Annotated in this window: 73 protein-coding genes; 19 read left to right on the forward strand and 54 right to left on the reverse strand. The window is 58.7% G+C overall.

The genetic code is table 11. The annotated features are described in order from the left end of the window. Nucleotides 1-233: 233 nt before the first annotated feature. From R6W86_RS17280 to R6W86_RS17305, 6 genes are all read right to left on the reverse strand, one after another. Nucleotides 234-842, reverse strand: coding sequence for a sulfite oxidase heme-binding subunit YedZ (locus R6W86_RS17280; protein ID WP_410330585.1), 609 nt, complete (start codon nt 840-842; stop codon nt 234-236). 19 nt (nt 843-861) lie between these two features. Next, nucleotides 862-1839 (reverse strand): protein-methionine-sulfoxide reductase catalytic subunit MsrP, encoded by a 978-nt coding sequence (gene msrP / locus R6W86_RS17285; RefSeq protein ID WP_410330586.1) that lies wholly within the window; start codon nt 1837-1839, stop codon nt 862-864. A gap of 102 nt (nt 1840-1941) precedes the next feature. After that, complete coding sequence (gene pssA / locus R6W86_RS17290) at nt 1942-2772, reverse strand: CDP-diacylglycerol--serine O-phosphatidyltransferase (RefSeq protein ID WP_410330587.1); 831 nt, start codon at nt 2770-2772, stop codon at nt 1942-1944. Nucleotides 2773-2863: 91 nt separating this feature from the next. Further along, on the reverse strand, nt 2864-3880 hold the full coding sequence (gene ilvC / locus R6W86_RS17295) for a ketol-acid reductoisomerase (protein ID WP_410330588.1): 1017 nt from the start codon (nt 3878-3880) through the stop codon (nt 2864-2866). A 66-nt stretch (nt 3881-3946) separates the two neighbouring features. Beyond that, the gene (gene ilvN, locus R6W86_RS17300; protein ID WP_092005803.1) at nt 3947-4438 is read right to left on the reverse strand and encodes an acetolactate synthase small subunit; all 492 of its coding nucleotides are present in this window, start codon (nt 4436-4438) and stop codon (nt 3947-3949) included. 2 nt (nt 4439-4440) lie between these two features. Further along, nucleotides 4441-6159, reverse strand: coding sequence for an acetolactate synthase 3 large subunit (locus R6W86_RS17305; protein WP_410330589.1), 1719 nt, complete (start codon nt 6157-6159; stop codon nt 4441-4443). 493 nt (nt 6160-6652) lie between these two features. Here R6W86_RS17305 and R6W86_RS17310 point away from each other — a divergent pair, with 493 nt between their 5' ends. Beyond that, nucleotides 6653-7114: a DUF4124 domain-containing protein gene (locus R6W86_RS17310; RefSeq protein ID WP_410330590.1), complete on the forward strand. Its 462-nt coding sequence runs from the start codon at nt 6653-6655 to the stop codon at nt 7112-7114. Between the two features lie 56 nt (nt 7115-7170). Here R6W86_RS17310 and clpB read toward each other — a convergent pair whose 3' ends face one another. From clpB to rluD, 3 genes are all read right to left on the reverse strand, one after another. Beyond that, nucleotides 7171-9747, reverse strand: coding sequence for an ATP-dependent chaperone ClpB (clpB, locus tag R6W86_RS17315; protein WP_410330591.1), 2577 nt, complete (start codon nt 9745-9747; stop codon nt 7171-7173). A gap of 301 nt (nt 9748-10048) precedes the next feature. Beyond that, nucleotides 10049-10804: a peptidoglycan editing factor PgeF gene (pgeF, locus tag R6W86_RS17320; RefSeq protein ID WP_410330592.1), complete on the reverse strand. Its 756-nt coding sequence runs from the start codon at nt 10802-10804 to the stop codon at nt 10049-10051. After that, a complete protein-coding gene (gene rluD, locus R6W86_RS17325; protein WP_410330593.1) occupies nt 10794-11771 on the reverse strand; it encodes a 23S rRNA pseudouridine(1911/1915/1917) synthase RluD in 978 nt (325 codons plus the stop codon). The genes pgeF and rluD overlap by 11 nt, the downstream gene beginning before the upstream one ends. Before the next feature lie 135 nt (nt 11772-11906). Between rluD and R6W86_RS17330 the strand changes: the two genes are divergently transcribed. Then, nucleotides 11907-12743 carry an outer membrane protein assembly factor BamD gene (locus tag R6W86_RS17330; RefSeq protein WP_410330594.1) on the forward strand — a complete coding sequence of 279 codons (837 nt, stop codon included), beginning with the start codon at nt 11907-11909 and terminating at the stop codon, nt 12741-12743. Between the two features lie 58 nt (nt 12744-12801). On the opposite strand, the gene R6W86_RS17335 is transcribed toward R6W86_RS17330, so the two are convergent. Next, nucleotides 12802-14466, reverse strand: coding sequence for an NAD+ synthase (locus R6W86_RS17335; RefSeq protein ID WP_410330595.1), 1665 nt, complete (start codon nt 14464-14466; stop codon nt 12802-12804). A gap of 93 nt (nt 14467-14559) precedes the next feature. Here R6W86_RS17335 and R6W86_RS17340 point away from each other — a divergent pair, with 93 nt between their 5' ends. The 3 genes from R6W86_RS17340 (at nt 14560) to R6W86_RS17350 (ending at nt 18300) form a co-directional block, all read left to right on the forward strand. Further along, nucleotides 14560-16206, forward strand: a complete 1647-nt coding sequence (locus R6W86_RS17340) for a sensor histidine kinase (protein WP_410330596.1) — start codon at nt 14560-14562, stop codon at nt 16204-16206. A 56-nt stretch (nt 16207-16262) separates the two neighbouring features. Continuing rightward, nucleotides 16263-17627, forward strand: a complete 1365-nt coding sequence (locus R6W86_RS17345; RefSeq protein WP_410330597.1) for a sigma-54-dependent transcriptional regulator — start codon at nt 16263-16265, stop codon at nt 17625-17627. A gap of 76 nt (nt 17628-17703) precedes the next feature. Next, entirely contained in the window at nt 17704-18300 is a 597-nt protein-coding gene (locus R6W86_RS17350) for a GspH/FimT family pseudopilin (protein ID WP_410330598.1), read from the forward strand. Between the two features lie 40 nt (nt 18301-18340). On the opposite strand, the gene R6W86_RS17355 is transcribed toward R6W86_RS17350, so the two are convergent. The 13 genes from R6W86_RS17355 to murJ all read right to left on the reverse strand — a co-directional run bounded on the left by R6W86_RS17355 (nt 18341) and on the right by murJ (nt 32524). After that, nucleotides 18341-18793 (reverse strand): type IV pilin protein, encoded by a 453-nt coding sequence (locus R6W86_RS17355; RefSeq protein ID WP_410330599.1) that lies wholly within the window; start codon nt 18791-18793, stop codon nt 18341-18343. 5 nt (nt 18794-18798) lie between these two features. Then, nucleotides 18799-21747, reverse strand: coding sequence for a PilC/PilY family type IV pilus protein (locus tag R6W86_RS17360; protein WP_410330600.1), 2949 nt, complete (start codon nt 21745-21747; stop codon nt 18799-18801). After that, nucleotides 21744-22184, reverse strand: coding sequence for a hypothetical protein (locus tag R6W86_RS17365; RefSeq protein WP_410330601.1), 441 nt, complete (start codon nt 22182-22184; stop codon nt 21744-21746). The genes R6W86_RS17360 and R6W86_RS17365 overlap by 4 nt, the downstream gene beginning before the upstream one ends. Then, entirely contained in the window at nt 22171-22656 is a 486-nt protein-coding gene (locus tag R6W86_RS17370) for a PilX N-terminal domain-containing pilus assembly protein (RefSeq protein WP_410330602.1), read from the reverse strand. The genes R6W86_RS17365 and R6W86_RS17370 overlap by 14 nt, the downstream gene beginning before the upstream one ends. Nucleotides 22657-22678: 22 nt before the next feature. Continuing rightward, nucleotides 22679-23764 (reverse strand): PilW family protein, encoded by a 1086-nt coding sequence (locus R6W86_RS17375; RefSeq protein WP_410330603.1) that lies wholly within the window; start codon nt 23762-23764, stop codon nt 22679-22681. An 8-nt stretch (nt 23765-23772) separates the two neighbouring features. Then, nucleotides 23773-24315, reverse strand: coding sequence for a type IV pilus modification protein PilV (gene pilV, locus R6W86_RS17380; RefSeq protein WP_410330604.1), 543 nt, complete (start codon nt 24313-24315; stop codon nt 23773-23775). Nucleotides 24316-24329: 14 nt separating this feature from the next. After that, a complete protein-coding gene (locus R6W86_RS17385; RefSeq protein ID WP_410330605.1) occupies nt 24330-24926 on the reverse strand; it encodes a GspH/FimT family pseudopilin in 597 nt (198 codons plus the stop codon). A 143-nt stretch (nt 24927-25069) separates the two neighbouring features. Next, nucleotides 25070-26023, reverse strand: a complete 954-nt coding sequence (ispH, locus tag R6W86_RS17390; RefSeq protein WP_410330606.1) for a 4-hydroxy-3-methylbut-2-enyl diphosphate reductase — start codon at nt 26021-26023, stop codon at nt 25070-25072. 2 nt (nt 26024-26025) lie between these two features. Beyond that, entirely contained in the window at nt 26026-26478 is a 453-nt protein-coding gene (gene fkpB, locus R6W86_RS17395) for an FKBP-type peptidyl-prolyl cis-trans isomerase (RefSeq protein WP_410330607.1), read from the reverse strand. A gap of 9 nt (nt 26479-26487) precedes the next feature. Further along, nucleotides 26488-27006 carry a signal peptidase II gene (gene lspA / locus R6W86_RS17400; RefSeq protein ID WP_410330608.1) on the reverse strand — a complete coding sequence of 173 codons (519 nt, stop codon included), beginning with the start codon at nt 27004-27006 and terminating at the stop codon, nt 26488-26490. Continuing rightward, on the reverse strand, nt 27006-29825 hold the full coding sequence (gene ileS / locus R6W86_RS17405; RefSeq protein ID WP_410330609.1) for an isoleucine--tRNA ligase: 2820 nt from the start codon (nt 29823-29825) through the stop codon (nt 27006-27008). The genes lspA and ileS overlap by 1 nt, the downstream gene beginning before the upstream one ends. Before the next feature lie 64 nt (nt 29826-29889). Beyond that, on the reverse strand, nt 29890-30861 hold the full coding sequence (ribF, locus tag R6W86_RS17410) for a bifunctional riboflavin kinase/FAD synthetase (RefSeq protein WP_410330610.1): 972 nt from the start codon (nt 30859-30861) through the stop codon (nt 29890-29892). Nucleotides 30862-30943: 82 nt separating this feature from the next. Continuing rightward, nucleotides 30944-32524 carry a murein biosynthesis integral membrane protein MurJ gene (murJ, locus tag R6W86_RS17415; RefSeq protein WP_410330611.1) on the reverse strand — a complete coding sequence of 527 codons (1581 nt, stop codon included), beginning with the start codon at nt 32522-32524 and terminating at the stop codon, nt 30944-30946. 278 nt (nt 32525-32802) lie between these two features. Between murJ and rpsT the strand changes: the two genes are divergently transcribed. Continuing rightward, the gene (rpsT, locus tag R6W86_RS17420; protein WP_092005741.1) at nt 32803-33072 is read left to right on the forward strand and encodes a 30S ribosomal protein S20; all 270 of its coding nucleotides are present in this window, start codon (nt 32803-32805) and stop codon (nt 33070-33072) included. Nucleotides 33073-33148: 76 nt separating this feature from the next. Here rpsT and proB read toward each other — a convergent pair whose 3' ends face one another. The 4 genes from proB to rplU form a co-directional block, all read right to left on the reverse strand. After that, nucleotides 33149-34273, reverse strand: coding sequence for a glutamate 5-kinase (proB, locus tag R6W86_RS17425; RefSeq protein ID WP_410330612.1), 1125 nt, complete (start codon nt 34271-34273; stop codon nt 33149-33151). A gap of 35 nt (nt 34274-34308) precedes the next feature. After that, nucleotides 34309-35505, reverse strand: a complete 1197-nt coding sequence (cgtA, locus tag R6W86_RS17430; protein ID WP_410330613.1) for an Obg family GTPase CgtA — start codon at nt 35503-35505, stop codon at nt 34309-34311. A 142-nt stretch (nt 35506-35647) separates the two neighbouring features. Then, on the reverse strand, nt 35648-35908 hold the full coding sequence (rpmA, locus tag R6W86_RS17435) for a 50S ribosomal protein L27 (protein ID WP_410330614.1): 261 nt from the start codon (nt 35906-35908) through the stop codon (nt 35648-35650). A 35-nt stretch (nt 35909-35943) separates the two neighbouring features. Continuing rightward, nucleotides 35944-36255 carry a 50S ribosomal protein L21 gene (gene rplU, locus R6W86_RS17440; protein WP_410330615.1) on the reverse strand — a complete coding sequence of 104 codons (312 nt, stop codon included), beginning with the start codon at nt 36253-36255 and terminating at the stop codon, nt 35944-35946. A gap of 342 nt (nt 36256-36597) precedes the next feature. Here rplU and R6W86_RS17445 point away from each other — a divergent pair, with 342 nt between their 5' ends. Further along, nucleotides 36598-37566 carry a polyprenyl synthetase family protein gene (locus R6W86_RS17445; RefSeq protein ID WP_410330616.1) on the forward strand — a complete coding sequence of 323 codons (969 nt, stop codon included), beginning with the start codon at nt 36598-36600 and terminating at the stop codon, nt 37564-37566. A gap of 113 nt (nt 37567-37679) precedes the next feature. Here R6W86_RS17445 and R6W86_RS17450 read toward each other — a convergent pair whose 3' ends face one another. Beyond that, the gene (locus tag R6W86_RS17450; protein WP_410330617.1) at nt 37680-38669 is read right to left on the reverse strand and encodes a glutathione S-transferase family protein; all 990 of its coding nucleotides are present in this window, start codon (nt 38667-38669) and stop codon (nt 37680-37682) included. Nucleotides 38670-38767: 98 nt separating this feature from the next. Here R6W86_RS17450 and R6W86_RS17455 point away from each other — a divergent pair, with 98 nt between their 5' ends. After that, nucleotides 38768-39679 (forward strand): LysR substrate-binding domain-containing protein, encoded by a 912-nt coding sequence (locus R6W86_RS17455; protein ID WP_410330618.1) that lies wholly within the window; start codon nt 38768-38770, stop codon nt 39677-39679. 120 nt (nt 39680-39799) lie between these two features. Continuing rightward, nucleotides 39800-41464, forward strand: coding sequence for a wax ester/triacylglycerol synthase domain-containing protein (locus R6W86_RS17460; RefSeq protein WP_410330652.1), 1665 nt, complete (start codon nt 39800-39802; stop codon nt 41462-41464). A 23-nt stretch (nt 41465-41487) separates the two neighbouring features. Here the strand turns inward: R6W86_RS17460 and R6W86_RS17465 are convergent, their stop codons facing one another. Then, complete coding sequence (locus tag R6W86_RS17465; protein WP_410330619.1) at nt 41488-42141, reverse strand: DUF2057 family protein; 654 nt, start codon at nt 42139-42141, stop codon at nt 41488-41490. Nucleotides 42142-42399: 258 nt separating this feature from the next. Here R6W86_RS17465 and R6W86_RS17470 point away from each other — a divergent pair, with 258 nt between their 5' ends. Continuing rightward, the gene (locus R6W86_RS17470) at nt 42400-42603 is read left to right on the forward strand and encodes a DUF6316 family protein (RefSeq protein WP_410330620.1); all 204 of its coding nucleotides are present in this window, start codon (nt 42400-42402) and stop codon (nt 42601-42603) included. A gap of 21 nt (nt 42604-42624) precedes the next feature. On the opposite strand, the gene R6W86_RS17475 is transcribed toward R6W86_RS17470, so the two are convergent. The 8 genes from R6W86_RS17475 to glyA form a co-directional block, all read right to left on the reverse strand. Next, the gene (locus R6W86_RS17475; protein WP_410330621.1) at nt 42625-43152 is read right to left on the reverse strand and encodes a phosphatidylglycerophosphatase A; all 528 of its coding nucleotides are present in this window, start codon (nt 43150-43152) and stop codon (nt 42625-42627) included. Continuing rightward, on the reverse strand, nt 43149-44102 hold the full coding sequence (gene thiL / locus R6W86_RS17480; RefSeq protein ID WP_410330622.1) for a thiamine-phosphate kinase: 954 nt from the start codon (nt 44100-44102) through the stop codon (nt 43149-43151). Before thiL ends, R6W86_RS17475 begins: the two co-directional genes overlap by 4 nt. 3 nt (nt 44103-44105) lie before the next feature. After that, nucleotides 44106-44582: a transcription antitermination factor NusB gene (nusB, locus tag R6W86_RS17485; protein ID WP_410330623.1), complete on the reverse strand. Its 477-nt coding sequence runs from the start codon at nt 44580-44582 to the stop codon at nt 44106-44108. Next, nucleotides 44582-45058 carry a 6,7-dimethyl-8-ribityllumazine synthase gene (gene ribE / locus R6W86_RS17490; RefSeq protein WP_410330624.1) on the reverse strand — a complete coding sequence of 159 codons (477 nt, stop codon included), beginning with the start codon at nt 45056-45058 and terminating at the stop codon, nt 44582-44584. Before ribE ends, nusB begins: the two co-directional genes overlap by 1 nt. Before the next feature lie 47 nt (nt 45059-45105). Next, the gene (ribBA, locus tag R6W86_RS17495; RefSeq protein ID WP_410330625.1) at nt 45106-46221 is read right to left on the reverse strand and encodes a bifunctional 3,4-dihydroxy-2-butanone-4-phosphate synthase/GTP cyclohydrolase II; all 1116 of its coding nucleotides are present in this window, start codon (nt 46219-46221) and stop codon (nt 45106-45108) included. 65 nt (nt 46222-46286) lie between these two features. Next, nucleotides 46287-47402, reverse strand: a complete 1116-nt coding sequence (gene ribD / locus R6W86_RS17500; RefSeq protein ID WP_410330626.1) for a bifunctional diaminohydroxyphosphoribosylaminopyrimidine deaminase/5-amino-6-(5-phosphoribosylamino)uracil reductase RibD — start codon at nt 47400-47402, stop codon at nt 46287-46289. Then, nucleotides 47399-47917, reverse strand: coding sequence for a transcriptional regulator NrdR (gene nrdR / locus R6W86_RS17505; RefSeq protein WP_092005696.1), 519 nt, complete (start codon nt 47915-47917; stop codon nt 47399-47401). The genes ribD and nrdR overlap by 4 nt, the downstream gene beginning before the upstream one ends. 69 nt (nt 47918-47986) lie before the next feature. Continuing rightward, the gene (gene glyA, locus R6W86_RS17510) at nt 47987-49240 is read right to left on the reverse strand and encodes a serine hydroxymethyltransferase (RefSeq protein ID WP_410330627.1); all 1254 of its coding nucleotides are present in this window, start codon (nt 49238-49240) and stop codon (nt 47987-47989) included. Nucleotides 49241-49499: 259 nt separating this feature from the next. Between glyA and ettA the strand changes: the two genes are divergently transcribed. Continuing rightward, nucleotides 49500-51161 carry an energy-dependent translational throttle protein EttA gene (gene ettA / locus R6W86_RS17515; RefSeq protein ID WP_410330628.1) on the forward strand — a complete coding sequence of 554 codons (1662 nt, stop codon included), beginning with the start codon at nt 49500-49502 and terminating at the stop codon, nt 51159-51161. Nucleotides 51162-51349: 188 nt separating this feature from the next. After that, the gene (gene radA, locus R6W86_RS17520; protein WP_410330629.1) at nt 51350-52726 is read left to right on the forward strand and encodes a DNA repair protein RadA; all 1377 of its coding nucleotides are present in this window, start codon (nt 51350-51352) and stop codon (nt 52724-52726) included. Nucleotides 52727-52770: 44 nt separating this feature from the next. Here radA and R6W86_RS17525 read toward each other — a convergent pair whose 3' ends face one another. The 11 genes from R6W86_RS17525 to R6W86_RS17575 form a co-directional block, all read right to left on the reverse strand. Continuing rightward, nucleotides 52771-53142, reverse strand: coding sequence for a PilZ domain-containing protein (locus R6W86_RS17525; RefSeq protein ID WP_410330630.1), 372 nt, complete (start codon nt 53140-53142; stop codon nt 52771-52773). Between the two features lie 135 nt (nt 53143-53277). Beyond that, entirely contained in the window at nt 53278-54342 is a 1065-nt protein-coding gene (gene hemE / locus R6W86_RS17530) for a uroporphyrinogen decarboxylase (protein ID WP_410330631.1), read from the reverse strand. Nucleotides 54343-54591: 249 nt separating this feature from the next. Further along, the gene (locus R6W86_RS17535) at nt 54592-56010 is read right to left on the reverse strand and encodes an FAD-dependent oxidoreductase (protein ID WP_410330653.1); all 1419 of its coding nucleotides are present in this window, start codon (nt 56008-56010) and stop codon (nt 54592-54594) included. Nucleotides 56011-56088: 78 nt separating this feature from the next. After that, nucleotides 56089-60537 carry a glutamate synthase large subunit gene (gltB, locus tag R6W86_RS17540; protein ID WP_410330632.1) on the reverse strand — a complete coding sequence of 1483 codons (4449 nt, stop codon included), beginning with the start codon at nt 60535-60537 and terminating at the stop codon, nt 56089-56091. Nucleotides 60538-60773: 236 nt separating this feature from the next. Then, nucleotides 60774-61862 (reverse strand): 3-dehydroquinate synthase, encoded by a 1089-nt coding sequence (gene aroB, locus R6W86_RS17545; RefSeq protein ID WP_410330633.1) that lies wholly within the window; start codon nt 61860-61862, stop codon nt 60774-60776. Continuing rightward, nucleotides 61855-62421, reverse strand: a complete 567-nt coding sequence (gene aroK / locus R6W86_RS17550) for a shikimate kinase AroK (protein WP_410330634.1) — start codon at nt 62419-62421, stop codon at nt 61855-61857. The genes aroB and aroK overlap by 8 nt, the downstream gene beginning before the upstream one ends. An 89-nt stretch (nt 62422-62510) precedes the next feature. Next, the gene (gene pilQ / locus R6W86_RS17555; protein WP_410330654.1) at nt 62511-64577 is read right to left on the reverse strand and encodes a type IV pilus secretin PilQ; all 2067 of its coding nucleotides are present in this window, start codon (nt 64575-64577) and stop codon (nt 62511-62513) included. 65 nt (nt 64578-64642) lie between these two features. After that, nucleotides 64643-65191, reverse strand: coding sequence for a pilus assembly protein PilP (locus R6W86_RS17560; RefSeq protein ID WP_410330635.1), 549 nt, complete (start codon nt 65189-65191; stop codon nt 64643-64645). A 2-nt stretch (nt 65192-65193) separates the two neighbouring features. Further along, nucleotides 65194-65805 carry a type 4a pilus biogenesis protein PilO gene (locus R6W86_RS17565; protein ID WP_410330636.1) on the reverse strand — a complete coding sequence of 204 codons (612 nt, stop codon included), beginning with the start codon at nt 65803-65805 and terminating at the stop codon, nt 65194-65196. Continuing rightward, nucleotides 65805-66368 (reverse strand): PilN domain-containing protein, encoded by a 564-nt coding sequence (locus tag R6W86_RS17570; RefSeq protein ID WP_410330637.1) that lies wholly within the window; start codon nt 66366-66368, stop codon nt 65805-65807. Before R6W86_RS17570 ends, R6W86_RS17565 begins: the two co-directional genes overlap by 1 nt. Next, entirely contained in the window at nt 66368-67432 is a 1065-nt protein-coding gene (locus R6W86_RS17575) for a pilus assembly protein PilM (RefSeq protein WP_410330638.1), read from the reverse strand. The genes R6W86_RS17570 and R6W86_RS17575 overlap by 1 nt, the downstream gene beginning before the upstream one ends. 195 nt (nt 67433-67627) lie before the next feature. Here R6W86_RS17575 and R6W86_RS17580 point away from each other — a divergent pair, with 195 nt between their 5' ends. Beyond that, complete coding sequence (locus tag R6W86_RS17580) at nt 67628-70153, forward strand: penicillin-binding protein 1A (protein WP_410330639.1); 2526 nt, start codon at nt 67628-67630, stop codon at nt 70151-70153. 67 nt (nt 70154-70220) lie between these two features. Here the strand turns inward: R6W86_RS17580 and R6W86_RS17585 are convergent, their stop codons facing one another. Continuing rightward, the gene (locus R6W86_RS17585) at nt 70221-71486 is read right to left on the reverse strand and encodes a malic enzyme-like NAD(P)-binding protein (RefSeq protein WP_410330640.1); all 1266 of its coding nucleotides are present in this window, start codon (nt 71484-71486) and stop codon (nt 70221-70223) included. Nucleotides 71487-71717: 231 nt separating this feature from the next. After that, complete coding sequence (rpmE, locus tag R6W86_RS17590) at nt 71718-71939, reverse strand: 50S ribosomal protein L31 (RefSeq protein ID WP_410330641.1); 222 nt, start codon at nt 71937-71939, stop codon at nt 71718-71720. Nucleotides 71940-72184: 245 nt separating this feature from the next. Here rpmE and R6W86_RS17595 point away from each other — a divergent pair, with 245 nt between their 5' ends. The 5 genes from R6W86_RS17595 (at nt 72185) to hslU (ending at nt 79152) form a co-directional block, all read left to right on the forward strand. Further along, on the forward strand, nt 72185-74365 hold the full coding sequence (locus R6W86_RS17595) for a primosomal protein N' (RefSeq protein ID WP_410330642.1): 2181 nt from the start codon (nt 72185-72187) through the stop codon (nt 74363-74365). A 206-nt stretch (nt 74366-74571) separates the two neighbouring features. Next, a complete protein-coding gene (gene argS, locus R6W86_RS17600; protein ID WP_410330643.1) occupies nt 74572-76257 on the forward strand; it encodes an arginine--tRNA ligase in 1686 nt (561 codons plus the stop codon). 9 nt (nt 76258-76266) lie between these two features. Beyond that, complete coding sequence (locus R6W86_RS17605; RefSeq protein WP_410330644.1) at nt 76267-76896, forward strand: SPOR domain-containing protein; 630 nt, start codon at nt 76267-76269, stop codon at nt 76894-76896. 381 nt (nt 76897-77277) lie between these two features. Next, on the forward strand, nt 77278-77808 hold the full coding sequence (gene hslV / locus R6W86_RS17610) for an ATP-dependent protease subunit HslV (protein ID WP_410330645.1): 531 nt from the start codon (nt 77278-77280) through the stop codon (nt 77806-77808). Between the two features lie 12 nt (nt 77809-77820). Further along, nucleotides 77821-79152: an ATP-dependent protease ATPase subunit HslU gene (gene hslU / locus R6W86_RS17615; protein ID WP_410330646.1), complete on the forward strand. Its 1332-nt coding sequence runs from the start codon at nt 77821-77823 to the stop codon at nt 79150-79152. 117 nt (nt 79153-79269) lie between these two features. Here hslU and R6W86_RS17620 read toward each other — a convergent pair whose 3' ends face one another. From R6W86_RS17620 to R6W86_RS17630, 3 genes are all read right to left on the reverse strand, one after another. Further along, complete coding sequence (locus R6W86_RS17620; protein ID WP_410330647.1) at nt 79270-80511, reverse strand: patatin-like phospholipase family protein; 1242 nt, start codon at nt 80509-80511, stop codon at nt 79270-79272. 103 nt (nt 80512-80614) lie between these two features. After that, nucleotides 80615-82921, reverse strand: a complete 2307-nt coding sequence (gene ptsP, locus R6W86_RS17625; protein WP_410330648.1) for a phosphoenolpyruvate--protein phosphotransferase — start codon at nt 82919-82921, stop codon at nt 80615-80617. A 15-nt stretch (nt 82922-82936) separates the two neighbouring features. Next, nucleotides 82937-83467, reverse strand: coding sequence for an RNA pyrophosphohydrolase (locus R6W86_RS17630; RefSeq protein ID WP_410330649.1), 531 nt, complete (start codon nt 83465-83467; stop codon nt 82937-82939). Nucleotides 83468-83638: 171 nt separating this feature from the next. Here R6W86_RS17630 and R6W86_RS17635 point away from each other — a divergent pair, with 171 nt between their 5' ends. Next, a complete protein-coding gene (locus R6W86_RS17635; RefSeq protein WP_410330650.1) occupies nt 83639-84295 on the forward strand; it encodes an HAD family hydrolase in 657 nt (218 codons plus the stop codon). Nucleotides 84296-84353: 58 nt separating this feature from the next. Here the strand turns inward: R6W86_RS17635 and R6W86_RS17640 are convergent. After that, a partial coding sequence (locus R6W86_RS17640) for a class I SAM-dependent rRNA methyltransferase (RefSeq protein WP_410330651.1) occupies nt 84354-85049 on the reverse strand: 696 nt, incomplete at its 5' end.

Below are 85049 nucleotides of genomic sequence, written 5' to 3' on the forward strand. Positions count from 1 at the left end.
CACCTTGTCAACCGCTTTCTGAAGAAATCTGAAATCGTTTTTCTTCAGCGCTTTCAAACAGTTACCTCCTCCGGGCCGCCGCTGTCTCAGTGGCTTGTCCCTCAGAAGTGGTGCGCATTCTACAGCCCTCAGGAAAACTGTCAACGACCAATTTCGGTTTATTTTCCAGAGCTTCGGTATCCACCTATTCGGCTGTTCAAATACTACCCAAAACGGTCAGCCAATCACCTGTTTCAGCTTCTTCTGGGTGCCCTCAGCGGAATCAGGGAATACCATCCGAACCAGTACCCTCTTATGCCAAGTAAAAAGACCACCACCAATCCATAAATCACCATCTCGGTGATATCGCTCCGCGCCTGGAAGATGAAGTGCAGCCACGCCAAGGCGACAGCCGGATAAACCAGACGGTGCAGCGGCTTCCACCGCCGCCCCACTCTGCGCATCATCGATTTGGTGGACGTGGCTGCCAGCGGAATCAGCAACAGGAACGCCATACTTCCGAAGATAATATAGGGGCGCTTGGTGAAGGTCGCCCACAGATCGGTCCACCCCAGGATAAACTGCAGGAACGCTATCAGGTGAAGCGTTGCATAAAAGAACGCAAACAAGCCAACCATCCTGCGGATTTTTATCCACCCAGACCAATGAGCCCAGCGCGCCAAGGGCGTCATTAACAACGTCACAATCAGCAACTGGAATGCCGACAGGCCGAGCGTCTCGGTTACCCTTTGCCCCGGGTCTGGGCCGAGGGACCCGGTGACAATATCGAAGACCAGTAACGCAAACGGCACACAGGACAGCAGGAAGACCACTATTCTGAACGGCAGCATCGGGATGGTCATGATTGGTCCTGATTTCCGTTCAATAGTACTTAGTCAGGTCCATCCCCTTGTACAAGTGGGCAACCTGCTCGCCATAACCATTGAACTTCCGGGTTTCCATCCAGTTCGGGCTTAACAGTCCCGACGGCAGCCTGCGCTCTCGCTTCTGACTCCAGCGCGGATGGTCCACCGCCGGGTTCACGTTGGCATAGAAGCCGTACTCCTGCGGAGCAATCATTTCCCAGGTGGTTTTCGGCCGCTCCTCCTGGAAACGGATCTTCACAATGGACTTGATACTCTTGAAGCCGTATTTCCAGGGCACAACCAGCCGCATGGGCGCGCCGTTCTGTTTTGGAAGGGTTTTGCCATAGAGACCGACGGCCATGAAGCTCAGCTCATTCATGGCCTCATCCATCCTGAGGCCTTCCTGATATGGCCAGTCGATGGTACTGAACAGCGAGCGCTGCGCCCGCATCTGATCCGGATCGTGGAGCGTTTCAAAATAGACGTACTTCGCCCGGGAGTTCGGTTCGAAGCGCTTGAGCATGTCCGCCAGCGGAATCCCGATCCAGGGAATCACCATGGACCAGGCTTCAACGCAACGTAACCGGTAAATTCGTTCCTGGTAGTCGTGGGGGCGGACCAGATCCTCCAGATCGTAAGTTCCCGGCTTTTCACACTCTCCCCCGACGGTCACCGACCAGGGATCCACAGACATCTCATCCGCGTACCGCGCGGGATCGCCTTTATCGGTCCCGAACTCGTAGAAGTTGTTGTAACGAGTTACATCTTCATACGGGGTTTTCTGTTCATCGGTGGAGAATCCCGGCATTGCTGTAAATTCGACGGATTCGCCCTGCACCGGTGCGGCTGCGGCGTCCACAAGGCGAGGCACTCCAGCACCAGCCAGCGCGGCGGCAACCATACCACCCATGAAACGGCGACGATCGAGGTAAACTGATTCTGGCGTGATATCAGATTGGGAAAGAGCCCAGGGCGGGCGTTTCTTGATAAGCATCGGGAATCTCCGTTAACCAGAAGCCTGAGTGATTGACCGGAGTATCCCTCGATAATTCCCCGGGCGCCGGGCCCGGGGCAAGTACTGCAGGGTTGCTACGCCTTATTGGCGGCGTGGTTTGCCGCGAAACAGGGCGCGGGCAGGTCCGGACAATGCATAGAGCAGGAACACGGTAAACAATACGGTTGCCGGATCCAGAGCGATCACAACAAGCATCAGTACCACCAACAAGATGGCAGCAAACGGGACCCGGCCGCGCAGATCAAGATCCTTGAAGCTGCGGTAGAAAATATTGCTCACCATGAGCACGCCAGTACCACCAACCACAATAACAGTCAGTATTGTCAGCCAGGTGGACGGCTCGAACTGATGAAAACACCAGACCAGGCCGGCAACACAGGCGGCCGCGGACGGACTGGCCAACCCCACAAAGAACTTCTTGTCCACCGAACCGATCTGGGTATTGAAACGGGCCAACCGCAAGGCCGCGCCGGCAACATAAATGAAGGTGATGGCCCAGCCAAACTTACCAAGACCGTTCAGGGACCAGAAAAAGGCCACCAGACCCGGCGCCACACCGAAGGCAACCATATCCGCGAGACTGTCATACTCCTCGCCGAACTTGCTCTGGGTGTTGGTCATCCTGGCCACTCGGCCATCCAGCCCGTCGAGGATCATGGAGACGAAAACCGCGATCGCGGCATTGTCGAAGACGCCGTTGGCCGCTGACACGATTGCGTAAAACCCTGAAAACAGGGAGGCGGTTGTCAGGGCATTGGGCAACAGGTAAATGCCCTTGCGACGGACAGGCGCCCCCTCGACCAGCTCTTCTTCCACGACCTCCCCGGAATCGATCTCCGGATCCGGGGTTTCTTGCTGTTCATTCTTGAAGGTGGCTTCTTCTGCAGCGGCAGATTTTTTCTCGTCAGTCATTCCTGGAACTCCGGAAAGCATTTGGGCGGAGTATATACGAAAAACGCGGCCACCCGGGCCGCGTTTTCGAAAACTGTGCCGGGAATCCGGATCAGTTCTTATCCTTGTCCACGATCTTGTTGGCAGTGATCCACGGCATCATGGAACGCAGCTTCTCACCAACCACTTCGATCTGGTGGGCCGCGTTGTCACGACGGCGCGCGGTCATGGACGGGTAGTTCAGGCTGCCTTCGGAGATGAACATCTTGGCATACTCGCCGCTCTGGATGCGCTTCAGAGCATTGCGCATGGCTTCGCGGGACTGCTCGTTGATGATCTCCGGGCCGGTCACGTACTCACCATACTCCGCGTTGTTGGAGATTGAGTAGTTCATGTTGGCGATGCCGCCTTCGTACATCAGATCCACGATCAGCTTCAGCTCGTGCAGACATTCGAAGTAGGCCATCTCCGGCGCATAACCGGCTTCAACCAGAGTTTCGAAACCGGCCTTGACCAGCTCAACAGTACCGCCACACAGAACGGCCTGCTCGCCGAACAGGTCGGTTTCAGTCTCGTCCTTGAAGCTGGTTTCGATGATGCCGGTACGGCCGCCACCGATACCGCTGGCGTAGGACAGGGCCAGGTTCTTGGCGTTGCCGGAAGCGTCCTGGAAGATGGCGATCAGATCAGGAATACCGCCACCGTTGGCGAATTCGGTACGAACGGTGTGACCCGGAGCCTTCGGGGCGACCATGATTACGTCCAGATCCTTGCGCGGAACGATCTGGTTGTAGTGGATGGCAAAGCCGTGGGCGAATGCCAGGGTCGCGCCTTCCTTCAGGTTCGGCTCGATCTCGGCCTTGTACAGCTGGGCCTGGAACTCGTCCGGAGTCAAGACCATGACCACGTCAGCGGCGGCAACGGCAGACGGCACGTCGCTGGTCTTCAGACCATAGGCTTCGGCCTTGGCGATGGAAGAAGAACCCGGACGCAGACCCACGGTCACGTCAACACCGGATTCTTTCAGGTTGCACGCGTGGGCATGGCCCTGGGAACCGAAACCGATGATGGCGACTTTCTTGCCCTGGATGATGGAAAGATCACAATCCTTATCGTAGTAAACCTGCATGAGAAACCTCTGTTATTTGTATTTGCCCCGCAGGGCCATAATGTTCAAACTTGTCAAATCTGGCCGTTACAGGCTCAGCACCTTTTCGCCGCGGGCAATACCAGAAACCCCGGTACGGACCACTTCCAGCACTCCGGAAGTACCGACGGCCTGGATAAAGCCATCCAGCTTGTCGCTGTCTCCCGCCAACTGGACCGTGTACACCGAGCTGGTGACATCCACGATCTGGCCGCGGAAGATATCCACCGTGCGCTTGATCTCGGCACGCTGGGATCCAGTCGCTTTCAGCTTCACCAACATCAGTTCGCGTTCGATGTGGGCGCCCTCGGTCAGGTCCACCAATTTCACCACTTCAATCAGCTTGTTCAGCTGCTTGGTGATCTGTTCGATGACCTTGTCAGAACCGGTGGTGGTGACGGTCAGACGGGACAGGGTCTCGTCCTCGGTCGGCGCCACGGTCAGTGTTTCAATGTTGTAGTTGCGCTGGGAGAACAGACCAACAACCCGTGACAGCGCACCCGGCTCGTTTTCCAGCAAAACAGAAATGATTCGACGCATGATCACACCCTCTCCGTCTTGCTGAGCCACATGTCTTTCATGGAACCGCGGGCCACCTGCATCGGGTAGACATGCTCGAAGCGGTCTACATAGATATCGACAAAGACCAGCTTGTCTTTCATCGCCAGGACTTCCTTGAGCTTGGACTCAAGGTCTTCCTTCTTCTCGATGCGCACGCCCACGTGGCCATAAGCTTCTGCCAGCTTGATAAAGTCCGGCAGGGACTCCATGTAGGACTGGGAGTGACGGGACTCGTAGTTCATGTCCTGCCACTGCTTCACCATACCCAGGGCCTGGTTGTTCAGGTTGATGATCTTCACCGGCAGGTTGTACTGCTTGCAGGTGGACAGCTCCTGGATGTTCATCTGGATACTGCCCTCACCGGTGATGCACAGCACCTCGTCGTCCGGATGGGTGAGCTTGACCCCCATCGCCGCCGGCAGGCCGAAGCCCATGGTGCCCAGGCCACCGGAGTTGATCCAGCGATTGGGCTTGTCGAACCTGTAGTACTGGGCAGCGAACATCTGGTGCTGACCCACGTCGGAGGTGACGAACGCCTCGCCGTTGGTCAGCTTGCACAGCAGTTCGATCACTTCCTGCGGCTTGATGACATCCGGGTTGTTTTCGTAACGCATGCCGTGGAACGCTCGCCACTCGTCGATCTGCTTCCACCAGGAGGCAATGGCGTCGGCATCCGGCTTGTCCTTGCTCTCTTTCACCAGGGCAAGCATTTCCTTGAGCACCGCATCCACGGGGCCAACGATGGGCACATCCGCCTCCACGGTCTTGGAGATGGAGGCCGGATCGATGTCGATGTGGATGATCCGTGCACCCGGACAGAACTTCTCGGTGGCGTTGGTTACCCGGTCGTCAAATCGGGCGCCCACTGCCAGGATCAGATCCGAGTGGTGCATGGCCATGTTGGCTTCGTAGGTACCATGCATGCCCAGCCAGCCCAGGTGCTGTTTATCGGAGGCCGGATAACAACCGATGCCCATCAGGGTGTTGGTGAGCGGGTACCCCAGCATGCGGGTCAGCTCTGTCATCTGGTTCGACGCCTTACCCAGAATGACGCCGCCACCGGCATAAATCACCGGACGCTTGGCTGCGAGGAGCATATCGACCGCTTTCTTGATCTGGCCAGCGTGGCCACGAATGGCCGGATTGTAGGAGCGCAACTTGACCTTCTTCGGATAGGAATACTCATAGCGCTCGTTCGGCGTGGTCATATCCTTGGGGATATCCACCACCACCGGGCCGGGGCGACCGGTCGCGGCAATGTAGTAGGCCTTGCGAATGATTTCGGGGATTTCCTCGGGGTGCCGCACACTCAGGTTGTGTTTCACCACGGGACGGGACACACCGATCATGTCGGTTTCCTGGAAGGCATCCTCACCAATAAGGTGGGAGGCAACCTGACCGCACAGAACCACCATGGGGATGGAATCCATGAAAGCGGTGGCAATGCCGGTAATGGTGTTGGTGGCTCCAGGACCCGAGGTCACCAGTACGGTACCTGGTTTTCCGGTCGCGCGGGCATAACCGTCGGCCATATGGACCGCCGCCTGCTCATGGCGTACCAGAATGTGCTTGACTTTGTCCTGCCTGAACAGCGCATCATAAATATGAAGGGCTGCACCACCCGGATAGCCGTATATGTATTCGATACCTTCATCCTGAAGGGACCGGATCAGCATATCGGCGCCAGACAATAACTCCACGATTTTCTACCCTCTTCTACGAGTGAATGAGCCGGGTTTCGTCCCGGTTGCCTGGATTCACGGTCTCCCTGCTTCTTGTGAAAGCGGAACCGGCTTGCTCCTCCACACCTGCAAAATAAGAGGTTGTCTCCTGGCCAGTCGCACTCCTGAGGGTTGCGGAGAACGACCAATCAACGGGTTGCACGTAAGCAACAACCAGCGCACATCGGGACCCGACGTGTTAAGTGTGGTGATTAACGGGGGATACTCGCTCGGGATTGCCTGCCGAATTAACCCCAGTTTCAGGCAATGGCCAATTCTGACAGCGCGAAACTCCCTGTCAATAGGCGTTAGTGTCCAATATGGCCGTTGGTCTGCCATACTCGGTCAATCCGGACCCAGAGATTTGAACCAGACGAAAGAAAATCCGCGTCACGGATGGCATGATAGACTTCACCAATAATTCCAACCGGCAGCGGAATCTGACCGGCAGCAAACCACGGCGAGTAGATCCATGAACAGAAAAATCCTGATGTTGACCCTGTTAATGGCTTTGGCACCGGGCATGGCCCACAGCGGTTCCGTCTACAAATGGACGGACGAGAATGGCGTCACCCACTTTGGAGACCGCCAGCCCACGGGCAGCAAAGCCGAACAGGTCAGTGTCCGTTCCGGCAAGGGCTCGGCCAACGCGTCCAGCCGCACCAGCCCCCAGGAGCAGGTGCAGGCCATGGAGCAGGAAGCGGAAAAGCGCCAGCTCACCGAGCGTGAACAGGCCGAGATGGAGGCGATCCGCAAGCAGCGCGAAGCCAACTGTGCCACTGCCCAATCGAATTTGCGGGTCATTGACAGCAATGCGCGGATTCAGGTGGAGGAAAACGGCGAGCGACGGTATCTGTCACCGGAGGAGATTGCCGAGCAGCGGATGCGGTTTGAGAAGGTTGCCGAAGAGAACTGTGGGCCGATGGAAGAGTAATAGGTGACGGTGGGGTCAGATGAAAGCGTTCATCTGACCCCGACTTCACCGACCGATCAGGCCTTCTCGAACACCAACTGGTGATTCTTCACCGTGCCGCGGATGGTGTCCCCCGGCACAAACTCTCCCTGCAACAGCTTCTGCGCCAGCGGGTTTTCGATGTTGCGCTGAATGGCCCGCTTCAGCGGCCGGGCGCCATAGACCGGGTCGTAACCGACCTCCGCCAGCAGATCCATAGCCCCAGCATCCAGCTCCAGCTTCATGTCCTGTTCCTTCAGGCGCTTGCTCAGGCCGGCGATCTGGATCTTCGCGATGCCACGGATCTGGTCTTCCGCCAGCGGATGAAACACCACCACTTCGTCCACGCGGTTGATGAATTCGGGGCGGAAGTGGGTGCCTACCACTTCCATCACCGCGCTTTTCATGGCCTCGTAGTTCTCCTCACCCGCTTTCTGCTGGATGATGTCGGAGCCCAGGTTCGAGGTCATCACGATCACGGTGTTGCGGAAGTCCACCGTGCGGCCCTGGCCATCGGTCAGGCGGCCATCCTCCAGCACCTGCAGGAGAATGTTGAACACATCCGGGTGCGCCTTCTCCACCTCATCAAGCAGCAGCACCGAATACGGGCGACGACGTACCGCTTCGGTCAGATAGCCACCCTCCTCATAGCCGACATAGCCGGGAGGCGCGCCGATGAGGCGAGCCACGGAGTGCTTCTCCATGAACTCGGACATGTCGATGCGCACCATGGCCTCCTCGGTATCGAACAGGAACGATGCGAGGGACTTGCACAGCTCGGTCTTGCCCACCCCGGTCGGGCCGAGGAACAGGAACGAGCCGTTGGGCCGGTTCGGATCTGACAGGCCGGCGCGGGAACGGCGAACGGCATTGGAGACGGCTTCCACCGCCTCATCCTGACCGATCACCCGGTCGTGCAGGGCCTCTTCCATGCGCATGAGCTTGTCACGCTCGCCTTCGAGCATCTTCGATACAGGGATGCCGGTCCACTTGGAGACCACCTCGGCGATCTCCTCGTCGGTGACGCGGTTACGCAAAAGCTCCATCTTTTTCATCTCGGCCTGGCCGGCCATTTCCAGCTGGCGCTCCAGCTCCGGAATCTTGCCGTACTGCAGCTCGGACATGCGGCCCAGATCGCCGGCACGGCGGGCGTTTTCCAGGTCAATTCGCGCCTGCTCCAGATCGCTCTTGATCTTCTGAGAGCCGTGGAGCGCCGCCTTTTCGGAATTCCAGACTTCCTCCAGATCGGCGTACTCGCGCTCGACATCGGAAATCACGTCAGACAGTTCTGACAACCGCTTCTTGGACGCCTCGTCCTTCTCCTTCTTCAGGGCCTCGCGCTCGATCTTCAACTGGATCAGCCGGCGCTCGAGACGGTCCAGCGCCTCGGGTTTGGAATCCATCTCCATGCGGATCTGACTGGCGGCTTCGTCCACCAGGTCGATCGCCTTGTCCGGAAGCTGCCGGTCGGTAATGTACCGGTGGGACAGCTTGGCCGCCGCGATGATGGCACCGTCGGTGACTTCAACACCGTGGTGAACCTCGTAACGCTCTTTCAGACCACGCAGGATGGCAATGGTGTCTTCCTCGCTCGGCTCGTTGACCAGTACCTTCTGGAACCGGCGCTCGAGCGCGGCATCCTTCTCGATGTTCTCCCGGTACTCGTCCAGGGTGGTGGCGCCCACGCAGTGCAGTTCACCCCGGGCCAGGGCCGGCTTCAGCATGTTGCTAGCGTCCATGGAACCTTCGGCCTTGCCGGCGCCGACCATGGTGTGGATCTCGTCGATGAACAGGATGATCTGCCCTTCCTGCTTGGATAGCTCGTTCAGCAGCGCCTTCAGGCGCTCCTCGAACTCACCGCGGAACTTGGCACCGGCAATCAATGAGCCCATGTCCAGCGACAGGACCTTTTTATCCTTCAGGCCCTCGGGCACTTCGCCGTTGACGATACGCTGGGCCAGGCCTTCGACAATGGCGGTCTTGCCCACGCCAGGTTCGCCGATCAGTACCGGGTTGTTCTTACGGCGGCGTTGCAGCACCTGGATGGTGCGGCGGATCTCGTCATCACGGCCGATAACCGGGTCGAGTTTGCCTTCGGCAGCACGTTCCGTGAGGTCGATGGTGTACTTGGACAGGGCCTGGCGGTTTTCCTCGGCACCCGGATCGGTGACGGCCTCGCCGCCACGAACGTCGTCGATGGCCTTTTCCAGGGAGGCCTTGTCGACGCCCTGCTCGCGCATTACCCGGCCCAGGGTGCCCCGGTCTTCCAAGGCAGCCAGCAGCATGAGTTCACTGGAAATGAACTGGTCCTTGCGCTTTTGGGACAGTTTGTCCGCCATGTTGAGCAGGCGGCCCATGTCGTTGGACATGGAGACATCGCCGGCGGAGCCTTTCACTTCCGGCAGGTTCTCGATTTCCTGGGCGATGGCCTGGCGGATACGTGACGGGTCTGCGCCGGCCTGTTTCAGCAGCGGCTTGATGGAGCTGCCTTCCTGGTCGAGTAGCGCCTGCATCAGGTGCAGGGGCTCAATGAAGTTGTGGTCCTTGCCAACCGCGAGCGACTGCGCGTCCGCCAGGGCGGTCTGCAGTTTGCTGGTGAGCTTGTCGATTCTCATGGTTCCGTTTCCCCAAATCAGTTAGCGGATATCTGGCGAACCCTTTGGCGGTTCGGTTATATCCAAATTGCTTTGCATTTAAATGTAGGGGCGGGTGGTGGGACTTCAAGCTCGTGGAGGCTGATTATGGCTGGAAATTGACCGTGGTCATTCAGATTCGGGGGAAGCGAGGAGGAGGCCCGTCCCTCCAGAACACGCCGTGAATACGTCCCTGTAGGCTTGACTGCAGCATCCATGCTGCAGACAGTTCTGGAGGGACAGGCCTCCTCCTCGCCCATACTGTCGAGATACGACGGATCCGTTATTCCATCCAGATCAGCGTCGCCATCCGTCCGGTCTGACCATCGCGCCGGTAGGAGAAAAACCAGTCCCGATCGCGAACGGTGCAGAGGCTGCCGCCGGAAACGGAGCGAACGCCGGCACTGGCCAGGCGTTGACGGGCCAGTTGATAGATATCAGCCAGGTAGTGACCGGGGCGGGCGCCCTCTTCTTTGAATGCTCTGGCGGCGTCCCGATTGTGCGAGAGGAATGCATCGCGAACTTCCGGGCCGACTTCGAATTGCTTCGGGCCAATGGCCGGGCCCAGCCAGGCGATCAGTTCCTCGCCGGGTACTGCCATGGCGCTGATCAGGTTTTCCAGTACGCCACCGCACAGGCTTCGCCAACCGGCATGAGCGGCACCGACAACACTCCCCGTTCGGTCACACAACACCACCGGCAGACAGTCAGCGGTCAGGATGGCGCAGGCAATTCCCGGTTCCCGGGTGAAACTGGCATCGGCTTCCGGGACCGTCGCGACGTTGTCAGCGGTGATCTCCACCACTGTGGTTCCGTGAACCTGGTTCAACCAGGCGATACGGGAAGCGTCCAGACCGGTGAAGTCAGCCAGACGCTGTCGATTAGACTGGACATGGCCGGGGTTGTCACCGACATGACTGCCGAGGTTTAGGGTGTCCCACCGCGACGCACTGACACCGCCCTGGCGGGTAGTGCACAACGCCTGGATGTTTCTGGGCACCGACCAGTCGGGGCGGAGGACGGCCTGTTCAGAAATCATGGCTCTCGAGCTCCCGGACGTGTTTGCGCAGGGCTTCAATCAGGTGAACCATATCCTCTGGCAGCGGCACTTCCCAGGTGAGGATTTCCCCGGTTTCTGGATGCTCGAGGGTCAGTTGCCGGGCATGAAGTGCCTGACGGTTGAAACCGGAGAGTACTTCCCGCAGTTCCTCGGTGGAGCCTTTGGGCAGGCGCATGCGGCCACCGTAGAGCTGGTCGCCCACAAGTGGGTGCTTGACATGGGCCATGTGTACACGGATCTGATGGGTCCGGCCGCTTTCCAGCTTGCAGCGAATATGGGTGTGGGCGGCAAAGCGTTCCGCCAATCGGTAGTGGGTGACGGCCGGCTTGCCGCTGGAGACCACCGCCATTTTCTTGCGCTCGCGGGGGTGTCGACCAATCGGGGCATCAATCGTGGCGCCACCGGTAAGTGTGCCCACCACAACCGCGTCGTACTCGCGCCCCATGGTGCGGGTCTGAAGCTGATCAACCAGCGAGGTGTGGGCTATCAGGCTGCGGGCCACCACCATGATGCCGGAGGTGTCCTTGTCGAGCCGGTGCACAATACCCGCACGGGGCAGGTTTTCCACTTCCGGGGCGTAACTCAGGACCGCGTTGACCAGGGTACCCGCCGCGTGGCCTGCCGCCGGATGCACCACCAGACCTGCCGGCTTGTTGATCACCAGCAGGTGTTCGTCTTCGTAGACAATATCCAGCTGAATATCTTCCGCTTCCCAGCTCACCTGCACTTCCGGCTCTGCATCCAGTTCGATGACGTCATCAAGCATGACTTTATCACGGGGCTTTCGGGCCTCACCGTTGACCGTCAGGGTGGCGTCCTTGATCCAGCCTTGGAGGCGGGAGCGGGAGTGCTCGGGCATCAAGGCGGCCGCAGCCTGGTCGAGCCTGCGGTCACTCAAATCAGGTGGAACAACAAATCGGGCAGTAATTCGGTTTTCAGATGACATCAAGCCCCCGGGGCCGGTGTGTTACGTTTTGATCAGATTCTGGCAATCAAGCAAGGGAACCTCTGCACATGGGACGTCTTCCCCGCTACAATGGCCGCTGTTCAAAAACTTTTCGACATTATACGGGATTCCGGCATGAGATCAGTTGTTCGTTTGCTGTTGCTGTCCACCCTGGTGGTGATGATCAGCGCCTGCGCCAGTAACAAACGGGAAGAAGAAGTCCTGCCGGAGCAGACCTATTACGAGAACGCACGTCAGGCGATGGATTCCGGCAACTTCAATGAAGCCGAGCAGAACCTGGATGCCCTGGAGACCTATTACCCGTTTGGCCGCTATGCTGAACAGGCCCAGTTGGATCTGATCTATGCCCGCTATCAGAACCTTGATCTGGAAGGCGCCCGGGCCGCGGCGGACCGCTTCCTGCGACTGAATCCCCAGAGTGACCATGCCGATTACGCCCTGTACATGCGCGGCCTCGCTTCCTACAACCTGGATATCGGCCTGGCGGCCCGCTACTTTCCCATCGACGTGGCCGCCCGCAATCCAGGCGAACAGGTTCAGGCGTTCCGGGACTTCTCGCAACTGCTGAACCGCTACCCGGACAGCCCCTACGCCAGCGATGCCCGCCAGCGAATGATCGCCATTCGTAACCGCATGGCAGAACTGGAGCTGCACGCCGCCCGCTATTACGTCAAACGCCAGGCCTACCTGGCCGCCAATAACCGGGCGCGCTATGTGGTGCAGAACTACCCATCAGCCCCGGCCGTGGAAGAAGCCCTCATCATCATGGCTGAGACCTACCAGTTCCTGGACCTGAAAAAAGGTGCGCGGGACAGTATTGCCCTGCTGCGGGAGAACTTTCCGGACAGTGAGGCGTTTAACGAGGACGGAGAATTTGTGGCGGATCGGTTGAAGGGGGAGAACCGGTCGTTGATGAATGTGGTGACGTTCGGGTTGACGGGCGACGAGTGAGATTGACGTGAAGATGGGGTCAGATGAAAGCTTTCATCTGACCCCATCTTCATCCCCGCTACTTCCCGCTCTTCCAGCCATTGGTAATCGGATACCGCCGATCCTTCCCAAACCCCCGCTCGGTAATCCGGACGCCGATCGGCGCCTGTCGGCGCTTGTACTCATTGATATCCACCAACCGAATCACCCTCGCCACATCGTTGGCATCGAAGCCCTCCGCCACAATAGCCTCGGCGCTGAAATCCCGCTCGACATAAAGATTAAGGATCTGGTCCAGCACATCGTACCCGGGCAGGCTGTCCTCATCCTTCTGGTCCGGCGCCAGCTCGGCCGAGGGCGGACGGGTAATGACCCGCTCGGGGATCACCGGGGACACCGTGTTGCGGTAGCGCGCCAGGCGGAAAACCAGGGTCTTGGGCACATCCTTCAGCACATCAAACCCGCCAGCCATGTCACCGTATAGTGTGGAATACCCCACCGCCATCTCGCTCTTGTTGCCGGTCGTCAGCACTAGCGAGCCAAACTTGTTGGACAGGGACATCAGCAGCACACCTCGCAGTCGCGCCTGGAGGTTTTCCTCGGTGGTGTCCGGCTTTGTACCCTCGAACGGCTTCGCGAGGGTGGCCATGAAGGCATCGTACATGGGCTCGATAGAGAACACATCGTACTGCACGCCCAAAGCGTTGGCCTCGGCCTCGGCATCCTCCAGACTCATGCTGGAGGTGTAGCGGAACGGCATCATCACCGCGCGCACCCGGTCCTTGCCCAGGGCATCCACCGCGACGGCCAGGGTGATAGCGGAATCGATACCACCGGACAGGCCCAGCACCACGGACTTGAAGCCATTCTTGTTCACGTAGTCCCGGACCCCGGTGACCAGGGCGCTGTAGACGTTGGCTTCCAGGGACGGCTCTTCGGGCAGCGGCCGGAATACTGGCTGGCAATGGTGATCGCAGGTAAAGTCGACCGGGTACAGGCCCTCGCTGAACTGCGGCGCTTCGGCCATCAACACGCCGCTATGGTCGTAGACCATGGAGCCGCCGTCGAACACCAGTTCATCCTGTCCACCGACCAGGTTTACGTAGACAATACTGACCGCATTCTCCTGCGCCTTGCGCTCCAGCAGAGCCTTGCGACGCGCCTGCTTGTCGATGTCATAAGGCGACGCATTCAGGTTCAAGATCAGCCGGGCTCCGGATGCGGCACAATCCTCCACCGGGCCGTCCTTCCAGATGTCTTCGCAGACGGTGATACCGACCGGAATACCCCGGATATCAAGGGTGAGCACATCCCTGCCCTCGGCAAAATAACGCTTTTCATCAAACACCTGGTAATTGGGCGGGAACCGCTTGAAATAGCGGCCGGTAATTTCGCCCCTCTCGATCACCACGGCACCGTTATAGAGCAGTCCTTGGTGACGCAGGGGTGCACCGATGACAATCGCCGGCTCCAGGTCTGCAGTCTTCAGCTCTTCCAGCGCCTCGTCCACGCGCGGATCCAGGCTCGGGCGTAACAGCAGATCCTCGGGTGGATAACCTGTCAGGCAGAGTTCCGGAAACACCACGATGTCCGCCTGATGCTCACTGGCCGCCTTGCGGGTGGCGTCAATCACCAGCCGGGCATTGCCGGGAATATCCCCTACCAGGAAATTCAGCTGGGCCATGACCACCCGCAACTTCCGGGCAGGCGATTGGGAGGACGGGGCGTTCCCGGACACGGACATAAATCGGCTCCTGTAACTCATTGCCATGAAAAGGCTATTATAACCCCGCGAGGGCAAGAATTTCTTCCGACCGATAAAAGACAAAAGGCAACCATGGCAGGCAGCAATTCACCGACCGGCAGCGCACAGGCACTTTACCAGCAGGGCAACTGGCAGCAAGTGAAGCTTTTCCGGATCTACAACCACTACCGGCTGGTGGTCAGCCTGATGCTGGTGGGGCTACTGTTTATCGAGCCGGTTGCCATGGAGCCCCGGTTTCGCTGGCAGGACTATTACCAGGCCGGCGTGGTGTCCTACCTGGCCTTGAACGCCTTTATCGGCATGACCGTGCTGGCCGGTTTCCAGCCCAGCCAGCGGCATATCACGCTCTCCATCCTGCTGGACATCCTGATCATGCACGGTTTGCTGATCAGCAGTACCGGTATTACCAACGGCCTCGCCAATCTGGTCATCATTTCTGTCGCCGCCGGCAACATACTGACCCCGAGCCGCATAGGCACCTTCTATGCCGCCCTTGCCGCTCTGTGCTCCCTGGGCATTTCCAGTTGGGCGGTCCTGGTACTGGATGAAAGTGGCGACGACATTGTCCGCGCCGGCTCCCTCGGCATTCTCTATTTTGCCGCGGCGTTTATCCTGCAGAACATCTCCCGTCGAATGATGCGCAGCGAAGCCCTCGCCTCAAGCCGAGCCCGTAGCATCGCGGAACTCGAGCAGATCAACCAGCAGATTATCCAGCGAATGCGTACCGGCATCCTGGTGCTGGATCGCTCTGGCCAGATTCGCCTGGCCAATGCGGCTGCCGAGGAACTGCTGTTTGGCACTCCAGGTGCGGAGGATTCTGCGCAAGTGCAAAACAGAGTACTGCCCCAGCCCCTGAAACTGGGCCTGGACGACTGGCTCGGGGATCCCCGCAAACGCGTTGCTCCGTTCCAGTCCGCACCGACCTCACCCCTGTTACAGGCCAATTTCACGCAGCTGGACCAGGAACAGGGAGACCTGATCCTGGTGTTCATCGACGACATGAGCAAGGTGACCCAGCAGGCTCAGCAGATGAAACTGGCCTCGCTCGGGCGCCTGACTGCCGGCATCGCCCACGAGATCCGCAACCCCCTCGGCGCCATCAGCCACGCAGCACAGCTGATGGAGGAATCCTCTGCTCTCGACGAGGGCGACAAGCGCATGCTGGACATCATCCGACGACATTCCAGTCGGGTAAACGGCATCATAGAAAACGTCCTGGAGTTATCCCGGCGTAAAGCAGCAAATGCCGAATTGGTGGATATTCAGGTCTGGCTGCACGAGTTCCGTAATGACTTCCTGCAAACCCAAGATGACCAATTGGTACCGGTCCGGATCGACCTTGTGATTGATCCTGAGTCCCCCGCTGCCCGCTTCGACAAGAGTCAGATCGAACAGGTTCTGGTCAACCTGTGTGACAACGGGCTTCGCTACAGCCAGCAGCAGTGCGGCGAGAAACATATAAAGCTGAGCGCCGGCGCCACCGAGGATGGACAACGGGCTTATCTGGATGTTCGGGACTACGGCCCCGGCATCTCAAAAGAGCACCGGAGTTCAGTGTTTGAGCCGTTCTTCACAACGGACAAAAGCGGCACCGGACTGGGCCTTTATCTGGCCCGGGAACTGTGCGAGTCTAACCAGGCGCACCTGTCTCTGGTGGAAGATGACCAGCCAGGATGCTGTTTCCGCATTACCTTTGCCCCACCCGGGCGCATGATCTGATCACAAAGCATTCTGACCCGGGGCCCCGCACAACGAGATGGAACCAACACTAGACAATGACCACGCATACCGCACTGATCGTTGATGACGAGCCGGATATCCGGGACCTGCTGGAAATCACCCTCTCCAGGATGGGCGTTGAAACCCTCACCGCGCCGGACCTGATTACCGCCAGGCAGCTATTGGACAGGCACCAGCCCCAGCTGTGCCTGACCGACATGAACCTGCCGGACGGTAACGGCATTGACCTGGTACACTGGATCCAGCAGCACGCCCCAGCGACGCCAGTGGCGGTGATTACCGCCTATGGCAATATGGATACCGCTATCGAATCCCTCAAGGCCGGCGCGTTTGATTTTGTCTCCAAACCGGTGGAACTGCCGAGGTTGCGGGAGCTGGTCAACAGCGCTCTGAAATTGTCCGACGCCAAACCGGAGATCGAAGCGGAAACAGACGAGCCCGGCCTTTTGCTGGGCAATTCGCCGCAGATCCACAGGCTCCGCAATCAGACCCGCAAGCTCGCCCGCAGCCAGGCACCGGTGTTCATCAGCGGGGAATCCGGTAGTGGTAAGGAACTGGTGGCCCGGATGATACACCTGCAGGGGCCACGCCGCGATGGACCCTTCGTGGCCGTCAACTGCGGTGCTATCCCCTCCGAACTGATGGAAAGCGAATTTTTCGGCCACAAGAAAGGCAGCTTCACCGGCGCCGTGGAAAACAAGGAAGGCCTGTTCCGCTCCGCCAACGGCGGCACCCTGTTCCTGGACGAAGTGGCCGACCTGCCCCTGGCCATGCAGGTGAAACTGCTGCGGGCCGTCCAGGAAAAAGCGGTACGGCCAGTGGGCGACGCCAGGGAGGTACCGGTAGACATCCGGGTACTGAGCGCCACCCACAAGAACCTGCCAGAGCTGGTGCAGGAAGGTAACTTCCGCCAGGACTTGTTCTATCGCATAAACGTGATCGAACTTGTGGTACCACCGCTACGGGAGCGGCCCGATGACATTCCCCTGCTCGCCAACCACATCCTCGGTCGCATCGCCCGTGAATACGAATGTGACCCGGCCGCCCTCACCCAGGATGCAATCGAACGACTCAAGGCCTACGACTTCCCCGGCAACGTGCGGGAGCTGGAAAATATCCTGGAACGGGCCTTCACCCTATGCGATGAGGACCGGATCAGCGCCGACGATTTGCACTTGGGGAACGGGGTACAACCCGCCGGTTCGGCCAATCCCGGTACCGATGAACCCAACGTACCGGAGGGGGAGATTGATCTCGAAGGGTTCCTGGAAACCATTGAGCGGCAGGCCATTGAGAAAGCTTTGGAGGCTACTCGGTGGAACAAGACAGCGGCGGCCAAGCGGTTGGGGATCAGTTTCCGGGCGTTGCGGTATCGGTTGAAGAAGTTGGGGATGGAGTAAGGCGAAGAGCCGCACATAAGCGCAAACTGAAACCCTATACAATAGATACTCTCCCCGGCAGGAAGCTGGGGCGTTCATGGATGAACACCTAAAACAAGGAGCGTTATTCATAATGCAGGTCACACAGAGACCAGCGGGCTTTACTGTGCCCGAGCTGGTCATCACCATTGCCATTCTCGCCATTGTTTCAAGTCTGGCCGTCCAAGGCTGGAATACTGCTGTGGAACGCAGCAGACATCGAACCATCATCGACACCTACCACAGCTTGTTCGCCTTTGCCCGATGGGCCGCGGCCAGCAACCATTCCCTTGTCACGATTTGCCCTCTCTCCGAGAAGAACGAATGCCTGGATGACTGGCAACGGCCAATATCAGTATTCGTAGATGCCAATAACGATAAACAGCCTGACAACGGGGAAATTCTGCGAGTACAGGAACCGGTCAGCCATCCTTTCACCATGTACTCAAGAACAGCCGGGAGAGGATACTTTCAGTTCAATGATAAGGGTTTTGCTTACGGCTCCCCAGGAAGCCTTGTACTGTGCGCGGCAGAACCAGAAACCGGCACGATGACCTATATGGCGGTTAACATGGTGGGACGGTTTCGCGTTCAGTCTGATAAGGATGGGGATGGAATCATTAAACTACGCTGGGGTACCGAAATAACCTGCTAACTATATGAAAAGCCGGTCGGATGACCGGCTTTTCATTGCATTATTTACTCCAGGTATTCTCACCACTATCGAAAGAGTTACTGGCATCGCTGTCCCACCTCCGGGCGCCGGTGGAATCCAGCTCCAGCATCCCATCACCGGCTTGAGCACCCTTAGGCGCAGCACGCAAGGTGAACGATGTCGCATCGGCAGCCTGGATAGTCAGGTCATAATACTTGGTATCACCATCGAGTGGCGCCTCATCCGGGTAAATGGCGGGCGCACCGGTATCGGCACCACCACTTGCGGCGCCCTCATAACTATTATTGGTCGCATAATGGCGCTCCATCGCGGCTGCCAACCCCATAAGAGCTCCCTGAGCATCGGAACGCCGGGTCTTTTCCACGTGATCCGTATAACTGGGGTAAGCGATCGCAGCAAGAATGCCTATGATCGCCACCACAATCATTAACTCGATAAGAGTAAAACCTCTCTGCTCCTTGCCAGAATTCATCAATATCAGTCCTCATACCAGTAGGTTTCGACGACGCCTTTCACCGTCTCGATGGTTTCACACTCCGTACCGATACATATGACATCAGTATCATCGACACGCATTCTTTGAGGAGTCGGGGGAAGACCCGCTGTGCTGAGTTCTAGGTAACGGTCGTCCTTGGTGAGCTCGCTGTCACTGCCTACACCATCGTAATTGCGCACCGCCGTACCATTGAACGCCGACAAGTGGTACATCCGGGATGTTCCCGTGGGTGGGTAACAGGGGTTGGTGCTGGCATTTGGCTCATAGGTCGTAACGTAGATTTCATTGTTGACTGTAGTGCTTTCCGAAAGCACTTTTTCACCAGGGTTAGTGAGTCGGATATACCATCCCTTCGCTCCCGCTAGTGCCGTAGCAGCCTCAGTTCGGGCAGTCTCAGTGTCACCTTCCTGAATGGTGTTGTCTGTGGAGTCATAGAGATCTGCTTCAGTCAATGTCTGATACAGAACCGTTGTTTCCGTTTCGTCCGCGGGATCGATTGGCGCGGAACTTACGGCTTCGATCGTCATCATGTAGATCCGGTCTTCCACCGTGGTATCCAATGGGTGCGCTTGGTAGCCGGAACCAATGACGAGTCCTAGATAACGCTTGCCACCAATCTTCAGTCCGAACAAATCCGGAGTATGGTAAAAGCGACGATTGCTGGCCTCCGTGTCTCCTGCCAGGTTCGCAATCCGCCCGCCTGTCACATGCAAGCTGTTGTTGTTGCCGGAAACACCGACATCGAACCGGAAGATCTGACCACCCATATCACCGACATAGATCTGATCAGCAGTGCCGTCACCGTTCACGTCGAGCACTTTCGGTGATGCCGGAATACTGTACTGCATTTCGGCAAGCTCTATATCGGCCCCACTATCAGTGCCTCCAGCCCACCAGATCACAGAACCATCACTTGCATCTACGATGTAAAGTGCCCGGCCCTCATCATCCGGCGTACGAACCGACGCATCATCCTGATCGACATCGTAACCGCCACCGAAAATCAGAACGTCATTATAGGAGTTGCCATCCCGAATCCTGGTTTTGACCGGCGTTGACCAAGTCTGCGCCATTTCCTGCAACTCAGTTGAGGTAGCACTTACTCCGCCAGTAATTGACCACAACAGATCCGGAGAAGTGGGGTCAGTTACATCGAGAGCGTAATAACTTTTTCCACCACGTCGCATACCCGAGAAGATATGCACAAAATCGTCGTCAGAACTGTCTATTGCACCATCCCCATTCTCATCATGAACCCACTTAACCACGGAGCCATCCATGCCGTAAATTTTACTGGAGGCATCGGTACTGTTCATCATCGCCGATTGGTTCCTCAACAGCTCCCTGGGAATAAAGGAAAACTGGCTGTTACCGGACTGACCATCAACAGCGTGGATGAATCCCTGATTGTCCCCGTAATAAATAGTTGTTGCCTGGGGAGTTACCGTCGCATCGTAAATCACAAGCTGTGGGACAGAGTGCAGGGGGTCAGCTAAAAGCTTTCTCGCATCTGTGGTTTCTAAATCACCGTCCTCATCGTTCACATCGACGCCACGGGTCCAGTTAATAACCTTCTCCAACTCCGCATCAGCCATGGCAGCGTCGCCGAAATCCGTCTTCGTAAGGTTAGCGTTCCCGACGACAACGTGATTTCCTGTAGCAGTTAAATCAGTGGTGTTGGAAGCCAGGTTTGAGTATACCTTCCGATCTTCAGTGATTTCGGGCAACTGAGAGGCCGCCCCACCAAGACTGACGTCGGGTCCATCAGTAGTGGGACTCCACCAGCTTCTTGCTGTTTCCTTGAAGAAGCCGGTGGTATTGTCGATGGCAGCATTGCCATTGGCGTCTACGATGACCGCAACGTTATTGCCAGACGCGTCCTCGCGAATCTCAAGCTTGTAGCGTTTGAGGTTGCCGTCCCAGATGGCACCCAGGTTCGATTGGAAAAGAGCGTAGTAAAGAGTGTTGAGATGGTTCAGGCGATCAAAGGTGTTGATAGCAACACCTGGTGATACGTAGGTCGTGCCCTGCGCAAGGACTGCCTGATAGATCGTGTCAAAAGCAGCCTCGAGGCCCGCCTGATCATTCGCCAAATAGTAGTTTCCCTTACCGGCATCAGCGGCATCAGACAAAAGCTGCTGGTCTGTTGTGAACCCAACCGTATGAGTTATTGCGTACTGATCCCCCTCCAGAGAGTCACTGAGATCACCATTCGCAAGAAAGGCTGCCACTTCATCCAGGCAACTTTCATTTGCATCGTTGGAATCTGCGCTACCACATTCTTCTCCTATGTAATTTCCGATGGCTGTGTCGGTGTCATCCGCTGTCGGAGCGCCGTCTGTCAGGAAAATCGCATAGTTTCTCTGGCACTGATAAGCAATCGGTGAAGCGTATGGCCCGTCTTCAGAAGAAACAACCGACGAAATTGGGTTATCGTCATAGTATGGATTATCTCCCCGGAAATAGCGGCCAAGTTCAGCCAGGGTTTCTGAGAGAGGAGTGTTTCCCACCGGATAAAGACCATCAATCAACGTTTTGAGGGTCGCGGCATTAGAAACGACATCAACAGGAGCTGACAGGATGTGACCGCCGCTTTCAGTGTATTCTGAACCACAATTACCCGGCTCTGCGCAGTCTTTTTGGATATTGAACTTCATCACACCGACATTCACATCCTGCATCTCATCAATGAGGTTCTTGGTAACCGTCTGAACGACATTCATGCGGGTAGTGCCATCGTCACTCACGTGGCTACCCATACTGCCGGAATTATCGATGATAAATATAATGTTCGGTTTTACGATCTGGGAGGTGCCCGGCGGATTAAAGAAGATCTCGGTATCATCCGCATGAAGAGGGCTAGTCACCGTAGCGGCAAACGCAGTTGCCGCAACCGCAACAATCAGACGAAAATTCAACGGTGCTTTCATTGCTCACCACCTCCAGAGAAAACAGCGCCGGGGAAGGACACTCGATAGGCCATACCGGTAGGTCTATAAATGTGAATCACACCAGGCAGACCGCTGAGGCTCTCTACTTTCACGCCGTTGATTGGGTGCCTGCCGGCTTCCACTACGAGATCACCCGAGGGCAGAATGGAAGAGGATGGGCAGCCGGGGCACCCTTTCGCCCGAATGCCCACCACATCGCCACTGGCATTCAAAACGAGCTCAATTGCCCTTGCCTCTACAGCTTCATACTGGGTATCAATCAGCTGGCCTTTAGGTTCTTCAGCCCAAGCAGGCGAAGAAGCAATTACCAAAATCACCCCCAGCACTGCGGAAAACGCTGTCGAGCAATAGGAATGGATTCTACTCATTTCTGCCTCCGGGAACTTAGCCCCTTTATCAAAATCAATAATACTCAATGCCTTTGAAAACCTGAGCGGAAGCGCCTGTATTTGCCACGCTCGCCTCTCCTTCGAGCTCGTACCGGAACCCCTTCAACTGGTTAGAGCTATCATCGGCATCCATGGAACTCCCACTCGTGATAATCACCTCACCCAGATAACGGGCCTGATAGCTCCCACTGACTCCGTTTCCAGAATCCATAGTCACATTGACTCTGGAGCTGACGCCCGAAGAGTTCTGCATTGATTCACGTAATAGATCCAGATTGTTTGCGTAAACTTCATCCATCAGCGATCTAACGGTACTTTCCGCAGCCTGGAAGGCCCGATTGGAATTTTGGGAATTTACAGCCATACGCTCTTGCATGACCGATGTATTCATGCCGGCAACGCCAATCAACGTCAGTACCAACAATACGATCAAGGATACGATGAGCGTTGCCCCTCGCTCTCTCTTCAATGAAACCACTCTGCTGTGTTTGTTCATCATTCGATCACCAATAGCCGGTCAATCAGTCACGATTACGAAGCATGACTGTCGTAACAAAGGTCCTTCGCAGACGCTGATCCTCGGGATGGGTAACGGTTCCCCCGCCACTCGCCTCGGTTATGGTCTCTCCTGGGAGGGCGTAATCCGAGGTATCATTATCATCCCGAACGGGGTCCGCATTGCTGATCAGCAGGCCTATACGCAGGGCAATAACACTTGCCATATCCCCGACTTCGTCTGCAGGGCGATACCGAACGTTATTGGTTCCCAGCAGTTCACCATATTCGATCTGAAGGTTTTCAACGCCTTCGACGATCTCCTGGGGAGTTTGTGCGCTACCGTCCAGATTGTTGATCTGTCTGTACAACGCAAGGATGTCGTTGCCCCGAGTATCGTCCCTACCGGTGTCTGCCACATAATAGACGGAAGAAGAGAAACGCATGATACGCGCAGAGTCTGTGTAAGCCTGGCTCAATCGGTTTGTGCTATTGACGTTGTTGGCATGAGCCCAGGTGTCGGAGGCAGGCTGACTAGAGATCCTGAAAAGGTCTGCAGCCTCACAATCCGAAATCATGACAACATCGTTCTGCGAAAAACGAACAACATCGTCGCCCTGCACCTGAATGTTTGCGTTATCAGCGCTCATATTGCCGGCCAGCTCAATTTCCATGGTCTCACCACGTTGAACTGAAATGACATCGCTTCCGACAACCGCTCCGGACTCAATACCGGTACCGTCAAATTCGGTGCCGTCTGCCCAAGCGCCATCAGTCACTTCCCAGCCGCGCAGAGTCGTCTCGAAAAAATCAGCTGTGGGAGGGTTATCTGCAATGATGTTCAAGGTCACGTCATCCTGATCGGCACAGCCCTGAAACCCAACCATGCGCATGTCGCGGGCCATGATGTCGGTGGCTATACGAGCGGCTTCCTGAGTCCTGGCAAGCGCTGTGCTCATGCGCGAGGTACGACTGGAATCCAGGTACACCGTAAAAATGCCAAAAATCAACGTGACACTGAGTGCCAGAGCTATCATCAGCTCGACCAGAGACAGACCTCTTTGGCTCTTCCTCAATGTGGCAAGTAGCCTTACATCATGAGCTCCGTTCATTTTGTACCTCACAATGAAAACTGCACGGAGTAGGAACTATCACCAGCGATCGACTCTCCCGCGTCTCCTTCACGCGTGACCTCATCCCAGGTGACGGTAATGGTGTATCTGGACGTTGCAGCGTCATGCTGGATTGTGCCCACGCCACCCGGCAGCAACGCCATGCCGCTTCCCACTCCCTGGATCTGACGTGTCCATTCCACGAGATCCACCTGGGCCCGCCCCGCCGGTGTACAACCAGTATCTTCAGTTGCGCAACCAGGGAGAGTAGTCGTAGCTCCATCTGTGCTGAAGCCCGCATAATCGGATGCTCTTTCCTTGTTAGCGCGCATCCGATCCGCCATGTCGTACGCAAGGATACTTGCCTGCGTCCGGAGATAGGCTCCCTGGTTATTTCGCATACCTTCGAGAATCAGTCCCGCAAGCCCGAGCAAACCGATCGCAAGAATAAAAACGGTTACCAGAATCTCGATCAGCGTGAATCCACGCTGCCCACCTCTGCTGTGCGCAATACGAAACACCGGGTGTTTGTGACTATTCACTTTACTCATGTGTTGGCTCACCATCAGGGACAGGCAATGTCATTGCCTTCATGATCGTTCAGAATGCCATTGGCATCAGTATCCCGTGCCAAATGGGTCTGCCCCGAGAAATTGACGGAGACCGCGCGGGCTTCAGAAGCTCCGCGATCATCACAAATAATAAAAGTCCCTGCGACTTCATCAGTAGCGGAGGCTCTGGGAAACCCTTTGCTATCAAACTGCACATGGCCGCCCCCGTCACTGGTCATATCCCGAATTCTCAGTGTATTGCCGCCGGCAAGAGGACCACTGACTTTAAGCAACTGGTCTGTTCCTCCGAACGCCGCATTCATATCGTCATCACGAAACACGATTAACCCGGTCTCCCACGCCGCGTTCCCGCTGCAAGTGGCACTGTCAGTCGATGCACATATGGTGACAACGCCATCACGGAGTTTGGAGGCCTCACTTCGGGCATAGCTTACGAGACTGGTTATTTCGTTTGTTTGTGCGGTGAGACGGTTATTCAGGACCATCTCACGAAACGAGGGAATCGCATACGTCGCGATGATCCCGAGAATAGCGATCGTGACAAGAAGTTCTAGGAGGGTAAAACCTGAATTGTGGCGAATTCCAGACATAAACTATCCCTACTGCTACCTAGGGACAGGTTATTGGGTCCCTGGACAGCAAGCCAGTGTGATTCGATGAGCGGCAGCGCTCAGAGGATAAACGGCAGAAACAAGAAACCAGATGTGACCATCATCACGCCAGCAAGCCGAGGTCACTCAACCTCGACCACATCAATCCGAAGCTCTCTTGGCATGGAGAAAACAATATTCTCCTCGCACCCGGCAACTTCCCGAGGCTCCTCCCCACCCAGCTCCTTCAGGCGAGAAATCACCTCATTCACCAGCACTTCCGGGGCGGAGGCACCCGCGGTCACACCAACAGAGTGCTTGCCTTCCAGCCACTTCGGTTCGATCTGGGAGGCTTCGTCGATCAGGTACGCAGGCGTGCCCATGCGCTCGGCCAGCTCGCGCAGGCGGTTGGAGTTGGAACTGTTGGGGGAGCCCACCACCAGCATCAGGTCGCAGTCACCGGCCAGTTGTTTGACGGCGTCCTGGCGGTTCTGGGTGGCGTAGCAGATATCGTCCTTGCGAGGGCCCTGGATCTCGGGGAATCTGGCGCGCAGGGCGTCGATCACCCGGGCGGTATCGTCCATGGAGAGGGTGGTCTGGGTGACGTAGGACAGGCGAGAAGGATCCTTTACTTCCAACTTCGCAACGTCTTCCTCGTTTTCCACCAGGTAGATCTCGCCGCCGTTGCTGTGGTCGTACTGACCCATAGTACCTTCCACTTCCGGATGGCCATGATGGCCGATCAGGATGCACTCGCGGCCATCGCGGCTGTAGCGCATGACTTCCATGTGCACCTTAGTGACCAGCGGACAGGTGGCGTCGAACACTTTGAGGCCGCGCCGAGCGGCTTCGTTCTGCACGGCCTGGGAGACGCCGTGGGCGCTGAAAATCACCAGCGTGTCGTCGGGCACTTCGTCCAACTCGTCCACGAACACCGCGCCGCGGTTGCGAAGGTTGTCCACTACGAACTTGTTGTGGACCACTTCATGGCGAACGTAGATCGGCGCACCGAACACATCCAGTGCCCGGTTGACGATTTCGATGGCGCGGTCGACGCCGGCACAGAAGCCACGGGGGTTAGCGAGTCGGATTTGCATAATCAGTGCGTCTGTCCAGCCGGTTCCACATCGAGGATTTCAACTTCGAATTCCAGTGTACGCCCTGCCAGCGGATGGTTGAAGTCCACTTCCACTTCATCGCCTTCCACCCGGCTGATCACGCCCGGTAGCTCCTGCTGGCGCGCATCAGCAAAGGACACCACAACGCCTGGTTCCAGCACCATGTCAGCGCTGAATTCATGGCGCTTGAAGGTCTGCAGGTTGTTGGGGTTGTGCTGACCGAAGCCCTTTTCCGGGGAGATCTCGAAGGTCTGCCGATCGCGGGCTTTCATGCCCATCATCAGCGACTCGAAATTCTCCGGCAGGCTTTCGTCACCGATTTCGAGGGTCGCAGGCTCTCTCTCGAAAGTGGAATCCACCACATCGCCGCCCTTGATCTTGAGCGCGAAGTGGAGTTTTACGCGGGTTCCCTTGTCTACGGGCAAATCTTTCATGAGTGTCATTCACTCCTTTTCGACATCCCCACCATCGGCGGGTTTGCGGAATATATCGAGAATCATCATGCCGGCACCGATGGTAATGGCAGTATCGGCCAGGTTGAAGGCGGGGAAGTGCCAGTCCTGCCAGTAGAAATGCAGGAAGTCCACCACGTAACCGTGCACCACCCGGTCGTAGACGTTACCCAAGGCGCCACCCAGGATGAGTACGATGGCGACGGCGGTCCAGGTTTCATGGGCCTGCAGTTTTCGCAGCCAGCTTACCAACACCAAACTGACCACCAGGGCCAGGGCCACGAAGAACCAGCGCTGCCAGCCGTCGGCCTGAGCCAGAAAGCTGAACGCTGCGCCGGTGTTGTGCAGCAGCGTCAGGTTGAACATGGGCATCACCGGCACCGGGTCACCGTAGGTGAGCATGGCGCTGGCCATGGCCTTGGTGCCCAGGTCAATGACAATGACGAGTGCCGCCAGCCACAGCCATTTCAGTTTCGAGCCCAAGGCCTTATCCGTCATGGCAGCGTCCATCAGGCGAAGGACCGACTCTCGCCGGGGCCTTCCACGTTGCTGACACAGCGGCCGCACAGGTCGTCATACTTGGCATTGCGGCCCACGTCTTCACGGTGATGCCAGCAGCGCTCGCACTTGGCGTGGGCTGCCGGCGTGACCTTCACCAGCAGGCCTTCATGGCCGGTTTGTTCCGCACCCTCGGCCTCGGCCACCGGCTTGACGGTCGCCTCGGAGGTAATCAGCACAAAGCGCAGTTCCTCGCCCAGGTGCTTCAGGTGCTCGGCCAGCTCGCCTTCGCAGTAAAGGGTCACCTCGGCACTCAGGGAACCCTTGATCTCACCACGGCCACGGGCCTCTTCCAGGCACTTGTTGACCGCTTCCTTCACGCTGTAAATTTCGCGCCAGTAGTCGCGGCCCAGCTCGAAGTCTTCCGGCAGTTCGGTCAGGCCTTCGTACCAGGTCTCATAGAACACGGTCTCACCCCGCTCGCCCGGCAGGTGCTGCCAGATCTCGTCGGCGGTGAAGCTCAGGATCGGGGCGATCCAGCGCACCAGTGCTTCGGCCACGTGGTAGAGCGCGGTCTGGCAGGAGCGCCGTGCCAGGCTGTCGGCCTGGGTGGTGTACTGGCGGTCCTTGATGATATCCAGGTAGAACCCGCCCAGGGTCGCCTCGCAGAAGTTGTAGACCTTCTGGTAGATACGCAGGAAGGCGTAGTTACCGTAGTCCTCATCCAGCTCCTTTTGCAGCTGCAGGGCCTTGTCCACCATCCAGCGGTCCAGGGCGATCATATCCTCCGGCGCCACCATGTGCTGGGCCGGATCAAAGCCGTTCAGGTTGCTGAGCAGGAAGCGCGCGGTGTTGCGGATCCGGCGGTAGCCATCGGCAGTCTGGCGCAGGATGTCCTTGGAAACAGTCATCTCGCCACTGTAATCGGTGGCAGCCACCCACAGGCGCAGAATATCCGCACCCAGCTCGTTCATAACTTCCTGGGGCGCAATCACATTGCCCAGGGACTTGGACATCTTCCGGCCCTTGCCATCCACCGTGAAGCCGTGGGTGAGCACCTGCTTGTAGGGCGCCACGCCGTTCATGGCGATTGAAGTCTTGAGGGAGGACTGGAACCAGCCTCGGTGCTGGTCGGAACCTTCCAGGTACATGTCCGCCGGGAACTGACCCAGCTCCTCGCGTACTCGCAGTACCGAGTCGTGGGTCACGCCGGAATCGAACCAGACATCCAGGGTATCGAGCACCTTCTCATACTGGTCCGCGTCGTCACCCAGCAGTTCATTCTGGTCGAGCTCGTACCAGGCATCGATACCACCGGTCTCAACGGCCTGGGCGACCTTCTCGATCAAGCCCTGGGTATCCGGATGCAGCTCCTGGGTTTCCTTGTGGATAAACAGGGTAATCGGCACACCCCAGGTGCGCTGACGGGAGATACACCAGTCCGGACTCTGCTCGAACATGGCTTCGATGCGGTTCTGGCCCCAGCCCGGTACCCAGCGTACGCCCTTGATCGCTTCCAGGGCGTCGGCGCGCAGGTTGTGCTTGTCCATGCTGATGAACCACTGGGGCGTGGCCCGGTAGATCAGAGGGGTCTTGGTCCGCCAGCAATGCGGGTAGCTGTGGCTGAACTTCTCGGAACGGACCAGCTTGCCTTCTCGCTCCAGAGCGGAACACACCGGTTCGTCAGCCTTGTAAACGTGCACACCGGCAAACTCGCCGGCGGCTTCGGTGTAGGTGCCATCGGCTTTCACCAGATTCAGGGTGCCAATGCCGTACTCCTTGCCCACCTCGAAGTCTTCCATACCGTGGTCCGGGGCGGTATGGACCGCTCCGGTACCGGCATCGGTGGAGACGTGATCGCCCAGGATCACCGGGACCTGCTTGTCGTAGATCGGGTGGTGCAGCTCCAGCTTTTCCAGTGCGGACCCGGCAACGGTCGCCAGCACTTGGTAATCTTCCACACCCCACCGGGCCATGATGCCTTCGACCATCTCGGCAGCCAGGATCAGGCGCTCCGGTCCCTGGCCAACATCCACCTGCACCAGGGCATACTCCAGGTCCGCACCCAGGGATACCGCCTGGTTGGCTGGAATAGTCCAGGGCGTGGTGGTCCAGATCACCACGGAGACATCACCCTCACCCTTGTCAGTGCCGAACAGGTTCAGCACCCGGGCGGGATCCACTGCGGTGAAGCGCACATCAATCTGAGTCGAGGTCTTGTCCTGATACTCAACCTCCGCCTCTGCCAGTGCGGACTGACCTACCACACTCCAGTAGACGGGCTTGTAACCACGCACCAGGTGGCCCTTGGCCACGATCTTGCCCAGGGCACGGACAATGCCGGCTTCAACCTTGGGGTCCATGGTGAGGTAGGGTTTGTCCCACTCACCCATCACGCCCAGACGGATGAAGTCGGCCTTCTGGCCTTCGATCTGCTTGGTGGCATAGTCCCGGCAGGCCTGGCGGAAGGTCTTGTAGTCCACCTTGACGCCGGCCTTGCCAATCTCCTGCTCCACCTTGTGTTCAATGGGCAGGCCGTGGCAGTCCCAGCCCGGCACGTACGGCGCGTCAAAGCCCTTGAAGCTGTGGGACTTGACGATCATGTCCTTGAGAATCTTATTGATCGCATGACCGATGTGAATGCTGCCGTTGGCGTAGGGAGGGCCGTCGTGCAGGATGAACTTGTCCCGGCCTTCACGCTGCTTGCGCAGGTTGCCGTAGACATCGAGGTCCTGCCAGCGCTTGAGCATGTCCGGCTCACGCTTGGCCAGGTTACCGCGCATGGGGAAGGCGGTTTCCGGCAGATTCAGGGTATGCTTGTAGTCGCTCATGGTTTCTGTGCGTACTCTTCTGGTCAGTGTTGGTCAGTAAACTTTTAGGTTCGCGCCCGTGCTTTCAATGCGTGCTGCGGGCCGAACCGTGGGCCTGGATCCACGCCCGGGCGTGGTCCATGTCCCGCGCGATCTGGTCTTTCAGTACCTCGACGGAATCAAACTTCTCTTCGTCCCGCAGGCCATGGCGGAAGACGACTTCCAGATGCTGGCCATAAAGTGTGCCAGCAAAGTCAAAAAGGTGCACTTCCAGCGATGGCCGTTTGCCATCGACCGTCGGCCGGACGCCGATGTTGGCCACGCCATCATAAATGCGGCCATCGTCGAGCCTGCCGCTTACTACATAAACGCCTCGCAAGGCAGGCATCCGGTGCAGCAGGATGTTCGCTGTGGGCGCACCAATCTGGCGGCCCAGTTGGCGCCCGTAGACCACCCGGCCACGGATGCGATAGGGGTGTCCCAGCAACACTTCCGCATTCTCCAGACCATTAACGGTGAGCTGGTCCCGCACCCGGGTGCTGCTCACCCGCCTGCCATCCAGGGTTACGGTCCGGGTGTTCTCGACGGTAAATCCCGCTTCCTGACCGACCTTCTGAAGCAACTCGAAGTCGCCGGCACGATCACAGCCAAAACGGAAGTCGTCTCCGACTACCAGGTGGCGAACCCCGAGACCCTCGATCAGTACGTCGTCAATAAAGCCCTTGGCGGAATAACTGCGAAACGCCTGGTTGAACCGCAGGCATAGGACAATATCGATACCTTCAGCCAACAAGGCTTCGAACTTCTGACGGAATCCCATCAAACGCGGAGGTGCCTCAGGGCCCTGGAAAAACTCCCGGGGCTGCGGCTCGAACACCATCACCAATGAGGGCACAGCCAGCTCCCGGGCCTTGCTCCGGACCTGATCGATAATGGTCTTGTGGCCGAGGTGAACACCATCAAAGTTGCCAATGGTTGCCACGCACCCCTGCGCCAACGGCGAATCCGCCCGGCGCGAGAGCAGCTTCAGGTTGGTCAGGCCTCGAATCAGACGCATGCAATGCGAACCTTCAGTTGCCAGCTGGCTTTCAACGCCCCCGCGACGCAGGAGCACTGGTGAGAAAACGCGCGATTATACCTTACCTCTGGCGGAAATGTCTTACCCGGACACCCGCCACCGCCAGCGCGACGAAATACACCCCGACGCCGGAACCCACAAGAATGGCCATGTCCCGCGCCCGAACCAGGCCTCCGGCGACGAGCCAGTCGGCCACCGGCGCCTTGAGCCAGAGGATGACAGCCGCCAGCGCGGCGTTGGCGAACAGCAGACGTGCCAGAAACACCGGCCAGCCCGGCTGGCTCTGCCAGGCCCCTTCCTTGCGCAGGCCACGCCAGAGCAGGAAACCATTGAGCCAGGCGGACAACGAGGTCGCCAGTGCTAGCCCGGCGTGGGCCAGCGGCACGATCAACGCCAGGTTGAAGGCCATGTTGGCCACCATGGCAATCACCCCGATCTTAACTGGTGTCGCGGTGTCTTCCCGGGCGAAGAACCCCGGCGCCAGCACCTTGATCAGCATGAAGGCCAGCAGGCCCGCTGAATAGGCCCGCAGGCTCTGGGCGGACATGGTGACATCCCGGTCGGTCACTTCGCCATAATGAAACAGGGTGGCAATCAGGGGTTCGGCCAGGAGCACCAGCGCCAACGCTGCAGGTAAACCGATCAGAAGGACCGCCCGCACTGCCCAGTCCAGAGTCGCGGCAAACTGGTCAGCCGAGGCCGCAGCGTGCTTGCGGGACAGACTCGGCAGTATGACAGTAGCAATGGCGATGCCAAAAACGCCAAGGGGCAGCTCGGACAGACGGTCCGAATAATAAAGCCAGGATACGCTGCCGGTCTGCAGGAACGACGCCAGCACGGTATCCAGTAACAGGTTGATCTGGCTGACCGAGACACCGAACAGCGCCGGAGCCATCAGTTTGAGAATGCGGCTTACCCCCTCGTGCCGGTAATCCACTTTCGGGCGGGGCATCAGCCCTAGCTGCATCAGGAACGGCAACTGGAAGAACAGCTGCAGGGCACCGGCGATGAATACGCCCCAGGCCAGTGCCATGACCGGCTCGGACATCACCGGCGACAGCCAGATTGCCGCGCCGATCATCGCCAGATTGAGAAGCACCGGCGTGAAGGCCGGCACAGCGAAACGGTCATAGCTGTTCAGGATGCCGCCAGCAAAGGCCGTTAACGAAATCAGCAGAAGATAAGGAAACGTGATACGGAGCATGTCGCTGGTCAGTGCGAACTTCACATCGTCGCCATAGAAGCCCGGGGCAAATACCGCCGTCAGTACCGGCGAGCCCAGCATGGCGACCAGGGTGACGCCCAGCAGCACCAGGCCCAGAGAGCCCGCCACGGCATTCACAAGCCGCTGGACTTCGGAAATGTCCTGATTCTCCCGATAAGATGACAGCACTGGCACAAATGCCTGGGAGAAGGCCCCTTCAGCAAAGAGTCGCCGCAGGAAGTTGGGAATCTTGAACGCAACGAAAAAGGCGTCCGCGCCGGCACCCGCCCCGAAGTATCGGGCAATCACCATATCCCGCACCAGGCCCAGTACCCGGGACAGCATGGTCATCACCCCGACCACACCGGAGGAACGGAGCAACCCGGGGGCGGTGGATTCAGGAGTTTTCGGGGCAGAGGAATCCGGTTCCGACGACATTCTGGCTCTGATCAGCTAAAGGGCCCATTTATACCGGAAATTACGCACACAGGTGGAACGCCTGCACAGCTCCGGTCAGCGAGCGGCGAGTTTAGCACAGGGCCGCGGGAACAGCGCATGAAATGGGTTTTAGTCTTGACATTTCCGGAGTTCAGCGGCATAGTTCCGCGTCATTTATTTCGACGCGCTGGTTGTTGGCGCGCCTGCGATGTACGAATTCATCATGAATTCACTCGAGTTCATTCAGTAACGAATTTCAGATTTTCAGGAGTTTTACGGTGGCAAATTCCCCGCAAGCCAAAAAGCGCGCTCGTCAGAACGAGAAGAACCGCAAGCACAACGCCAGCCTGCGTTCCATGGCGCGTACCTATATGAAGAAGGTCCAGGCCAAGATTGAAGCTGGCAACTACGAAGAAGCCCAGGCCGCCTTCCAGCAGGCACAGCCTGTTATGGACAGCATGGTCAACAAAGGCATCTTCGCCAAGAGCAAGGTGGCCCGTCACAAGGCCCGCCTGAATGCCAAGATCAAGGCCCTGAAGAGCGCGTAAGCGATCTCCAGAGCTGAAAAACCGGCTTTCGAGCCGGTTTTTTTTGTGCCTGAATGAAAACCAACGACTTTGAAAATCAGATGATAACCAAGTTATCCCGGTGGATCATTTCCTCATCGGAGATGTATCCAAGCACTTCGGTGATCCGCTGACTGGGGCGGCCGGCAATGGCACGCGCCTCGTCGGCATCGTAGTTCACCAGCCCGCGGGCAACCTCCCGCCCGCTTTCATCGACGCAGGACACCATCTCGCCGCGCCGAAACTGGCCGCTCACGCTCTTCACACCGACCGGCAGAAGGCTGCGTCCGCCCAGGCACAACACACGGACCGCGCCCTCATCCAGGGTCAGCTTGCCACGGGTCTGCAGATGCCCGGCGATCCATTGCTTGCGGGCGGCCACCCTGCCCTGCTCCGGTAACAGCAAAGTCCCGATCACCTCACCTTGACGCAGACGGGTCAGCACGCCCTCGATCCGGCCGCCAACAATGACAGTGAAAGCACCGGAACGGGCTGCCAGCCGCGCCGCCCGGAGCTTGGTCTGCATGCCACCACGGCCGAGAGCACCAGCACCACCACCGGCCATGGCATCCAGCTCGCGATCACTGGCTTTGCGCTCGGTAACCAGGCTGGCGTCCGCGTGTTTGCGGGGGTCCTTGTCAAACAGACCGAGCTGGTCGGTGAGAATGATCAGCCCATCCGCCTCAATCAGGTTCGCCACCAAGGCACCGAGGGTATCGTTGTCACCGAAGCGGATTTCGTCAGTGACCACGGTGTCGTTCTCGTTGACGATGGGAATGACACCGACATCCAGCAAAGCCCGGAGCGTGCTGCGGCCATTCAGGTAACGTTTGCGGTCAGAGAGATCGTCATGGGTCAGCAGTATTTGCGCGGTATGGATATCATGCCGCTTGAACTGGGCTTCCCAGGACTGCACCAGCCCCATTTGCCCTACCGCGGCGGCAGCCTGCAGTTCGTGCAGCTGGTCCGGGCGTTTTACCCAGCCCAGCCGGCTCATGCCCACCGCCACCGCACCGGAAGAGACAATGACCACCTCCACACCGTCGGCAATCAGACCGGCAATCTGGTCCACCCAGAGCTCCAGGGCCACCTCATCGAGCCCCTTGCCGTCATTGGTCAGCAGGGCACTTCCGATCTTGATGACCAGGCGGCGGGCCTGGCGCAACTGGGCACGTTCACTCATGATGCGTGGATCAGTCTCTTGATGGTGTTGTCGGTTTATTCCGGTGCGTAAACGATTTCAACGTCGTAATCATCATCATCGAAATCGTCGTCATCGCCTTCATCCCGCCTCGCGGCACGGCGCGCCTTGCGGTCTGCCTCGATCTTGGCCCGGGCCTCCTCATCCATCCGCTGACGGCGAGCCGCCTCTTCTTCGGCAAAGTCCGGATTCTCGGCCTCTTCCTGGGCCTGATCCTCGATCCAGCGCATCACCGCCTGAACCAGAGGCTTGGTACCCTCACCAGTGATCGCTGAGATCCGGAACACGGGACCGTCCCAACCAAGCTCGTCAATGATGACCTGGCAATGGGCATCACGATCCTCCTCCGCGATCATGTCCACCTTGTTCAGCACCAGCCAGCGCGGGCGATTGGCCAGGGTTTCACTGAACTTCTCCAGTTCCTGGGCGATGGCCCGGACCGCATCGGCTGGCGATGAACCGTCATACGGGGCCACATCCACCAGGTGCAACAGCAGGCGGGTTCGCACGAGGTGCTTCAGGAAACGGATTCCCAGCCCGGCACCCTCGGCAGCCCCCTCGATCAGCCCCGGAATATCCGCGATGACGAAGCTCTGGTGAGCCTGAACACTGACCACGCCCAGGTTCGGCACCAACGTGGTAAACGGATAATCCGCCACCTTGGGCCTGGCGGCCGAAACCGAACGGATGAACGTGGACTTGCCGGCATTGGGCATGCCGAGCAACCCGACATCGGCCAGCACCTTGAGCTCCAGGCGCAGGTTACGAGCCTCACCTTCCGAACCCTTGGTGGTCTGACGCGGAGCGCGGTTGACCGAGGACTTGAACCGGGTGTTGCCGAGGCCGTGAAAGCCGCCCTGGGCCACTTTCAGTTGCTGACCTTCACGGGTCAGGTCACCCAGAACTTCATGGGTATCCATGTCCACAACCGTGGTGCCTACCGGCACCGGCAGCACCATATCCTCACCCTTGGTTCCGGTGCAGTTGCGACCAGCTCCGGGCTCGCCGTTCTGGGCCTTGTATTTACGCTGGAAACGGTAATCGATCAGGGTGTTCAGTGATCCGTCCGCCTCCAGGTAGACGGAGCCACCGTCCCCGCCGTCGCCGCCGTCGGGGCCACCCTTGGGAACGTATTTCTCGCGCCGGAAACTCAGGCAACCGTGCCCGCCCTTGCCGGCCTCCACAATGATGGTGGCTTCATCTACAAATTTCATGATCAACCCTTTGCGCGTTGCGCATAAACTAAAAAGCCCCGCAGCCTCAAGGAAGCTTTGCGGGGCTCCGGATGGCTCTGACTTCTGACTATATCAGGAAATCAGAACCACCCAAGGTTCTGCAGAACCGGATCGCCGCTGCTTACGCAGCCGGAACGATGCTCACAAACTTGCGGCTCTGCGGGCCTTTGGTTTCGAACTTCACCTGGCCGTCTGCTTTCGCAAACAGGGTATGGTCTTTGCCAACGCCTACGTTGGAACCAGCGTGGAAACGGGTGCCACGCTGACGAACGATGATGCTGCCTGCAGATACGGTCTGACCGCCGAAGCGTTTCACACCAAGTCGTTTCGACTCGGAATCGCGACCGTTACGGGTACTACCTGCTGCCTTTTTATGAGCCATTACCAGCCTCCTTCTCTAGGGGGTAATTCGAGGGCTTAGCCCTGGATACCCGTGATCTTGACTTCAGTAAACCACTGACGGTGGCCCTGACGCTTCATGTGATGCTTACGACGACGGAACTTGATGATCTGAATCTTGTCGTGACGGCCATGGCTGACCACTTCAGCGGTAACCTTGGCGCCATCTACTACCGGAGCGCCAACTTTTACGTTGTCGCCGTCGGCTACCAGCAGAACGCGATCGAAATCGACAGTGCCACCGGTTTCAACTTCCAGCTTTTCCAGCTTCAGAGTCTCGCCTTCCTTTACACGGTGCTGCTTACCACCGCTAACAATAACTGCGTACATTCACTAGTCTCCGCGATTGACCCATCCCTGCTCTTATCCACCTGGTTCTAAGGGAAGCGCTCTGGCAACCCTATAGCAGGGAGCGCAGGTTGGGATGAGTTGGGCGCGTGATTGTACGGGAAGATGGGGAGCCAGGCAAGTCTGGAGTGGCCCCGAAGATGGGGTCGGATGAAGACTTTCATCAGGCCCCTGAGGCCAGATTGAACTTGGGGTCAGAAGAAAGCTTTCTTCTGACCCCGTCTTACCCCTTCTTAACGTTGACACCATACCCGCCAATACCTAGCATTGCGGCGACCTGCCCGAAACATCAACAGAAACACCAGCAAGGGACCTTCAAGCCCCATGACAGCCCAGCGCATCTACGACACCGTGGCCGATGACTTCAGTCACGTCAATGACCTGATCATCCAGCGGCTTGCCTCGGACGTCCCCCTGGTGGAAAAAATCGCCCAATACATCATTGAAAGCGGCGGTAAGCGACTCAGGCCCCTACTGGTATTGCTCTCCAGCCGCGCCCTGGGCTACGGGGAGGATGACCACCTCAAACTTGCCGCCGTGATCGAATTCCTGCACACCGCCACCCTGCTCCACGATGACGTGGTGGACACCTCCAACCTGCGCCGGGGCCGCAGCACCGCGAATGCCAAGTGGGGCAATGCACCGAGCGTCCTGGTCGGTGATTTCCTCTATGCCCGCGCGTTCGAAATGATGGTGGAGCTGAAAAGCCTGGCAATCATGGATGTGCTGTCCCACGCCACCGCGGTGATTGCCGAGGGTGAGGTGATGCAGCTGATGAACGTGAAGAACCCGGATCTGACCGAAGAGCAGTACATGAAGGTCATCCACAACAAGACGGCCATGCTGTTTGAGGCTGCCTCGCACACCGGTGCATTGCTGGCTGGCGCGGAGGAACCCCGTGAAAAGGCGCTTCGGGACTATGGCAAGCATCTGGGCCTGGCGTTCCAGCTGGTGGATGATGTGCTCGATTACCAGGGTGATGCCGAAGCCATGGGCAAAAATGTCGGCGACGACCTGGCGGAGGGCAAAACCACCCTGCCGCTGATTTATGCCATGGCCAACGGGGGCAACGAGGAACGGCAGTTGATTCGCCAGGCTATCCGCAAGGGTGGGTTGGACGATCTGCCCGCCATCCTGCAGATCGTCCGGGACTCCGGTGCGATTGAGTACACGATGGCGAAAGCGCGGGAGCAGTCGGAGTTGGCCAGGGCTTGTCTGGATGGCCTGGAGGAGACCAGGCACAAAGAAGCCCTGGAACTGCTTACCGAGGTTGCGGTTGCTCGGGTGAGTTGATCTGAAAATAGGGTCAGTGAACATGGGGTCAGATGAAGGCTTTCATCAGACCCCTGAGGTTCGACATGAAGCTGGGGTCAGATGAAGGTTTTCATCCGACCCCGTCTTAGGTCTCACCCTCCGAACTTATCCCGCCCATGGGGCGCATCGAAATCCAGCTCCGGCCCCACCGGAACGATCTGTGTCGGATTGATGGTCCGCTGACTCACGTAGTAGTGGCGTTTGATCTGTCCGATATCCACCGTTTCCGCCACACCCGGAACCTGGTACAGGTCTCTCAGGTAGCCGGAGAGGTTCGGAAACTCCCGGATCGGCTGGCGATTACACTTGAAGTGACTGTAGTACACCGCATCGAACCGGATCAGGGTGGTGAACAGGCGCCAGTCGGCTTCGGTCAACTGCTCCCCGACCAGATAACGCTGCCGTGACAATCGTTCCTCCAGCCAATCGAGGGACTCGAACAAGGCCCGGTAGGCCTCCTCATATTTATCCTGCACCGTGGCGAAACCAGCCTTGTACACACCGTTATTGACGGTGTGATAGACCCGTTCGTTGACCTCCTCAATCTCCAGGCGCAGTGATTCGGGGTAGAAATCCAGCTCCGCGTTCACGCCCTCAAGGCCATTGAAGGCGGAATTGAACATCCGGATGATCTCCGCGGATTCGTTGCTAACAATGGTTTCCCGCTCCTTGTCCCACAAGGTCGGTACGGTCACCCGACCTGTATAATCCGGCGCGGCTTTGGTGTAGACCTCATGCATGAACCGGAAGTTATGGAGGTGATCCTGATGCTGGGCGTCCCCAGGCCGGAACTCCCAGCCGTTCTCGACCATGTCCGGGTGGACCACGGAAACAGAGATGTGCTTTTCCAGCCCCTTGAGCCTGCGAAAGATCAGCGTCCGATGCGCCCAGGGGCAGGCCATGGACACGTACAGATGGTATCGGCCACTCTCGGCCTTGAAACCACCTTCACCACTCGGACCGGGCGAGCCGTCTGCCGTCACCCAGTTCCGGAACCGGGCGGCTTCACGCTCGAATTTTCCGCCGGTCTTGTCGGTGTCGTACCACTTGTCCTGCCATTTGCCATCGACCAGAAGTCCCATCATCAACTCCTTCACAATAATTTGTAAGGAAGAATAAAGCCCCGCCTGCTACCCTCTCAAACAAGCATTTCTGGCCAACTACCTCAGATATTTCGAACATGCATACAGCCATCACCATAGAAGCCCTGAAAGTCCTTGATGCCATTGACCGCAAGGGCAGTTTTGCCGGTGCCGCGGCGGAACTGTTCCGGGTGCCATCGGCGATCAGCTACACGGTCCAGAAACTGGAAGAGGACCTCGACGTCAATATCTACGACCGAAGCGGCCACCGGGCCATCCTGACCCCGGCCGGTCGTTACCTGCTCGAGGAAGGCCGCGCCCTGCTGGAAGCCGCCGAGAACCTCGCCCATACCACCAAGCAGGTGGCCCAGGGCTGGGAAACCCGGCTGAAGATCGGTTTCAATTCGTTACTGCCCGCGCAGTGCCTTTTTTCCGCTATCCGGGACTTCCATACCCTGGACGTTCCCGTTGACGTCCAGGTGGTCGAGGAGGTCTTTGCCGGTGCCTGGGACGCCCTGCAGAGTCGCCGGGTGGACCTGGTGGTGGGGGCCGATCACTTCAGCAAACCTGCGGGCAACTTCACCACCACGAATCTTGGCGCGATGGAGTTCGTCTTTGCCGTGGCTGCCAACCACCCGCTAGCCAGTGCCACAGTGCCACTGTCGGAAGAGGACATCTCCGACTACCCGGCCGCTGTTGCCGCCGATACGTCCCGGTCCTTGCCTCCCGGCCACGCCGGTATTTTCCACCGCCAGCGCACGCTGACAATGGCCAACATCGACCAAAAGATCGCTATCCAGGAATCAGGGTTGGGGGTGGGCTGGCTACCCAAGGCCCGCATTCTCAGCCAGCTTGAGAGGGGCACGCTGGTCGAGAAGGCAGTTCACGAACCGCGCCAGCCGATCATGCTGCATCTTGCCCGCCATGCCGAGGATCAGGGCAAGGCGCTGATGTGGTTCTGGGACCGACTGCAGGACGACGCCGACATCCGCTCCTGGCTCAGGGAGTGAGACGGATCATCCATGCTGCGTCGCTGGCCACGAAACAGGCGAGTGACAGACACCTCAGTCAACCGGATTGAGCGGCCATTCGTTTATACTGCGGGAAAATACGTCGAAGGGAGTCCCATGATGCGGCAGCTGTCGGAACTTGATGCATCGTTCCTGTACCTGGAATCGGAAACGACGCCCATGCACATTGGCGGGATTTACCTGTTCGATGCCAGTAACCGGAACGAGTCGCTCCCGTTCAGTACCTTTGTTGCTTATCTGCGCAGCCGCCTGCATGTGGTTCCCGTCTTCCGCCAGCGCCTGAAGGAGATTCCGCTCCGGCTCGGTCGCCCCTACTGGATGGATGATCCCGACTTCAGCATCGAGCGTCACCTGGCCTATGTGAACCTGGCGGAGCATAGTCATCAGTCTGATTTGATGGCGCTGGCGTCGAAGATATTGGAGGAGCCGCTGAAGCGGGATCGACCGTTGTGGCATATTACTTTTGTGGATGGTTTTACCCTTGGTGTTGAAAGAGGGGGCAGGGATGAAAGTGGGGTCAGAAGAACAAGTTCTTCAGACCCCGGGGGTGGCCGCGAGGGCGAGGATGAACATGGGGTCAGAAGAAAGCGTTCTTCTGACCCCGGCTTGGGGGGCGAGCACCAGGGTTCGGGCGGAAACAAGGGCTTTGCGCTGATCGTCAAGCTGCACCACGCCGCCATTGACGCCTTCAACGGCGAGGAGATCATTGGCAAGCTCTTGGAATACATGCCAGAACCCCGGCCAATCACGCCGCCGCGGCCGTGGCAGCCGTGCCCGGAGCCCTCGGAGGAGCGGGTCATGCTTCAGGCCGGGGCGAATCTGCTACGCACCCCGCTGCAGCTTACCTCTCTGGCGATGACGGCCGCCGAGGCCACGGCCCGCGGCGTCATCCACAAGCAGTTGCGAAAACTGCCACTACCCCTGCCCCTGTTTTCGGCACCCCACAGCCCGTTCAATCGCCAGATCACCGCCAACAGACAGATTGTGGCCACCACGGTTGAACTCTCCAGACTGAAGGCCGTCAAGACCACACTGGGGGACGTCACCCTGAACGACGCGGTACTCGGGCTATGCGCCGAGACGCTGCGCCGGTATCTGGTAACCCAAAAGGCCGATACTGACCGCTCCCTAGTGGCCATGACGCCGATTTCGGTTCGCTCCAGCAGCCTGCACCGGGCTACGGGCAATCAGATGTCCGCCATGTTGCTGGACCTGGCCACCAACGAGCCGGATCCCGCCAAACGCATTCGCCAGATCCACTGGAACGCGGTCGCCTCCGAGCCTTACCGGGAGGCCATCGCAGCCGACCGGCTTACCGAACTGCTCCCTTCGACCATGCTGGCTCTGTCAGCCAGACTGTACTCGGAATTGCAGATCGCCCAGCGCTATCAACCAGTGTTCAATCTCCCGATCACCAATGTACCCGGGCCCCAGGTACCGCTGTACCTGCAGGGAGCGCGGCTGGTACGCCAGTACAACACTGCGCCGCTATTTGACAGCTTGGGCCTGGTGATCGTGGCAGTGAGTTATCAGGGTAAGCTGACCCTGAATTTCACCCTGTGCCCGGACGTGGTAGCAGATGGCCTGTCACTGCCGGACCTGGTCGAGGAGAGCCTCGCGAGTATCGAGTCAAATGCCCTGAATGTGGAGCCGGCGGAAAACGGGGAGGTACCAGGAGAGGTAACAGGTCAGAGTCTAACCGATGAGGCCCTGACCTTTCTCGAGGGCGCACTGCGCAAGACCCTGAAGCGATTTCGCGCCTGACAGAATCTTGCGCGGAGAGCAGTTTACTCGAACGCCCAGCGCAGAAAAGCGCGTTTCTCTTCCTCGCTGGCAGTGGCCCAGATCGACTTGAGCTGCTCCAGGGCCGTTCCGGTTACAGCAACGCCGGCACCATCGGGGCCTGAAGCCGGAATTGGCGCGCGGGCCGCCACACTCTGCTGGGGATCCCAGTCACTGGAGGAGGCCACTTCCTGGCCGCTCTCGCTGACAATCACAGCCGAGAAAGTCTCGATCATCTGCTCGGCCTCGGCACGGCTCGAGGGCTTTTCGAACTCAAAACGATAGACCGCGCCTGGAATGGCATCAAAACGGATAACCTGCGGCTCGCTCTCGACGACGTGGACCTTTGATTCACCGTTCTCGACCACGCCGGATTTTGCCCAGATGGTCTTATAGGTAAACACAACCTCGCTCTGGCCCGGCAGCAGGGCATAATCGAGGACCAGATCATCCATCATGAAGTTGGTGACCGACTGGCCGTTCACTCTGCTGACCTGGATCTCCCCCGGAGCCTTGAGGGTGGCGGCATCAGCGGCGTTCGCCGGCTCCCCTTCCCAGGTTTCCACCCGACTGATGCTGGAGGCACATCCGGCCAGGGCAAGCACAAGCATTCCGGCCAACAAAGACTTGCACGCGGCAGTTACACGGCTGATTAACATGAAATCTCCTTGATATCACTGGAAAAGGAAGGGTGTTGAGGTCCACACTCGATGCCCTGCATTCTGCCCCTCCACCATTGCAAGCGCAAGACAACCGCAAGGTTCGGGACCGGGGCGTCGAAATCCACTTCTGGGACCGGCATCGTAAAAATGTAAAAAAATGTTGAATTTGATCCGGATTGGATTAATTTTAAACCATCGGCTGAATCCATACGGCGCCCGAAAGTATAAAACCAGAAACGGGCTCAGGAGGCATCAATGGACACTCAATGCAGGTCCGGAGAAGAAGGGCCCGCGCCCTTTCGCAGCAGTCGTTTCTTCTGCGTCGGGAGCAAGTGGTACTTCACCACCCGGGAAGGATTTGACAGTGGCCCCTTCAGTTCGCGAGAGAGGGCGGAAATCGGTCTGAAGCGTTTTCTGCACGTCGTCCGGATGCTTCCGGAGGAGCAGAAGCTGCACTGACCCGCATCCGGCCTTTGCCAATCAGATAATGATGGGCATCAGCCAGCGGTCAATGGCGTAGAGGCAGCCGAGGGCCATAAAGCCGGCTACAACATCATCCACCATAATGCCCAGACCACCTGGCAATCGTTCGTCCAGCCAGCCGATGGGCCACGGCTTGACCACGTCGAACAGGCGGAAAAGGGCAAAGGCCATAAGCACGCCGTAGATCTGGTCCGGGAACAGTCCCAGGGCGATCCACATGCCGACAAACTCATCCCAGACAATTCCGCCATGGTCGTGGACCTTCAGGTCCTCGGCCGTTTTTCCGCACAGCCAGATCCCCACCAGAAAGGCCAGCGCAACCACGGCCCAGTAGGCCACGCCAGGTAACCAGGCGATCCCGTACCAGAGCGGAATCGCGGCCAGGCTGCCCCAGGTTCCGGGAGCCCGGGCCGCCGCCCCACTGCCGAACCCGAACGCCAGAAAATGCACCGGATGCTTGAGAAATCCTGGCGGCAGAAGTGCTTGCGTCAGTTCAGGTTCTCCGAGGTCTTGCTCACGACTCATGAAATACTCCCGAAATGATCGAAACCCCGGACACCCGAATCCGCCAGCGCACCACCTTCAAACCGAACGCCCTGCCCCCGATCGATACGACCAACCACCGTCAACTGGTTTTTCACGCCCTCAGGAAGCGCACCCCAGTGCTTTTCGCTGATGGTGACGCACAACTCATAGTCATCACCGGAGGACAAAGCCAGGCGGGGGGCACGCTCACCGGCACAACGGTGTAACGGCGTTGATAACGGAAGCAGCTCCGGGTTCAGGATAGCGCCCACACCGGAGCGCTCAAGGATATGCCCGAGGTCGGCAATCAGGCCATCGGAGATATCAATGCAGGCGGATGCGAACCCTCGCAGAGCCTGCCCCAACTCTAACCTGGGCAACGGATGGTGATAACGCTCCAACAATGCGCGCTCATCGTCATCCGGCTCCTGCACATCCAGGAAGTCCAGGGCTGCGCCGGCATCGCCAAGGGTACCAGACACCGCCACCAAGTCATTGGCCTTTGCTCCTGAGCGCATCAACCCCTGCCCTCTCGGAACCGTGCCGTGCACCTGGATGGAGATGGTCAGCGGGCCACGGGTGGTATCGCCCCCAGCCAGTGCCAGCCCGAACCGGGAGGCCGCCTGTGCCAGGCCTCTGCCGAAACCTTCGAGCCAGCTTTCATCAGCCTCAGGCAGCGTCAGAGCCAGGGTAAAACAAACTGGAGTCGCACCCATGGCCGCCAGATCACTGGCGGCCGACGCCAATGCTCGCCAGGCGGTGAACTCGGAACGGTAGTGTTGGGGGAAGTGACGACCTTCAACCTGGGTGTCTACTGAAAACACCAGGTCCTGATCAGCCGGAACGCGCTGGATTGCGCAGTCATCTCCCAGAGCCAGCAGCAGGTCCGGATGGCCCCGTTGCTCAGCCACGGGCAGGAAATAACGGCGGATCAGCTCAAACTCGCCCATTACTCAGCGCGGACGCGTCTCGGCCAGGCGAAGACGACGGCTGAGCTTGTCGAGGATGCTGTTAACAAACTTGTGGCCTTCGGTACCACCGAAGCGCTTGGCCAGCTCAATTCCCTCGTTGATGACGACCCGGTAGGGCACGTCCAACCGGTTCTTGAGCTCGTAGGCGCCCAGACGGACGATGGCCAACTCGATGGGATCCACCTCATCCAGAGGGCGGTCCAGGAACGGTTCCAGCAAACCGTCGAGCTCGCCTTGCTCCCGGTGCACGCCACGTAGCAGGTCCCGGAAGTACAGCAGATCCACCTTGCTCATGTCGTTGTCGACAATGAATTCGGCCTCGATGTCGGAGATCGAACTCTTGCTGAAGTGGCGCTGATACAGTCCCTGCATTGCCAGCACCCGGGCACGGCGGCGATCGCCGGCCTTGGGTTGCCCGGAGGCGGGCTGCTGAGGGGTAGTGCCTTCAGTTTCGCTCATCACTCACCCAGCTTCTTGAACAGGCTGACCATTTCCAGCGCGGTGATGGCCGCTTCGGCGCCCTTGTTGCCGGCCTTGGTACCGGAGCGCTCGATGGCCTGCTCGATGGAATCCACGGTCAGAACACCGAAGGTCACCGGCACATCCGTTTCCAGGCTCACAGCGCCCAGACCGCTGGCAGCCTCACCGGCGACGTACTCGAAATGGGGGGTACCACCGCGAATGACGGCGCCCAGGGCGATGATAGCATCATACTCGCTGGTCTCGGCCACGCGCTTGACCGCCAGCGGCATTTCATAGGCGCCCGGCACCCGGATAATGGCAATGTCGTCGTCGGAAATACCGTGCCGGCGCAGTGTATCTACCGCGCCGTCAACCAGGCTTTCCACAACGAAACCGTTAAAACGACCCACGACCAGGGCGTAACGGCCGCTGCACTGGGTAAAATCACCTTCAATTACCTTGATATCTGCCATCGATGGCTCCTTCACTGGACGCCCAGCCTACTGGACGGCCGGGTTTCTCATTCGGGGGTGTAGGGAACGTACTCCACCACTTCCAGATCAAAGCCGGAAATGGCGGAAAACTTGATGGGGGGGCTCAGCAGGCGCATTTTGCCAACACCGATGTCCCGAAGGATCTGCGATCCGGTTCCCACGGTGAAATAGACGCCAGAACTGCCCTTGCCGGCAGATTTCTGGCCTTCGTCGAAGAACTCGTGAATCCGGTCCTCGAGGTTGTAGCTGTCTTCCGCGCTGTTGAGCAACACCACAACGCCACGGCCCTCACTGGCGACCTTTTCCAGGGCATGGTGCAACGGCCAGCTCCGGGAATCCTTGCGCCGGGCGCCCAGCAGGTCACGCAGCGTGTCGGTGATGTGGACCCGCACAAACGCCGGCTCTTCCGGAGTGATATCACCCATGACCATGGCCAGGTGGGTGGCACCCTGGATGTTGTCCCGGTACGTGCGCAGGTTGAAGACACCGTATTCGGTATCAAGCTCATTTTCCTCAACGCACTCGATGGTCCGCTCGTTAATGGTGCGGTAGTGGATCAGGTCGGCAATGGTGCCAATCTTCAGATCGTGTTCCTCGGCGAAGCGCTCGAGGTCTTCCCGGCGGGCCATGGAGCCGTCGTCGTTCATGATCTCGCAGATCACACCGGCCGGCTCGCAACCGGCCAGCGCGGCCAGGTCACAGGAGGCCTCGGTGTGGCCGGCACGGCTGAGCACACCACCGGGATCGGACATCAGCGGGAAAATATGTCCCGGCTGGACCAGGTCCGGCGCCTTGGCATTCCGCGCCACCGCAGCCTGCACGGTGCGGGCGCGATCGGCGGCGGAAATGCCGGTGGTCACACCTTCCCGGGCTTCAATGGACAGGGTGAACTTGGTACCGAATCCGGAGGCATTCTGCTGTACCATCAGGGGCAGGCCCAGCTGCTCGCAACGATCGCGGGTCATGGGCATGCAAATCAGGCCGCGGCCGAACCGGGCCATGAAGTTGATGGCTTCCGGCGTACAATGCTCGGCCGCCATCACCAGGTCGCCCTCGTTTTCCCGGTCCTCATCATCCATCAGAATGACCATCTTGCCCTGACGGATATCTTCGATGATTTCTTCAATGCTGTTCAGTGCCATACGGTGTCGCACCCTTTTGGCTTCCCGGCAGGCATCCACCCTGCCCGGGCCATGAATTTAGTAAATTAGCGTGGAGCCAGGATCAGGCGCTGATCCTCTCCAACCTGACGCCTGTCCAGTACGCTCCATTGTACCTTGTCCGCCATGGTTTCCAGTGGCAAGTTTGCCGTGGGTCGTCCGGTACTGCCGAGAAATACCGGCGCCTGGTAAAGCCAGAGTTCATCCACCAGGTTCTCGCTGATGAACGTGCCGGCCAGGGTCGGCCCGGCCTCCACCAGCAACTCGTTGATGCCGAGCTCGCCCAGGGAATCCAGCAACTCGGCCACGTCGACGCCGTTGTCCTTCCAGGCTACGCCGGTAAGACTGATCCCCAGCGCCGCGAGATCCTGAGCAGGCGCTGACGGCAGGGCGGACGAGGCACAGAACAGCTGGACGTTGCCACCTTGGAGGATGGTGGCCGAGGCCGGTGTACGCGCATCCCTGTCCGCGATTACCCGAAGCGGTTGGCGAGAGGGCTCGGTGGCATCACCGATGTCGCCCAATTCCTCCCGACGTACGGTCATGGAAGGATCATCCGCCAGCACGGTACCGACACCGGTCAGGATCGCGTCACTCATCGCCCTGAGGCGCTGGACGTCACGCCGGGCTTCCGGGCCGGTGATCCACTGGCTTTCGCCGGAAGCCATGGCGGTCCGGCCGTCCAGGCTGGCAGCCATTTTCAGGCGCACCCAGGGGCGCCCGGTGTTCATGCGTTTCATGAAGCCCGGATTCAACCGGACGGCTTCATCCGCCAGCAAACCTTCCGTGACCTTGATGCCGGCATCGCGAAGCATATCCAGGCCACGGCCTGAAACCGACGGGTTGGGATCCTTGGTCGCGGCGAAAACCCGGGGCACCCCCGCTTCAATCAGCGCACGGGCGCAGGGTGGCGTCCGACCGAAATGACTGCAGGGCTCCAGCGTCACGTAAGCCGTAGCATCCCGCGCTTCTGCACCAGCCTGACTCAGTGCCCGGATCTCGGCATGGGCCTCGCCGGCGCGCTCATGCCAACCCTCACCCACGATACGGTCCCCCTGGGCAATGACACAGCCAACGCGAGGATTCGGGTGGGTAGAGTAGCGCCCCCGCCAGGCCAGCTGGACGGCGCGGGCCATCATCGCCCTGTCACGGACGTCGGTCATGACTTGCCTTTCCGGGAATGGTTGTCCGCCAGCGCCTTGGCCACGTCCACGGCGTTCTCGCCGTTGTTGGCAGACAGCCGCTCAATCTCTTCCTTGAACTCGTTGATGTCCTGGAAACTACGGTAAACCGAGGCAAAGCGGACATAGGCCACCTTGTCCAGCTGACGCAGCTCGGTCATCACCTCTTCGCCTAGCTGCATGGATTTCACTTCCCGCTCACCGGTGGCCCGCAGGCGGTACTTGATCCGGTTCAGGGCCGCATCGATCTCCTCGATGCTCACCGGCCGCTTTTCCAGCGCCTTCATCAGACCGGCCCGCAACTTGTCCTCGTCAAACGGCTGCCGAGTCCCGTCCTGCTTGACCACGCGGGGCATGACCAGCTCGGCGGTTTCAAAGGTTGTGAAGCGCTCATGGCAGGACAGGCACTCCCTGCGGCGACGCACCTGATCCCCCTCGGCCACCAGCCGAGAGTCAATCACCTTGGTATCTGCTTCACCACAGAAAGGACAATGCATAATCGGGAACTCCGGAGAGGAGCCGGACCGGCAATCAGTTGACCGGTCCGGCGGGGTCTTGCCAGAAGTTTAGCCGTAGACCGGGAAGCGGGCGCACAGGGCTTCGACCTGCTCGCGCACCCGGGCGTTGACGGCGGCGTCTTCCAGGTTGTCGAGGATGTCGCACATCCAGCCGGCCAGATCACGGCACTCGGACTCACCGAAACCACGGGTAGTGACGGCCGGGGTGCCGATCCGCAGACCGGAGGTGACGAACGGGGAACGCGGGTCGTTCGGGACCGCGTTCTTGTTGACGGTGATGTGGGCACGGCCCAGCGCCGCATCCGCATCCTTACCGGTGATGTCCTGCTTGATCAGGCTGACCAGGAACAAGTGGTTCCTGGTGCCACCGGAAACCACGTCGTAACCGCGCTCAATGAACACGTCTGCCATGGCAGCCGCGTTCTTGACCACCTGCTGCTGATAGGCCTTGAACTCGTCGCTCATGGCTTCCTTGAAGCAGACCGCCTTGGCAGCGATCACGTGCATCAGCGGGCCGCCCTGGCTGCCCGGGAAGACGGCGGAGTTGAGCTTCTTATGCAGATCTTCGTCGTCGCAGGCGAGAATCAGACCGCCACGGGGACCGCGCAGGGTCTTGTGGGTCGTGGTTGCCACCACGTGGGCGTGGGGCACCGGATCCGGGTAGACGCCAGCGGCGACCAGGCCGGCCACGTGGGCCATGTCCACGAACAGATACGCACCCACCTTGTCGGCGATCTCGCGGAAGCGGGCAAAGTCCAGCTCCTGGGAGTAGGCGGAGAAGCCAGCGATGATCATCTTCGGCTTGTGCTCCACCGCCAGCTTCTCGACTTCGTCATAGTCGATCAGGCCGGTTTCGTTGTTGATGCCATACTGCACTGCGTTGTAGATCTTGCCGGAGAAGTTGACGCTGGCGCCGTGGGTCAGGTGGCCACCGTGGGCCAGGCTCATGCCCAGCACAGTATCGCCCGGCTTGAGCAGAGCCATGAACACCGCGGAGTTGGCCTGGGAGCCGGAGTGCGGCTGGACGTTGGCGTAGGCGGCACCGAACAGCTCCTTGGCGCGCTCGATGGCCAGCACCTCGGCCTTGTCGACAAACTCGCAACCGCCGTAGTAACGCTTGCCGGGGTAGCCTTCGGCGTATTTGTTGGTCAGCACACTACCCTGGGCTTCCATCACCCGCGGGCTGGTATAGTTCTCGGATGCGATCAGTTCGATGTGCGCTTCCTGACGCTTGCGCTCCTCTTCCATCGCGGTCCAGAGTTCGTCGTCGTAGCCGGCGATTTTCATATCACGATTAAACATGGATGTGCTGCCTCTGTGTGCTTTGCTGGCCCGGCGCCCTGCCCGCGAAGACAAAACGCCGGTGGCCCGGAAAAATTGGGCCGCTATTCTATCTTGAAATCGGGTGAAAAATCATCTTTTAAACCGTCCGCGGATACCGTCACATCGCAATCTTCGGTTTTTCGTCAATTGCCATAGCGAGCCTGTTTCGCTACCTTACGTGGCTAATCTGCACGTAGCTTTTTATTACCTCCGAATTTAACAGAGGACACAGCCAGTTATGGCCCAGTACGTATACACCATGAACCGCGTGGGCAAGGTGGTTCCGCCCAAGCGTGAAATCCTCAAGGACATTTCCCTGAGCTTCTTCCCGGGCGCCAAGATCGGCGTACTGGGTTTGAACGGTGCCGGTAAATCCACCCTGCTGCGTATTATGGCCGGAGTGGATCAGGATTACATCGGCGAAGCCCGCCCACAACCGGGCATCAACGTTGGCTACCTGCCCCAGGAGCCGGAGCTGGACGAAGACAAGACCGTCAAGGAAATCGTCGATGAAGCGGTTGCCGGCGTCCATGACGCCCTGGCGGAACTGGATCAGGTCTACGCGGCCTACGCCGAACCGGATGCCGACTTCGACGCCCTGGCCAAGAAGCAGGGCGAACTGGAAGCTTACATCCAGGCCACCGATGGCCACGACATCGAACGCAAGATGGAAGTCGCGGCCGATGCGTTGCGCCTGCCGCCCTGGGATCAGAAAGTGAGTGTACTTTCCGGTGGTGAGCGCCGCCGGGTGGCTCTGTGCCGCCTGCTGCTGTCCGGCCCGGACATGCTGCTGCTCGACGAGCCTACCAACCACCTGGATGCTGAATCCGTGGCCTGGCTGGAGCGCTTCCTCCACGATTACGAAGGTACGGTGGTTGCCATCACCCACGACCGTTACTTCCTGGACAACGTGGCCGGCTGGATCCTGGAACTGGACCGTGGCCACGGCATCCCGTTCGAGGGCAACTACAGCCAATGGCTGGAGAACAAGGAGAAGCGCCTGGAGATGGAAGCCAAGCAGGAGGCTTCCCACCAGAAGGCCATCAAGCAGGAACTGGAGTGGGTTCGCAGTAACGCCAAGGGCCGCCAGTCCAAGAGCAAGGCCCGTCTGGCCCGCTTCGAGGAGATGAGCTCCCAGGAATTCCAGAAGCGCAACGAGACCAACGAGCTGTATATTCCGCCCGGACCGCGCCTGGGCAACAAGGTGATCGAGGTGGAGGGCATCAGCAAGTCCTTCGGCGACCGCCTGCTATACGAAGACGTGTCCTTCAGCGTACCGCCGGGAGCCATCGTCGGCATTATCGGTGGTAACGGTGCCGGTAAGTCCACACTGTTCAAGATGATCGCGGGTTATGACAAACCCGATACCGGCGACATTACCGTCGGTGAGACGGTAGACACTGCCTACGTTGATCAGATGCGGGATCTGGACGGCAGCAAGACCGTCTGGGAAGAGCTGTCCGACGGCCAGGACATCATCAAGGTCGGCAACTACGAGACCCCGTCCCGCGCCTATGTGGGCCGCTTCAACTTCAAGGGCAGCGACCAGCAGAAGCGGGTCGGCGACCTGTCCGGTGGTGAGCGTAACCGCCTGCATCTGGCCAAGCTGCTGAAACAGGGTGGCAACGTCCTGCTGCTGGACGAGCCCACCAACGATCTGGACGTGGAAACCCTGCGCGCACTGGAAGAAGCTCTGCTGAACTTCCCGGGCTCAGCCCTGGTGATCTCGCACGACCGCTGGTTCCTGGACCGGGTGGCCACCCATATCCTCGCATTCGAGGATGATGGTGAGGTGGTCTACTTCGAAGGCAACTTCAGCGAGTACGACGAGGACTTCAAGAAGCGCAAGGGCGATTCCGCGATGCAGCCCAAGCGGATGAAGTATAAGAAGCTCGCCTGAAGGTGAGTGAAAGTGGGGTCAGATCAAAGCTTTGATCTGGCCCCGAGTTAATGAATTGAAGAAGGGGTCAGAAGAAGGCTTTCTTCAGACCCCGGAGATTAAGTTTGGCCCGAAAATGGGGTCAGATGAAGGCCTTCATCTGACCCCGTCTTTACCGATTCCCCTCCCCACTTCGCCAGGAATTCACCATGGCCAAAGCAAAAACCGCCTACGTCTGCACCGAATGCGGCGCCGATTATTCCAAATGGCAGGGCCAGTGCACCGCCTGCCAGGCCTGGAACACCATCAGCGAAGTGCGTGGTGTGAGCAGCAATGCCAAGGGAGCCCGGGGCGCCCGCTTCGAAGGCTTTGCCGGCAGCCTGTCCGAAGTGCAGAGTCTGGATGACGTCAGCCTGGCCGAGCAGCCGCGTATCAGCTCGGGCATGCAGGAATTCGATCGGGTCCTTGGCGGTGGCCTGGTGGAGGGCTCGGCGGTGCTCATGGGCGGCCATCCCGGCGCGGGCAAGAGTACGTTGCTGCTGCAGGCGGTCTGTCACCTGGCCGAGAGTGTCCCCGCACTCTATGTGACCGGCGAGGAGTCGCTGCAGCAGGTGGCCATGCGTTCCAAGCGCCTGGGCCTGCCCACCCGGGACCTAAAAATGCTGTCGGAAACCAGCGTCGAACGGGTCATGCAGGTCGCCGAAGCCGAGAAGCCGAAAATTCTGGTGGTGGACAGCATCCAGGTGATGCACGTGGCGGACATCGAGTCCGCTCCGGGCTCGGTATCCCAGGTCCGGGAAAGCGCCGCGTTCCTGACCCGCTTCGCCAAACAGACCGGCACCATCCTGTTCCTGGTAGGCCACGTCACCAAGGACGGCAGCCTGGCCGGGCCGAAGGTGCTGGAGCACATGATCGATTGTTCGATCCTGCTGGAAGGTTCCAGCGACAGCCGGTATCGGACCCTGCGGGGGATCAAGAACCGCTTCGGAGCGGTCAACGAACTGGGCGTGTTCGCCATGCTGGAACAGGGCCTGAAAGAGGTGAAAAATCCCAGTGCCATCTTCCTGAACCGGGGCGAGGATGCCGCGCCCGGCAGTGTGGTCATGGTGGTCTGGGAAGGCACCCGTCCGATGCTGGTGGAAATCCAGGCGCTGGTGGACATGGCCCAGGGCGGCTATCCCCGGCGGGTTGCCGTGGGCCTCGACCAGAACCGGCTGGCCATGCTGCTGGCGGTGCTGCATCGTCATGGCGGCATGCATGTGTCGGATCAGGATGTTTTCGTCAACGTGGTGGGTGGCGTGAAGGTCAACGAGACCAGCGCCGATCTGGCGCTTCTGGCCGCGATCGTCTCCTCCTTCCGCGACCGCGCCCTGCCCCAGGATCTGGTGATCTTCGGAGAGGTTGGCCTGTCTGGCGAAATCCGACCGGTGCCCAGCGGGCAGGAACGGATTTACGAGGCGGCCAAGCATGGCTTTACCCGCGCCCTGGTGCCCAAGGCCAATGTGCCGCGCAAGCCGGTTGAGGGGATGAAGGTGGCGCCAGTCGCCAAGCTGAGTGACGCACTGGCGGCGTTGGAGGAGTTTTAGGTGTGAAGGTGGGGTCAGATGAAAGCTTTCATCTGACCCCGTTCTTATTGACCGACCAACCTGGCAAATTCCCGCTGCAGCAACGCCGGATCACCGAGGTTCAGTTCCACCAGGCGCTTGAGGTGGGTGGCACTCTCCAGATCAATGTACTGGCAACTGAACCCCAGCCGCTCTTCATCCACATGCTTCAACTCCACCGCCATGACGATCGCCGTCGAGTGGTCGTCCAGGTGAATCACCACCTCGCAGGGCTGCCGGAGCGGCGCTGACCAGCCTTCCGGCCGTTTCACCAGTACTCCCTTCATGGAAATATCCAGAACCTCGGTGCGCCAGACGTTGTCCTGCCAGTGCAGCTCACAGGGCGCGTCAAATTCAATGCGCTGGAATCGGCGTTTGTCTCGGACGTGTGCGGACAAGCGGTTACTCCTGTTGTCGGTTTTTTATATGACCATAGTCCCGACAGGATGATTCCGCCAGATGTGAAGGAGGAACCCGGGGTCAGATGAACGCTTTCCGCTGACCCCTTTTTCAAGGAACAGACGGGCAGGCTCTTACCGGTGGTATTCCGGGCTCAACTCGACAACCGCCTCGATAAAGGCACCGGCATGCTCCGGATCCACATCCGGGGTGATGCCATGGCCGAGGTTGAAGATATGACCGGTCCCGGAACCGTAACGGCGCAGGATGTCCGCCACTTCCTGACGGATCCGTTCTTTCGGGGCATAGAGCATGGCCGGGTCCATGTTGCCCTGCAGGGCGACCCGGTCACCAATCCGGGCCCGGGCATTACCGATATCAGTGGTCCAGTCCAGACCCACGGCATCACAACCGGAATCAGCAATGGTTTCGAGCCACTGGCCACCGTTCTTGGTGAACAGGATCACCGGCACCCGCCGGCCGTCGCTCTCACGGATCAGGCCGTCAACAATCTTCTTCATATAGCGGAGGGAGAATTCCTCGTAGGCCCAGCTACTGAGCACCCCACCCCAGGTATCGAAGATCTGCACCGCCTGGGCACCAGCCTTGATCTGACCGTTGAGATAGTCAATGACGGCGTTCGCCAGATGATCCAGCAGGCGATGCATCACCTCCGGCTGGCCATACATCAGCTTCTTGGCCTCGCGGAAATCCTTCGATGAGCCACCTTCGATCATGTAGGTCGCCAGGGTCCAGGGGCTTCCGGAGAAACCGATCAGCGGTACGCGGCCCCCAAGTGCGGAGCGAATCGTGGACACGGCGTTCATGACGTAGTCCAGGTCTACCTCTGCGTTCATCGCCGGCAGCGCATCAACGTCCGCCGCCGAACGGATGGTGTGCCTGAACTTGGGGCCTTCTCCGGTCTCAAAATACAGGCCCAGCCCGAGCGCGTCCGGGATGGTCAGGATGTCGGAGAACAGGATAGCGGCATCGAGTGGGAAGCGCTCCAGGGGTTGCAGCGTGACCTCACAGGCCAACTCGGTGTTCTTGCATAGACTGAGGAAATCACCGGCCTTGGCCCGGGTGGCGCGGTACTCCGGCAGATAGCGGCCGGCCTGGCGCATCATCCATACCGGGGTGCGGTCTACGGGCTGGCGCATCAAGGCACGCAGGAAACGGTCATTTTTCAGCTCGGTCATGGGAACTCCTGGCCTGGGTATCAAATTTTCTGGGGTGCAATGATACGCGGTTTGGGGGAATTGGGAAGGTATGAACAAGGGGTCGAATGAAGGCTTTCATCAGACCCCGGGGTCGGGAATTCAGGAATCAGCTTGAAAAAGGGGTCAAATGAAAACTTTCAACTGACCCCGTCTTGGACTCTGGCTTTGGGGTTTGTCGCTGACTCGGGGTCAGAAGTAGGTTTTCTTCAGACCCCTTGGGTTAATACCTCAGACATCCAGGTAGTCGAGGATGCCCTCTGCCGCCTGACGGCCTTCCCAGATGGCGGTAACCACCAGGTCGGACCCCCGGACCATGTCGCCACCGGCGAAGATCTTCGGGTTGCTGGTCTGGAAGGCAAATTCGGCTTCTTCCGGAGCGGTGACGCGGCCGGAATCGTCGGTATCAATCTTCTGCTCATCAAACCAGTCCGCCGGGCTCGGACGGAAGCCGAAAGCGACCAGGACGGCATCGGCAGGGATCACCTCTTCGCTGCCAGGAACCACTTCCGGACGGCGACGGCCATTCTCGTCCGGCTCACCGAGCTGGGTCTGGACCACTTTCACGCCCTCCACACGATCTTCACCAATGATCGCAATGGGCTGACGGTTGAACAGGAACTTCACGCCCTCTTCCTTGGCGTTAGCCACCTCGCGGCGAGAACCGGGCATATTGGCCTCGTCCCGGCGATAGGCACAGGTCACGCTCTCCGCCTGCTGACGGATGGAGGTGCGGTTACAATCCATGGCGGTATCACCACCACCGAGCACGACAACCCGCTTGCCCTTCATGTCGATGAAATCCGCCGGATCCTTCTCGAAACCGAGACGGCGGTTAACATTGGATACCAGGAACGGCAGCGCATCATATACGCCCGGCAGGGTCTCACCCGGGAACCCACCCTTCATGTAGGTGTAGGTGCCCATGCCCATGAACACGGCATCGTATTCATCGATAATGTCCTTGAGCTGCACATCCTTTCCCACTTCGGTGGACAGGCGGAATTCCACACCCATTTCCTGGAAGACTTCGCGACGGCGGGACATCACGGACTTTTCCAGCTTGAACTCGGGGATACCGAAGGTCAGCAGGCCGCCGATTTCCGGGTAGCGGTCGAAAACTACCGGTTTCACGCCGTTGCGGACCAGGATGTCCGCACAGCCCAGGCCGGCCGGACCGGCGCCTATCACCGCAACCTTCTTGTCGGTCCATTTCACCCGGGACACATCGGGCTTCCAGCCCAGAGCAAAGGCGGTGTCGGTGATGTACTTCTCGACGGAACCGATCGTCACTGCGCCGAAACCATCATTCAGGGTACATGCACCCTCGCACAAACGGTCCTGCGGACATACCCGGCCACACACTTCCGGCAGCGAATTGGTCTGATGGCATAGCTCCACCGCCTTCATGATGTTGCCCTCGGAAACCAGCTTCAGCCAGTTGGGGATGTAGTTGTGTACCGGGCACTTCCATTCACAGTAGGGGTTGCCGCACTCCAGGCAGCGATGGGCCTGGGTCGCAGCACTATCTGCGGTGAACGGGTGGTAGATTTCACCAAATTCTTTCTTCCGCTTACTGGCCGGAACCTTCTTGGGATCGATCCGCCCAACTTCGACAAACTGGAAGTCGTTACTCAGTCGTTCTTTCATCATGATGCTCTCATCAGCTCAATTTCGACCGGGGCGCCGGACTCGCCGCGCGCCCCCAAACCTCTTCGAACCGGGCGGTTACTCCGGACGTGCCCGGGTGCTGGCCAGCAGGCTGCGCAGACTCGCCGCCTTGGGCTTGACCAGCCAGAAACGGCCAATATAGTCGTCGAAATTCTCAAGAATGTGCTCCGCCCACTCACTGCCGGTTTCCGCGATATGCTCACGGATAACACCGCGCAGGTGGTTGCGGTAGGACTCCATGTCCTCGCTGGAAATACGCTGGATCTCGACCAGTTCGTGATTGTATTTATCCACAAAGGTGTTGTGCTGGTCCATTACATAGGCAAAGCCACCCGTCATACCGGCACCGAAGTTGTGTCCGGTGTTGCCCAGTACCGTGACCAGACCACCGGTCATGTATTCGCAGCAGTGATCACCGGCACCTTCGACTACCGCGTGGGCACCTGAGTTACGGACCGCGAAACGCTCACCGGCGGTTCCCGCAGCGAACAGCTTGCCTCCGGTGGCACCGTACAGGCAGGTGTTGCCCATAATGGACGTTTCCTGGCTCTTGAAGCCGCTGTTACGGGGCGGGCGGATAACCAGTTTGCCGCCGGTCATGCCCTTGCCGACGTAGTCGTTGGCATCACCTTCAAGGATCAGGTTAAGCCCACCGACGTTCCAGACACCGAAGCTCTGACCAGCCGTACCGGTGAGATCCAGGGTGATCGGAGCATCCACCATGCCCTGGTTCCCGTGCCGCTCGGCAATCTCACCGGACAGGCGGGCACCGATGGAGCGGTCACAGTTGGTGACCTTGTAAGACCAGGCACCACCGGACTTGTTTTCGATGGTTGTCGCCGTGTCCTTGACCATCTGCTCGGCCAGGGTACCACGGTCGAAAGGCTCGTTCCGCTCCACCTGACAGGTCTGAGGCTTGTCCGCCGGAATGCTGTCGTTCTCCAGCAGCCGGGTCAGGTCCAGTTTCTTCTGGCGCTCGGTATCACCCGGCAGACGCTCCAGCAGGTCCACGCGGCCCACCAGCTCTTCCAGGCCGCGGACGCCCAATTTGGCCATCCATTCCCGGGTTTCTTCTGCGACAAAACGGAAGAAGTTCATCGCCATTTCCACCGTGCCCTTGAAGTGCTCTTCACGCAGGTGGTCATTCTGGGTAGCGATACCGGTGGCACAGTTGTTCAGGTGACAGATTCGCAGGTACTTACAACCCAGCGCCACCATCGGCGTGGTACCGAAGCCGAAGCTCTCGGCACCGAGAATGGCACCTTTGACCACGTCCAGGCCGGTCTTGATACCACCGTCAGTCTGCAGGCGGATCTTGCCACGCAGGTCATTCGCGCGCAGCGCCTGCTGGGTTTCGGTCAGGCCCAGTTCCCAGGGGGAGCCGGCATAACGGATGGAAGTCAACGGACTGGCCGCGGTACCACCGTCGTAACCAGACACCGTGATGAGGTCGGCATAGGCCTTGGCTACACCTGCCGCAATAGTACCGACGCCCGGCTCGGACACCAGCTTCACGGAAACCAGAGCCTGCGGATTGACCTGCTTGAGGTCAAAGATCAGCTGCGCCAGGTCCTCGATGGAGTAGATATCGTGGTGCGGCGGCGGCGAAATCAGGGTGACGCCCGGCACGGAATAACGCAGACGGGCAATCAGCTCGTTGACCTTACCGCCCGGCAGCTGCCCGCCCTCACCGGGCTTGGCACCCTGGGCCACCTTGATCTGCATGACATCGGCACTACGCAGGTACTCGGCAGTTACACCAAAGCGACCAGACGCCACCTGTTTGATCTTGGAACGCTTCTCGGTGCCGTAACGGGCCGGATCTTCACCACCTTCACCCGAGTTGGAGCGCCCGCCCAGGGTGTTCATGGCCACCGCCAGGGCTTCATGCGCTTCCGGAGAGAGAGCCCCGAGGGACATCGCCGCGGAATCGAAGCGCGGGAAGATCTTTTCCACCGGCTCGACCTCGGAAATATCAATCGGCTTGAGATCCTTACGGAAGACAAGCAGGTCCCGGAGGGTTGCCACCGGGCGCTCGTTAACCAGGCCGGCATACTCCTTGTAGTGACCGTAATCGCCACTGGTTACCGCTTCCTGCAGCTTGCCGACCACGTCCGGATTGAAGGCATGATATTCCTGGCCGTGAACATACTTGAGAAGGCCGCCCTGGGAGACCGGCTTGCGGGCCTTCCAGGCAACGGACGCCAGCTTTTCCTGGTCTTCCTGGAAGTCGATGAAGCCCGCGCCCCGGATTCGGCTCGGTACGCCCCTGAAGCACAGATCGACAACGTCATCCGCCAGGCCAATTGCCTCAAACAGCTGGGCACCGCGATAGGACGTGATGGTTGAGATGCCCATCTTGGACAGGATCTTCAGCAGGCCCTTGTTGATGCCCTTGCGGTAGTTATTCTTGGCATCGATCGGATCGATCAGCACTTCACCGGTACGAATCAGGTCGTTCAGTACCTGGTAGGACAGGTACGGATAAACCGCCGTGGCGCCGAAACCGAAAAGCACGGCAAAGTGATGCGGATCCCGCGCCCAACCGGTTTCAACAATAATGTTGGAATCGCAGCGCAGACCCTTGCTGACCAGGTGATGATGGACGGCACCGGTCGCCATCAGGGCATTCACCGGCAATTCACCCTCTTTGAGGTCCTTATCGGTCAGGATCAGCAGGACCTTGCCGTCCCGTACCGCCTGCTCCGAGCGATCGCAAACATCGCGAATCGCCTGCTCCAGGCCCAGTTCCGGACGATAGCTCATGGGTATCCGAGCTACTTCGAAACCAGGACGGTCGTTATTGCTGATACGGAGGAACTTGGCCGGAGACAGCACCGGCGTGGTCAGAATGATCCGGTCCGCGTGCTCCGCGGTTTCCTCAAAGACATTCCGTTCCGCCCCGAGGCAGGTCTCGAGGGACATGACGATGGATTCACGCAACGGGTCAATCGGCGGGTTGGTCACCTGCGCGAACTTCTGGCGGAAATAGTCCGCCACATGACGCACCTTGCTGGAGAGTACCGCCATGGGAGTGTCATCCCCCATGGAGCCCACTGCCTCCTGACCGTTCTCGGCCAGCGGGCGAAGCACCTGGTCGCGCTCCTCAAAGGAGATGTTGAACATCTTCTGATGCACCAGAAGCTCGTCGGAATCCATAAGTTTGAATTCCGGAGTATCCTGGTTGAGGGTCGTTTCCACGCGAAGCGCATTTTCACGAAGCCAGCGTTTGTAAGGCTGCGCGGTCTTCAGCCGCTGGTCGATGTCCCTGGTGTGCAGCACCTCTCCGGACTCGGTATCGATCGCCAACATCTGCCCCGGACCGACCCGCCCCTTGGCAACCACATCATCCGGCTCATAGCCGTACGTGCCGATCTCGGATGCCAGGGTGATGAAATCGTCCTTGGTAATGACCCAGCGCGCCGGGCGCAGGCCGTTGCGGTCGAGCATGCACACAGCATAGCGGCCGTCGGACATAACCAGACCCGCGGGACCGTCCCAGGGCTCCATGTGCATGGAGTTGTACTCGTAGAACGCCCGCAGCTCCGTATCCATGGTGTCGACATTCTGCCAGGCGGGCGGAATCATCATGCGTACGGCCCGGAACAGATCGACACCACCGGCCAGCAGCACTTCCAGCATATTGTCCATGCTGGAGGAGTCAGAACCGGTCAGGTTAACCAGCGGCTGCAGAGTCTGCAGGTCAGGCAGGTCCGGCGAGCTGAACTTGGCAGCACGGGCGATTGCCCAGTTCCGGTTGCCGTCGATAGTGTTAATCTCACCGTTATGGGCCAGGTAGCGGAATGGCTGTGCCAGCGGCCACCTGGGCATGGTGTTGGTCGAGAAACGCTGGTGGAACACGCAGATGGCAGTCTGCAGGTCCGGATCACCCAGGTCCTTATAGAAATTCGCCAGATCCGCCGGCATCATCAGGCCCTTGTAGGCCAGGGTACGATGCGAAAGGCTGCAAATATAGAACTCGGAATCATCAGCCATATCGCGCTCGGCGTGGCGACGGCCGATAAAAAGGCTGATCGCAAACTCTTTCTCGGCTTTTCCGGCGGGAATCACGAAAACCTGCTCAATTCGGGGCAGGCAATCCAGTGCCATGGGGCCGAGGCAGCTGTCATCAACCGGTACTTCCCGCCAGCCCATCAGTTCCAGGCCCTGCTCTGTCAGGCGCTTCTCAAGCGCCGCTCGGCCGGCCGCAGCCTTGTTCTCATCCGGGTTCAGGAATACCTGGCCCACGGCAAACATGTCCCCCGGCTCCTTGCCAAAAGCAGCCTTGGCAGCCTTTTTCAAAAATGCATCGGGGCTCTGGATCAGGAGGCCACAACCATCGCCGGTCTTTCCGTCTGCAGCGATACCACCGCGGTGGGTCATGCAGGTCAGCGACTCGATGGCAGTTTGCAGCAACTTGTGGGAGGCCTCGCCCTTCATGTGGGCAATCAGACCGAATCCACAGTTGTCCCTGAATTCATCGGGGTGATACAAACCTGTCATCATAAGCGTTCTCTCGCGTAGAAATGCTTTCCAATCAGAAACTTGCGCACCAAGTTGGTGCATAAACGTACTGACACTGAAAAAAGGGGCCGGCTATTTTACACACGTAGAACTACGTATTCAAACAAGCCTAAAGTTTAGGGGAGAGCAAAACCATTGCAATAGCGCAATAAACTTTACTTTACAGGAATGATTTCGAGCTACCGGGCAATGCGTCCTTCCAGGCGCGCCCCGCAACGTCAGCCACAGAAGGCATCGAGAGTCGCTGCCAGGCTTTCTTTCCGGGCATCCGCTGTCACAAACGCATCACCGATACTGCGCAACAAAACCAGACGGAGAGCGCCGTCCACATTTTTCTTGTCGACCGCCATCAGGCGCATGAAGTCCTCCGGGGTCATCGCTTCTGGAGGCCTTTTCAGCAGCCCGGCGCGCAGGATGATATCAACTGCCCGACGATAGTCTTCACCGGAAATCATCCCCTCGCGGGCCGACAGGTCCGCGGCCATGATCATGCCGGTACCTACCGCCTCACCATGGAGCCAAGTTCCATACCCGGCAAATGTCTCGATAGCGTGGCCAAAGGTATGTCCCAGGTTGAGGATGGCCCGCAGCCCCCCTTCCCTCTCATCAAGTGCCACAACATCTGCCTTGCAGGCACAGGATCGATAGATGGCTTCGGCCAGCGCGTCTGCCTCCAGATCTACCAGGGCATCCATATGGTTTTCCAGCCAGCCCAGAAACTCCGTATCCCGGATGAGGCCGTATTTGATAACCTCTGCCAGCCCGGCAGATACTTCTCGTGGCGGCAGGGTTTGCAGGGTATCGGTATCGATCAGAACCACCTGCGGCTGGTGGAAAGCCCCGATCATATTCTTTCCCAGCGGATGATTGATTCCGGTTTTGCCGCCGACAGAGGAATCCACCTGTGACAGCAGCGTGGTGGGCACCTGGATAAAGGGCACCCCTCTCTGGTAACAGGCCGCCGCGAAACCGGCCATATCCCCGATGACGCCTCCGCCCAGAGCCACCAGCGTAGTCTTCCGGCTATGTCGCTGCTCCAGCAGCGCATCGAAAATCCGATTGAGGGTCTGCCAGTCCTTGAACCTCTCCCCGTCCGGAAGCACGACAGTGTCGACCTGCTTACCGGGGAAACTTTTCCTTATCTTGTCCAAGTACAGGGGAGCCACGGTGTCATTGGTCACGATCATGACTTGGGAGCCGGCAATGTAAGGGGACAGATTGGTACTGCCCAACAGCCCAGATCCGATAATGATCGGGTAGCTTCGCTCACCCAGATCGACGGTGAGCTCACGGAATATCTCAGACATGGTTGCGACCTTCCTTACGCACCTGGCGCCGGTGCCGCGGCGTTCTGGGGTTAATACGATTGATCAGCTGCCGGACGACCAGACGGGGGCTTTTACGGTCCGTGTGCATGACAACGTCGGCAAGCTGCCGGTAGATCGGGTCCCGGACCTCGAACAACCTGCGCAAGACCGCTTCAGGATCATCATTCTGTAACAGCGGCCGGTTCCTGTCCTTGCGGGTACGCTCCACCTGCTGATCAACCGAGGTCTTCAGGTAGACCACGATCGAGTCCCGCTTCAGCAGCGGGTGATTCTCAGGGCGCATCACTGCGCCGCCACCGGTGGCGAGCACGGTCTGGGGCTCAGCAGAAAGCTCTTCAAGCATGGCAGTCTCCCGCTGCCGGAAACCGCCTTCCCCTTCGACGTCAAAAATCCATGGAATGTTGGCGCCGCACCGCTCTTCGATGATCCGGTCGGTATCCAGAAAACGGTAACCCAGCTCCCGCGCCAACATGCGACCGATGGTACTTTTCCCGGCGCCCATGGGGCCAACCAGAACAATGCGTTTGGGCAAAGACATAACTTCCGCTCAACAGAATTCAGGCGGGTGAGAATATCACAAAAAAAGCCGCCGGTTTTAGGCGGCGGCTTTTGACTTCGGCAGGACGATTAGCGGAGCAAATCGCCCTTGATGATTTTCGGCGTGATGAAAATCAACAGTTCGCTGCGCTCGTCAATGTGCTCGGTTCGCTTGAACAGGCGACCCAGGTAGGGAATGTCTCCAAGGAACGGGGTCTTGGTCACCTGGGTGGACACCTCGGACTGGAAGATACCACCGAGAACGACCGTTTCACCGTTGCCAACGAGCACCTGCGTGGTGACTTCATTGGTGTTAATGGACGGGATACCGGCAGTCACCTCGCCACGGGAGTCCTGGTTGACCACCAGATCCATGATGATCTTGTCATCCGGCGTGATCTGTGGAGTCACTTCCAGCGACAGCAATGCTTCCTTAAAGGACACCGAGGTGGCGCCACTGGAAGAGGCCTCCTGATAGGGAATTTCCTCGCCGGACTTGATGGAGGCGGTCTGGCGATCGGCCGTCACGACTCGCGGCTGGGAAACAATTTCGGCCTGACCATCGCTTTCCAGTGCCGACAACTCCAAGTCCACCAGGAAATCATCGCTGCCCCAGCCGATGGCGAAGGAGGATGTGCCCTCACCGCTGACACCCAGATCCACTGACAGCGCATCCGGGAACGAAATGTCACTACTGGTGCCTGCCGCCGCATCGCGAGCCTCCTGCAGGGTACCCTGGGATCCACCAATGGTGAACACGTTGTCGCCGCTCACATCGTAGGCTGCGCCACCCCAGCGAATACCGAGATTTTCCGCCACGTTGGTCTGGGCGCGAACAATCCGCGCTTCAATGGAAACCTGGCGTACCGGCACGTCCCATGTGGACACCAGACGGCGGATTTCCTCGAGCTTCTCGGAAGTCTCACGCACGCTGATAGTATTGGTGCGCACATCCGAGGATACGAAACCGCGGTCGGAGATCAGCTCTTCGTCGGCCTTGATCAGCTCGACGATGTCGGCTGCCTTGGCGTAGTTGACCTGGATGATATCGAGACGAACCGGCGCTAGCTCTGCAATCTGCTTGGTGGTCTCAAGTTCCAGCTTCTCTCGGGCAGCGATTTCGTCTGCCGGGGCAACCAGCAGGACGTTACCGATCTGCCGCTTGTCCAGGCCCTTGGTCTTGAGAATCAGGTCCAGAGCCTGATCCCAAGGTACATTCTGCAGGCGCAGGGTGATGCTGCCACTGACAGTGTCACTGGCAACCAGGTTCAGGCCGGTGAAATCGGCAATCAACTGCAGTACCGAACGCACTTCGATATCCTGGAAATTCAGGGACAGCTTATCTCCGGTGTACGGGAATTTCTCTTCGCGGCGGGCTTCAGCCTCCTGCTCGGTCAGCCTTTCCACACTTATAGTGAACTCGCTGCCGGACTGGTAGGCGATGTAGTCGTAATTGCCTTTGGGACGAATTTCGACCACGGCGTTGCCATCTTCAGTATAGGTGTCTATGCGGGTTACCGGGGTCGCGAAATCGGTAACGTCCAAGCGACGGCGCAGGTTCTCGGGAACCGAAAGCTCAGGCATGGTCAGACGGATCCGGCCACTGAGTTCGGAAAGATCGACCGGTGTGCTGCTGGAACCGAGATTGACGATGACACGGCCCTCGCCATCCTTTCCACGGCGGAAGTCCACGCCGGCAAGAGTGTTGGGAGCGGTAAGCGAGGAAGTGGTGGCCGGAGCCGCTGACCCACTGGTGCCAGCCAATGCCTGCGCCGAGCCTTCACCACCAATGGTCATGACGAGGGAATTGTCCCGGCGAACTGTGTCGTAGGGCACCAGCTCCACGAGATTGAAAATCAGGCGAGTGCGATCTGGAGTTTCCACAACCGTCATGCTCTGCGCGTTACCGCCACCCAGTGGGATGCTCCGGCTGTCCAGACCACTGGTGGTATCACGTAAATCCACGGCGATGCGGGCCGGGCGCTCAATGGTGTAGCCGGAAGGCTCAGGCGGTTGCCCGTCAAACTGGAGAGTTACCTCCAGGCGTTCTCCCGGGAGCGAGGAAAACGACACGTTTTCCAGCATGACCGCATTGGCCAGGCCGGAGAACAACCCCAGAGCAATCACGCCGACGTATACATTGAGTTTTTTGAACATCGCTAGCCTCGACCCCAAACCTTTTTGTTCGTGCATGTTTCTTTCAAATTTCATTGTGCCGCTCCTTAGCCTTGTTCCTCGTCCATAGACAGGGAACGAGGACGCTCGACCCATCCGCCCGAGCCATTCGGAACGATTTCAATCAGTTCGATGCGGGTTTCGTTGACACCGACAATCCGGCCGTAATTCCGGCCAATATAATTGCCGGAACGAACGCGGTGAATACCGCCGGAGCTATCCCGGATAAGTGCGAACAGGTTTCCGGTCGGGCCCTGAAGCGTACCCACCATGCTGAGTTCTTTCAGATCAAAATTCTCCAGCACCTCGCGGGGGCGATCCAGATCCGGCTCGACATCGCTGACTGGCTGATCGTCGACCATGGTCAGTTGGACATCCACCGGCGGCTCAAACGGCGCACGCCGGTCCGCTGCCGAATAGGTAAACGCCTCGTATGCCTTGAATTCCGGCAGTGGCTCTACGTGCCCCCGCGGCTTGGCCCGGGTTTCTGTCATAAACTGATCCAGATCCGAAAAACCGCTCTCCTGGGTACAGGCCGTCAACAAGGACACCAGACACACTCCCAGCCAGGCCTTACCTGCATGCTTTGCTGCCATGCTTACTCTCCAGCCCGGTAGCGGTAGGTACGAGCGACAACCTGCATATCAAGCTGCTCTCCATCTCCGCCTGTTGGTTTGATGGTTAAATCGTGCAGTGTCACGATCCGTGGAAGGCTTGCAACACTGCTCACAAATGACGCCAACTCGTGATAGGTGCCGGAAACCCGGATGTTTATGGGCAACTCGGCATAGAAGTCACGCTGCTGCTCCGGCTGCAATTTGATTTCCTGCAGCGACAGACCGCTGCCAAGCGCGGTGTTTGTGATGTCCTCAAGCAGGCCGGGCACTTCGGTTTCACTGGGCAACTGACGCACCAGCGCGCCAAAGGTTTCCTCCATTTCAGCCATTTGTGCCTTGAACACATCCAGATTGGCTACCTGATAGGCCTTTTCCTCGTATTTCTTGCGCAGTTCCTGTTCGGTTTTCTGCACTCGCTCGAGCTGGGCGTACTGATCCTTGACGAAAAACCAGTACCCGCCACCGACGATCAGTCCGAACACGATCAGGGCAACAATGATCTTGACCGGTGTCGGCCAGATGCCGGCATTGTTGAGGTCCAGATCGTTGACGTCAAATTCATTCAGGTTTTTGAAAGAGTCCGCGAGGCTCATTACTTATCCTCCCCTTCGGGCTCGGGGGTTTTCTGTTTCACAGACAGATTGAACTGGCTGTATCCGGCGCGGCGCTGATCGGCAGCGGCAACATTGGAGAGGTTTGGATCGGCGAACCAGTCTGACTTCTCGAAATCGCGCATGAGGGTGGAAATACGGCTGTTGGACTCGGCCATCCCGACAATCTGGATGTTCTCGTCGGTTTTCTTCAGATCGGTATAGAACAGGCCGTCCGGCAGGGTTCTGACCAGCTCATCGAAGACACGAACAATGACCGGACGCTTACCCTGGAGATCCTGAATAACCTGCATCCTTGCCAGCAACTCGTCACGCTTGCGCTTGAGGTTCTCGATCTCTTTGATCTGGGCATCCAGCTTTTTCGAGGCTGTCTCTATGTAAGCATTACGGGACTGCTGATAGGCAATCCGGTTGTCCATGTCGGTCTTCCAGAGGAACACACCGCCAGCGCCGATAATAGCAGCCGCCAGGATCATGGCCACGAACTGCTTCTGCTTCTCGGCACGCAACTCTTCCCGCCAGGGTCTGAGGTTAATCTTTGCCATCAGTCGAAGCTCCTCATTGCCAGGCCACACGCTATCATCAGTGAGGGTGCATCGTTACTGAGCGCCGATGCGTTAACCCGGGACCCCACGGCCATGTCGGCAAAGGGGTTTGCCACCAACGCGGGCGTTCCGGTCTTTTCCTCCACCATTTCGATCAGGCCCTGGATAGACGCGGTGCCACCTGCAAGTACGACATAATCCACAGCGTTGTACTGACTGGCGCCAAAGAAGAACTGGAGTGCCCGGGCCACCTGCTGAACCACGGCTTCCCGGAAGGGAGTCAGCACCTCGGATTCGTAATCATCAGGCAGGCCGCCCTGCTTCTTGGCAAGCCCGGCCTCTTCGAGCGACAAACCATAGCGGCGCTGGATTTCTTCGGTCAGCTGTTTGCCACCGAAAATCTGTTCGCGGGTGTAGACGGTCGCCCCACCGGCGAGCACGCTCAGCGTGGTCATGGTCGCGCCGATATCGACGATGGCGACTACCAGCTCCTCACCTTGGGAATCGAGCTGTGGCTCGATCAGGGCATAGGCGCGCTCAAGTGCATAGGCTTCCACGTCCACAATCTTGGTGGTAAGACCCGCAATCTCCAGGGCGTCTTCCCGGATATCGACGTTTTCCTTCCGGCACGCCGCCAGCAAGACATCAACCTGATCGGGATTGGTTTCCGATGGCCCCTGTACCTCGAAGTCGATCGCGACTTCATCCAGGGGATAGGGAATGTACTGGTCTGCCTCCAGGGCGATCTGGTCTTCCATCTCGAATTCATTGAGACCGCCATCCATCTGGATCAGCTTGGTGATGACAGCAGAGCCGGAGACAGCCACCGCAACCTGCTTGAGGCTGGTACGGGACTTGGATGCGACGCGCTTGAGAACCTCGCCCACCGCCTCAACATCCGTGATGTTTTTTTCTACCACGGCATTGGCCGGCAACGGCTCCACCGCGTAGCTTTCAACTTTGTACCGGCCGCCCTGTTTTGACAGCTCCAGAAGTTTGACCGAGCTGGAGCTTATATCCACGCCCAGCACTGCACTGGATTTCTTTCCGAACAATCCGAACACGCGCTCACCCTATACCTGGTTACATGCACCCGGTTAAATAACATATGTGATTTTTATGTAAGAGAATTTCTTCTGCTTTCCGTCTACAATGCCTGTTCTTCTTTTTGAGATGCGTTGCTTAACAGCGAAGTGAGTTACTCTTCCTAAAGCAATTTCTCAAATGATAGACCTATATCCAACAGTTGTCAGAAAAAAATGTCTCATTTGCTGCGTACATCCCGTCTTTTTGCCTGGCTGTTTCTAACTGGACTGAGTGTCGCGGTTATTACAGCGTCAGGCTTCTATCTTTATCTTCGTCCCGGCCTGCCTCCCGTTGAGCAGTTACTGGAGATCAAACTCCAGACGCCCCTGAGGGTCTACAGCGAGGACAACAGATTAATAGCAGAATTCGGTGAAAAGAGAAGGGCACCAATCACAATCAAACAGATCCCTACAATTCAGTTACAAGCCTTCATGGCCGCTGAAGACGCCCGCTTTTACGAGCACTTCGGAGTCGATATCAAAGGCCTGATGCGGGCTGTAGTACAATTGGTCTCCACCGGGGAAATCCAGTCCGGCGGCAGCACCATCACGATGCAGGTTGCAAAAAATTACTTTTTGTCACGGGATCGGACCTTTATACGAAAGTTCAACGAGATACTTCTGGCTCTTCAGATAGAACGTGAGCTCGACAAGAATCGAATTTTCGAGCTGTATCTGAACAAGATCTACCTGGGCAACCGGGCCTACGGCATTGCCGCGGCGGCACAAGTGTACTATGACAAACCGGTTAATGAACTGACACTGGCACAAATGGCCATGCTGGCCGGTCTACCCAAGGCCCCTTCAGCCTATAACCCCCTCGCCAACGCCGAGCGCGCCCTGATCCGCCGCAACTGGATCCTCGGGCGCATGCAGGAACTGGGATACATTACCGCTGACGCATATGACCTGGCGGTAAACGCCCCGCTGACCGCAAGTTACAACACGACCGAAGCAGAAGTGGATGCAGACTATGTTGCGGAAATGGCCCGGGCCGAAATGGTGCGCCGGTTTGGCGAGGACGCTTACACCGATGGCTACTCCGTCACCCTGACCGTGGAAGGCGACAAGCAACAGGCGGCAACCGAAGCCCTGCGTGCAGGCCTTGAAGCTTATGACCGCCGCCATGGCTTCCGCGGGCCCATCGGCCAACTCGACCCTTCAGAACTGAAGGAACGCGGGCTTTCCGATCTGGCGCGGAATTACCCGCGAGTCGAGTCTCTGCTACCTGCAATTGTCACCTCGGTCAATGACGATGAACAGCGGGCCGAGGTCTACGTCAGGGGCATCGGGGCAGCCGTCATGCCCCTCGAGACCATGACCTGGGCCAGACGCTACAAGACTGAGGACCTGACCGGACCAGAACCGAAGAAACCCTCCGATGTCGTTGCGATTGGCAACGTGGTGTACGTGAAGCTGCAGACTCCGGCCATGATCGATCCGGACAGCGAAGGCACTGAAGAGCCCCGGATCACCCCGGTCAAGGTAGCCCTGAGCCAGGTACCAAGGGTTGAAGGTGCACTGATCTCTCTCAAAGCAGACACCGGTGCCATCGAAGCACTCGCCGGCGGCTATAGTTTTAACCAGAGCAAGTACAACCGGGCCACCCAGGCTGATCGCCAACCTGGCTCCACCTTCAAGCCGTTCCTGTATCTGACCGCACTCGAGAACGGCATGACCCCGGCAACCATTTACAATGATGCGCCAATCGTGTTCGAGGATTCGGAACTGGAAACCGCCTGGCGCCCGGAGAACTCCTCAGGCCGCTTTGGCGGCCCAACCCGGCTTCGAGAGGCGCTTTATCGCTCGAAGAACCTCGTTTCCGTCCGGCTGTTGCGGGATGTCGGCATCAGGACCACCCTCGAGAACCTGGAACAGCTTCGCATCCCTGTGGACAACATGCCGGACAACCTGTCCCTGGCCCTCGGCAGCGGCCTGATCACCCCCATGCAACTGGCCCGCGCACAGGCAGTGATCGCCAATGGCGGTTTCGACGTGGAACCCTACCTCATCAAAGAAATTCGCGATATGAACGGTGAGGCGATCTATCAGGCTCCGAAAACCATCCTGTGCGAGGACAACTGCGACGACATGGTCGCCGAGCAAGAGCTCACCGAAAAGCCTGAATCGCTGACAGACACTAACCCGAGAGACCTGACGAGCGAGGAATTGACGGACACCCGGGATGACAAATCAGTTCGCATCATGACGCGACTTGCCGATCAACGCTCTGTCTACATTCTGCACTCGATGATGCAGGACGTGATCCGCCGCGGCACTGGCCGCCGGGCGCAAGCCCTTGGCCGCAGCGACATCGCCGGCAAGACCGGGACCACGAACGAGCAGCGGGATACCTGGTTTGCCGGCTTTAACCACAAGGTTGCCACCACTGTGTGGGTGGGTTTCGATCAGCCGGCACCCCTGGGCCGCGGCGAGTATGGGGCCAGTACCGCCCTGCCAATCTGGATCGATTACATGCAGGTCGCACTCAAGAACGAGCCGCCTGCCGTGATGCCCCGCCCGAACGGCATCGTGAACGTGCGCATCAATCCGGAAACCGGCGAACGGGCAAGACCGGGAGAGGAAGGAATATTCGAGCTGTTCAAGGAAGAGGAGGCTCCGCAGGCCCTGACCGCCGAGGACGGCAATGGCGGCGGAACGGACAACGGTGGCAGCGACCTCTCCCGCCAGCTGTTCTGATCCCTTTCTTTAGCGCACAAAAAAACCGGCGGGATCACCGCCGGTTTTTTTTAAATCCCGAGGACAATCAGATGATGTCGTCCATGGACTTGAGCGGATAGTGAGCCGGGTAAGGGTTGCGGGCAACACCGGAATCCACTGCTGCACGGGCAACCGCAGCCGGAACCACCTCCAGCAGACGCACATCCATCGGCTTCGGAATGATGTATTCCTTGCCAAACTCTAATTTGTCTACGCCATAGGCTGCACAGATTTCCTGCGGCACCGGCTCCTTGGCCAGTTCACGAATCGCGTTGACGGCGGCAACCTTCATCTCCTCATTGATCGCGGTGGCACGAACATCCAGCGCTCCACGGAAAATGAACGGGAAGCCCAGCACGTTGTTTACCTGGTTCGGATAGTCGGAACGGCCGGTAGCCATGATGAGGTCATCACGAACCGAACTGGCCAGCTCCGGGCTGATTTCCGGATCAGGATTGGAACAGGCGAAAACGATGGGGTTCGGAGCCATTTTCTTCAATTGCTCGGCTGACAGAAGATCCGGACCGGAGAGACCAACAAAAACATCCGCACCATCAATGGCATCGTCCAGTGTGCGCTTGTCGGTATCGTTGGCGAACATCGCCTTGTACTGGTTGAGATCGTCACGACCAGAGTGGATCACACCCTTACGGTCGAGCATGAAGATGTTCTCAGAGCGAATACCGCAGCTGATCAGCAGCTTCATACAGGCGATAGCGGCCGCACCGGCACCCAGGCACACCACTGTCGCTTCTTCAATTTTTTTGCCCTGCAGCTCAAGGGCATTGATCATGCCGGCTGCAGTCACGATTGCCGTACCGTGCTGATCATCGTGGAAGACGGGCACGTTACACTTTTCGATCAACGCTCGCTCAATCTCGAAGCACTCAGGTGCCTTGATATCTTCAAGGTTGATACCACCAAAGGTATCCGCGATACGCTCAACCGTTTCAATAAACGCCTGCGGGCTTTCGGAATTGACCTCGATATCAAAGACATCAATCCCGGCAAAGCGTTTGAACAGTACGCCCTTGCCTTCCATTACCGGCTTGCTCGCCAGCGGACCCAGGTTACCCAGACCAAGAATCGCGGAACCATCAGAGATGACAGCCACCAGGTTACCCTTGGCGGTGTACTTGTATGCGTTCTCCGGGTCCTTTGCGATCTCGCGGACCGGTTCGGCAACCCCGGGGCTATACGCCAGGGAAAGGTCGCGGGAGGTCTGGGTCGGCTTGGTGATTTCAACACTCAGCTTACCAGGCCGCGGCTTGGCGTGATATTCAAGGGCTGCTTCTTTCAGATCTTGAGACATTGCCACTGTTCCGTTTGTCACGTTTAAAGGTAATGAACCGCTGGAGCCAGGGAGCCTCCCTACCCAGCGGAGCGCGCCATTATGGCCCGCCCGTCGCGAAACGACAAGTGGCACCAGCGCATTTTGTAATCAGTCAATAGGGCTAGTTACGTATATCGTCAAATGCTACACGACGGCAAGTGGCCATAAAAAAAGCGCCCGGAGGCGCTTTTTTGCGTGCAACAGTCGATATCAGGACTTGTTGCCACCGATACGGCCACCGAAACGCTTGTTGAAACGCTCAATACGACCACCGGTGTCCATCACCTTCTGCTTGCCGGTATAGAACGGGTGGCACTGGGAACAAACATCCAGCTGCAGATCGTGGCCAACGGTGGAACGGGTCTTGATGACGTTACCGCAGGAGCAGGTGGCGGTAATGTCTTCGTACTTCGGGTGAATACCTTCTTTCATGGCGAACCTCTTTGGTCATGCCGCTACCCGGTCACGGGGAATCAATCCCTGGCGCCTGGCACCGCATGTTTGAATCAAAGTGAAAGGCGAGGCACAATCATGCCCTGCCGAAAACAGACCGGGGATAATACTTGCAATCCCGGTGACAGGCAAGCCTTACGGGCGCTTCATTCCCTGCCTCGCGGCCACAATACCACCAGGCTGCCGGGTTCGATCCCTAAGTGAAAACCACGACATCACCAAAAATGGAGTCCCGAGTGCCCCGAACCGCACGAATCGCCCTCAACCGCCCATTACGTAGACTGTTTGATTACCTGATCCCTGAAGGCATGCAGGTTACCCGGGGGCAAAGGACGCAGATTCCGTTCGGCCGGCAACAGTTGACCGGCCTGGTGGTGGAAACGGATGTAGAGCCGCCCGAGGGCATCACCCTCAAAACTATCAGCCACGTTCTTGAGGACTGGCAGGCACTTCCAACGGAAACCTTTGAACTTCTGAGTTGGGCCAGCACCTATTACCAGCATCCGCTCGGTGAATGCCTGTTCACCGCACTACCGCCCGCCCTCCGCAGGGGCCGACCGGCCCGGGAAAAAGAGGAAGATAGCTGGACGGCAAAAAGCTCGGGCAGTGAATTACCGGCCAATGCCCACCGTCAGAAAGCCCTGTTGCGATGGCTGAGCCAGCAACCGACTCCCGCCAGTACCGGCGCCATTATCAAGGCCGGGTTTACCCGTGCCCAGGTTAACGGCCTGGCGGGGAAGCAGCTGATTGAGAAAGCGCAGCAAAACGATAACCTGGCAGCCTCAGCTGAATCTCCGGACCTTCGCCCCACTCTGACACCCGCCCAACAGCGTGCGGCAAGCCAGCTTCCCTCAGACCCGACAGGCTTTGATGCCACCTTGTTGTACGGGATCACCGGAAGCGGCAAAACCGAAATCTACCTCCACTATCTCAAGGAGCGCCTGACCGACAATGGCCAGGCTTTGGTACTGGTACCGGAAATCAACTTGACCCCGCAAACCGTTGCCCGTTTCCGGCATTACTTCGGGGACCGCATCGTGGTCTGGCATTCGGCGCTGAATGACAGCGAACGATTGAATACCTGGCTCAAGGTCCGCCGCGGCCAACCGGTCATCCTGATCGGCACCCGGTCCGCCGTGCTGCTGCCATTCACCGGCCTGGAAACCATCATCGTCGACGAAGAGCACGACAGTTCCTACAAGCAGGGCGAGGGCTTCCGTTATTCAGGCCGGGACCTGGCGGTTTACCGGGCCCACCTGAACCAGTGCCCGATCATACTGGGCTCTGCCACTCCATCCCTGGAGTCCTACCACAATGCCCGCCAGGGCAAGTACCGACTTGCACGACTGGAGGAACGAGCGAAAAAGGCGGTACCGCCCACCCTCAGCCTGCTCGATATCCGCAGTCGTCCGCTGGAAGGAGGCCTCTCCCGTCCTGCGCTAAACGCTATTCGGGAGACCCTCGACAAGGGAGAGCAGGCCCTGGTGTTCGTGAACCGCCGCGGCTATGCCCCGGTCATGATGTGTTTTGACTGTGGCCACATGGTCGAATGCCCCCGCTGCGACACACGGCTGACCTACCATCGCCGGGACCGCGCCATGCGCTGCCACCACTGCGACTACCAGGCGGCCGCCACCAGCCATTGCCCGAAGTGCCAGAGCGAGGCATTCAAGCCGGTTGGTCAGGGCACCGAGCGGACCGAAGACACACTTGCCGAAGCTTTCCCGGCAGTGCCGGTGGTTCGGGTCGACCGGGACAGCACCCAAAGAAAAGGCAGCATCCAGGCCATCCTCGACAAGGTAAACAGCGGCGCCCCCTGCGTACTGGTCGGAACCCAGATGCTCGCCAAGGGCCACGACTTCCCGAATGTGACGCTTGTGGTGGTCGTGAATGCCGACGGCGGGTTGTTCAGTGTCGATTTCCGCGCACCCGAGCAGCTCATACAGACCCTGCTCCAGGTCAGCGGCCGGGCCGGCCGCGGTGACAAAGCAGGCAAGGTGCTGATCCAGACCTGCCACAGCGATCACCCGCTGCTCCAATCACTATGCACCGAGGACTACCTGAGCATTGCCGACCAGCTGATGGCGGAACGGGAGCAGGGCCAGTTCCCACCGTTCCGGCACATGGCCATCTTCCGCGCCGAAGCCGACGCAATGCAGAGCAGTCTGGAACTCCTGGACGCTATCAAACCCTCTGCCTCCAGCCCCGGCATCGAAACCTGGGGCCCCCTGCCCGCCCTGATCGCCCGCCGCGCCGACCGTCACCGCGCCCAACTGATTCTGCTCAGCAGTCAGAGGGGCCGGCTCAATGCCGTTCTTGCCCGCATTTGCCAGCACCTGGACCAGCAGAAGCTTCCGCCAATGGTAAAATGGATGGTAGATGTGGATCCGATGGACATTGGGTAACAACTTCACCTACGGCTGCATCACTCGGAATTTTCCAAGTTTTCGTGACAGGAATGGATATCATCCCGGATAAATCTTAAAAAGCCCGGCCCCAGCGCCGAGCTTTTTGCTTACATCCAAACTTTCCGCGATAATAACCGCCTTCTGTTTCCATCGGGCTCCCTGCCCTGACACCCATTCTCCAGTAAACCGAGTCATCTGACAGCATGAAAGAGACCGTTTCCGAGCTGCTCCAGTCTGCGCTGGCGGCGCTGCAATCTGAAGGCACCCTGCCCGCGGACCAGACTTTTACCCCGCAAGTAGGCAACACCAAGGACAAGGCCCACGGCGATTACGCCTGCAACATTGCCCTGGTTGCTTCCAAGGCCGCAGGCTGCCCGCCACGGCAACTGGCGGAGGCTCTGGTGGACCGTTTGCCGGAGAGCAAGGCGGTGGCCAAGGTGGAGATTGCCGGGCCCGGCTTCATTAACTTTTTCATGAGCACGGCCAGCGCATTCGAGATCGTGGAAACCGTCCTGAGCGAGGCGGACCGGTTTGGCCGCAACGACAGCGGCAAAGGCGAGAAGGTGCAGGTGGAGTTTGTCTCCGCCAACCCCACCGGCCCCCTGCACGTAGGACATGGCCGTGGTGCAGCCATTGGTGACAGCCTGTGCCGGCTGCTGGAAGCGAATGGCTACAAGGTCACCCGCGAGTTCTACTACAACGATGCCGGCGCCCAGATAAACAACCTGGCACTGTCTGTCCAGTCCCGTGCCAGGGGCCTGACACCTGACGATGACAACTGGCCGGCTGACGGTTACCGCGGCGACTACATTATTGATGTAGCGAAGTCCTACCTGGCGGGTGAAACTGTGACTGCCGACGACCGTGAAGTTACCGGCAAGGGCGACCCGGAAGACCTGGATGCCATCCGCGAGTTTGCGGTGGCCTACCTGCGCCGGGAGCAGGACCTGGATCTGAAGGCCTTCGGCGTGCACTTTGACGTCTATTTCCTCGAATCCTCCCTGTACGAGGACGGCAAGGTCGAAGCCATCGTCAAACGCCTGGAGGAGAATGGCTACACCTACGAACAGGACGGCGCCATGTGGCTGCGCACCACCGAGTTCGGTGATGACAAGGATCGCGTGATGCGCAAGAAGGATGGCGGCTACACCTACTTCCTGCCGGATGTCGCCTACCATCTCGACAAGTGGCAGCGGGGTTTCACCACCGTCATCAACGAACAGGGCGCAGACCACCACTCCACCGTCACCCGGGTCAGGGCCGGCCTCCAGGCACTGAAGGCCGGTATCCCCCAGGGATGGCCCGATTACGTGCTGCACCAGATGGTCATGGTCACCCGCTCCGGCCAGGAAGTGAAGATTTCCAAGCGTGCCGGCAGCTACGTCACTGTACGCGACCTGATCGACGAAGTCGGCCGGGATGCCACCCGGTTCTTCCTGGCGGCACGCCGGGTCGACTCACAGTTGACCTTCGATATCGATCTGGCCCGCTCCCAGACCAATGAAAACCCGGTCTATTACATCCAGTATGCCCATGCCCGGATTTGCAGCGTGCTGCGCAAACTCGCAGACGAAGGCGTTCACCGCGACCGCCACGATTGCGTGGGCGACCTGTCCATTCTGACCCTGGATGAGGAAAAGGACCTTGCCAACCAGCTGGCGAAATACCCGGAACTGGTTACCAACGCCGCCGCCCAGCGCGAGCCGCACCACGTGGCCCACTACCTGCGCGAGTTGGCCGGACAGTTCCACACCTATTACAACGCGCACAAGGTATTGATTGAAAATACCGCCCTGCGGGATGCACGCCTGAGCCTGTACCTCGCGGTTCGCCAGGTACTCGAAAACGGCCTGGACCTGCTGGGCGTCAGCGCACCGGAAGTAATGTAAGACAACCCAATGGCCCGAGACTACGCCCCCAAAGACCGGCCCAGCCGGTCTTCCGCCCCCCCCAGGAAAGCGACTGCGAAGCCGGCACGCTCGAAACAGCGTGCCCGGCCTGCCGCACCGGCACACCGCCAGCAAGGAGGCCTGTCATTGAAATGGATTCTGTCTCTGGCGGCAGTGGGCGGCTTTATCGGGTTTATTGTGTATCTCAACTCCGTGCCGACCACCAGCCAGCAACCCAAGGCACCGGTACAGGAGCAAAAACCGATACAGAAGGCACCGGCGACGGCCACCCAGGAAGAAAAGAAGCAGAATTTCCGTTTCTACGAAATGCTGCCGGAATCCGAGGTGGTGCCACCCAAGGTGGAAGAGTACAACCCCTCCCCGACCAAGCAGAACTTTGATTACCTGGTGCAGTCCGGCTCCTTCCGCAGCCGTGAAGACGCCGAACGCCAACGGGCCCAGATTGCCTTTCTGGGATTGCGTGCCAGCGTCCAGCGGATCAACCTGGACAATGGTTCAATCTGGTACCGGGTAAATGTCGGGCCGTTCACCTCCCGCAGCCAGATGAACTCGGCGATCGACAAACTGGTTTCGCTGAACATCCAGCCTTTGATTCGGAAGATTCCCAAAGAGGGCTGACCTCTTCTGTTGGTGGAAGCACCTTCCGGGGATGTGATTCCGAAACACGCTGTGAATACGTCCCTGTGCGCTCCGCTCCGCCATCCATGGCTCCGCAGGGTTTCGGAATCACATCCCCGAAAGGCGCCCATAATTCTGCTGCTCCTCGAAATCACCGCGGCCTACTCATCAGCTTGGGGCCGGGTTCGGTATGCAGCCATCCAAAACTGTGCGGAGCCAAGGATGGCGGAGCTCAAGCGCCACATGGACGTGCCGCAAGGAGCGTGTTTTGGAGGGCTGCATACCGAACCCGGCCTTCCACCGAAACTCAGACTCTTGAATTCTCCGCCACTGCCTCCATTACTTCGGAATACCAATTTCAAACAGGCAATTGGAGCCCCAATGACTACCATTCTCTCTGTCCGGCGAGACGACGAAGTCGCCATGGGCGGCGACGGCCAGGTTTCCCTTGGCAACACCGTGATGAAAGGCAACGCCCGCAAGGTACGCCGTCTCTATAACGGCCAGGTGATTGCCGGCTTTGCCGGAGGTACCGCGGACGCTTTTACCTTGTTCGAACGATTCGAAGCACAACTGGAAAAACACCAGGGCAACCTGACCCGGGCTGCGGTTGAGCTTGCAAAGGACTGGCGAACGGACCGGGCCCTCAGGAAGCTCGAAGCCCTGTTGGCAGTAGCGGACAAGACCGCCTCGCTGATCATTACCGGCAATGGTGATGTCATCGAGCCCGAACAGGGCCTGATCGCCATTGGCTCCGGCGGCCCCTTTGCCCAGGCATCAGCCCGCGCCCTGCTCGAGAATACCGAGCTGTCCGCCCATGAGATTGTGGAAAAAGGCCTGAATATCGCGGCCGACATCTGTATCTACACCAACCACAATCGCACCGTTGAAGTGCTACCCACCAAAGATTGATCCGGAGCGACCATGTCTGCAATGACTCCCCGAGAGATTGTCCACGAACTCAACAAACACATCGTGGGTCAGGAAGAAGCCAAACGCGCCGTGGCCATTGCCCTGCGTAACCGCTGGCGCCGGATGCAGCTGGACAGCAGCCTGCGGGAAGAGATCACTCCCAAGAACATCCTGATGATCGGCCCCACCGGTGTCGGCAAGACCGAAATTGCCCGACGCCTGGCCAAACTGGCCGATGCACCGTTCCTGAAAGTTGAAGCCACCAAGTTCACCGAAGTGGGCTATGTTGGACGGGATGTGGAATCCATCGTCCGCGATCTGGCGGACATGGCAGTTAAGATGTTGCGCGAAAAGGAAATGAAGCGCCACGAGAGCCGTGCCCTGGATGCCGCCGAGGAACGGATCCTTGACGCCCTGCTGCCCCCTCCCCGCGACTTCAACAAAGAGAGCAAGCGGGCCAGCAACGACTCCTCGACCCGTCAGCTGTTCCGCAAGAGGCTGCGGGAAGGTGAACTCGATGACAAGGAAATCGAAATCGACCTGCGCAGCGCAGGTGCCGGCGTGGAGATCATGGCACCTCCGGGCATGGAGGAAATGACCAACCAACTGCAGAGCATGTTCTCCAACCTGTCTTCCGACAAGCGCAAGACCCGAAATATGAAGGTGGCCGACGCACTCAAACAGGTCAAGGATGAGGAAGCGGCCAAGCTGGTCAACGAGGAAGAGATTAAACAAAAGGCCATTCAGGCGGTGGAGCAGAATGGCATTGTGTTTCTCGATGAGATCGACAAGGTGGCCAAGCGCTCGGAAAACACGTCTTCCGACGTTTCCCGGGAAGGGGTGCAACGGGACCTGTTGCCGCTGATCGAGGGTAGCACGGTGAGCACAAAGTACGGTTCAGTGCGCACCGATCATATCCTGTTTATCGCTTCCGGCGCATTCCACCTGTCCAAGCCGTCGGACCTGATCCCGGAACTGCAGGGCCGCCTGCCTATCCGGGTTGAGCTCCAGGCGCTGACGCCGGACGACTTCAAACGGATTCTGACCGAGCCGGACGCTTCTCTGGTTCAACAGTATGAAGCGCTGATGGCCACGGAAGGCGTGAAGCTGACCTTTGGCGACGATGCCATTGCCCGTATTGCGGAGGTGGCGTGGAAGGTCAATGAAACCACCGAGAACATCGGTGCCCGTCGTCTGCATACCGTGCTGGAAAGATTGCTGGAAAGCCTGTCCTACGATGCTGGTGATGCGGTGACCGAGAGCTTTGAGGTGACCGCAGAGTATGTGGACGAGAAGCTTGGGGAGTTGTCCGAGGATGAGGATCTGAGCCGGTATATTCTCTGACGGGAAGATGGGGTCAGATGAAAGCTTTCATCAGACCCCGGCCTGGACATCAACTCCGAGCTCTAGGGAATCCCCGGGGTCAGATGAAAACCTTCATCTGACCCCTTTTTCATTCAGTCACTGAGCCCTGGAGAAAAGATGCGTCACGTTCTCCAGACCGGCGGCAATTTTTCCCTTCTCCGACTGCCTCTTCCTGCCCTTCGCCACATACAACGGCAACATCTCACCATACAGGCTGGTACTGATGGTCCTCTGCTCGTCCTCAAGACGGTCACGGCGCAGCTTGATACCGTAACGGGCCAGTTTCGGCTCCAGTTCATCCGCCCGCTTGAGCAGGTCGCGGCGGGTCATCTGGTAGGCGTGCTCGCACACCATCCGGCGGCTCTGGAAACTGAACACATTCGAGAAAAAGAGCTTGGCATCGTCCCGGGTTGGCTCGAACAGAAGAATTTCCTTGTCTGGATAGTCTCGAGCGTACTGGGCAATGCCGGATTGCATGCGGGAATACACCATGGTCCGGAGCATCTGGGACAGCAGGTTGGGCATGCCAGAGCGGGTGAGCTCACCCGGCTTCATAGTGCCGGCCCGCACGGCGGCACTGGCGTCGATGGGTACCTGGGGATTCACGGCAAACACCACATCGGCGCCATCCTCAAAGGCAACCGACGCATGCAGGCCTTTGCGCAAGGTGCCGTCAACGTAGTAACGGCCATCGATTTCCACGGGCACGTAGAGCCCGGGTGATGAGGTACTGGCCTGGATGGCCTTGGAAATCGGCACATGGTCAAACCCGGGCGCCCCGAAACACACCGCTTCGGTGCTTTCGACATCGGCGGCCACCACATAGAGGCTGCGCTTCAGCTCCCGGAAATCGTTAGTGCGTCCGAGCATGGTAAAAGCGCGCTTGAGGTAGTCGTGCAGCCCTTCGTTGTCGAACAGGCCGGCCGGCGCCGCCTGAGCCAGGATGGTCAACGCCTCCAGGAAACTCTGATCGTAGGGGTTATTGATGAACCGGCTGACGGCGGTAGACATCAGGCCCGGCACCGCCAGCAGGCGGCTGCCGATCTCCCGAAATGCCGGACGATAGAAGACTTCCGGATGAAACGGATGCACCTCCGCCTCATTCCGCACGAAAATCCGGCACAGCTGCGCCGTGGTCATCTGGTTCGCCAGATTGGCAGCGGTAAAGGAGCCGGCATTGACGCCTACATAGACGTCCAGGTTGTTAAGATCCAGTCCGTCCAGGGCCTCATCCAGCGCCCTGAGCGCACCGATCTCGTAGATACCGCCCAGCGGACCACCGCCACCAAGGGCGAGGCCGATCCTGGGTTTCGGTTTGAGTTCTGTCGAGGCACTCATAATCAGTCGGTCTCCGCACCGTATCGTTGTCGGTGTCCCTTGACGACAACATAACAGTCGAATTTAGAAAACACACCCTATATTCCCGGCGTGGAACTGGATGTCAGGAAACGGCCTGTTCAGAGATGGCCATGGAGGACGTTCGTCCGGGGCGCAGATAGCGACCGAAGCCGGCGTTCCGCAACGCCAGATCTACACAACTCTTGATGACATGGGGAGAATCCAGCAACAGAACGTCTTCCAGAAGCTGTATCGCCCACTCACGGCTGATGCTCCGGATGACCGACTTCACCTTGGGCAGGCTCGCCGCGTTCATGGACAGGGAATCATACCCCATGGCCATCAGTAGCAACGCCCCACCAGGATCACCTGCCAACTCACCGCAAATACCTACCGGCTTGCCGACCGCATGGGCGTCCTGGGCAATCCGGACCAGAGCCTGGAGCACCGCCGGGTGATAGGAGTGATACAGCTGCGCCACCCTGGGGTTGTTGCGGTCCACCGCCAGCAGGTACTGGGTAAGGTCATTGGAGCCCACGGACAGGAAATCCACCCGGTCCGCAAGCTCACGGATCTGGTAGACCGCCGCCGGAATTTCCACCATGACACCGACCTTCGGCATATGGATGTCATAGCCCTCTTCCCTCACCTCGTGATAGACCCGGTAGATCAGGTGCAGGGATTCCTCGACTTCCGAGATGTTGCTGATCATGGGCAGCATGATCTGCAGATTGTTCAGCCCCTCACTGGCCTTCAGCATGGCCCGGACCTGCACCAGGAAGATTTCCGGGTGGTCCAGGGTTACCCGGATGCCACGCCAGCCCAGGAAGGGGTTCTCTTCATTGATCGGAAAATAGGTCAGCGCCTTGTCACCACCGATGTCCAGGGTGCGCATGGTGACCGGATTGGGGGCAAACGCTTCCAGCTGTTCCCGGTAATACTCTCGCTGCTCCTGCTCGGAGGGGAAGCGATCCTTGATCATGAACGGCACTTCAGTGCGGTACAGGCCGATACCCTCAGCACCGTGGGAGAGAGAACGCACCACGTCGGTCATCAGGCCGGTATTCACCAGCAGGGATACCCTGTGGCCATCGGTCGTCTCACAGGGCTTGTCACGAAGCGCCTCAAGCCCCCGGATCAGCTCATCCTCTTCGTCACAGATGGCCTGGTAGAAAGCGCGAAGATCCTGTGATGGCGAGGCGAAGATCTGGCCCTCGAAGCCGTCAACAATCAATTCCTTACCATCGAGCTGGTTGACCGGGATATCCACCAGGCCCATTACCGTGGGCACGCCCATGGCCCGGGCCAGGATTGCCACGTGGGAGTTGCTGGAGCCCTTGACCGACACCAGCCCCACCAACTGGCCCTTGGGCACCTCTCCGAGCATCGCCGGAGTCAGCTCTTCGCTGACCAGCACCGTCCTCTCGGGGTAGACAAGGTGTTTCTGCTCGCCTTCCTGCAAATGGGACAGCAGGCGCCGACCCAGATCGCGAATATCCACCGCCCGCTCCTGCAGGTAGTGATCATCCATCATCTCGAAGTGACGGACATACTGCTGGACCACCTGCTTGAGCGCGCCCTGCGCCCAGATACCGCCAGCAATCTTGTTGGCCACTTCGCCAGGCAAGGCCTCATCTCCCAGCATGCGAAGATAGACATCGAACAACGCCTGTTCTTCCGGGCGGAGCTGGCTGGCCAGCCGCTTCGCCACGCGTTCGATATCTTCCCTTACCGCCTTGACTGCCGCCTTGAACAGCTTCAGCTCGCCGTCGATATCTTCCGTAGGCTTTTCCGGAACCACATCCAGATCCGCCGCCGGATAGACCACTACACCAGAGCCAATGGCGACACCGGGGGCACCGGGCACACCATTGAAGCTCACATCCCGCGCCTCTTCGCCCGTCAGGGACAGACCACTGATTGCACCAGTCGCTTCACTGTGGGCGATAACCCCGGCCAACTGGGCGGAGACCGTCACCAGGAAAGCTTCCTCACCTTCGTCAAAACACCGGGAGCTTTCCCGCTGCTGAACAACGAGCACACCAAGTACCCGACGATGGTGAATGATGGGAACCCCCAGGAAAGAGCGGAAACGCTCCTCGCCGGTCTCCGGGAAATAGCGGTAACGGGGATGGGACGGAGCGTCTTCCAGGTTGATAGGCTCCTCGCGGGAGCCCACCAGACCGACCAGACCTTCCGAGTAACCCAGGCTAACCTGCCCCACCGCCTTGCGGTATAGGCCCTCGGTGGCCATCAGGATATAGCGGTTGGTGGCGGGGTCGAGCAGATAGACGGAACAGACCTCGGTATTCATGGCCTTTTGCACCCGCGATACAATGATATCCAGCGCCTCCTGCAAATCGCGGGCGCTGTTTACCTCTTGTACAAGACTTCGCAGTATGCTCAGCATGGCAAGGTCAATCCGTCATCTTGAGTGATCCTTCAAACGCCGGTTCTGCTCGGCTTTCCGCCACTGTTCCATGTTGTAGAACAGCCGTGGAGCCAGCTCCCGCAGCGCACGTCTGTATACTTCTCGTTTGAATGAAACCACCTGGCCCAGCGGATACCAGTAGCTAACCCACTGCCACCCGTCGAATTCCGGTGAATCCGTGCCGTCCACACGCACTTGCGCATCCGGCGATAACATCCTCAGCAGGAACCATTTCTGTTTTTGGCCCACACATACAGGGTGTGAGTTATGGCGCACCATCCTTCTCGGTAGACGGTACCTGAGCCAGCCCCGGGTACAGCTGATGATCTCCACATCACTGGCTGTGAGACCGATTTCCTCTCCAAGCTCCCGGTACAGTGCATCCTCCGGTGACTCGTTGTGCTGAATACCACCTTGGGGAAACTGCCAGGAGTCCTGACCTATTCGCCTTGCCCAGAGAACTTCGCCCCTGTGGTTGGCCAGAATGATTCCGACATTGGGTCTGAAACCGTCTGAATCGATCACGGCACAGTCCTCGCAAAAGTCGGCCGCCGGTCAATTTCTGACCGGCGAGAATTGTCCAAGTTGCTCTCATTCTTACAGAATCCCAAGGGTTCGGCAAACGGAGCCGATGCCTACAGGTCATGGTAGACTGTGAGCCTTCCTGAAAGCCCTTGTAACAGCGGAGGACACCCTTTGACGCTCGCACTTTTTGATCTGGACAACACCTTGCTTGCTGGTGACAGCGACCATGCCTGGGGCGAATTTCTGGTGGAAGAAGGCCTGGTCGATGCTGAGGAATACCGCAAGGCCAATGACCGTTTTTACCAGGAATACCTGAACGGCGAGCTGGACATCTTCCATTACCTCCGCTTCGCCCTGCAGCCGTTGGCCCGGCATGAAATGGACGAATTACTGGTGTGGCGCGAAGCTTTCCTGGAGAAAAAAGTTCGCCCGATGATGCAGGACAGGGCCCGGGAACTGCTGGACCAGCATCGCCAGCAGGGCCACACGCTGATGATCATCACCGCCACCAACCGGTTTGTGACCGAACCGATTGCGGAGCTGCTGGGCGTTGAGCACCTGATCGCCACCGAGCCGGAGCTGGTCAATGGCCGGTATACCGGGGAGGTTGCCGGTATACCCAGTTTTCAGGACGGCAAGGTGATCAGGCTGAACGACTGGCTGGAACACCACCGCCGTACCCTGGAGGGCGCCTGGTTCTACAGTGACTCTCATAACGATGTACCGCTTTTGAAGCAGGTGGAGAACCCGGTGGCGGTGGACCCGGATCCGAGGCTGGAGGCGCTGGCGAAGGAATCCGGGTGGCCGGTGATTTCGTTGCGGGGGTGAAGTCAGGGTGAAAGAGGGGTCTGAAGAAAGCCTTCTTCTGACCCCGTTTTCAGGCCCTTCACATAAACCCGGTCAACGACCGCACGAAGCACGACTTGATATAATCCGTCTCCGGTATCCCCGGAATCACCGGATGATCCGGCGCCTGGTGCCCCTGCTCCAGCAGCTGCACGAACCTGTCAATTTTCCGGCCGCTGCTGCGGATGATGTCGATCAGCTTTTCCTGGGACAGATGCATGGAACAGGACGCTGAAACCAGCAACCCGTCCCGCTCAAGCAGCCGAAGCCCCAACTGATTCAGGCGGGCATAGGCCTGTTCGCCGGCTTTCTGGTCCCGGCGACGGGGAATCAGGGCCGGCGGATCCAGTACCACGATGTCATACTTTTTTTTCTCGTCGGCCAGGGCCTTGAGTGCTTCAAAGGCATCGCCCTCGATGGTCTCGATATTATCCAGCCCGTTGATCTTCGCGTTGTGGTGCACCGCATCAATTGCCGTTGCCGAGGCGTCGACACAGGTAACCTCGGTAGCACCGGCACAGGCAGCCTGCAGCCCCCAGCCACCGACATAACTGAACACATCCAGCACCCGCTTACCCGGCGCATAGGCCTGCAAACGCTGGCGATTCATCCGGTGATCATAGAACCACCCGGTTTTCTGCCCACCGGCCAGCGGCACCTCAAAGCGAACGCCATTCTCCTCGACCTGCAGAAGATCCGCCTCCGGCCCGTGCGCCTGCTCGACATAGGTATCCAG

It is taken from the genome of Marinobacter sp., assembly GCF_046484525.1.
Classification (GTDB): Bacteria; Pseudomonadota; Gammaproteobacteria; order Pseudomonadales; family Oleiphilaceae; genus Marinobacter.

Coding starts and splice junctions, on each gene's coding strand:
- nrdR (WP_092005696.1), bottom strand. CDS start 47,917: ATGCATTGTCCTTTCTGTGGTGAAGCAGATACCAAGGTGATTGACTCT.
- R6W86_RS17450 (WP_410330617.1), bottom strand. CDS start 38,669: ATGGGACTTCTGGTCGATGGCAAATGGCAGGACAAGTGGTACGACACC.
- R6W86_RS17345 (WP_410330597.1), top strand. CDS start 16,263: ATGACCACGCATACCGCACTGATCGTTGATGACGAGCCGGATATCCGG.
- R6W86_RS17560 (WP_410330635.1), bottom strand. CDS start 65,191: ATGGCAGCAAAGCATGCAGGTAAGGCCTGGCTGGGAGTGTGTCTGGTG.
- rplU (WP_410330615.1), bottom strand. CDS start 36,255: ATGTACGCAGTTATTGTTAGCGGTGGTAAGCAGCACCGTGTAAAGGAA.
- R6W86_RS17370 (WP_410330602.1), bottom strand. CDS start 22,656: ATGATGAACAAACACAGCAGAGTGGTTTCATTGAAGAGAGAGCGAGGG.
- aroB (WP_410330633.1), bottom strand. CDS start 61,862: ATGTCTGAGATATTCCGTGAGCTCACCGTCGATCTGGGTGAGCGAAGC.
- R6W86_RS17360 (WP_410330600.1), bottom strand. CDS start 21,747: ATGAAAGCACCGTTGAATTTTCGTCTGATTGTTGCGGTTGCGGCAACT.
- hslV (WP_410330645.1), top strand. CDS start 77,278: ATGACTACCATTCTCTCTGTCCGGCGAGACGACGAAGTCGCCATGGGC.
- R6W86_RS17570 (WP_410330637.1), bottom strand. CDS start 66,368: ATGGCAAAGATTAACCTCAGACCCTGGCGGGAAGAGTTGCGTGCCGAG.
- clpB (WP_410330591.1), bottom strand. CDS start 9,747: ATGAGAATCGACAAGCTCACCAGCAAACTGCAGACCGCCCTGGCGGAC.
- ribF (WP_410330610.1), bottom strand. CDS start 30,861: ATGCGTCTGATTCGAGGCCTGACCAACCTGAAGCTGCTCTCGCGCCGG.
- pgeF (WP_410330592.1), bottom strand. CDS start 10,804: ATGATTTCTGAACAGGCCGTCCTCCGCCCCGACTGGTCGGTGCCCAGA.
- msrP (WP_410330586.1), bottom strand. CDS start 1,839: ATGCTTATCAAGAAACGCCCGCCCTGGGCTCTTTCCCAATCTGATATC.
- pilV (WP_410330604.1), bottom strand. CDS start 24,315: ATGAGTAAAGTGAATAGTCACAAACACCCGGTGTTTCGTATTGCGCAC.
- gltB (WP_410330632.1), bottom strand. CDS start 60,537: ATGATGACAGGTTTGTATCACCCCGATGAATTCAGGGACAACTGTGGA.
- hemE (WP_410330631.1), bottom strand. CDS start 54,342: ATGACCGAGCTGAAAAATGACCGTTTCCTGCGTGCCTTGATGCGCCAG.
- R6W86_RS17350 (WP_410330598.1), top strand. CDS start 17,704: ATGGATGAACACCTAAAACAAGGAGCGTTATTCATAATGCAGGTCACA.
- R6W86_RS17620 (WP_410330647.1), bottom strand. CDS start 80,511: ATGAGTGCCTCGACAGAACTCAAACCGAAACCCAGGATCGGCCTCGCC.
- rpmA (WP_410330614.1), bottom strand. CDS start 35,908: ATGGCTCATAAAAAGGCAGCAGGTAGTACCCGTAACGGTCGCGATTCC.
- fkpB (WP_410330607.1), bottom strand. CDS start 26,478: ATGAAAGATTTGCCCGTAGACAAGGGAACCCGCGTAAAACTCCACTTC.
- R6W86_RS17470 (WP_410330620.1), top strand. CDS start 42,400: ATGGACACTCAATGCAGGTCCGGAGAAGAAGGGCCCGCGCCCTTTCGC.
- R6W86_RS17460 (WP_410330652.1), top strand. CDS start 39,800: ATGCGGCAGCTGTCGGAACTTGATGCATCGTTCCTGTACCTGGAATCG.
- pilQ (WP_410330654.1), bottom strand. CDS start 64,577: ATGTTCAAAAAACTCAATGTATACGTCGGCGTGATTGCTCTGGGGTTG.
- proB (WP_410330612.1), bottom strand. CDS start 34,273: ATGAGTGAACGTGCCCAGTTGCGCCAGGCCCGCCGCCTGGTCATCAAG.
- ptsP (WP_410330648.1), bottom strand. CDS start 82,921: ATGCTGAGCATACTGCGAAGTCTTGTACAAGAGGTAAACAGCGCCCGC.
- ileS (WP_410330609.1), bottom strand. CDS start 29,825: ATGAGCGACTACAAGCATACCCTGAATCTGCCGGAAACCGCCTTCCCC.
- R6W86_RS17340 (WP_410330596.1), top strand. CDS start 14,560: ATGGCAGGCAGCAATTCACCGACCGGCAGCGCACAGGCACTTTACCAG.
- R6W86_RS17535 (WP_410330653.1), bottom strand. CDS start 56,010: ATGAAAGAACGACTGAGTAACGACTTCCAGTTTGTCGAAGTTGGGCGG.
- ettA (WP_410330628.1), top strand. CDS start 49,500: ATGGCCCAGTACGTATACACCATGAACCGCGTGGGCAAGGTGGTTCCG.
- argS (WP_410330643.1), top strand. CDS start 74,572: ATGAAAGAGACCGTTTCCGAGCTGCTCCAGTCTGCGCTGGCGGCGCTG.
- R6W86_RS17385 (WP_410330605.1), bottom strand. CDS start 24,926: ATGTCTGGAATTCGCCACAATTCAGGTTTTACCCTCCTAGAACTTCTT.
- R6W86_RS17280 (WP_410330585.1), bottom strand. CDS start 842: ATGACCATCCCGATGCTGCCGTTCAGAATAGTGGTCTTCCTGCTGTCC.
- R6W86_RS17595 (WP_410330642.1), top strand. CDS start 72,185: ATGGAGTCCCGAGTGCCCCGAACCGCACGAATCGCCCTCAACCGCCCA.
- ribBA (WP_410330625.1), bottom strand. CDS start 46,221: ATGGCACTGAACAGCATTGAAGAAATCATCGAAGATATCCGTCAGGGC.
- R6W86_RS17475 (WP_410330621.1), bottom strand. CDS start 43,152: ATGAGTCGTGAGCAAGACCTCGGAGAACCTGAACTGACGCAAGCACTT.
- thiL (WP_410330622.1), bottom strand. CDS start 44,102: ATGGGCGAGTTTGAGCTGATCCGCCGTTATTTCCTGCCCGTGGCTGAG.
- R6W86_RS17445 (WP_410330616.1), top strand. CDS start 36,598: ATGACAGCCCAGCGCATCTACGACACCGTGGCCGATGACTTCAGTCAC.
- R6W86_RS17580 (WP_410330639.1), top strand. CDS start 67,628: ATGTCTCATTTGCTGCGTACATCCCGTCTTTTTGCCTGGCTGTTTCTA.
- R6W86_RS17465 (WP_410330619.1), bottom strand. CDS start 42,141: ATGTTAATCAGCCGTGTAACTGCCGCGTGCAAGTCTTTGTTGGCCGGA.
- radA (WP_410330629.1), top strand. CDS start 51,350: ATGGCCAAAGCAAAAACCGCCTACGTCTGCACCGAATGCGGCGCCGAT.
- ribD (WP_410330626.1), bottom strand. CDS start 47,402: ATGACCGACGTCCGTGACAGGGCGATGATGGCCCGCGCCGTCCAGCTG.
- R6W86_RS17310 (WP_410330590.1), top strand. CDS start 6,653: ATGAACAGAAAAATCCTGATGTTGACCCTGTTAATGGCTTTGGCACCG.
- ilvC (WP_410330588.1), bottom strand. CDS start 3,880: ATGCAGGTTTACTACGATAAGGATTGTGATCTTTCCATCATCCAGGGC.
- R6W86_RS17335 (WP_410330595.1), bottom strand. CDS start 14,466: ATGTCCGTGTCCGGGAACGCCCCGTCCTCCCAATCGCCTGCCCGGAAG.
- murJ (WP_410330611.1), bottom strand. CDS start 32,524: ATGTCGTCGGAACCGGATTCCTCTGCCCCGAAAACTCCTGAATCCACC.
- R6W86_RS17355 (WP_410330599.1), bottom strand. CDS start 18,793: ATGAATTCTGGCAAGGAGCAGAGAGGTTTTACTCTTATCGAGTTAATG.
- R6W86_RS17585 (WP_410330640.1), bottom strand. CDS start 71,486: ATGTCTCAAGATCTGAAAGAAGCAGCCCTTGAATATCACGCCAAGCCG.
- R6W86_RS17330 (WP_410330594.1), top strand. CDS start 11,907: ATGAGATCAGTTGTTCGTTTGCTGTTGCTGTCCACCCTGGTGGTGATG.
- nusB (WP_410330623.1), bottom strand. CDS start 44,582: ATGAGCGAAACTGAAGGCACTACCCCTCAGCAGCCCGCCTCCGGGCAA.
- rpmE (WP_410330641.1), bottom strand. CDS start 71,939: ATGAAAGAAGGTATTCACCCGAAGTACGAAGACATTACCGCCACCTGC.
- aroK (WP_410330634.1), bottom strand. CDS start 62,421: ATGTCTTTGCCCAAACGCATTGTTCTGGTTGGCCCCATGGGCGCCGGG.
- glyA (WP_410330627.1), bottom strand. CDS start 49,240: ATGTTTAATCGTGATATGAAAATCGCCGGCTACGACGACGAACTCTGG.
- ispH (WP_410330606.1), bottom strand. CDS start 26,023: ATGCAAATCCGACTCGCTAACCCCCGTGGCTTCTGTGCCGGCGTCGAC.
- pssA (WP_410330587.1), bottom strand. CDS start 2,772: ATGACTGACGAGAAAAAATCTGCCGCTGCAGAAGAAGCCACCTTCAAG.
- ilvN (WP_092005803.1), bottom strand. CDS start 4,438: ATGCGTCGAATCATTTCTGTTTTGCTGGAAAACGAGCCGGGTGCGCTG.
- hslU (WP_410330646.1), top strand. CDS start 77,821: ATGTCTGCAATGACTCCCCGAGAGATTGTCCACGAACTCAACAAACAC.
- rluD (WP_410330593.1), bottom strand. CDS start 11,771: ATGTCATCTGAAAACCGAATTACTGCCCGATTTGTTGTTCCACCTGAT.
- cgtA (WP_410330613.1), bottom strand. CDS start 35,505: ATGAAATTTGTAGATGAAGCCACCATCATTGTGGAGGCCGGCAAGGGC.
- lspA (WP_410330608.1), bottom strand. CDS start 27,006: ATGGACGCTGCCATGACGGATAAGGCCTTGGGCTCGAAACTGAAATGG.
- R6W86_RS17565 (WP_410330636.1), bottom strand. CDS start 65,805: ATGAGCCTCGCGGACTCTTTCAAAAACCTGAATGAATTTGACGTCAAC.
- R6W86_RS17455 (WP_410330618.1), top strand. CDS start 38,768: ATGCATACAGCCATCACCATAGAAGCCCTGAAAGTCCTTGATGCCATT.
- ribE (WP_410330624.1), bottom strand. CDS start 45,058: ATGGCAGATATCAAGGTAATTGAAGGTGATTTTACCCAGTGCAGCGGC.
- R6W86_RS17375 (WP_410330603.1), bottom strand. CDS start 23,764: ATGAACGGAGCTCATGATGTAAGGCTACTTGCCACATTGAGGAAGAGC.
- R6W86_RS17605 (WP_410330644.1), top strand. CDS start 76,267: ATGGCCCGAGACTACGCCCCCAAAGACCGGCCCAGCCGGTCTTCCGCC.